Origin of the sequence: Bradyrhizobium sp. LA6.1 (genome assembly GCF_040547805.1) — a bacterium.
GTDB lineage: Bacteria > Pseudomonadota > Alphaproteobacteria > Rhizobiales > Xanthobacteraceae > Bradyrhizobium > Bradyrhizobium barranii.
This window is the reverse complement of record NZ_JBEPQK010000002.1, coordinates 396,582-508,828: the sequence shown is the minus strand read 5'-3', so window position 1 is coordinate 508,828 and position 112,247 is coordinate 396,582. Positions and strand designations below refer to the sequence as shown.

The window sequence follows — 112,247 nt, the reverse complement described above, 5'->3', positions numbered from 1 at the left end:
CATTGAAGCGCTGGGCGTGGAATTGATAGGCCGGCGTCAGCATCAGGAGCAGCAGCACCAGGATGCGTTTGTGCCCGGTCACGAACTGCCGTGCGATCCGGTCGACGAAAAACAGGGCGAGCCCGGCATTGGCCATCGCCATCAATTGCAGCGACCAGTCGCTGAGCGGGAAGACGGAGGTCCACACCGCCGTAACCCAGCCCATCAGCGGCGGATGCTTGTGGTAGCCCCACGCGAAACGGCGCCCGAGCGTCCAGGCCTCGAGGGTATCAGGGTGCAGGCCGCTGCCGGCATAGGCGACGGCCAGATAGATCGTCCAGAGCGCGACAAAGCACACAATGAGAAGCGGCACGGCCCAGCCCGTCTCGACGCCGTCGAGCCAGCGCAGGAAAGGCCGCCGCCATCGCGCCGGCGCGCGATCGGACCGCTCGGCCATCGCCCGAAATGTAAAATCAATCGACACGGGACTCAAATGCAGGAAGGAAGTGATGTGCGAACTGCGCACATCTATTTCAAGTCAGAAACAAATAGCAATAAATGGACACTGGAAGAGCTAAAAGCTGACGCGAGGCTGACAAACGAAAACGGCGCCGCTGATGACAGCGACGCCGCGTAACGCTCGGGGAAGGCGCGCTGGCGCGCCCTCGCTTTACTCGGTCTTGTCGATGTTCCAGAACACCGGCGTCGCCGGGCCGTCGAGCACGCCGGTGAGCGACTTCCGCCACGCGCTCGGCGCCAGATACTGGCCGAGCGGCACGTAGATCACCTGGTCATAGGCTTCCTTCTGGATCTCGGTCGCGATCTTCTTCTGATCGTCGAGCGAGGCGGCGCGGACGAAATCGTCCTTGAGCTTCTCGATCTTGGCGTTTTCCGCCCAGCCGAACCAGCCCTTCTTGCCCTGCCCGCCGATCGACAGATTGGCGATCGGGTTGGACACGTCGGCGCTGACCCAGTTGGTGAAGAACATGTTCCAGCCGCCCTCCTTCGGAGGCTTCTGGCTGGCGCGCCGGCTGACCACCGTCTGCCAGTCGGTCGCTTGCGCGTCGACCTTGAAGCCGGCCTCGCGGAGCAACTGCACCGCGACCGTCGGCTGCGCCTTCAGCGTCACGACGTCGCCGGGCACCATGACCACGACGGGCGTACCGTCATAGCCGGACTCGGCGAGCGCCTTCTTGGCTTCCGCCATGCCGTTGCCCTTCACCAGCGATTCCGAGCCGACGTCGGTCGCGAACGGCGTATCGCAGATGAAGAACGCACCGCAGATCTTGTAGTATTTGGGATTGCCGACGAGCGCGTCGAGCACGTCCTTCTGGTTCATCGCCAGAAGTGCGGCACGGCGGATCTTCGGATTGTCGAAGGGCGGATAGAGGAAGTTCATGCGCCCAAGGGTCTGGTAGCCGAACTTGTTCAGCGTCTCGGTCTTGAGGTCGGCATTGCCTTCAAGGACGGGCAGCAGATCCCACGGCGGCACTTCCATGAAGTCGATGTCGCCCGATTGCAGCGCGTTCACTGCGGTCTGCGCATCCGGCATGGTGATCCATTCGACGCGATCGACCTTGACCAGCTTGCCTCCGGCAGTCCAGCTCGACGCCTCCTTGCGCGGCACATAGTCGGTGTTCTTGACGTAGACCGCCTTCACGCCGGGCTGGAATTCGCCCTGCACGAACTTGAACGGGCCGGAGCCGATCTGCTCGGGGATCTGCTTGTCTGGCGGCGTTTCGGCGAGACGCTTCGGCATCATGAAGGCGACGCGCGAGGACGGCTTGCCGATGGATTCGAGCACGAGGCCGTAGGGCTCCTTCAGCTTCAGCGTGATCGTCTTGGGGTCGGTCGCCTCGATGCTCGCAGTAAACTGCATCATCTGCTGGCCCATGCCGTCGACCGCGGCCCAGCGCTTCAGCGAAGCGGCGCAGTCTTCCGCCGTCACCGGCGTACCGTCGTGCCACTTGAGGCCGTCGCGCAGCGTGAAGGTGTAGGTGAGCTTGTCGTCGGAGATCTTCCAGTCCGCCATCTGCGGCTGGATCTTGAAGTTCGAGTCCGTCGCGATCAGCGTGTCGTAGACCATGTAGCCATGGTCACGCGTGATGTAGGCGGTGGTGAAAATCGGATCGATGATGCGCAGATCCGAATGCATCACCGCAGTGATGGTCTTGCTGGCGGCGGCAAGTACCGGCGAGGCCATCGCCGTCGAAAGCGCAACGACCGATAGCGCAAGTGTGGAGGCGAACGCGCGACGCCCCCGGCGCATCAAGCTCAACATAAAAGTTTCTCCTGACGTGAAACTGTTCAAAGGCAGGTTATTGGTTGAGCATTCGGTTCGTTCTTTAGGCGAACTAACCTCATGCGATGCCTTTGTCTTTCGAGACTTGCAGACAGTGTTGAGCGCGTCAATCCGGTTTCGCTGCAGCCCCAAGCGGCGCGCCCACGGGCTCCACAAAGATCGGTTTGGCTCTACAACGCTTTCCGCCAGTCCCGTCCGCGCCAATGCAATGCGCGTTCCATCTTTCGAAGCTTGAGAGACATTAAGATGAATCCAGCCAATCTTCCCTTCGATTCCGAGGCGATGCTCGAGGGCCTGCGCACCTGGGTGGAATGCGAGAGCCCGACCTGGGACGCGGGTGCCGTCAACCGCATGCTCGATATCGCAGCGCGGGATATGGCGATCATGGGTGCGACGATCGAACGCATCGGCGGTCGACAGGGCTTCGGCGGCGTGATCCGCGCGCGCTTCCCGCATCCGAAACAGGGCGAGCCGGGCATCCTGATCGCCGGCCACATGGATACCGTCCATCCGGTCGGCACCATCGAGAAGCTGAAATGGCGGCGCGAGGGCAACAAGTGCTACGGCCCCGGCATCTACGACATGAAGGGCGGCAACTATCTCTCGCTGGAAGCGATCCGGCAGCTGGCACGTGCGTCCTTCACCACGCCGCTGCCGATCACCGTGCTGTTTACGCCCGACGAGGAAGTCGGCACGCCCTCGACGCGGGACATCATCGAGGCGGAAGCCGCGCGCAACAAATATGTGCTGGTGCCCGAACCGGGCCGCGCCGACAACGGTGTCACCACCGGACGTTACGCCATCGCGCGGTTCAATCTGGAAGCGACGGGCCGGCCGAGCCATGCCGGCGCGACATTGTCGGCCGGACGCTCGGCGATCCGCGAGATGGCGCGGCAGATCCTCGCCATTGACGCGATGACGACGGAGGACTGCACCTTCTCGGTCGGCGTCGTGCACGGCGGACAATGGGTCAATTGCGTTGCCACGACCGCCACCGGCGAGGCGCTGTCCATGGCCAAGCGCCAGGCCGATCTCGATCGCGGCGTCGAGCGGATGCTGGCGCTGTCGGGCACGACCAATGATGTCACGTTCAAGGTGACGCGCGGCGTCACGCGCCCCGTATGGGAGCCCGATGCCGGCACCATGGCGCTTTATGAAAAGGCGCGCGGCATCGCCAAATCGCTCGGCACTGAGCTGCCGCATGCGAGCTCCGGCGGCGGCTCCGACGGCAACTTTACCGGCGCGATGGGCATCCCGACGCTCGACGGCCTCGGCGTGCGCGGCGGCAACGGCCACACGCTCGAGGAGTTCATCGAGGTCGAGAGCTTGGTTGAACGCGGGCGCCTGATGGCCGGCTTGCTAGCGGCGCTCGACTGACGACGCAGCCTTCGCACTGCACAATGCGTTGGCAGTCGCGGTTTAAATTTAGCCTTGTCTAAAAATGAGGCGCATCGTACTGCTCGATTGTCCACGCGACGATGCGGGAGAGATCGCAACGAGAGTTCAGGCTTTCGTTGCGGCGCCGACGGAGCAACCGCCCCGGAAACTCTCAGGCAAAAGGACCGTATCGTCAGGACGATCTGGAGAGAGGCGGCACGGCCAATGTGGTCGTGACGTCCACCGAAGGGGATAGTCCGGAGCTGACCTCGCCGAGGTCCTCGCCGGATCAAGCTCTCAGGTAACCGTGACAGATGGGGCGCCGCCAACGGCCTTTGGCCGGCGGTTAGCCGACTCTAACTCACGGGAGCCCCGAACCTGCCATGACCCATATCGCCATCATCGGCGCCGGCATCACCGGCGTAACGACTGCCTATGCCCTGCTCGAACGCGGATACAAGGTGACGGTGCTCGACAAGCACCGCTACGCCGCGATGGAGACGTCCTTCGCCAATGGCGGACAGCTCTCCGCCAGCAATGCCGAAGTCTGGAACAGCACCGCCACGATCCTGAAAGGCCTGCGCTGGATGTTCCGGCGCGATGCGCCGCTGCTGATGAACCCGCGGCCGAGCTGGCACAAATATTCGTGGATGAGCGAGTTCGTCGCCAATATCGGCAACTACCGCGCCAACACGGTTCAGACCACGCGGCTCGCGATCGAAGCCCGCAAGCATCTGTTCGAGATCGCGGAGCGCGAAGGCATCGACTTCGATCTCGAACGCCGCGGCATCCTGCACATCTATCACGACAAGAAGGGTTTTGAATCCGGCCTGCAGGTCAATGCGCTGCTGAAGGAAGGCGGGCTCGATCGCCGCCCGGTGACGCCGGAGGAGATCCGCGCCATCGAGCCGACGCTGCGCAAGGACTATTTTGGCGGCTTCTACACGCCGTCGGATGCGACCGGCGATATCCACAAGTTCACGCGCGGACTTGCGGAAGCCTGCAAGCGGCGCGGCGCGACCTTTATCCACGAAGCCAACATCGATTCCATTGCCCAGGCAGGTGGCGGCTTTGTCATCGGCTGGGCTGATCTTTCGGCCAGTGACACTGTCGCATCCGCGCGCGGCATGCTGAAGGCGGATGGCGTCGTGATCTGCGCCGGCGTGGCCAGCCGTCACTTCGCCGCCCTGCTCGACGAGCGCGTCAACGTCTATCCGGTAAAGGGCTACTCGATCACCGTTCAGCTCGACACTGCCGCAAGCCGCAATGCGACGCCGACCGTGAGCCTGCTCGACGAAGCCGCAAAAATCGTCACCAGCCGGCTCGGCGCCGATCGCTTCCGCGTCGCAGGCACCGCCGAATTCAACGACTTCAACCGCGACATCCGCGCCGACCGCGTGCAGCCGCTGGTCGACTGGGTGCGCAGCAACTTCCCCGGCGTCGAAACGTCCAAGGTCGTGCCCTGGGCCGGGCTGCGGCCGATGATGCCGAACATGATGCCAGTGGTGCGCGCAGGACGGATGCCAGGCGTTTTCTTCAACACCGGCCACGGCCATCTCGGCTGGACCTTGTCGGCCGCGACCGCGCAGATGATTGCCGGGACCATCGACGGCTGGCGCGGGCTCAACGCACCGCCGACCGCACCCTCACTCAGGGTTGAGCGCGAGTTCCGCCATGCATCCTGAGTGGCCGATATCGGAGGCTCGGCGGCCTCTTGCGACCGCCCTGCCCTTGGCACACAATTTGCCCCGAAAGGTCGGCTTCTCCGGCCGGCTTTCCAGCCCGAGTGACAGGCGTGCATGATAGACAGAACCGATTCCACGGGGGCCTCCCGGCCCCACAAGTTCCGCAGCCGGAGATAGGTGCATGCTAGGTTATCTCATTCGCCGCGTTCTGGCCGCGGTGCCCGTGATGGGCGTCGTCGCGCTGTTCGTCTTCCTGCTGCTGCGGCTGACGCCGGGCGATCCCGCCGCAATTCTCGCCGGCGATAACGCGACGCCGGAACGGCTCGAACGCATCCGCGACTCGCTCGGCCTCAACGAGCCGCTGATCGTACAATTCATCACCTGGGTGAACAAGCTGCTGCACGGCGATCTCGGGACGTCGCTGATCTCCAACCTGCCAGTCATGAAGATGATCAGCCAGCGCGTCGAGCCGTCGATCTCGATCGCGCTCTCGACGATCATTCTCGCCGTGATCGTCGCCGTGCCGCTCGGCGTCATCGCGGCGTGGAAGCACGGCACCTGGATCGACCGTTTCGTGATGGGCCTCTCCGTGCTCGGCTTCTCCGTGCCGGTGTTCGTGGTCGGCTATCTCCTGATCGAGGTCTTCGCGATCGACCTTCGTTGGGTGCCGGTGCAGGGCTTCCGCAGCATCTTTAACGGCTTTGGACCGTTCTTCGAACGCATCATCCTGCCGACCTGCGCGCTCTCCTTCATCTACATCGCGCTGATCGCGCGCATGACGCGTGCGGCGATGCTCGACGTGCTCGGTGAGGACTACGTCCGCACCGCCCGCGCCAAGGGCATCAACGAGGTCGCCGTGATGATGCGCCATGCGCTGCGCAACGCCGCGGTGCCCGTCATCACCGTGATCGGCACCGGCTTTGCGCTGCTGATCTCCGGCGTCGTCGTCACCGAGAGCGTGTTCAACATCCCCGGCATCGGCCGCCTCACGGTGGACGCGGTGTTGGCGCGCGACTACCCAGTCATCCAGGCGATGATCCTGCTGACGTCGCTGATCTATGTCGTCGTCAATCTCCTGATCGACGTCGCCTACACGCTGCTCGATCCCCGGATCCGGTACTAGGGCTAAGGATAGCAACAAAAATGTCCGTCGATAGCCTTCCCCAGTCGTCCATTCCGATCACGTCGCCGCTGCGGCCGCGTTTCGGATTCCTCACCTCGACGCCGATCATCGCGGCGGCCACGATCTTGCTCGCGCTGATCGTGCTGGTCTCGATCCTGGCGCCGCTGATCGCGCCGCATGATCCGGTCCAGCTTGCGCCCTCGCAGCGGCTGAAGCCGGCCTCGGCGCAGTTCCTGCTCGGCACCGACGCCTATGGCCGTGACCTCTTGTCGCGCGTCATCTATGGCGGCCGCATCTCGCTCCTGATCGGCATCGGCTCGGCGATCCTGTCGATCGTCATCGGCCTTGCGATCGGCCTCGTCTCCGGCTTCTTCAAGCTGGTCGATGCCGTCCTGATGCGCGTCATGGACGGCCTCATGGCGATGCCGAGCATCCTGCTCGCGATCGCCGTGGTGTCGCTGTCCGGCGCCAGCATCTGGACCGTGCTGGTCGCGATCACCATCCCCGAGATACCGCGCGTGGCGCGCCTGGTGCGCTCGGTCGTGCTGTCCGCGCGTGAGGAGCCCTATGTGGAAGCCGCGATCTCGGTCGGCTCCAGTCTGCCGAAGATCATGTGGCGACATTTGATGCCCAACACGATCGCACCACTGATCGTCCAGGGCACCTATGTCTGCGCCTCCGCGATCCTGACCGAAGCCATCCTCTCCTTCCTCGGCGCCGGCATCTCCCCGGAGACGCCGACCTGGGGCAACATCATGGCCGAGGGCCGCCAGTATTTTCAGCTCAAGCCGACGCTGATCTTCTGGCCGGGCCTGCTGCTCTCGATCGCCATCCTCAGCATCAATTTGATCGGCGACGCTGCCCGCGACGCCCTCGATCCCCGCATGAAGCAGCGGGAGGGCAAGTGATGACGGATCAAGTGATGACCAACCCAGTTCTCGACATCAACAACCTCGTCGTCTCCATCGGCAAGAAGCCGAAGGGCGCCAACATCATCGACGGGATCTCGATCCAGGTGCATAAGGGCGAGACACTGTGTCTCGTCGGCGAAAGCGGCTCGGGCAAGTCGGTGACCTCGCTCACCACGATGGGTCTGCTGCCGAAGGGCACGCTGGTTCCGACCGGCGGCAGCGTCAAGCTCGTCGGCGAAGAGATTCTCACCGCGACCGATCGCCGCCTGCGCCAGCTCCGCGCGACGCAGATGGCGATGATCTTCCAGGAGCCGATGACCGCGCTCAATCCGGTGGTGCCGGTCGGCCGTCAGATCGACGAGGTGCTGCGCGCCCACACCGATCTCGACGCCAAGGCGCGGAAGAAGCGCATTCTCGACATGATGGAGCAGGTCCGCCTGCCCCAGGTCGAGCGCATCTTCGCCTCCTATCCGCATCGCCTGTCCGGCGGCCAGCGCCAGCGCATCATGATCGCGATGGCGCTGGTGCTGGAGCCGAAGCTGCTGATCGCCGACGAACCGACCACCGCGCTCGACGTCACCACGCAGAAGCAGATCCTGACGCTGATCCGCGACCTCCAGCGCGATCACGGCACCGCCGTCCTGTTCATCACCCACGACATGGGCGTGGTGGCCGAGATCGCCGACCGCGTCGCCGTGATGCGGCAGGGCCGGCTGGTCGAGACCGGTCCGCTCGAGACCGTGCTGCGCAACCCGACCATGGAGTACACCCGCAATTTGCTTTCCGCGGTGCCGAGCCTGGTGCCGCGCGCGGCACGGCCCGAGACCAAGGAGCCGGTGGTGCTGGAGGCCAACGAGCTCGGCAAGGTCTATAAGGAGCGCGCCTTCTTCGGCAAAGGCCGCGAGGTCGTCGCCGCCGACAAGGTCACGCTGACGCTGCGCAAGGGCCGCACACTCGGCATCGTCGGCGAGAGCGGCTCGGGCAAGTCGACGGTGGCGCGGTGCATCGTGCGCCTGATCGATCCGACCTCCGGCGGCGTGCGCCTTGCCGGCCGCGAGATCGCCGACATCTCGCGCCGCCTGCTCCAGCCGCACCGGCAGAAGATCCAGATCGTGTTCCAGGATCCCTATCGCTCGCTCAACCCGCGCATTACCGTCGGCGAGAGCATCGCGGAAGGCCCGATCAATTACGGCACCCCGCATGCCGATGCGATGAAGCGGGCGCGCGAACTGCTCGAGCTCGTCGGCCTGTCCGCCGACGCAGTGACGCGCTATCCACACCAGTTCTCCGGCGGCCAGCGCCAGCGCATCGCCATTGCGCGTGCGCTCGCGCTCGACCCCGACGTGCTGGTCGCGGACGAAGCGGTCTCGGCGCTCGACGTCTCGGTTCAGGCGCAGGTGCTGGAACTCCTCGACGAGATCCAGAACCGGCTCGGCATCGCCATCCTGTTCATCACCCACGATCTGCGCGTCGCAGCCCAGATCTGCGACGAGGTCGTGGTGATGCAGCACGGCCGTGTCGTCGAACAGGGCCTGGCCGCCGAGGTGCTGACGCATCCGAAGGAAGCCTACACCAGGGCGCTGCTGGAGGCCGCACCGGGCCGCGGCTGGGATTTTGCGAACTTCCGACCGGTGTCGGAAGGCGTCGCGGCGACGGCTTAGGTTTGTCCACTCGTCATTGCGAGCGGAGCAAAGCAATCCAGAGTCCCTCTGCGGTGACGGTCTGGATTACTTTGCTTCGCTCGCAATGACGGGTAGCGACCATCATCATTCGAAAATGACTTAAAGCCATGCGCGGCGGCATGGGCTCCTCGCTTGCCCCCGCCTCGAAGCCAAGGCTAACGTCGCGCACTTTCAAACGCTGGACCAGAATTAATGACACGTATCGCCGTCGGCGGCTTCCTGCACGAGACCAACACGTTCGCCCCGACGAAGGCGACTTTCGCGGACTTCCAGCATGGCGGCGGCTGGCCGGCCATGACGGAAGGCGCCGACGTATTGAAGGTGATGCGCCGCATCAATGTCGGCCTCGCCGGCTTCGTCGACAGCGCCGAAGCCAATGGCTGGAACCTCATTCCGACGATCGCCTGCGGCGCAAGTCCGTCGGCGCATGTCACCAGGGACGCCTTCGAACGTATCGTGAAGGTGATGGTCGACGGTATCGCCGCCGCCGGTCCGCTCGATGCGGTCTATCTCGATCTGCATGGCGCGATGGTGACCGAGCATCTCGACGACGGCGAAGGCGAGATTTTGGCGCGCGTGCGCGGCGTCATCGGCAAGGACGTTCCGCTCGTTGCCAGCCTCGACCTGCACGCCAACGTCACGCCCGAGATGATGGAACACGCGGACGCGCTGATCGCCTACCGCACCTATCCGCATGTCGACATGGCCGAGACCGGCCGCGCCTCCGCAAGGCACCTCGCTTTGCTGCTGCAGACCAGGCAGCGCTTTGCAAAGTCGTTTCGCCAATTGCCGTTCCTGATCGCGATCAGCTGGCAATGCACCAATGACTTTCCCACCAAGGGCATCTACGAAAAACTGGCCGCGCTGGAGAGCGACGCCGTTCCGACGCTGTCCTTCGCGCCCGGCTTCCCCGCCGCCGACTTCCGCGACTGCGGCCCGAGCGTGTTCGCCTATGGCAAGACGCAGGCCGATGCGGACCGCGCGGCCGATGCGATCGTCAAACTGATCGAAAGCCACGAGGACGATTTCGACGGCAAGATCTGGGCGCCCGACGACGGCGTGCGCCATGCGATGGAACTCGCCAAGAGCGCGAGCAAGCCGATCATCATCGCCGACACCCAGGACAATCCGGGCGCCGGCGGCGATTCCGACACCACCGGCATGCTGCGCGCACTGGTGCGCAACAAGGCGAGCGCCGCGACCGGCGCGATCTACGATCCGGCCTCGGCCAAGGCCGCACATGAAGCCGGCGTCGGCGCCACCGTGACGCTGTCGCTCGGCGGCAAGTCCGGCATTCCCGGCGACGAGCCCTATCGCGAGACCTTCATCGTCGAAAAGCTCTCCGACGGCCGCTTCATCGCGCCCGGCCCCTACTACGGTGGCCGCGAGATGGAGATGGGTCCCTCCGCGTGCCTGCGCATCGGTGACGTCCGCGTCGTCGTCTCCTCGCACAAGGCGCAGCTCGCCGATCAGGCGATGTACCGCTATGTCGGCATCGAGCCGACCGCGCAGAAGATTCTGGTCAACAAGAGCTCGGTGCACTTCCGCGCCGATTTCGAGCCGATCGCGGAAAAGCTGATGATCTGCGCCGCGCCCGGCGCGATGCCGGCCGACACAGCCACCCTGCCCTGGACGCGGCTGCGGCCGGGCATCCGCATCAAGCCGAACGGCCCCGTTTTCACGCCCCCATCACGCTAACCGGACAGGACACATGCCCACGATCGACCGCATCGACGGCTATGCCGACGAACTCACTGCTATCAGGCGCGACCTCCACGCCCATCCCGAGATCGGCTTCGAGGAGGTGCGCACCTCCGGCATCGTCGCCGACAAGCTGAAGAGCTGGGGCATCGAGGTGCACCGCGGTCTCGGCGGCACCGGCGTGATCGGCGTCATCAAGGGCAAGGGTTCGGGCAGCAAGCGCATCGGCCTGCGCGCCGACATGGACGCACTGCCGATGGAAGAGAACACCAATCTGAAATGGAGTTCGAAAATCCCCGGCCGCTTCCACGGCTGCGGCCATGACGGCCACACCACCATGCTGCTCGGCACCGCGCGCTACCTCGCCGAGACCAAAAACTTCGACGGCACCGTGCACCTGATCTTCCAGCCGGCCGAGGAAGGCCTTGGTGGCGCTCGCGCGATGATCAAGGACGGCCTGTTCGAGAAGTTTCCCTGCGACGAGCTCTACGGCCTGCACAACGCGCCCGACCTCAACCTCGGCGAAATCGCGATCCTGCCCGGCCCCGCGATGGCCAGCGCCGACTTCTTCGACCTGCGCATCACCGGCTACGGCGCGCATGGCGCGATGCCAGAGCGCTCCAAGGACGCGGTGATCATCGCGACCACGCTGGCGCAGGCGATCCAGACCATCGTCAGCCGCAACGTCGAGCCGCTGCAGGCCGCCGTCATCTCGATCACGCAGATTCACGCCGGTTCCGCCTACAACGTCATCCCTGGCGAGGCCCATCTCTGTGGCACCATCCGCACCTTCTCGGATGAAGTCCGCGCCCTGATCGCCGAACGCATCCGCACGATCTGCGCCGGCATCGCTAGCGCCTATCAGTGCGTGATCGAAGCCGACATCCGCGACACTTTCGGCGTGCTGGTCAACCAGGTCGAGCAGTCCAAGGTGGTCGAGGAGGTCGCGCGCACCGTCGTCAACCCCGCCAACGTGATCACCCGCGCCCAGCCGAAGATGGGCAGCGAGGATTTCGCCGACATGCTGCAAACCATTCCCGGCGCCTATTTCTGGATCGGCCACGACGGCTCGGTGCCCGTGCACAATCCCGGCTTCGTGCTCGACGACAAGATCCTGCCGATCGGCGCCAGCATGTTCGCCCGGATCATCGAAACGCGCATGCCGGTAGGTTAGCAATGCACAAAAAGAGCGTCGAAGAGGCGGTCACCTCGCTGCACGATCTCTCCGCGGTCGATCTGATCGCGGGCTATCGGGCCAAGCAATTCTCGCCGAGCGAGGTGCTGGAGGACGTGCTTGCGCACGTCGCTGCGTGGGAACCGCATCTCAAGGCGCTCTACGCGTTCGATCCCGACAGCGCGCGCGCGGCCGCGAAGGCCTCGACCGCGCGCTGGAGCGGGGGCGAACCTTCCGGCGCGCTCGACGGCGTGCCTGTGACGGTGAAGGACAACATCGCGACCAAGGGCGTGCCCGTCCCGCTCGGCGCTGCGAGCGTGAAGCTCGTCCCGGCCGAGAAGGACGCCCCGCCGGCTGCGCGACTGCGCGAGGCCGGTGCGATCATCTTCGCGAAAACCACCATGCCCGATTACGGCATGCTGTCCTCGGGACTCTCCAGTTTCCATGCGCTGGCGCGCAATCCCTGGGATCTCTCCAAGAATCCCGGCGGCTCCAGCGCGGGCGCAGGCGCCGCGGCTGCGGCCGGCTATGGCCCCTTGCATCTCGGCACCGATATCGGCGGCTCGGTCCGCCTGCCTGCGGGCTGGTGCGGTCTCGTCGGCCTGAAACCCAGCTTTGGCCGCGTACCGATCGACCCGACCTATGTCGGCCGTGTCGCCGGTCCCATGACCCGCACGGTCGACGATTGCGCGCTGATGATGAGCGTGATCGCAAAGCCCGACCGGCGCGACGGCATGAGCCTGCCCGCCGAGCCTCTCAACTGGAAGGGGCTCGAAAAGTCGCCACGCAAACTGCGCATCGGCCTGATGCTCGATGCCGGCGTCGGCCTGCCGGCAGAAAGGCCGGTCCGCGATGTTGCAGTGAAAGCCGCAAAGGCGTTCGAATCCGCAGGTAGCGTCGTCACCGAGGTCGACGGCATTCTGACCCGCGAGATGCTCGACGGGCTCGACAATTTCTGGCGCGCGCGGATGTGGGACGATCTGTCAAAACTGACGCCGGCCGAACAGGCAAAGGTGCTGCCCTACATCTTCAAATGGGGCGCGTCCGGCGCAAAGCTCTCGGGTGTGGATGTCATTCGCGGCTTCAACCAGACCATGGCGATCCGCGCCGCTGCGTCAAAGCTGTTCTGCGAGCTCGACTACGTGATCTCGCCGACCGCGCCGAACGTGAACTACCCTGCGGACTGGGCCTCGCCCACCAACGATCCCATGAGGCCGTTCGAGCACATCTGCTATACCGTGCCATGGAATATGTCGGAGAGCCCTGCGGTCTCCCTCAACGGCGGTTTCGACGCCAACGGCTTTCCCATCGGCGTGCAGATCGTCGGCCGCCGTTTTGACGATATCGGCGTGCTCGGCATGGCCAAGGCGTTTGAAGGCCTGCGCGGCGCGCAGAAGCCCTGGCCAAGCCCGCCGGCAAAGTAAGCATTCCGTCATGGCCGGGCTTGTCCCGACCATCCACGTTCTTGTACTGCTCGCATGCCCAGTCCGCGCAAGACGGACAACGGCGACCATGCGTCTCGTCTCATTGAGATCGCACTTAAGATGAGGAAGGAAACCACCATGGCGTATGAGACGATCAAATACGAGGTCGCCGAGCAGATCCTCACCATCACGCTGAACCGGCCCGACAAGCTCAACGCCTTCAATGCGCAGATGCAGGCCGAGCTGATCGACGCGTTCGACGCCGCCGACAAGGACGACGACGTCCGCGCCATCATCGTCACCGGCGCCGGCCGCGGTTTTTGCGCAGGCGCCGATCTTTCCTCGGGTGCGGATACCTTCGATCGCGATGCGCGGCGCGGGCCGGTCAAGCGTTTCGCGGACGGCAAGGTCGATTACAGCGATCCGCAGGTGCGCGACGGCGGCGGCCAGGTGACCTTGCGCATCTTCAAGTGCCTGAAGCCCGTCATTGCCGCCGTGAACGGCCCTGCCGTCGGCATCGGCGTCACCATGCAACTCGCGATGGACATCCGCATCGCCTCGGATGCCGCGCGCTTCGGCTTCGTGTTCTCCCAGCGTGGCATCGTGCCGGAGGCCGCCTCGAGCTGGTTCCTGCCGCGCATCGTCGGCATCTCGCAGGCGCTGGAATGGTGCTATTCCGGCCGCGTCTTCCCGGCCCAGGAAGCTCTCGCCGGCCGCCTCGTCAGCAAGGTCGTAGCCCCGGATGATCTGCTGCCGACCGCCCGCGCGCTGGCCAAGGAATTCGCCGCCAAGACCGCGCCGGTGTCGGTCGCCCTGATCCGCCAGATGATGTGGCGCATGATGGGTGCCGACGATCCCATGGAAGCTCACAAGGTCGACAGCCGTGGCATCTATACGCGCGGCCGCTCGGACGACGTCAAGGAAGGCGTGGTGTCGTTCCTGGAGAAGCGCCCGGCGCAGTTCAAGAACAAGGTGTCGAGCGATATGCCGGATTATTTTCCGTGGTGGAGCGAGCGGGAGTACAAGTAGAGGGATGAACGCACAATTGAAGGTATCAAAATACGCCACTAGTAGCGGTGAAGTCCTCGTGCTATTATAGATTGTTTTATTGGCCTCCGCACAAATAACGCATGTCGCATGGCCCGCAAGCGGATTTCGAAGAACAAGGGATTGCAGGACGAGCGCGCCGGCACGAACGAGGCGTCGCAGCATGATCGGGCGTCTACCGGTATCGAATTGCGCATTCCTGGCAAGAGCTTCCCATTGCTGCCGACCGCCCCAGCACGGCTGTCCTTTTACTGGTCCTACGTCGTTCGCAGCCGGGGTCGCTGGCAGGACGACCTCAGCGTGCGAAAAGGCCTGATAGACGAGGCTTTACGGCGCTTCCAAGAACTCGGTCTAACCGACGATGCACTCGCCGAAATTGCCCAGACAGGCACGGTCGAGATCTGCATGCCGTATGCTGATGAGGATGGCGGTTGGGCCGCCCGTATTTTGCCTTGGGAGTTCCTGCTCACGGAAGCCACACGCAGCCGGCGTGACGGTCGACCATTAACGGTGGTGCGCTACCTCAACTCAAGCCGAGCCGGCCCGCCCCGAGGAACACCGAGTTCCGCGCTGATGGTCGAGAACGCCGCCGGCCCGATCGGCCGCACGTACAGCTTCGAGGAAGAATTGCGATGGATGGAATCGCAGCTTGCTCTGGGTTCCGAGCGCTTGATCAACCCAACTGTTCGACAGCTCTCCAGCAGTCTCCTCGCGCATAAGCCCGACGTCATTCATCTGACCGGCGTCGATCTCCATCAGGGCCAGTCTCTCCGCTTGATCGAAAAGGCCGAGTCGGGGATCGATGGTCTGCTGATGGCGGGCGTAGATAGTCCGATCGATGAGGTTGATCATTCCCAGCTCGGTAAGGCACTCAACCCGCGAGGCTACGCAGGCGCGCAGCTGGTAGTGCTCAATTTCTTCAATTCCGCCGGACGCGTTGCGGCCGCGACTGTCGAAGAGGGTGCGCAAGCAGCTCTCGGATTTCAGGATCGCGTTGATGACGAGATCGCCGAACGGTTCCTCGCCGCATTCTATCGAGAGTGGCGCAGTCAGTCGTGGGATCTTCTCGACGGCTTTCGCAGAGCCTTTGAGATCATCAGACACTCCACGGTTCTCCATGGGGCCGGCATAGTCCTTTGGACCGCGAAAGGACTCATTTCGCCGGCCGCAGTGACGCAGAACAACCCAGAGACCATCACCGCCAAGACACAGGCAGCAGACACAGCGAAGAAATCCTCGGATAAAAGCGTCACAGTCAATCTGCACGAGTTCCTCGATGTCCGCGTGCAGGCCCCGAGGTCGGTCAACTATTCGACGATGCACGGCGGCAAGCGGTTGTTCACGACCTTTACTCTCTATCGCAAGGCGAAGGGTGCGCTTCCGCCGATCCACATCGAGATAGTGCTGCAGGCAGGTAGCGACAGCTTTCCGTTCCGAAAGACCGTGCGGATGGAAGACGCCGATTGGGAACTGCCGTTGGCGGATTATATCCACCTTCCGCTCATGTCGCAGGCCCTGCGCGAGGTTCGCGAAACGATGCGCACCGGCCTGTTCTACCGGGTGACTTGCGGAAACGAGGAAATCGTCTGCGACACGGCGGAGGTCATGATCTGCCCGATCGACGAGTGGCAGTGGGACCCCAAAGATGACTCGCGCTGGCTCGGCGCTTTCGTGCTACCGCGAGACCCGGCGGTGCTCGAGATCGTCGATGTCGCGCAGAAATATCTCGCCGCGCTTCAGGACGACAGCACTGCCGGCTTTGACGGGTATCAAAGCGTCGATCCCGAGTTGGATGATCCCGAGATCGGCGTCGAAATGCAGGTACGCGCGCTGTGGTGCGCGCTCGCATTCGAGATGAGCGTCGCTTACGTCAACCCACCGCCGGTCTTCTCCGAACAGTCGCAACGCCTGCGCTCTCCTTCCGAAGTGGTGCGCGGCAAGCGCGGAACCTGCATCGACCTTGCGCTAATGCTCGCGGCCTGTCTCGAATACGTCGACATCTATCCGGTCGTCTTCGTCCTCAAGGACCATGCGTTTCCCGGCTTCTGGCGCAGCGAGGAGGCTTATGAACGTTTTCTGAGCATGACGGACGTCACGGGGCCCGAGACACCAGACGGTGCCCCTGCCACCGCGGAGGAGTTCACGACCTACGAAGACGTGCTGCGCCACGTCCGCGCCGGCGACCTCGTGCCGATCGAGACCGTCCTGCTCACGCGCCGTATGTCATTCCGGGAAGCGATCGAGGAAGGCATGGAAAACCTGAAGGACAGAAACAACTTTGCGGCAATTCTCGATGTCCACCGCGATCGGCGCAAGATCACGCCACTGCCGATCATCGCGAGCCAGGCATGACTCCGCAGTCCGATCCTATCGCAGCCACCGACCGCGCCCGATTACGCTTGGACTTGCGCGAGGCGCTCAAATTCGATGGCATCCGCCCTCTCGATCTGGCGCCGCAGTCACCGCAGCTTGATCGCCTGCGGCGGCGCGGCCTGCGTCCGAAGTCGGCCTCAACCATCTTCACGCTCGCCGAGGTGAACGGCGAACTGCTCTGGGAAGAGGGTTTCGGGCTGCGCAGCGCCGGGTTACGGCGCGGTCGCAATCAGCGCGGCGGGGTGCGCAGCGAGATCATCGAGCGGGTGCAAGTGGACCCCCTGCCGCTTGGCAACGAGATCACGAAATATCTGGCCAGCCTCGATCAAGAATGGACACCCAAACACGGCCTGCGCCTTTGGGACGGCACTGTTCTTCATGACCCGATTGCGCCGGGCCGGCCGATCGTTTCCAAAGGACCTATCCTGGTGCTCGTTCACGGCACGTTTTCCAGCTCTGAAAGCCTGGTCAAGGAAATCGCAGCGGCACCCAACTTCGCTGCGTTCCTGCAGAAGGCCAGGAAGCACTACAATGCAATCTATGCCTTCAGCCATCCAACCGTGTCGGTCAGCCCGGTGTTCAACGCCATCGAGCTTGCCCGCCACTTTCGAGGGGTAAAGGCGGACGTGGACGTCGTGGCGCACAGCCGTGGCGGGCTCGTTGCCCGCTGGTGGCTGGAGGTGATGGAGCCGGCGGCGGCAGGTCGGCGCCGCGCGGTTCTGGTCGGTTGTCCTCTCGACGGCACCAGCCTGGCAACTCCAAGAAGCCTGCGCGCGGCTTTGTCGTGGCTCACGAACGTGCATCGGGCGCTAGCTGCGGCAACCGGACTCGCCTCCCCGTTGATCCCCTTCCTGTCGGTGGTCAGCGGTCTCTTGCGCATTGCCGCGACTGCTTCCGGAGTGCTTGCGAAGACGCCGATCGTCGACGCCGGAATCAGTCTCATTCCAGGCCTGTCGGCGATGACGAGGGTCAATCTCGAACTCGACCGTCTCAACATCGAGCTTGCGACGCGACCCGACTATTTCGCGGTCGTCAGCGACTTCTCGCCGCCCCCGACGGGACTGGCGGTATGGAAATTCCTGACCGAGGCCAAGGCCCGGGCCGCCGATGCTGCGGCCGATCTCGTCTTTCGCGGCGACAACGACCTCGTGGTCGACCGGGACTCGATGCAATTCCTATGCGGACGACCGAAAGCGGCGCAAATCAACGATATCCTGGATTACGGAAGCCAGGACTTGGTGCATCACACCAATTACTTCCGCCAGCCGCGAACACTCACCTTCATCGAGCAGTCATTCAAGCTCTGAAATCTCTGGCCACGCAGTCAGGTTCGCCAAACACCGTGTCGTTTGCATTAAAGCCTGGAAGCCGGTCTACGACCGCGACCGAATCACATCACCAGCGCCACACGCCCGATCGCCTTGCGGTCGATCAGCAATCGCATCGCTTTGGCATAATCCCCAAGCGGCAGGCGGTGCGAGACGTTGGGGCGCAGCTTGCCCTCCTCCGCCCATTGCAGCAGCGCCTTGAGCCGCACCTCGCCGAGCGCGGGATTCTTCCGTACCGCCTCACCCGCACGCACGCCGAGCACGCTGGCGCCCTTGATCAGCAGCAGGTTGGTCTTCGCCGAGCCGATGCCACCGGTGAAGCCGATCACCAGCAGCCGTGCGCCCCAGGCAATGCAGCGCATCGAGTTCTCGAACACCTCGCCGCCGACGGGATCGAACACGACGTCGGCGCCACGGCCGTCGGTGATGCGCTTGACGGCATCGCGAAACGGCTCCCGATCGTAGCGCACGAGATGATCGGCGCCGCGCGATTTCGCAATGGCGAGCTTCTCGTCGCTGGAGGCGGTCGCGATCACGGTTGCGCCCAGCATCTTGCCGATCTCGACCGCGGCAAGCCCCACGCCGCCGCCGGCGCCGTGCACCAGCAACACCTCGCCCGGCATGACCCGGCCGCGATCGATCAGCGCGTGATAGGCGGTGCCGTGACCGGCCAGATAGGTCGCACCTTCCGCGTAGTCGAACGTCGACGGCATCGGCACAAGCTGCGTCGGCGTCACCACCGCTTCGTCGGTGAAGGCGCCATGGCGCATCTTCACGATGACCTTGTCGCCGACGGACACGCCGCTTGCCTCTGCGCCCACCTCGGTGACGTCGCCGGCGGCCTCCATGCCGGGCGTGAACGGCAGCTCGGGCTTGAGCTGATATTCGCCGGCCGCCATCAGCACGTCCGGAAAGTTCAATCCGGCGGCGCGGATCGCAACGCGCACCTCACCCGGTTTGACGGCGCGCGACGGAAACTCCTCCAGCCGCAACGTCTCGGGCGCGCCGAGCGCGCGGCAGACGACAGCCCGCACCATCAGGCCGCACTCGCCTTGCTGCGTTCGAGCGCCTCGCGGATCAGCGGCAGGCGGTCGTTGCCGAAGTACATGTCGGTCTTGCCCACGAAGATCGTCGGTGAGCCGAAGCCGCCGCGTGCCACGACCTCTTCCGTGTTGGTCTTGAGCTGGTCCTTGATTGCCTGCTCGGAGATGCCGGCAAAGAACTTCTGCTCGTCGACACCGACCTTCCTGCAGATCTCGGCGAGCACGGCGTCCTGCGAGATGTCCTTGTCGCCGCCCCAATAGGTCTCGAACACGGCAGTGGCGAACGGCACCATGTCTTTCCCCAGCCAGATGCAGCCGCGCATGACCTTCACGCTGTTCACCGGGAACACCGTCGGCGGCATCTTGATCGCGAGGCCGGCCGAGCGCGACCAGTCGGCGAGGTCTTTTTTCATGTAGCGCGCCTTCAGCGGCACCGGCGTCTCGCGCTGCGCGTAGACGCTCGGATTGACCGTGTTGAAGATGCCGCCGACCAGGATCGGCCGCCAGATGATCTCGGCCCCCAGCTCCTTTGCCAGCGGCTGGATGTTGTGGAAGGCGAGGTAGGTCCAGGGGCTGGAACAGTCGAAGAAGAATTCAATCATGGCGTTTCCTTTGCGTCTTGTTTGTCGTGCTCTATCCCCGTCATTGCGAGCGACTTGTCCGCCATAGCTCGAAGAGCGACGGCGGAAGCGAAGCAATCCAGAATCTTTCCGCGGAACCAGTCTGGATTGCTTCGTCGCTTCGCTCCTCGCAATGACGATGGGGCGAGCAGCCTACTTCTTTCCCAGCACTTCCCTGGCACGCTGGCCGAACATGATCTTGCGTGATTCCTCGTCGAACGGCTCCTTCACGAACTTGCCGATCGCAAGCCCCGCCTGCACCTGCGGCCGTGCGCGCACCTCGGCGTACCAGCGTTTCACGTTCGGATAGTCGTCGAGCGTAAAGCCCTGCGCCTTGTGGGTCATGGTCCAGGGGAAGCAGGCGATGTCCGCGATGGAATAGTCGCCGGCGACATAGGCGCCGGTCTTGGCCAACTGCCGGTCGAGCACGCCATAGAGCCGCGCGGCCTCGTCGCGGTAACGCTCAATCGCATAAGGGATCTTTTCCGCCGCATACAGCGCGAAATGGCCGTGCTGGCCGAGCATCGGCCCGAGGCCCGCCATCTGCCACATCACCCACTGGATGGTCGTCGAGCGGCCGCGCAGATCGCTGGCCAGAAAGCGGCCGGTCTTTTCCGCGAGGTAAATCAGGATCGCGCCGGTCTCGAACGCCGAGAACGGCGCACCGCCGTCGGCGGGTGCGTGGTCGACGATCGCGGGAATGCGATTGTTCGGGGAGACCGCCAGAAATTCGGGGCTGAACTGCTCGCCGGCGCGGATATTGACCGGCTTCACGTTATAGGGGAGCCCGAGTTCCTCCAGCATGATCGAGATTTTCCAGCCGTTCGGCGTCGGCGCATAAAAGAGGTCGATCATCGCCCTTCCCTGTCGTCGCCAATGGAATAGAGAGCGACTTTTGTTGTTCTGTACCTTGACGTTAAGACATGGCAGGAAGGGGCGCAACACAACCTGCCGGGAGAGCCGCCATGCTGTTTCCAACCACGATCGCCGGCTCCTTGCCGAAGCCGGAATGGCTCGCCGAGCCGAACATGCTCTGGGCACCCTGGAAGTCGCAAGGCGACGAGCTTCTCCGCGCCAAGCGTGATGCGACCATGCTCGCCGTCAAGGTCCAGGAGGATGCGGGCATCGACATCGTCACCGAGGGCGAGCAGGCCCGCCAGCATTTCGTGCACGGCTTCCTCGAGAAGATCGACGGCATCGATTTCGCCCACAAGGTCGAGATGGGCATTCGCAAGGACCGCTACAAGGCGATGGTGCCGCAGGTGGTCGCGCCGCTTCAGCTCAAGGGTCGTGTCCATGCCGACGAGGCGCGCGTGGCGCGCACGCACACGAAGAAGAAGCTGAAGTTCACCCTGCCCGGCCCGATGACCATCATCGACACGATTGCGGACCGTTACTACGGTGATCGCGTCAAGATGGCCTTTGCCTTCGCCGATCTCCTCAACGAGGAAGCCAAGGCATTGCAGGCCGACGGCGTCGATCTCGTGCAGTTCGACGAGCCCGCCTTCAACGTCTACATGGACGAGGTCAACGACTGGGGCATCAAGGCGCTGGAGCGTGCCGCGCAGGGGCTGACCTGCGCCACCGCCGTGCACATCTGCTACGGCTACGGCATCAAGGCCAACACCGACTGGAAGGAGACGCTCGGCGCACAGTGGCGGCAGTACGAGCAGATCTTTCCGGCGATCGACGCGAGCCCGATCCAGCAGGTCGCGATCGAGTGCCGTAATTCCAAGGTGCCGCTCGATTTGCTGGCGCTGCTGAAAAACAAGATCGTGCAGGCCGGCGTGATCGACGTCGCCAGCGACACGGTGGAGACGGCCGAGGACGTCGTGCAGGTGATCGACGCGGTGTCGAAGTTCGTTCCCAAGAGCAACATCATCGCCACCACCAATTGCGGCATGGCGCCGATGCGGCGGGAGATCGCCGAGGCCAAGCTGATGGCGCTCGGCGCCGGTGCCGCGCTGGCGCGCGAGAAGCTGGGGTGATGGTGCTCCGAACGGCACTCGTCGTCACGGCTCTTGCGGGGATCACATTCGCTGTGCGCGCGGAGGATCGCTCCGTGCTGCTGAATTGCAAGGCCATGGTCGAGCGTGCGTCAAAGGATACGGGTACGGCAACCGAGGCTGAGCTCACCCGCTGCCGTCAGGTCATCCGCGAATGGGCGCTGCGCGATGCACGGACGACAGTGGATGAGCAAGGGCGCCCGCTGAAATAGCCCACGCTCGCTGCGTTCCCTCCCCCTTGCGGGGACGGTCAGGCGCGGTGCGCGCTAGGGTGCAATGTGACCTCATAGCCGGCGCTCATCGCGCGCAGCGTCGATGGCGGGGTCAGCAACCGCGCATCGTCAAGCTCTCGCGCGCCTTCAACATAACCCGCCGTCGACCACAGCAGCGCCCCGCCCTGCATCAGCAGAAAGCTTTCCTCGCCCTGCTGCAGCATCGCGCCGTCTGGAAGCTGGTCGAGCGGCACCAGCAGCGCATGAAGCCGCTTCTTGCCGTGATCGAGCCGCTCGTGGTGCAGCACCGTGTCGATATCGTGCATGCGGACATCACGGACGCGGTTGCCCTTCTCCCACGCAGCCCGGAAGCGATTGGCATCGTCACGGCGGCAGTAGAAGCAGGGGCGATGGCCGGCGGCGAGCGCGGTGGCCTCGTCGAGGAAGAACAGCTCGGTCCAGCTATGCGTCGTCATCACCTCGCGACGGCGGCCGCGGAATTCGCAAACACAGGTGAGCCAGGCCGGCGACGACCACCGCTTCTTGAGCAGCGTCCTGGTCGCGGGATCATGAATGATGCCGCGATTGCCGGTGAACAGGCCACGGTGCGGCGTGGCGATGATGTCGCCGGTCGGCGTGACACGGTTTTGCAGGGGCATGGCCACCTCCACCTGTCATTGCGAGCGAAGCGAGACAATCCAGAAATGCGTCTGCGGAAATAGTCTGGCTTGCTTCGTCGCTTCCCTCACGCCGCGCCGTCGCGCAGCGGCGGGTGGTAGGACAGCGCGGTGTCCCAGGGGAAGAAGATCCAGGTGTCCTGCGAGACCTCCGTGATGAAGGTGTCGACCAGCGGGCGTCCCTTCGGCTTGGCGTAGACGGTGGCGAAATGCGCATCGGGCAGCATGTCGCGCACCAGCCTGCCGGTCTTGCCGGTGTCGACGAGGTCGTCGACGATCAGAAGCCCCTTGCCGGTGCCGCCGCCGAGCTTCATCGCCGCCTCGGACATGCCCTTGAGGACCTGGAGCTCGCCCTGCTTGTCGTGGTCGTAGCTGGCGATGCAGACCGTATCGATGATGCGGACACCGAGCTCGCGCGCCACGATCGCGGCCGGCACCAGCCCGCCGCGGGTGATCGCGATGACGGCGTGGAACGGGCCGACCTCGTTGAGCCGCCAGGTCAGCGCCCGGCAGTCGCGGTGGAACTGGTCCCACGAAACAGGAAAGGCCTTGCCGGCCCGCTCCTGCGCGCTCAGTTCCGGTGCTTCGCCAGCCATTGTTGTCTCCTGCCAATCTTCATCCGGCAGCCATTCTGCTACCGGGTGATGTTCAATCCCGCCAGCATTTCCTTCACCGCCGCCATCGCCGCTGCCAGCTTGTCCGCGTCGCGCGAGCGCACCACCAGATTGGTGTTCGGCTTCTGATCTTCGTCCATGAACGGATAGCTGCCGATGATGGTGTCGGGATGGGCGGCGGCGATCGCGCGCAGCGGGCTGCCGATGTCACCCTCCCGCGCATTGGCGCGGACCGATTCGGACAGCATGCGCACGCCCGACTTCAGCTTGGGCGAGACGATGTCCATCATCGCCTGCATGATCGAGGGCACGCCTGCCATCACGATGACGTTGCCGATCTTGAAGCCGGGGGCGAGGATGGTCGCGCTCTGGATCAGCTCGGCGCCGTCGGGGATGCGGGCCATGCGCAGGCGGGCCTCGTTGAGGTCCTGCTCGCTCCAGCGCTCGCGGAAGCGGGCGACGACATCCGGATGGTGGTCGATGCCGACGCCGAACGCCTTGGCGACGCTGTCGGCGGTGATGTCGTCATGGGTTGGCCCGATGCCGCCGGTGGTGAAGACATAGGCGTAGCGATGCCGCAGTGCATCCAACGCCGCGATGATGTCGTCCTCGTCGTCGGAGACGACCCGGACTTCCTTCAGGTCGATGCCGATATTGGTCAGGTATTCGGCGATGAAGCCGATATTCTTGTCCTTGGTGCGGCCGGACAGGATTTCATCCCCGATGACCAGAATGCCCGCCGTGACGATGTCGCTCATACCTTAAGTCCCTCACCTGTCGGCCCGACTTTGCCGAGGTAACGCGTTGAAGTCACGCGGTTTTGCTGCCGAAATAAGCAGTCCTCAGCCATTTTTTGAGGCACCCTCCCGGCTGTCCCCGGCAAATGCCACAACTCCATGCTTATCGCGCTGGCCCAGCCCTTGCTACCTCCTCAGAGTCATGCACTCTTGCCGCATGGCCAGGACGTTGCGGTCTTCACCAAGGCCTGACGACCTGTCGAATGGCGCAATGCCTTGCGGAGACAAGTCGGGATCTATGGCAGTCGCGTTTGATGAAATGAACATTCCCGGCGGGGACCTTCGCCCCGCCTATCAGGAGCTGGCGCGCTGGCTCAAGGAGACGCCTCCCGAGGCGCTCGAATATCGCCGCCAGGAGGCCGAGCTCCTGTTCCGCCGCATCGGCATCACCTTTGCCGTCTATGGCGATTCCGAATCCACCGAGCGCCTGATCCCCTTCGACGTGATCCCGCGAATCATGTCCGGCAAGGAATGGGCGCTGCTGGAGAAGGGCCTGAAGCAGCGCGTGCGCGCACTCAACATGTTCCTGCGCGACATCTATCATGGCCGCGACATCCTGCGCGCCGAGGTCGTGCCCGACGACCTGATCTTCCAGAACCCGGTGTTCCGCCCCGAGATGAACGGCCAGCAGGTGCCGCACGACGTCTACGTGCACATCGCCGGCATCGACATCGTCCGGGTCGATGCCGAGGACTTCATCGTGCTGGAGGACAATGCCCGTACGCCGTCGGGTGTGTCCTACATGCTGGAAAACCGCGAGATCATGATGCGGTTGTTTCCGGACCTGTTCGCCCGCCACAGGGTGGCGCCGGTCGAACGCTATCCGGACGAGCTGCTCTCCGCCCTGCGTTCGGTGGCGCCGCAAGGCGCCTCCGGCGAGCCGACGGTCGCCCTGCTCACGCCCGGCGTCTACAACTCGGCCTACTACGAGCACTCCTTCCTTGCCGACAAGCTCGGCATCGAACTGGTCGAAGGCCGCGACCTCATCGTCAAGAACAACGAAGTGTTCATGCGAACGACCGAGGGGGTGAAGCGGATCGACGTGATCTATCGCCGCGTCGACGACGATTTCATCGACCCCCTCACCTTCCGCCCCGACTCCGTGCTCGGCGTGCCCGGGCTGATGTCGGCCTATGCGGCCGGCAACATCACGCTCGCCAACGCGGTCGGCACCGGCATCGCCGACGACAAGGCGATCTACTCCTACATGCCGGACATCGTGAAATTCTATCTCGGCGAGGAGCCGATCCTGAAGAACGTGCCGACGTGGCGTTGCCGCGAGCCGAAGGACCTTGCCTATGTGCTCGATAATCTCGGCGAACTCGTCGTCAAGGAAGTCCACGGCTCCGGCGGTTACGGCATGCTGATCGGCCCCGCCGCGACGAAAGCGACGATCGAGGCCTTCCGCGAAAAGCTCAAGCGCGAGCCGGAAGGCTTTATCGCGCAGCCGACGCTGGCGCTCTCGACCTGCCCGACCTGTACGGCAAGCGGCCTCGCGCCACGCCACGTTGACCTGCGCCCCTTCGTGCTCACCGGCAGCAAGAGCACCACGATCGTGCCCGGCGGGCTGACACGGGTCGCGCTCAAGGAAGGCTCCCTGGTGGTGAATTCGAGCCAGGGCGGCGGCACCAAAGACACCTGGATCCTGGACGAGTAGTCAGATGCTGTCGCGTACCGCCGAAAACCTCTACTGGCTCGCCCGCTATGTCGAACGGGCCGAGTATCTCGCGCGCACCATCGATGCGACGCTGCGCGTCACCGCGCTTCCCGCCGCCTATATCGGCAAGACCAATGAATGGGACTCGGCGCTTCTCACCGCCGGCGTCGCCGCGAGCTTCTATCAGCAATACGAAGTCGCCAACGAGCACAACGTCGTCGACTACCTCTCGTTCTCGGCAAGCAATCCATCATCGATCAGGAACTGCATCGAGGCGGCGCGGCTGAACTCGCGCTCGGTGCGCACCGCGCTCACCAGCGAGATGTGGGACACCATCAACTCGGCCTGGATCGAACTCCAGGAGGTCTGGAGCAAGGGCACCTCCACGCGCGAGGATCTCGCAAAATTCCTGCGCTTCGTGCAGGAGACTTCGCTGCGCTTCGACGGCTCGGCCTACCGGACCATGCTGCGCAACGATGCCTACTGGTTCTCGCGGATGGGCGTGCATCTGGAGCGCGCCGACAACACCGCGCGCATCCTCGACGTGAAGTACCATGTGCTGCTGCCCGAGGAGGAGCATGTCGGCGGCCCGCTCGACTTCTATCAGTGGAGCTCGATCCTGCGCTCGGTCTCGGCGCTGACGGCCTATCACTGGGTCTATCGCGAGACGCTGAAGCCGTGGCTGATTGCGGACCTGCTCATCCTCAACGACACGCTGCCGCGCTCGCTGGCAAGCTGCTACGGCAATCTCGTGCGCAATCTCGACCAGATCGGCGTCGCCTATGGCCGCCAGGGCCCCGCCCAGCGCCATGCCCGCGGCATCCGCAACCGGCTGGAACACAGCAATATGAACGACATTTTCCAGCACGGCGTGCATGAATTCATTCAGGAATTCATCACGGACAATTCCAGGCTGGGCGAAATCATCACAAAGCAGTATTTGATCTGATGTCCCCCGGCTGACGAAAACGGGATATCGTCATGGCCGGGCTTGTCCCGGCCATCCACGTTCTTGCTTTTGCGCGGCGAGGAAGATCGTGGATGCCCGGGACAAGCCCGGGCATGACGAGCTTCTTCGCAATAGGCAGCGGTCTAACCACTAACTTCACGGTCCACCATGCGCCTGCGAATCCTGCACACCACGACCTATCGCTACGAGCCGCCGGCCGCCAGCGTGATCCAGATCCTGCGCATGACGCCCGGCAGCCATGACGGGCAATATGTGGCGGAGTGGCAGATCGACGTCTCGACCGACACCAAGCTCGACACCCATGAGGACGCCTTCGGCAACGTCACCCATGTGCTGTCCTGCGGACCCGTCGGCGACATCAAGATCACCGCCGAGGGCCTGATCGAGACTCACGACACCGGCGGCGTGCTGCGCGGCGCCGACGAGCGCTTTCCGGCCGGCATGTTCTTGCGCGCCACCGACCTCACCACCGTCAATCCGGCGATGACGGCGGTCGCGCGGCAGTTGCGCAGCGAGGCCGAGAGCGACACGCTCGGCTTCCTGCACACGCTGATGACGCAAATCAGCGATCACATGACCTTCGACGAGGATCCGACCAACAGCGGCACCTCGGCGGCGGAAGCGTTCACGCTCAAGCGCGGCGTCTGCCAGGACTACGCGCATATCTTCATCGCCTGCGCCCGCAGTGGCGGCGTGCCGGCGCGCTTCGTCTCCGGCCATTTCCTGCGCTCGGACGGCACGGTGCACCAGGATGCCGGCCATGCTTGGGCAGAAGCTTACGTCGACGGTCTCGGCTGGGTCGGCTTCGATCCCGCCAACTGCATCTGCACCACCGACGCCCATGTCCGCGTTGCGATCGGGCTCGACTATCTCGGCGCAGCCCCCGTGCGCGGCACCCGCTATGGCGGCGGTGCGGAGACGCTGACGGTCGCGGTCAAGGTCGAGCAGGCCGGCCGCGGCGGGCAATCGCAGTCGCAGTCACAGCGGCAGAGCTAGGCGCGGCGGTATCTCGTCACGAGGCATCCGCGGCGCAATCACGTCGCAGCGTTACAGCTGTAATCGACGACGGCCCGCGCTGAAACCGTCCCGTAGCGCCATCTCTTCAACCTCCGTTGTGATCCGTTTCCGCAACAGAGGTTGAGACAGATGCGGCTTCACGAAAAGAACAAGAAGCATTCCGTGCCCCTGCGCGATCCCCACCAGGACATGCTTGCGGGGATCCGGGAGTTGGCTCCCGAGATCAAGGCCCGCGCCGCGGAGATCGAAGCCGCACGCCGCGTCCCGCCCGACCTCGTGGAACGGCTGCGGTCGATCGGACTCTTCCGGATGTTCGTTGCGCGGAGCCATGGCGGGCTGGAGCTGGATTTTCCGGCCGGACTGGAGGTCATCAAGGCACTGGCCCGTCTCGACGGCTCGATCGGCTGGATCGCGACTGTCGCCGGAGCCAGCAGCCTCTTCGTCGCAGCGTCACCCCCGGAATTGTACCAGCGCATCTATCAGGACGGACCCGATACGGCGATCTGCGGCTCATCCCAACCGGGTGGAACGGCAGAGCGCGTGGCCGACGGTTATCGCGTCAAAGGTCGTTGGCCGTTCGCCAGCGGTTGCACGCACGCCGACTGGATCGGCGGGTTCTGCATTGTCACCGAAAACGGCAAGCCGGTCCCCGGCCCGCAGGGCAAGCCGCTGCTTCGCGTCGTTGTGTTGCCGGCGCGCGACTGGGAGATCGAGGACACCTGGCACGCGGCGGGGCTCAAGGGCACCGGCAGCCATCACGTCACGCTGCGGGAGACGCTGGTTCCCGAGGCCAATTTCTTCGATCTCGATGCCGCCCCGCGCCAGTCGGGTCCGCTCTATCGGGCGCTGCGCCAATGGCTGCCATTGGTGCACGGCGCATTCACGGTAGGCATGGCCGAGGGCACCGTCGATGACCTGCTCGCGCTGGCGGGCACCGGAAGGCAGCAATTGTACGCGGCCGTGCCGATGCGGGAGTCCGAGATCTTCCAGTACGATCTCGGCCGGATCTCCGCCGACCTCGGGGCCGCGCAAGCGTTTCATGAGGTCCAGGCCGCCAGCCACTGGCGTCACGCGCTGGCGGGAACGCTGAACGACGAAGACCTCATGATCGAGGGGGCCCGGTCCGCGACCTGGCTCGCCACGACCTGCGTCGGCATCGCGGATGCCTGCTTTGCGCTGGCCGGCGCCAGCGTGGTCTATGACAGCTCGCCGCTGCAGCGGCGCCTGCGCGACCTTCACGTCGCAGCTCAGCACGCTCACGCGCAGCAGCGGCAATATGTCGATGTCGGCAAGCTGGCCTTGCGTCGTTCGGCCGGGCATGCCGGCTGAGTGCTCGAGCCGTGCTACACTCGCGGGATCAGACCTGACCCCGCGAGGTACCCCATGGCGACCGTAAAGCTGCTTTCGGACGATGAACTCTCCGCCGAGGCGCGCGCCGTTTTCGACGATATCCGCAAGGTGCGGAAGTCGGACTTCGTCAACAATTTCTGGCGCGCGCTGGCGCATGATCCGAAGACGCTGCGGCGGACCTGGGAGAGCATCAAGGAGGTGATGGCACCCGGCGCGCTCGATCCCAAGATCAAGGAAATGCTCTATGTCGCAGTCTCGATCGCGCATGGCTGCAGCTACTGCATCCATTCGCACACCGCGGGCGCACGGGCCAAGGGCATGACCGAGGCCGAATATGGCGAGATGCTCGCCATCGTCGGCATGGCCGCGGAGACCAACCGGCTGGTCACGGCGCTCGGCGTCCCCGTCGACGAGGCGTTTCTCGTCGATGCCGCTGACTGAGCGGCAGAGATAGCTGTTTCGCCGGAGAATGACGACCTCCCCCGGGGAATCGGGGGTTTCATGCCTCCCCGAAATTGGCTAGTAATTCCGCGCAAACGCGTTCGGGGACGGGAAATGACCTATTGTTGCGGAATCCTGGTTCGGGACGGTCTGGTGATGATCGCCGACACCCGAACCAATGCCGGGCTCGACAATGTCTCGACCTTCCGCAAGCTCCACATCTTCTCCAAACCCGGCGACCGCATCATGGCTATCGCCAGCGCCGGCAACCTCGCCATCAGCCAGTCGGTGCTGTCGACGCTGACCGAAGGCCTGGAGGACCCCACCACGGGCGAGGTCGAGACGCTGATGAACGCGCCGACCATGTTCCAGGCCGCTCAGCGCATCGGCCGGGCGATCCGGGCGGTGCACGCGACCGAAGGCCCGGCGCTGCGATCCGAAGACGTCTCCTTCGACGTCTCCTTCCTGTTCGGCGGCCAGATCAAGGGCGCGCGCATGCGCCTGTTCATGGTCTACACCGCCGGCAATTTCATCGAGTGCACCACGGACACGCCCTACCTGCAGATCGGCGAGCACAAATACGGCAAGCCGGTGCTCGACCGCGCCATGCATTACGACGTCGAGCTGTACGAGGCGCTGAAGACCGGCCTGATCTCGATGGACTCGACCATGCGCTCCAATCTCGGCGTCGGCCTGCCGATCGACGTGCTGGTGGTGCGCGCAGACGCCTGCGATGCCGATCTCAACCACCGCATCGAGGCGGGCGAGCCCTATTTCCACGACCTGCGCTCGCGCTGGTCGGCGGCCTTGCGCGCGGCGCATCAGAACATTCCGCGGCCGCCCTACAAGAACGAAAAAGAACCAAAAACCTGACAGCCAACTTGAAGAGAGAAAAGGCAGGAAACGATGAGTGAAGCAAACAAGATCGCAGTGGTGACGGGCGCGGGCACCGGTGTCGGGCGCGCGGCGTCGCTGGCGTTGATGAACATCGGCTTCACCGTGGTGCTGGTCGGGCGCCGGCTCGACATGCTCGAGGAGACCGCGAAGCTCGGCCCCGCGGGCAAGAGCCTGTGCGTCACCGCCGACATGACCAAGCCGGACTCCATTGCCGCGCTGTTCGACAAGGTGAAGGCGACCTACGGCCGGCTCGACGTGCTGTTCAACAATGCCGGCATGGGCGCGCCGGCGGTGAACTTCGAGGATCTCAGCCTCGAGCAGTGGCAGGCGGTGGTGAACACCAACCTCACCGGCCCGTTCCTGTGCACCCAGCACGCCTTCCGCATCATGAAGGACCAGAGCCCGCGCGGCGGCCGCATCATCAACAACGGCTCGATCTCGGCGCACGCGCCGCGGCCGTTCTCGGCGGCCTACACTTCGACCAAGCACGCCATCACGGGCCTCACCAAGGCCTCGAACCTCGACGGCCGCATGTACGACATCGCGGTCGGCCAGGTCGACATCGGCAATGCCGCCACGCCCATGACCGATCGCATGGTCAACGGCCCCGGCGTGCTGCAGCCCGACGGCACGACCAAGCACGAGCCGCGCATGGACGCCAAGGCGGTCGGCGACGCCGTCGCCTACATGGCCGGCCTGCCGCTCAATGCCAACGTGCTGACGATGACCGTCATGGCCACCAAGATGCCGTTTGTCGGACGGGGCTGAACTAAAAAAGTGAAAAACAACCCCATGCACAGTAGGCGGCGTGGGGTTGCGACTTGCCTTTGGCAAACGCGGTGACGTCGGCTAAATCCCCGCGCTGCCTCCACAATCGTCATTGCGAGCGCAGCGAAGCAATCCAGGGTGTTTCCGCGGAGAGATTCTGGATTGCTTCGTCGCTTTGCTCCTCGCAACGACGGATGATAGAGCGGAGCCCTACTCCAAACTCTCCACCTGCCGCAGGCTCGGAAACAGCTTCATCCACAGCAGCGCGACCGCGACGGTGCAGACGCCGCCGAGCACGGCAGCAGGCATCGCGCCGAGCAGCGCGGCTGCGACGCCGCTCTCGAACTGGCCGAGCTGGTTGGAGGCGTTGATGAAGAGGAAGTTCACCGCGCCGACCCGGCCGCGCATCTCGTCGGGGGTTGAGAGCTGCACCAGCGAGAAGCGGATCACGACGCTGATCGTGTCGGCCGCGCCGAGAATGGCGAGCGACAACACCGACAGCCACATCCACGACGACAGCGCGAACACGACCGTGGCGACGCCGAACACGATCACAGCCTGGAACATGCGCAGGCCCACATGCCGCGAGATGGCGTGACGCGCCAGCACCATGGTCATCAGCAGCGCACCGACCGCGGGCGCGGCGCGCAAGATCCCGAGCCCCATCGGACCGGTCTGGAGGATGTCGCGGGCATAGATCGGCAACAGCGCGGTGACGCCGCCGAACAGCACGGCAAACAGATCGAGCGAGATGGTGCCGAGGATCGCCGGGTTGCTGCGGATGAAGCGGACGCCGGCGAAGATGTTGTCGGCGTCCGTCCCCTCCTTGGAGACCGCCTGCGGACGCGGCCGGATGAAGCCGGTCAAAATCATCCCGAGAATCCAGAACAGCAGCATCACGGCATAGGCAAGATGCGGCGCGACCGCGTAGGCAAAGCCGCCGAGCGCCGGCCCGGTGATGGTTGCGACCTGCCCCGCACCGCTGGCGACTGCGGTTGCGCGCTGGAGCGATCCCTGCGGCGCGATCTGCGGCAAGAGAGCCGCGGTGGTCGGGCTCTCGAAGGCGCCGGCAATGCCGAGCACGAAGGTCGCGATGAAGATCTGCACCTCGCTGACCAGGCCGAGATAGGTGATGATTGCGAGATAGAGCGCGGTCGCGGCTTCCACGAGCTGGCAGAGCTGGACCACGCGCCTGCGCTCGAAACGGTCGGCGGCGTGGCCGGCGACGAACACCAGAAGCGCGGTGGGCAGGAATTGCACGAGGCCGACCATGCCGAGGTCGAAGGCCGAGCCGGTGAGATCATAAATCTGCCAGCCGATCGCGACCGCCGCGATCTGGCTGGAAAAGCGCGACAGGCTGCGCGAGAGCAGGAAGAACAGGAAGGCGCGGTGGGAGAGAAGTGCGCGGGCGGTGACCGGCGGATTCGAGGATATCGGCTGCTCTGTCATCGCCTCTTGGGTCACGCTTGGACCGTCCGCCCCCTGATTTCGACCTGCCCCGCGTGGCTGACGCAGACCTGCTTGTCAACAGCGGGCGGATCCGGCGGCCTTCCGGCATTGCGTTTGCAACGCACGCGCGGCCATAATCATTGAGGGTTTGGGGATATCATGCTTCGGCTGCAATCGGCACTCGGCGTTTTCGCATTGCTATCGATCGCCTGGGTGCTGAGCGAGAATCGCCGCGCGGCCTCGGCTCGCCAAGCAGCGATCGGGCTTGTCGCAACCTTCGTCACCGCGGTCGTGCTCCTAAAGGTGCCCGTCGTCGCGCGCGCCTTCGGCGCCATCAACGACACGGTCGGCGCGATCTCGGCGGCCTCGCGCGCCGGCTCCTCTTTCGTGTTCGGCTATGTCGGCGGCGGTCCCCTGCCCTTCGATCTGAAGGTGCCGGGCGCCGATTTCATCCTCGCGTTCCAGGCGCTGCCGATCGTGCTGGTCATGAGCGTGCTGACGACGCTCTTGTTCTACTGGCGCGTGCTGCCGCCGATCGTGCGCGGCATGGCCTGGCTGCTGGAGCGGACGCTGGGCGTCGGCGGCGCGGTCGGGCTCTCGACCGCGGCCAACATCTTCCTCGGCATGGTCGAGGCGCCGCTGTTCGTGCGGCCCTATCTGGCGCAGATGACCCGCAGCGAATTGTTCCTGGTGATGACCGGCGGCATGGCCGGCATCGCCGGCACGGTGCTGGTGCTCTATGCGACGCTGCTGGCGCCGCTCATTCCCGATGCCGCCGCGCATTTCGTCATCGCCTCAGTGCTGGGCGCGCCGGCCGCGATCCTCGTCAGCCTGATCATGGTGCCGGAGACGTCAGACAAGCGCACCGGCGGCGCGCTGGAGGATCCTGAGATGGACGTCTCCGGCCCGATGGATGCGATCGTCAAGGGGACGAGCGCGGGGATCGAACTGCTGATCAACATCGTCGCCATGCTGCTGGTGCTGGTGGCACTGGTCTATCTCGTCAATGCCGTCCTCGGACTGCTGCCCAATATCGGCGGCGCCGCGATCTCGCTGCAACGCCTGCTCGGCCTCGTGATGGCGCCGGTGTGCTGGCTGATGGGATTGCCCTGGGACCAGGCGGTGACCGCCGGCAGCCTGATGGGCACCAAGACCGTGCTCAACGAGCTGATCGCCTATGTCGACTTCTCAAAACTGCCGCCCGATACGCTCGATCCGCGCTCGCGCCTGATCATGCTCTACGCAATGTGCGGCTTCGCCAATTTCGCCAGCCTCGGCATCATGATCGGCGGCTTAGGGGTGATGGCGCCGGAGCGGCGCGAGGAGATCAACGCGCTGGGATTGAAGTCGATCGTGTCGGGGACGCTGACGACGTGTTTGATGGGCGCGGTGGTGGGGGTGTTGAGTTAGGCTCTCTCCACCGTCATTTCGGGGCGCCGCGAAGCGGCGAGCCCGGAATCCATCGGGCATCAGCACATGCGGAGAAATTGATTCCGGGCTCGCGCTGCGCGCGCCCCGGAATGACATCAGGCCTTCAACTCCACCGTCCTGAACTCCGCCGGCAGGATCACCTCCAGCAGTTCCACGTCATCCGAATAATCCAGGATCATGTGCTTGATCTTCGGCGGCTGGGTCCAGGCGCTGCCTTCCTTCATCAAGGTCTCACCCTGACCGTCCATGTAGGTCTTCACCCAGCCCTTGAGCACGTAGACCATCTGGAATTCGACGTCGTGGAAGTGCAGCTTCGACACCTCGTTCGGATCGCAGGGGCCTTGCAGGCGGATCACGTGGGCTTGCGCGAGGCCGTGGCTGGCTTCGGCGATGCCGAGGTCGCGATACTTTGCGTAGGCGCGCAGGCCGTCGGCCTTGAAGTCTTCCTCGCGGTGATGACTGATGGCGATGCGCTGCTTGGGACGGGCGGCCTTTTTCGGAGCGGCCTTTGCCGGTGTCGTGCGCGCCTTCGCCTTCACCGCCTTGCGCGCCGAGGATCGTGCCACGGCCTTGGCTCCGCTCCGCTTCTTCACTGCGGCCTGGGCTGCACTGCGCGATTTTGTTTTCTTGGCCATGGGTCGCCTCCCTGTTGTTATAGGCGGAGGCTAGCACAGAACGAGATATCGTAGGGTGGGCAAAGCGAAAGCGTGCCCACCATTGCCAGATGCAATCGTGGAGAGATGGTAGGCACGGCGCGAGCGCGCCTTTACCCACTCTACGATGCCGGCGCGCTGTTCAATGCAGCCGGAACACGCCATCCACGGCGCGCAGCTCGGCCGGCTTGATCAGCTTGGAATGCGCGACGGTCACCGAATGGAGCGGACCGTCGAGCTTCTCCTGCCAGAACGCCAGGAAATCCTTCAGCGCCGGAAATTTCGGAAACATGTCGTAGTTCTGCCAGACGTAGGTCTGGAGAAGCGAGGGATGATCGGGCATTCGATAGAGAATTTGCGCCGTCGTCAGCCCGTAACCCAAAAGCTGTTTCCGGAAATCTTCGGAAACGCCCCCACTCCGCAAGCCCATGCCAACCTCCTTTGCAGGAGCGCATTCAAGGGGCGGCTTGGTCGGTGTGCGCCTTACGAGCCACCCGGTACTGATGCGCTCACATGAGAGAAATGTGACGCAAACTGACAATCCATCTCAAGCCCAAAAGTTTAACAAGCTGTTGAAATTCAATGCTTTAGCAGCAGAGACGGCTCCGTGCTAATACGGTCACCGGGCGGGTTAACGATGGTAAAGAGATTCTGGCACCCGGGCCTTCAGAGTGCCGAATTTTCTGCTAGAAGCCCTTGCCCCCGCAAAATTCCTGTCCTATTTCAGCCTCGCCTGTGCTAGCACTCGCTGGCACAGACTGCTAACGCCAAAAAATTCCCATACCGTGCAACTACTTAGGAGGACTGCATGAAATTCCGTCCGCTTCACGACCGCGTCGTGGTCAAGCGTATCGACGCAGAAGAGAAGACCGCCGGCGGCATCATCATTCCCGACACTGCCAAGGAAAAGCCCTCGCAGGGCGAAGTCGTCGCCGTCGGCCCCGGTGGCCGCGACGAAGCTGGCAAGCTGATCCCGATCGACCTGAAGGTCGGCGACCGCGTGCTGTTCGGCAAGTGGTCCGGCACCGAGGTCAAGATCGACAACGTCGACCTGCTGATCATGAAGGAAAGCGACATCATGGGCGTCCTCGACGTCCCCGCTTCCAAGAAGAAGGCGGCCTAAGAGCCCCCTCTCCCCACCAGCTAAACACCTAAGGAAAAATCCAGATGTCAGCTAAAGAAGTCAAATTCGGCGTCGATGCACGCGACAAGATGCTGCGTGGCGTCGACATCCTCGCCAACGCCGTCAAGGTGACGCTCGGCCCCAAGGGCCGCAACGTCGTCCTCGACAAGTCGTTCGGCGCTCCCCGCATCACCAAGGACGGCGTCACCGTCGCCAAGGAGATCGAGCTCGACGACAAGTTCGAGAACATGGGCGCGCAGATGGTGCGCGAAGTCGCCTCCAAGTCGGCTGACGCGGCCGGCGACGGCACCACCACCGCAACCGTGCTCGCGGCTGCGATCGTTCGTGAAGGCGCAAAGTCGGTTGCCGCCGGCATGAACCCGATGGACCTGAAGCGTGGTATCGACCTGGCCGTGGAAGCCGTGGTCGCCGACCTCGTCAAGAACTCCAAGAAGGTCACCTCGAACGACGAGATCGCCCAGGTCGGCACCATCTCCGCCAACGGCGATGCCGAAATCGGCAAGTTCCTCTCCGACGCCATGAAGAAGGTCGGCAACGAGGGTGTCATCACCGTCGAGGAAGCCAAGTCACTCGAGACCGAGCTCGACGTCGTCGAGGGCATGCAGTTCGACCGCGGCTACATCTCGCCCTACTTCGTCACCAACGCCGACAAGATGCGCGTTGAGATGGACGACGCCTACATCCTCATCAACGAGAAGAAGCTCTCCTCGCTGAACGAGCTGCTGCCGCTGCTCGAGGCCGTGGTGCAGACCGGCAAGCCGCTGGTGATCGTCGCCGAGGACGTCGAGGGCGAAGCTCTCGCGACCCTCGTCGTCAACCGTCTGCGCGGTGGTCTGAAGGTCGCGGCCGTCAAGGCTCCGGGCTTCGGCGATCGCCGCAAGGCCATGCTGCAGGACATCGCGATCCTGACCGGCGGCCAGGCGATCTCGGAAGATCTCGGCATCAAGCTCGAGAACGTCACGCTCAACATGCTCGGTCGCGCCAAGAAGGTGATGATCGACAAGGAGAACACCACGATCGTCAACGGCGCCGGCAAGAAGGCCGACATCGAGGCGCGCGTGGCCCAGATCAAGGCGCAGATCGAGGAGACCACCTCGGACTACGACCGTGAGAAGCTCCAGGAGCGTCTCGCCAAGCTCGCAGGCGGCGTCGCGGTGATCCGCGTCGGCGGCGCGACCGAGGTCGAGGTGAAGGAGCGCAAGGATCGCGTTGATGACGCGATGCATGCGACCCGCGCGGCGGTCGAGGAAGGCATCGTCCCGGGCGGCGGCGTCGCTCTGCTCCGTGCCTCCGAGCAGCTCAAGGGTCTGCGCACCAAGAACGACGACCAGAAGACCGGCGTCGAGATCGTGCGCAAGGCGCTGTCGGCTCCCGCTCGCCAGATCGCGATCAACGCCGGTGAAGACGGTTCGGTGATCGTCGGCAAGATCCTGGAGAACAAGACCTACGCTTACGGCTTCGACTCCCAGACCGGCGAGTACGTCAACCTGGTCACCAAGGGCATCATCGACCCGACCAAGGTGGTCCGTACCGCGATCCAGAACGCAGCCTCGGTTGCCGCGCTCCTGATCACCACGGAAGCCATGGTCGCCGAGCTGCCCAAGAAGGGCGGCGCCGGTCCGGCGATGCCCCCGGGCGGCGGCATGGGCGGCATGGACTTCTAAGGTCCGGCCACCTCAAGAACTACGAAACCCCGGCAGCGATGCCGGGGTTTTTGTTTTAGGCAAACTCTCTCCCCCGTCATTCCGGGGCGCGCGGAGCGCGAGCCCGGAATGACGGGGCCTGTCACCAGACCTTCCCCAGCCGCTCCATGTGCGGCTCGCCGTCTTCATCGAGCGACCAGAAGATCCGGGTCACCCGCCCGACGAGGTTGTCCATCGGGATGAAACCCATCGTTGCCATCACGCGGCTGTCGCTCGAGTTGTCGCGGTTGTCGCCCAGCACGAAGAAATGGCCGGGCGGCACGGTGTAGACATTGGTGTTGTCGTAGTAGCCGGTCTCGACGCAGTCGTAGGTGATGTAGGAATTGCCATTGGGCAGCGTCTCGCGCCAGCGCTTGACCTTGACGCTGCCATCCAGACCGCAGGCGGTGCCGGCGAGCCCGTTTGCGAGCGCGACGCGCGTCACCGGTCTGTCATTGAGAACAAGCTGTCCCTGCCGCATCTGGATGCGGTCGCCGGGCAGCCCGACCACGCGCTTGACGTAGTCGACCGAGGTGTCCTTTGGCGCGCGAAACACGACGACGTCACCGTGCTCGGGCTCGGCGGCAAAGGCACGGCCCGAGATCCAGGACGGCGCGAAAGGAAAGGAATAGCGACCGTAGCCATAAGCATATTTGGCGGCAAAGACGTAGTCGCCGACCATCAGCGTCGGTGCCATCGAACCCGACGGGATGTTGAACGGCTGATACAGGAAGAAGCGAAACAGGAACGGCGGCGACCACAGCACCGGGATCAACAGGATCAGGACGACGATCGCTTTCCATTCCCGCGGCCGGGCCGTGGGGCGGATCGTTTGCTGAAGAGTGGTCATTCGCTTGCCATGATCGAGATTGTGGTCGTCACCGTGAGATTACGCAACCTTCGCGCGCGTGCAATACCCACTCATGGTTTGGTCGCACAGGCGCGCGCACGCGTTCATCGCAAGCGTCGACAATGGAAATGTGAAGGGCCGCCCGTGGGCGGCCCTTCTGCTTCATGCGCTCTCGGGCGCCTTCAGGCGCACGAGCCGGGTCAGGAGGGCATCGAGGCCCTCGCCGTTGCCGGCATGGAGGTCGATGCGGCCGACCTTCTCGACCAGCCGCTCCAGCGACTCCAGCTCCTTGAGCCGCAGCAGCAGGGGGTTCTCCTCCATCAGGCGGGCGGTGTTCAGGAGCGAACGCGTCGCCGCGGTCTCCTCCTGCCGGCGGATCAGGTTCGCCTTCGCGACCCGCTCCGCCTCCACCACCTTGTTCACCAGCTCCCGGATCTCGCCGGGCAGGATCACATCCTTGACGCCGAGCTCGGTCACCTCCACGCCGGACTCCGCGACGCGTGCCCGCACATAGTCGCGCAGCTCCGCATCCAGCGCCGCCTTCGCAGACAGCACCTCGTCCAGCGTCCGGCCCGCCACCGCCTCGCGGATCGCGAACTGCACCAGCCGATACAGCCACGCATCCACGTCGGGCACGGTCGCAACCGTGCGCTCGGGATCGACGATCCTGCGGAACGCCGTCAGCGTCACCCGCAGCGCGATGCGATCCCTGGTCAGCATCTCCTGCGCGGTGATCTCGACCGCCTGGGGCCGCAGGTCGAGGCGCTTCACCTCGATCTTGCGGCCGACGGTCCAGAAGGCGTGCCGGCCGGGCGCAAGCCGCTCCACGAGCCGGCCCTCGACATAGAGCAGGCCCGCCTCGTGGTTCTCGACCACCGCTTCCATCACGACGGTCGAGCGGTTGCGCTCGATCATGGTCAGGTGCCGCGCGCCAACCCGGGGATCGGCGGACACATCGATGCGCTCGACATCGATGCGGGTCGCGACCTTCCAGTAGACGCGCACCTGCCAGGGCGTCATCAGATGCACGGGCCGGCCGTCGAGGCTGACGATGGCGATCTCGTCCGCCTTGGTCTCGATCGCCTCGAACAGCTCAGCGGCCAGATCAGGCCGCGCGGCCTTCAGCACCGCGTAGCGATCCGCGGGGAATTCGCTGCGCACCACGTCGAGCACCTCGGCCTTCAGCTCGTGCAGGGGATCGAACAAGCGATGCTTGCCGGGCGCGAGCACGCGCACGAGCTGTCCGTTGCGCGTGAGCAACGCACGCTCGCCATCCTTCACCGTCACGTTCAACATCAGCAAGTGCCAGGTCTCTTTAGATGTCATGGCACACCTCCTTCGTTTGCGCCCGGCCGGATGCCGGACAACAGGTTTCGTTTGCAAAGGACGTGAGGACGCGGACGACGCTTCCCGGGAAATCAGCGGGCCGGGGCTTGAGCTTGCATGATGACGGGCGCACGCGCGCGATCGCTCGACGCGTGTCGAGCGGTCATGCGGAGCCACCCGGCATCAGCGCAAGCGGTATCGACCAGCGGCGCAAAACCGGTCTCACAGTGTCTAGGTTCGGACGGAAAGCCTTTCGGCAAAACGGCCGGACTGCGACTGAAGCGCGCGTCCGGTCCTCGTCAGAGGTATCAGCTTTTCAGGCTGAAACGGAGCGCTGGAGCGGGATTCGAACCCGCGTCACGATGATTAACAATCATCTGCTCTACCAAACTGAGCTATCCTTTGTGCAAGAGACCGGAATCGAACCGATGCCTTCGGGCGTTCAACCCGACGCTCTCCATGAGCTACGTCCTGCGTTTGCCCTTCATTCGGCGGAACACGAAACCGCAGAGCGGCTCGCGCCAGTCGGGATCTCAGAGAGCCCGAACCCATGGCCTAGCGAAGGAGGGCGCTAATAGACGAAGCACGTTCGGGTTGCAAGGGGGAAAGCCAAGATTTTTCGTCACGCACTCCGCACTGTGACGCGATGATCACAATGCGATGTGACGTCAACCGCGCGACGTTTCCTGAAAACACGCCCTCACCCAGTCGATCGTCACACGCGTCGCGGGATCGCGCTTGAGGTGGTTTTGCACCAGCAGCCAGGCGTCGCGCCGCTTCGGCAGCAGCGTGGCGCGCAGGCGGCGATCGCCGAGCAAGTCCGCGCAAACATACTCCGGCAACACGCCGGCGGCCCGATGCGCGCGGATCAGGTTACGGATGACGCGAACGTTGTCGGTGACGCAGCGCGCGCGGGCTTGCTTCATGCGCAGGAATTGCATCTCGGGAATGGCACCGAGTTCGTCCGGATAGGCGCACAGCACCGGCTCGCCCTCGGTCGCAACAGGCTCGAAATAATAAATGCGGATCTCGCCGAGCCTGGAGATCGCGAAGTCACCCTTGTCGGGTTTGCGCAGCCGGATGGCGAGATCGGCCTCCCAGCGCGAGAACTTGACGTTCTCGCTCGAGGTGAGGAATTGCAGCGTCAGGCCGGGATTGGCGCGCAGGAAGTCGCTCGCGCGCGGCGACAGCACCTCCTCAGCGAACGTGTTGGTGGAGGCGATGCGCAGGCGGCCCACCGGACCTGCCAGGCTCGCGCCGACGCGACCGATCTCGGCGGCATGTGCGGCCATCGCCTCGACATGCGCCAGCACTGCCTCGCAACTCCGCGTCGGCCTGCGGACGCCGTCGGCCGCCTCGAACAGACGCAAACCGAGCGCACGCTCGATGCGCGACAGCCTGCGCCCGACCGTGGTTTCGTCGATGCGCAGCCGCGCGCTGGCGCCCGCGTAGGTGCCCTCGTCCCTGACGGCAGCGATGATGCGCAGATCGTCCCAGTTCATTGCGTCAGGTTATACCGGCCGGGAGAAGCCTGCAATATCGCAGCCACCCGCTGCAATATCCCTGCATATCGGCAGGCATTCCCGGGGCTATGTTTGTCGAGCCTTTTGCCCCGGAGATTTCCAAACCATGACGACCGCAAAGACCCTGCTGCAGCTCGCCGGTGCCGATCTCAACCCGCCGCGTCTTGGCGACGCCGCGCTGGTGCTGATCGATATCCAGAACGAATATCTCGCTGGTCCCCTCGCTTTGCCCGACGCCCGGCCCGCGATCGCGCGGGCGGCCGCGCTCCTGGCACGGGCACGCGAGAGCGGAGCCGCGATCATCCATATCGCCCATCGCGGCAAGGCCGGCAGCCTGTTCGATCGCAGCGCCGACCGCGGCGCCATCGTCGCCGAGCTGAGCCCCCGTGCCGGCGAGCTGGTGATCGAGAAGGAGTTGCCCAATGCATTTGCAGGCACTGATTTGCAGGCGCGCCTTGCCGCAACCGACAGGAAGAACATCGTGCTGGCCGGCTTCATGACGCATATGTGCGTCAGCTCCACCGCCCGTGCCGCGCTCGACCTCGGCTTTCGCACGACTGTTGACGCCGATGCCTGCGCCACGCGCGACCTGCCCGACGGCCGCGGCGGCACGCTGGACGCCCGGACCATCCACGAGGTTGCGCTCGCCGAGCTATCCGACCGCTTCGCGATCATCGCGCGCGGCGATGCGCTGAAATAACGGAGCAACGCGATGCTGCAGCTCTATTTCTCGCCGATGGCCTGCTCGCTTGCGAGCCGCATCGCGCTGATGGAAGCCGGCCTCGATGCGCGCTATCATCTGGTGCATCTCCGGACCAAGACGGTCGCGGACGACGACGGCGATTTCCGCGGCGTGTCGCCGAAGGCCGCGGTGCCGGTCCTGGTGCTGGAGAACGGCGAACGGCTGACCGAAAGCGCGGCGGTGCTGCAATACATCGCCGATGCGAAGCCGGAGGCGGGCCTTGCGCCCCGGCTCGGCGATCCCGACCGCTACCGCCTGCAGGAATGGCTGAGCTTCATCGGCACCGAGATCCACAAGGCATTCCTGTTTCCGACCTTCTGGTACAAGGACGACGGCTCACTCGCCAAGCCGCGTGCAAGGATCACGCAGACGTTGGCGGTGCCATCGGCGCATCTCGCGGACCGCGAATTCCTCGTCGGTGACCGTTTCACCGTCGCGGATGCCCACCTCACCTGGGCCTTGCTGCTGCTCCGTCCCGCGGGCGTCGACATCGCGCAATGGCCAAGCCTGTCGGCCTATCTTGCGCGCATGCAGGCGCGGCCCAGCGTGCGGGATGCGATTGCGACCGAGATGGAGCTGCGCAAGACGGTGGCGGCAAACCCGGCGTGACAGGATGTCACGGTCGCCAAATCTGACGGGCCCACAGCGAGGGCATTGATACCGACGCGGCATGCGCTAATCTGGGGGATATTTTTCGATATTTCCCCTGGAAGGCATTCATGCGTGCTCCTTCTGGAATTTTGCGTCATTTTTTCCTGCCCCTCCTCGCCCTCTGGCTGAGCCTTGGTCCCGCATCGGCGGACACGCGGGTTGCGCTGGTGATCGGCAACGGCGCTTATGTCTCTACGGCGCAGCTACCCAACCCGTCGCACGATGCCGAAGACGTCGCAGCCTCGCTCAAGCGCAGCGGTTTCGAGGTGTTCCAGGGTATCGACCTGCGTCAGGCCGACATGCAGGACCTGACCATCCGCTTCGCGCGCGCCGCGAGCCGCGCCGATGTCGCGATGTTCTATTACAGCGGCCATGCGATGCAGTACAACGGCGTGAACTATCTGATGCCCGTCGACGCCGTGCTGATGGATGAAGCAGACCTCAAGCGCTTCGTGCGGGTCGACGACATCGTGAACGATCTGCAGCAGGCCAAGAATTTGCGCATCCTCGTGCTCGATTCCTGCCGCGACAATCCGCTGGCCGAAACCTTGAAGCGCTCTGCCGGCTCGACGCGCGCCGCCTCGATCGGACGAGGCCTGTCGAAAGTCGAGGCGCCGCGCGGCACGATCGTGTCATTCTCGACGCAATCAGGCCAGGTTGCCGCCGACGGCACCGGCCGCAACAGCCCCTACACGACCGCGTTCCTCAAGCACATCGAGGAGCCGCAGGAAATCGGCGACGTCTTTCGCGACATCAGCAGCGACGTCTATGACTCCAGCGGCAAGACCCAGCTGCCGGAGCTGTCGCTGTCGATCATCGGCAAGTTCTACCTGAACAGGCCTGTAACGGGCACGGTCGCGCCGGCGGCCCCCCAAGCTGCACCGAAGGCCGATCCCTGCGCGGCCGCAGAGGCGCATTGGAAGGCTGCTGAGGGCATCGGCACGCTGGGTGCCTTTGAGGATCATCTCGCGAGATTCCCGAACTGCATCTTCGCCACCCTCGCCAAGGCACGCATTGAAGGCCTGAAGCAGAAAGTGGCGGTCGCGCCGAGCGGTAACGCCAGAACCACCGGCAGCAAGGATTTTGACGGCAGCTGGGACGTGACGTTGAACTGCCCGGCTTCCGGCAAGGCGCAGGGCTTCACCAGGCCCCTGGTCGCCACCGTGACCAATGGCGTGTTTCACGCCGAGGTGCAGGGTCCGGGCGGGGTCAATCGGCTGGAGATCGACGGCCAGATCCCCGCGGACGGCAAGACGACGTTGAGCGCGCGCGGCACGACGGGGGCGAGCACCTACACACTCAACAACCTCGCACCCGGCTCGCCTTACGCCTTTACGGTCGACGCGCAGTTCGATCGCACCCGCGGCAGCGGTAAGCGCAACGAGGCGCGGGCCTGTAACCTGGTTTTCGTCAAGCGTTAAGCCGCGCGATCATCGCGCGGCCTCGCATGCAACGCCCGCTCACACGCCCGTCTGGCTGATGAACTTGGTGTTGAAGTAGCCTTCCATCGCCTCGGTGCCGCCTTCCGAACCATAGCCGGAATCCTTGATGCCGCCGAACGGCACTTCGGGCAGTGCCAGACCAAAGCTGTTGATCGACATCATGCCGGCCTCAACCGCCGAGCCGATCGCGGCCGCCGTCTTGGCCGAGCTGGTGAAGGCGTAAGAGGCAAGACCAAAGGGCAGCCGGTTCGCCTCCACGACCACGTCGTCGAATGACGAGAAGCGGGAGATCAGGGCGAGCGGGCCGAACGGCTCCTCGTTCATCGCGCGCGCATCCTTCGGCACATCGCTCACCACGGTCGGCTCGAAGAAATGGCCCTTGTTGCCGACCCGCTTGCCGCCGGTCTCGAGCCTGGCGCCCTTGCCGACGGCATCCTGCACCATGCCTTCGATGGCGGTGACGCGGCGCGGATTGGCGAGCGAGCCCATTTTGGACTCGGGATCGAGGCCGTTGCCGACCTTGAACGCCTTGGCGCTGTCGACGAATTTGTCGACGAATTCGCGGAACACGTCGTCCTGCACCAGCATCCGCGTCGGCGAGATGCAGACCTGGCCGGCGTTGCGATATTTCGCCGCCGCCAGGATCTTTGCAGCCGACGCGACGTCGGCATCCCCAAAGACGATCGCCGGCGCATGGCCGCCGAGCTCCATGGTGGCGCGCTTCATGTGCAGGCCCGCAAGCGCATTGAGCTGCTTGCCGACATGGGTCGAGCCGGTGAAGGAGATTTTTCGGATCACCGGATGCGGGATCAGATATTCGGAGATATCCGACGGCACCCCGTAGACGAGGTTGATGACGCCATCGGGCACGCCCGCGTCCGCAAACGCGCGGATCAACTGCGCGGGCGAAGCTGGTGTCTCCTCCGGCGCCTTGACGATGATCGAGCAGCCGGCAGCGAGCGCTGCGGAAAGCTTGCGCACGACCTGGTTGATCGGGAAATTCCACGGCGTGAACGCGGCGACCGGGCCGACCGGCTCCTTCATCGCGATCTGGTAGATGCCGGGGCCGCGCGCGGGGATCAGACGGCCATAGGCGCGCTTGGCCTCCTCCGCGAACCACTCGATCACGTCAGCGGCGGCCATCGCCTCCATTTTGGCCTCGCCCAGCGTCTTGCCCTGCTCCATCGTCAGCAGCGGCGCGATCTCGTCATTGCGCTCGCGCATGATCGCGGCGGCCTTGCGCATGATCCGGCAGCGCTCGAACGGCGCGACATTGCGCCAGATCTTGAATCCGGCGGAAGCGGCGGCCAGCGCCTCGTCGAGATCGGATTGGCCCGCATGCGCGACGGTGCCGATCACCTCCTCCGTCGCGGGATTGCGCACCTCGATCGCTTTGCCCGAATGGGCCGGGCGCCATTTGCCGGCAATGAAAAGCTGCGTGTTCGAATAGGCCAACGGAGTCTCCTTTTAGGTCGAGCTCTGACAGATGGCGTCCGCGGCGCGCGTCATCTCCGGTCCGAGATAGAGGCGGAAGCGCGGCTCGGCGGCGAGCGTGCGGAAGTCCGCCATCCGCGTCACCCCGCCGCCGGCGACGAACAGGAATTGCCCGGCGATCTCGGCGAGGATGTCGAGGTGCCAGCTAGCTGTCGGATGCATGCAGAGGATGACCAGCCTGCCCTCGTCGCGCAGCTTGCGGAAGAAATCGAGCATGAAGCCGATATAGCCGTCCTGCAGGTTGAACTGCGGTTCGTCGAACAAGTGAACCAGCGGCGTCCGGGTCGGCGACGGCGCCAGCAAGGCGGACGGAACGCGCTTGCGGAACCGCCTGACCTGATAGGACTGGTGATAGTGGATCGCGAGCCGGTCGCGCTCGCGATATTTGACGCCATGGATATCGGTGCCCGCGACCAGCACGCGCCCCGAGGTCGGCGCGTTGGAGCCGGTCATCATCTCGAACAGCGTCGTCTTGCCGGCGCCGTTCGGCCCGACCACGCCGACGATACCCGGCTCCTCCAGCGACAGGTTCGCCTGAAGCGTGAACGTCGGACGGCGGATGACGCGGCCCCTGGTGTAGACCTTGCGAACGTCATCGAGAACGAGCAGCGGTGCGGCCACTTATTGTACTCCCAGCAAGCGCTGACGAAGCGCGCGATCGTCGCGCAAGGCGGCGGCCTCGCCGGTCCAGACGATCCGGCCGCGATCGATCACCGCGGCATGGTCGGCCACCGACAGCGCGATCTCCGCATTCTGTTCGACAACCAGCGAGGCGATCCCCTCCTCTTTCATGCGCAAAATGGTGGCGAGCACGTCGCCGACGATCTTTGGCGCAAGACCCTGGCTCGGCTCGTCGAACAGGACCAGTCCCGGCGAGCCGACCAGCGCGCGCGCAATGGCGACCATCTGCATCTCGCCACCCGACAGGTTCTCGCAGTCGCGCTCCATGAGATATTCGAGCGGCGAGAAGATCGCGGCGGCCTCCTTGACGCTCCAGTTGCGAAAGCGCGTGCGCTTCTGCGCGATGGTGAGGTTGCGCGCCACCGACAAGGTCGGGCACAGCCGCCGGTCGTCGGGCACCCAGCCGATGCCGGCGCGCGCGATCTCGTGGGTCGGATCGCGCGTCACGTCATGCCCGTCGAAGCGAACCGCGCCGCGGCGCGGGCGGGTCAGCCCGAGAATCGAACGGAGCATGGTGGTCTTGCCGGCGCCGTTCGGCCCGAGCAGTGCAAACACCTTGGCGTGCTCGATAGCGAGCGAGGCGCCGAACAGCGCCTGGGTCTCGCCGTAGAAGGTATCGACCCCATCCACTTCGAGGATCATGCGAATTTCCCGAGATTGGAGCGACGCACCCATTCGTTCTGCTGCAGCTCGTGCGGCGTGCCGCGCGCCACCACCTGGCCCCAATGGATGACCGAGATGCGATCGGCGAGCGAGAACAGGAACTCCATGTCGTGCTCGATGGCGACGATGGTCAGCCGGCCCTTCAGGCGCGCCACCAGAGCGGCCAGCCGCTGCACGCCGTCGGAGCCGAGGCCGGAGGTGGGCTCGTCCAGGCACAGCACGCGCGGGGCCTGCGCCAGCGCGACCGCGATCTCGAGTGCGCGGCGGTCGCCATAGGACAGGTCCTTGGCACGGACATCGCCCTTGTCGGCAAGCCCGACCGCGGCGAGCGCTTCGGATGCCTGCTCGGCAAACCTGCGGTCACCGGCTGCGGCACGGGCGATATCGAGGCCTCGGGCGCGAAACGCGGGCAAGCCCATCATGACGTTGTCGCGGGCTGAGAATTCGTCGAACAGGGTCATGATCTGAAACGAGCGGGCGATGCCCTTGGCGGCGATGCGGTGCGGGCTCAATCCCGTGACATCCTCGCCGCCGAGCAGGACTCGGCCGCGGCTCGGTTTCACCCGGCCGGTGAGGACGTTGAAGAAGGTGGTCTTGCCCGCGCCGTTCGGGCCCATCACGCCGTGAAACTCGCCCTCGGCAACCGCGAGATCGACGCTTTCCAGCACGACGCGATCGCCGAAGCGAACGTGCACACCTGCGGCCTCGATCATGCTCATCGCCCGCCCCCGACCAGCAGTCGCATCGCGGACGTGCCGCGCCGCCGCAACGCGTTGAGTGAATGCTGCTGCACGGCGGCCGAGAGCGCGCCCGCGATGCCTTCCGGGCGGAACAGCACGATCGCAATGAACAGCAGACCGAAATAGAGCATCCAGGCATTGGTCAGCGCGCCGATCACGTCGCGCGCGGTGAGGAAGAGAAAAACGCCGATCACCGGCCCCCAGAAGCTGACGAGCCCGCCACCGACCAGCGTCATCATCACGACGTAGCCAGATTGATGCAGGCTCATGACGTCCGGGAATGCGGCGAGCTGCGCCATCGCGAACAGTCCGCCGGCAAAACCGGACACGGCCGCCGACAGCGCGAACACCGATGCCTTGTAGAGCCACACGTTATAGCCGAGATGGGCGGCGCGAACCTCGCTCTGCCTGATCGCAGCGACCACGCGGCCATAGGGCGAATGCACCAGCCGCCACAAGACGGCGGTACCGACCGCGAACACCGCGAGCACGAAATAGTAGAACGCAACATTGTCGGTGAGATCGAACGACACCAGCCCGAAATCGGCCGGCAGCCGTTTAATCTTGAGAAGCCCATCCTCACCGCCGGTGATGCGGTGCGACTTGATCGCCAGCGTCCAGAAGATCTGGCCGAAGGCGATGGTCATGAAGGCATAGTAGATGCCGCGCCGGTGCGAGATGAACAGCGCCACCAGCACGCCGGCAAGCCCCGCGACCACGGCCGCGGCAGCGAGACAGATCCAGAGATTGGCGACAATGTCGAGCTGGCAGAGCCCGAACGCATAGGCGCCGATGCCGAAATAGGCGCCATGTCCGAACGAGGGAAGTCCGGCCGTGCCCAGCACCAGGTTGAACGCAAGCGCATAGAGCGACCAGATCAGGATCTCGATCCCGAGATAGGGATAGAGCCCGATCCGCGTGATCCACAGCGGCACCGTTGCAAGCACGAGCCAGAGCACCAGCATCGTCGGCGTGACGAGGCGCGCAGCGTCGGATGACGATTTTGATCCCACAATCATTCCCTAGGCCTCGAGCACGCTCTTCTTGCCCCACAGGCCGCGCGCACGGAACGTCACGACGGCAACGAGCAGGATGTACATCGACAACAGCGACCATTCGGACGCGTAAGCGCCGGCAAGGCCGACACAGAGCCCGACCAGCAACCCCGCCACGACCGCGCCCCAAAAGCTGCCGACGCCGCCGAGCACGATCACCAGGAACGCGGGGATGACGGCATCGACGCCCATATGCGGACGAATGCCCCAGATCGGCGCGACGATGATGCCGGCAATCGCGGCCAGCATGGTGCCGAACACGAACACCAGCAGCCGCAACCGCGACAAATTGATGCCGAGCGCGCGGACGATCTCGCTGTCATGCGCACCGGCCTTGACCGTCGCCCCGAACGACGTCCTTTCGATCAACAGCCAGACCAGGCCGATGATCCCGGCCGCGATGCCCGCCGCGTAGAAACGATAGGTCGACCAGATCAGATCGCCGAACAGGAAGCCGCCATTGATGGCGGACGGCACCTGCAGCACATAGTCGCGCGTACCCCAGACCAGGCGGATCAGCTCCTCGATCACCATCGCCGCACCGAAGGTCAGGAGAAGCCCGTACAGTGGGTCCTTGCCGTAGGTGCGGCGCATGCAGAGCTCGATCAGCATGCCGACGATACTCACGATCACGGGTGCGATCACCAGCGTGGCGGCATAGCGCCAGCCCAGCGGGAGCGCGAGCCACGCTTTCGCGAGATCGGCCGGCAATGGCGGGCGCGGTCCGGTCAGTTGCATGGCGACATAAGCGCCAAGCGCGAACAGGGAACCATGCGCAAGGTTGATCTGCTCCATCAGCCCGACAATGAGCATGAAGCCGAGCGCGATCAGCGCGAACAGCAGGCCGAGCGTCAGGCCGTTCAGAAGATGCGGAAGAAGGTCGAACAAGGTCTTGGTCTCGCAGCTGGCATTTGCTCACTCGGGACACAGATGGCCCGGGCCTGCGGCGCGCAATACGCGCGCCGCTCGTTCCACGACGCGACGCACCGTCGCTAGGAGTCGACGGTCGGCACTTGCTCGTAGGGCGTGAGCTTGCATTTGCCGGGTGCGGCGTCATCGGCGGCGGATTTCGGCTCCGTCCAGCTGATGATCTCGAACAGATCGGTGTTGTCAGCCGGCTTGGCGTTGCGCCGCGCCAGATAGATCGTCTGCTGCATCTGATGCGTCATGGGATCCATGTAGGCGTCGAAATGCTGCATGCGGTCGGTCGCCGAGACCTTCAGGTTCTCTAGCTCTTTGATGATCTTGACGTTGTTGGTCGACCCTGCCCGCTCGATCGCACGGAGCAATTCGCGCGTCGACATGTAGCCGTTGTAGGAGACGTTGCCCGGCACCGGGATCGGACCGTCCTTGTTGGCGGCCTGCCATTTCTTGACGAACTCGGCGACGCCGGGCAGCTGCAGCTTGTGATACCAGGTCGTGCCGAACACGCCGAACAGGCTGTCAGGCGCGCCCCAGACATCGGGCCAGTCCTGCTGGTTGTTGATCCAGGCCGGCTTGCCGTCGAGCTTGAGCTGCGCGACCTGCTCGCGCAGCGCCTTGATGTCGTCGCCGCCGATCGCAGTTGCGACCACGTCGGGTTTTGCTTGCTGGATCTTCAGGAGGTAGGCGGTGAAGTCGCGGGTGTTCTGCGGCACCAGCAGATTGTCGATGATCTTGCCGCCGGCAGCCTCGACCTGCGCCTTGGTCGCGGCAGACGTGGTGTGACCCCAGACGTAGTCGTTGGTCAGCAGCATCCAGTTCTTGCCGATGGAATCGACTGCGTTCTTGACCGATGCCTTGGAGAAATTGGTGCCGTTGCCGTCCCAGACGAATTTCACGCGCGAACAGTTCTCCCCGGCCTCGCTCGGCGCGGAGGAATTGGTGTTCATGTAGATCACGCCGTATTTGCTGGCGACCTGGGTGATGGCGTTGGCGACGCCGGAATGCAGCGCGCCGATCAGGATGGTGCAGTCCTCGCGGGTGATGAAGCGTTCGGCGACGCGGCTGCCGGTGGCCGGCGTCGTCTCGGTATCCGCGGTGATGAACGAGACCTGGCGGCCAAGCACGCCGCCCTTGGCGTTGAACTCGTCGATCGCCATCTTGATGCCGCGGAAATCGTCCTGGCCGCTGTTGCCGTATTGGCCGCTGGCGTCGCAGGTCAGGCCGAGCTTGATCGGCTTGGCGCCTTGCGCCCACGCGTGATTCTCTTTCCACGGCCCAAAGAAGCTGCCGGTGCCGCCGATGACGCTGGCCATCAAGCTGCCCTTCAGAACGCTTCGCCGTGAGATCTGACGCCCTCTCATTGTTTCCTCCCGTTTTCGAAGTCTTTTGCTTTTTTCTGCGATTAGAATATTCATTCCATTTGTTATGTAAAGTGGAATATTTGATCCAAACGGTGAAATGCCGTTAAACAGGCGACCGATCCGGAGACCCGAGACGATGAACAAGGCACAAGGCGCGATGAGCTACGACGAGCTGCGCGGCGCCATTGCGCAGCGGCACCGGGCGCTGTCCGGCCGGCTGCAGCAGATCGCGGAGTTCGTGCTCGATCACCCGACCGATGTCGCGCTCGGCACCGTGGCGGAGGTGGCGCAGCGCTCGGGCGTGCCGCCCTCGGCGATCGTTCGCTTCGCCCATGCGCTCGGCTTCGGCGGCTTCACCGAGATGCAGCAGGTATTCCGCTCACGCCTCGTTGCCGGCGTAGCACCAAGCTACAAGGCGCGGCTCGCCCGCATGAAGAGCGAGGAGAAATCGGTACTCGGCCGCCAGCCGGCCGCGGTGCTGTCCCGCTTCGTCTCGGAGGCGCAATCGTCGCTGGTGACGCTGAGCCAGTCCGTGCATGCGCGCGAGCTCGACGCGGCAACTGCGATCCTTGCGAAAGCGCGCGACATCTATCTGCTCGGCCTCGGCGGCTCGTTTCCGGTTGCGACCCACCTCGCCTACGTGCTGCGCAAGCTCGGACGCCGCATCGTCCTGCTCGACGGTACCGGCGGCAGCATCCACGAGCAGTCGCATGCCGCAACCACGGAGGACGCGCTGGTCGCGATCAGCTTCCGGAACTACTATCCGGATACGGCGCGGCTGTTTCCCGAACTCGTTGCGCGCGGCGTGCCCACGATTTCCATCACCGACAGCCTCCTGAGCCCGATCGTCGAAGGCGCGAGCGTCGTGTTCGAGATCCAGGACATGCCCGAGCCGGCGCTGCGCACGCTGGTCGCGCCGATGTGCCTCGTGCAGGCGATGGCGATCGGGCTCGATCTCGCGGCAGACTGACGTTTCATAACAGGAGAAGATCATGGCTGCACATGACGGGAAAGTATTGTCAGGACAGGTGGCGCTGGTGACCGGCGCGGGACGCGGGCTCGGACGCGCCTTTGCAGAGAAGCTCGCCGCGCTCGGCGCCGATGTCGCCATCCACGGCATGCGCGAGAACGGGCCGGCGGAATATGGCGAGGGCACCACCCTCACCGCGGTCGCCGCAGAGATCGGCCAGCAATTCGGCGTCCGCAGCCAGCGCGTGCTCGGCGACCTCACCAGGGGCGAGGACATCGCGCGCGTGATTGCCGAGACGGAAGCAGCCCTCGGCCCGATCGGCATTCTCGTGCACAATGCCGGCGGCGACATCGCAGCCGCCGGCGGAAAGCCGGACCCGAACGACGCGGTAAACATCAAGGAGGCCGATGTGCGCGCGGTGCTGGAGCGCAATCTGCTCTCGACCATTCTGACCTGCCAGGCGGTCGCGAAGGGAATGATGGAGCGGCGCCGCGGCCGCATCGTCACGCTCGGTTCGGTCGCCGCGTTCAAGGGCCGCACCCAGGGCTCGATCTATGCGGTGTCGAAGGCCGGCGTGACCCACTACACGCGATGCCTGGCCGACCAGCTCCGCGCCTACGACATCGCCGTCAACTGCATCGCGCCCGGCGATACCCGCACCGGCCGTTTCCTCGGCACGCGCGCGGTGGATCCCGACAGGATGGTCGAGACCGGCACGCTCGACCGCATCGCGACCGTCGACGAGGTCGCGCGCGTCGTCGAGTTCTTTGCAGGTCCCATGGGCGCCTTCGTCTCGGGCCAGGTGCTCAGGATCGACGGCGGCGGACAATGCTGGCCGGGCTAAAGCAGAAAAGAAAAGGGCCGCTGCAAGCGGCCCTTTTGTATCATCCAGAATGAGCCGGGATCACTCTACCCGCGCCAGCACCGCGAGCTTGCGGATGCCCTTGTTACGGTAGGCGTCGAGGAACGCGTAATAGTCCTTGAACGACACGCAGCCGTTGGAATCGCCGTTCGGCCCGAGCATGAAGGTGTGGGCGAGCAGGCCGTCGCGGCCGTAGATCGCGCTCTCGCCGCCGATCGGGGTCAGGCGCAGCGCCGGCACGCCATGGAACAGCGCTTCGCGTGGCTTCAGCATGTAGATGTGCGGCGGCGTCACGCCGCGCATGCGGACACGCGAGGAGCGCGGATCGTCGAGATTGGAGCCGAGGCCGGAATGCGCCTCGAGCTTGGTGCCGTCGGGCAGGTAAACCATCTTGGCGGTGATGTCGTAGACCGCCGTGTCCCGCTCATAGGGCGCCGAACCGCCGAGCATGGGGTTCTGCTCCCTCGGCGCGATGGACGCGGTCACGCTGGCATCGGCCGAGGCATAGGCCAGCAGCCCGCCGGACGGCTCCCGCTTGCCCCATAGCTTCTCGACCATCGACTGGCGCGGACCGGTGATCGACATCACCGCGGCCTTGGCGCGATCGGCAAACGATTTCGGCTTCGCCTCAGGCGCCGGCACGATCTCGGCCGGATCGGCCGAAGCCAGTTGCATCTGCGCATCCGGCGCGCGCTTGGCCTTGTCCGCAGTTTTGTCGGCAATCTTGGCCGGCGCCGCCGGCTTCAGCGCGTCCGCGACCTTCGCGATCACGCTCTGCTTGGGGGCGTCCTTCGACGCTTCCTTGGCGACGGCGACCTGGGTTGCGGGCGCGGCGCTCGCATTCGACGCCACGCCCGGGGTCGCGGCCGCGGCAAAGCGCTCGTTGAACATCTCGCGCGAGATCGGGGCTGCGACCTGGAGCCGGTCGGGCAGCAGCGCAAAGGTGTCCCTGATGGCCTCGCCGGCCTCACGCAGCGCCACCCTGGGCGCGCGCTTGATCACGGGCTCGTCGTAGCCAACGCTGCCGACGGTCGGATAGACGCTGGCGCCGAGGACGTTGCTGTAGATGGTCCAGCCGGCGCCCATCACGACGCAGCCGATCGCCGCAGCGCCCAGCCAATTGGTGGTGGTCATTTTCCGGGAAGGCTTCCGAAGAGAATTCTTGGACTTCCGTGCCGCGTTACTCTGCGCAGCGATACTCGTACTCATTCGCCTTGCGTCCAGGACGGTGTCACTCAGTCCCCCTTCGAAGTGCCGCTGGTCACGATCCGGGATCAGCATCTCGCAGGAGGTCGGAGCGTCATTAAGGCGACTTTTAGTTAAATGCAGATTAAGTTCGGGCAGATGTGAGGCACCGCGTTAACGCTGTCCCATTTCGAGAAAAAAGTCCGCAGAACTACGGACTTAGCAGCATCTGTTAACTATAATTCTCGGCCGGTTCGGCGCGTTCGATGGACGTCACAGGCCGCCCCTCTAAGGCCATCCAACCAAGTCGTTTTCGTGGTCTTCAATACCCGGACAATAGCGGGGAAGCGTTGCGCGAGGCTGGTGCGCGGCGCCCTCTCCAGCGGGTGTCAGCAGGGTGGCGGCAGAGCCCGTCCCACATCACACAACGCGCACAGAGTGCTCACGCAGCACGGCGCCCTGACCGAAAGTTGATCGCGCCGGACTGGAAAAGACCGCACCGAGGAAATAGCTCCGAGAGCGGCACTTTTCAGCAGCCTCTGCGTGTGATACGGTACCGTATCAACATCGCTTTGAACTGTGCCAAGCACGCAAACGGAGGCTGGCATGAGAGGGATCGCGGGCGCCGGTATTTTCGCTCTGGCGTGGTTGTTTCAGTTGATCGGGTCTGCGAATGCACAGCCGGCTGTCAATGTCGGCTGCATAGCATCGCCATCGGCTGCGGGCACGCAAGTGTGGCGCTGCGACAACGGCATCACCATCGTTGCGGAAAACGGCGCCAGATTTGAACTTAAGGACGCCAACCGCGACGGACATATTGACTCCGTGGAGTTGAGCAGCAAGGCGCTGCTGATCGAGGTGCCCAAGAAGCCCGGCGGCAATCCCTTCAAGGTGCTGACGCCGCAGGCGATCGCCGCAGTGCGCGGGACCAAATGGGCCGTCGATGTCGCTGAGGCCAAGACCGCGGTCTTCGTTGCCGACGGCCGTGTCAGTGTGAGCCGCAGGGCTCGTGGACGCGGCGTCGTGCTCGGACCGGGCCAAGGCGTCGATGTCGAGGCAACCGGCCCGTTGACCGTCAAGACCTGGGGCCAGCCGCGCGTCGACGCGCTGATGGCAAGACTGGGTCAATAAGGCCTGGACAATTAAGGCCCGCGCAGCAACGCCCGGGCGACAAAGAAGATTGCAGTACGTAATGACTAGACGCGTTCAGATCCTGGTGGCACTCGTCCTCACCGCGCTGTGGGGTGCCGGCATCTATGCCGGCCACGCCAACGGTCATCTGCGCTTTCTCGATCGGCTTGAGGCGACGCTGACGGATTGGCGGACCCAGGTCCGCGGCGTGCAGGCTCCGCCCGATCTCGTCACCATCGTCGCAATCGACGACACCGTCGTGAAACGCGGCGGCAGCTATCCGCTGCCGCGCGCCGATCTCGCGCGCGTCGTCGACACCATCGTGCAGTTCAAGCCGAAGGTCGTCGCGATCGACCTGCTCCTGGTCGACCGCAGCGCTGCGATCGGCGACGCGACGCTAGCAAACACGCTCGCCACCGGTCCCATAGTGCTCGCCGCCGCGGCGATCTTCCCGACCGCCAGCGAGACCGTGGAGCCGGGCACCCAAGGTCCCCTCGCCGCGCTGCCACAGGCCGAGCGCTTCCTGCTGCCTCTGCCCGCCTTCGCCGATCACGCCGAGGTCGGAGTCGTCAACGTCGCGACGGGGCAGTCGGGCTCGCCGCTTTCGGTGCCGATGCTGTTCCGGACCCGCGACAAGGTCGAGCTGTCGTTTCCCTTGCGCGTCGCGACGCGCGCGCTCGACAAGCCGCTGACGATCGCGCCGGATCATCTCATGCTCGGCGATCGCGCGGTGTCGACTGACAGCGATTTCGCGCTGCCGATCACCTATTACGGCCCGCGCCGCACCATCCGCACCGTCAGCGCGCAGAGCATCTTCGACGGTACGCTCAATCGCGCGGCGATCGAGAACCGCATCGTCGTGATCGGCGCCGCGGTCGCCGGCGGCGGCGACTTCTATCCAACACCGTTCGATTCCCTGATGCCCGGCGTCGAGGTGATCTCGACCGCGATCACCCATCTCGTCGCCGGTGACGGCATCGTGCGCGACCGCAAGGTCCACATCGCCGACGCGCTTTTCGCGATCCTTTTGCCGATGCTGCTGGTCGGCCTGCTCGCCTGGCGGCGCAGCGCGCCCGGCATCGTCGCGGCCGCCGCGGTGATGATCGCCTGGGCCGGGCTCAATCTGTTCGCCTTCACGCACGGCGTTTGGCTGAACGCCGCGACGACACTTGCCGCCGCGGTGCCGCCGGTCGCGGTCTTTGCCGGCGTGCAGCTGTGGGCCGGCGGCCGCCGCACGCAATATTTTGCCGCCAAGAGCAGGTCGCTGGCGCAATTCCAGGCGCCCGCCGTGCAGGAATGGCTGACGCGCGATCCGAATTTCCTGTCCAGGCCGGTCCGGCAGGATGCGGCCGTCGTCTTCATCGATCTCTCCGGTTTCACGACGCTCAGCGAACGGATCGATCCGGACGAGCTGCAGCATCTGCTGAGGGCATTTCACGCGCTGATCGACAAGGCCGCGGTCGATTGCGGCGGCCTGATCACCGGCTTTCTCGGCGACGGCGCCATGATCCTGTTCGGACTGCCACACGCGATGCCCGACGACGCCGCTCGCGCGCTGCAATGCTCGATCGACCTGTATCGCAGCGTCGATCGCTGGATCGCTTCGCTGCCGCCTGCCCTCCGCGGCCAGCTCGGTTTCAAGATCGGCGCGCATTTCGGCCCGATCATCGCCTCCCGCCTCGGCGAAAGCCACCAGCACATCACGGCGACGGGCGACACGGTCAACGTCGCGAACCGCTTGATGGAGGTTGCCGCCCAGAACTGTGCGCGGCTCGCGCTGACCGATACGCTGCTGGATGCGGCCGACTTCCACGGCGCTCCCGACGGCATTCTGTCAGGTCCCCTGCTCACGCAGGTCCGCGGCCGCTCCGGCGTCGTGACCGTCTGGTTCTGGCGCGACCAGAACGGGCCGAGCCAGGCCGCCGCCAGGGCCGAGATGATCGACTGATTTTTGGGGCCGCCTACCGCGCTTCCGGCGGCGGCGAGCGGTCGAGCACGTCGCCCTTGGCGCCTTCGAGCAGATCAATGCCGTAGGTCTCGACCACGAGCGGCCCGCGCTTGCGCTGCAATTGCGCAATTTGCGTCACCTTCGCGAAGAGCTCGTCGAGGGCGGGATGGCCGTCCGGGCGCAGCTCGTCGACAGAGATCAACTTGCCGGCAAGCAGCTTTGGATCGGGCTCGGGCATGTTGACCCAGCGGATGCGCTGGTTCTGCTGCAGCACGCAGGTGCCGCGCGGCAGATAGAAGGCGAGCCAGCCCGTGGTGCCGTAGTCCTGCGCGAGCACGCAGGTCGCGCCACTGCGCACGCGCGCCGCTTCGATCTCGGCGGCGAGCTCGCGCCAGCCGACCCCGACGCTGCGCACCGTCGCGTCGCGGCGATAGCCCGACAGCCAGCCGGTGTTGGCCTGCACGATCAGCGCCGCAAACATCACGATGCCCACGGGCGCGGCCCAGCGCAGGCAGAAATCCGCGAGGCGCCGCGCGCGCGGTTGCCACGGCACGAGATTGGCGGCGGCGGCCGCGGCAACGATGAAGGGCGGATAGACCGGCGCGAACCAGTTGGCCTCGACGCGGGCATGCAGCGAATGCCAGACGAAATAGACGACGATGGTCCAGAACAGCGTCTCGATCAGCAAACGCGAGGCCAGCGCGCCGGCCCGGCGCCAGGTCAGCGCGTGCAGGCCCATCGCGCCGAGGATGAAGACCAGCGGCGTTGCGAAGGCGATCTGGGTCGGGATCAGCTCGGCGATGAAGACGGGACGGAAGTCCTCGATCTTCGCGCGGCCGAGCTGCTTTACGAACGAGACCCATTGATGATCCGCATTCCACAGGATCACCGGTGAGAACAGCGCGAACGCAACGAGACCGCCGAGATAGGGCCAGGGCGAGAGGAACCAGCGCCGCAGTTTCGGCACGGCCGCAAGCCAGATCAGGATCGCGGCGCCAAAGAACATCGCGGTGTATTTCGACAGCAGCGCCGCGCCGACCGCCGCGCCGACGGCGAGCCACCAGACGCCGCGGCCGGTCTCCAGCACCTTGGCGAGGAAGAACAGCACGAAGCTCGAAGCAACGAGCAGCGGCGCATCGGGCGTGACGATCAGCGTGCCGACCGAGGCCATCATGGTCACATTGAGCAGGATGGCGCTGGTCGCCGCCACCCGCGCGCCACCGAACAGGATGGCGGCGGAGCGGTAGATCGCGTAGCTCATCGGCAGCGCGAGCAGGATCGAGAACACGCGGACGCCGAGCTCGGTGTCGCCGGCAATCATGGTGCCGGCGCGGATCACATAGGCGACCATCGGCGGGTGGTCGTAATACCCGCCGGCGAGGTTCTTCGACCACATCCAGTAATAGGCTTCGTCGAAGGTGATCGGCGTGAACGCGGCTGCAACCAGCCGCAAGCCGACCAGCGCGACGATCACCAGCGCGGTATTGCGGACAATCCGCGCGTCAGCCCCGCCCATGTCGAGCTATTTCTTGCGCCAGACGAACAGTCCGGACATCGCGTAGTTCCACACCACGCCCATCAGCGCGCCGGCCATGCCGGCCAGCCACCAGATCGGCTCCTGGTCGTAGACCGAGAAGGCGACGCCGACATTGGCGAGCAGGCCGACGCTGCACACGATATAGAAGGCGATCAGGCCGCGCAGCAGCGCAAAGCCCTTCAGCCGCTGGTCGCGGTAGGTGAGGAAGTTGTTGAGGACGAAGTTGCTGGTCATGGCGACGACGGCGCCCGCGGCCTGCGCCTCCGCGAACGGCGCCTTGAACAGCTGAAGGGCGATGAACAGCGTGGTCAAATGCACCACGAGGCCGATGCCGCCGACCATCGCGAACAGGATGAAGCGCAGCGAGACAGCATCGTTGGTGAACTTGGCCAGCACCAGGCCGAGAAAATCCAGCGCGACCATGGAATCGAGCTTGCTCTCGCCGTGCTGGCGCTCGCCGAACGTGTAGGGAATTTCAACGGCTCGCAACCTACCGTTCGCGCTCGCGACGAGGTCGAGCAGGATCTTGAAGCCGTGCACCGACAGCTTTGGCGCGAGCTCCTCGAAACGGTCGCGCCGAACCATGAAGAAGCCGCTCATGGGATCGGCGATCTCGACCCGCAACGCCTTCCTGGCGAGTTCGGTCGCAAGCGCGCTGGCGCCGGCGCGCTGCTTGTTGAAGCCTTCGCTCTTGTAGCCCTCGATGTAGCGGCTGCCGACGACGAGATCGGCCTGGTCGCTTGCGAGCAGCAACAGCATCTTCGGCAGTTGCGTCTCGTCGTGCTGGAGGTCGGCATCGATCACGGCCACATAGGGCGCGCTGGAGGCCAGGATGCCCTCGATGCAGGCGCCCGACAGGCCGCGGCGGCCGATGCGGCGGACACAGCGCACGCGGTTGTCGCGCTGCGCCAGCGCGCGCACGACGTCCCAGGTGCCGTCGGGCGAATTATCGTCGACGAACACGACTTCCCAGGCGACGTTGGCGAGCGTCGCCTCCAGCCGCCGGTACAGCACCGTGACGTTGTCGCGCTCGTTGAACGTCGGGACGATGACCGACAGTTCCGGCGCCTCTTGAGCCTGCGGGGGAGTGCCGGAGCCCGGTCTGATCGCTTCATTCATGACGGCAGCGTATATCCGCCGCGTCCTGCGCTGCCAAGACGTTGCGCTGCCAAGATCTACCGAGCCGGGGGTCTGTGGGGAAAGGCCCAAAAAGGGCCCAAAAATGCCAACGACCCCGGAACGGCGGACCGCGCGTACATCCGGCGCAAGCCCAAGCTATTCCAAGGTCGTTCCAGCGCCGGAGGTTTCACTCAACGTCGCCGTTAGAAGCTAGATAGGTACGGCAAAACCGCTTCGCAAGGGGGCATAGCGGCTCTTTTTCAGACCCTTGCTAGTTCGGGACTTCCTTGATCACCGGCCCACGCGGCACGGGGGCGGCCGGGACAGCGGGCGCTGCGGCCGGAGCCGGCTCGGCCTTTGCCGGCCTGGGCGGCTTGCCGTACTGGCCGATCGGCCCCAATACGACGGCGACCGCAAGCACGACTGCCGCGACGATCGCGCCCAGAATGCCACCCATCGACTCAGACGACATGGAAGCCCATCCCTGTTCCAGATGCCTCCAATGATACCATGGATGCGCGCGGAGCTGGAAGAGCCCCCCGCGGAGGGGCGAATAGCGAATGGCTCGTCGCGAATGAAGAGCGCCGGCTTACGTGCCCTCTTCGCGATTGGCCGTTCGCCACTGCCCTACTTTGCGGGCGGCCTGTGCTTGACGAAGGCCGTCACGATGTCCTTCTGCGCCGACTCGACCGCTCTGTTCGCGGTGGCGAGATGGGCGCCGGCATCGATGTTCGGATATTGCGTGGTGAGATAGTCGAGCAACGCCACCCGGTAATATTGCCGCTCCGACGGACAGGCGCCCGCGACCGAGCGGCCGAAATCCTGTTCCGACATTCCCTGATTGGAGTCGCGCGAATATTCCCGCGCCAGGCAATGCCAGTAATCGTCTCGGCCCTGCATGGCGAGCTTCTGCGCACCCTTGGCATCGTCGTCATCGTCGGCCATGGCACCAAACGTCATGGCAGCAGATGTCATCATGACAAGCGCCGCTCCCACCATCAGCATCCGCATTCTTGTTCTCCTTTTGCGCGGGTCCCGTTGCGACCTTAGACGGGACGGCGCAACTGGCCAATCACATCTGGTTTGATTAGGATGAGGTCCCTCCCCGTCGATGCGAGACCCTCCCGTGGCCAAAGCAAAAACCGCGTCCAAAAAATCCGGCAACATCTTCATCGGCGTCGGCGGCTGGACCTTCGAGCCCTGGCGCGGCGTGTTCTACCCGGAGAAGCTCACGCAGGCCAAGGAGCTGTCCTATGCCGCCTCGAAGCTGACCTCGATCGAGATCAACGGCACCTATTACGGCTCGCAGAAGCCGGAGAGCTTTCGCAAATGGGCCAGCGAAGTGCGCGATGGTTTCGTGTTCTCGGTGAAGGGACCCCGCTTCGCCACCAACCGCCGCGTGCTCGCCGAGGCCGGCGATTCCATCAAGCGGTTCTATGATTCCGGCGTGCTGGAACTCGGCGACCATCTCGGACCGGTGCTGTGGCAGTTCGCGCCGACGAAAAAGTTCGACGGCGCCGATTTCGGCAAGTTCCTGGAGCTGCTGCCGCGCAAGCTCGATGGGCGCGCGCTGCGCCATGTCGTCGAGGTCCGCCACGACAGTTTTTGCGCGCCGGACTTCGTCGCGCTGATCCGCGAGTTCGAGACGCCTGTCGTGTTCGCCGAGCACGGCAAATATCCGGCGATCGCCGACGTCGCCGGCGACTTCGTCTATGCACGGCTCCAGAAGGGCAATGACGAGATCAAGACCTGCTATCCGCCGAAGCAGCTCGATGCCTGGGCCAAGCGCTTTCAGGACTGGGCCGAGGGGAGTGAACCCGACGATCTGCCGAAGGTCGACGAGGCCAAGCCGAAGAAAGAGCCGCGCGACGTGTTCGCCTATGTCATCCACGAGGGCAAGGTGCGCGCACCGGCCGGCGCCATGGAACTGATCGCGCGGGTGAGCTGAGGATGGTTCATGGCAAAGGCGAAAAAGCTCTTCACCATCGGTTATGAACAGACGCCGCCCAAGGCGGTGCTCGACGAGCTGGTAGAGGCCGGCGTCAAGCTCGTGGTCGACGTGCGCGCGGTGACCTCTTCGCGCCGGCCCGGCTTTTCGAAGAAGCAGCTGTCCGCGGGCCTCGATGAGCGCGGGATCGCCTATGTCCATCTCGCCGCGCTCGGCACGCCGAAGGAAGGCCGCCTCGCCGCGCGCAGCGGCCAATACGAAGTGCTGGAGAAGATCTATTCAAAGCACCTGAAGACGCCGCAGGCCAGGGAAGAGATGGACGAGCTCTCGGCGCTGGTGATGAAGGCCGGTCCGGTTTGCCTGCTCTGCTACGAGCGCGATCACACCCATTGCCACCGCCAGATGATCGCGGAGATCATCGAGGAGCGCGATGGCGTGGCGGTGAGGAATTTGGCCGGACGACAGGTGTAGCGGCCTTCGGGCGGGAGGACGACTTTAACCGTAGCCGTCATCCTGAGGTGGCCGCTTCTTTAGCGGCCCTCGAAGGACGACGGCGTGCCCCGATGTAGCATCTCCGCCGTGCATCCTTCGAGGCTCGCAAGGGCTCGCACCTCAGGATGACGGATCTGGCGCGAGCTCGTCTTGGCGCGTGGAGAGAGTTCACCCCTCGCCCACCAGCCGAAACGTCCCTTCCATCATCTGCACGCAGCTGCCGCCGACATGAGCGGACGTGATCTTTCCATCCTGCTTGCGCACGCGCGTCCGGAGGATGCTTGGCCGTCCCATGTCAAAGCCCTGGCCGACGGTGAGCTTCAACTCGCCATCGCGCGTGGGATCGAGGTCGGCAAACAGCGCCGCCGCGGCGACCGTCGCGCTGCCGGTGGCGGGATCCTCGACGAGGCCGCTGGCGCCGCGCATGAACATCCGCGCCTGCCGATCGCAAGGCGCCTCCGCTGGCGGCACGTCGCGCGTGTAGAACCATACCGAGCGGGCGCCGTCCCGCGGCAAGACCTTGCCGTAGGCCGCCGCATCGGGCCGGGCGCGCTTGAGCGCCTCGCGCGAATGCAGCTCCATCACCAGAAACGCGTTTCCGACGCTGACGATCTGCGGCGCGTGGCTGTCGACCTTGATGTCATCCGCACCGAGCGAGACGCAGCTTGCAGCTTCAGCGGCAGACAATTGCGACAGCCGCGCCAAAGGTTGGGGCGCGGTGAGCTCGGTTCTGACCACCCGGCCCTGCTCTCTCACGATCTCGACCGGCACGAGCCCGGCCTTCTCCTCAAACAGCAGGCGCGGCTTCAGCTCTTTTGCCATCGAGGCCAGCACGAAGGCGGTGCCGACATTGGGATGGCCGGCAAAGGCAATCTCCAGCACCGGCGTGAAGATGCGCACCTCGGCGTCGTTGGCCCTGTCGCGCGGCGGCAGCACGAAGGTCGTCTCGGAATAGTTGAACTCTGTCGCGATCGCCTGCATCTGCTGCGTCGTGAGCCCGCCGGCATCGAGCACCACGGCGAGCTGGTTGCCGCCGAAGCCGCGGTCGGTGAACACGTCGACGGTGATGTAGCGGCGCTGCATCTTCACTTCCTCATGAAAGTCGCGGCCTCAACCGGCCGCATCGCCGGCAGTCTACAGGCCGGCGATATCGCTCGTCATGCCCCAAAATTCGGAGCATTCGGAGCAATCGCGCGAGGAGATCAGGAGGGAGAATCAGAAGCGGAACAGCTGATACGGCGATGCGAGCACCTGCGCGCGATCGCTGTCATCGACGATCAGCCCATCGAGAAACTGCCGGTTTTTCGCGTAAGCCTGCGACGCCTCGAACTGCGTGTGCGGCCAGTCGCTGCCCCACAGCAATCGATCCAGTCCGTAAGCCTTGCGCAGCAGCGGATAGGCCTCCTTCGTAAAACTCTCGCCGCTCGCGCCGTTGCGATACGGCGCCGAGATCTTGACCCAGACATTTCGCGTCGCGCCGAGCTTCAGCACCGACTGGAAGCCGTGATCGACGACGCCGAGTTTCGGATCCGGCAACGCATAGTGATCGAGCACGACGGTGACACCATGGTCGAGCAGCTGCGGCGCCAGCAGTGCGAGGTCGGACGCGTTGCGCTGGAGCTCGACTTGCCAGCCCATCGATTTCACGTTTCCGAGCAGCGCCTTCCATTCGCCGGCAGCGAGATCGGGCAAGGGCTGACCGACCAGATTGAGGCGGATGCCGACGACGCCGGCGCGATCGAGCGCGCGCAGTTCGTCCGCGGTCACGGAAGGATCGACCACCGCGATACCACGCAGGCGTCCGCCGGAAGTCTTCAGGCTCTCGACCAGATAGGAATTATCGGTGCCGAGAAAGCTCGGCTGCACCAGCACGCCATTGCTCATGCCATTGCGGTCGAGCTGCTCCAGATAGAGCGCCAGCGGCGCATCGTAATCGGGGGCATAGCGCCGGCCGGGCGCGAGCTTGAGGCCGCGGTGGAAGACATGGGCATGGGTATCGATTGTCGGCAAGCTCGTCTCACTCTTCGCTCGGCTCGCGACGGCCGTGGCCGACACGAGGGATACAAGGCCTGTGCCGAATTGGCGGCGCGTCAGGCCACGCTCGCGGGATATCATGGTGACTGCTCCCCATCCGGCGTCAGGCGCGCGTCGCGACGGCTTGTTCGAAAACCTTGCCGCGGGTTTCGGGCAGCAGCACCACCGCGATCAGCACCAGCGAATAGGCGAAGGCCGCATCGATGCCGATCGCCGGTCCGAGCCCGATGTGGTCGCTGAGATAGCCCACGAGGAAGGGGAACGCGGCGGAGACGATGCGGCCGAAATTGTAGCAGAAGCCGACGCCGGTACCGCGCACGCCGGCCGGATAGAGTTCGCTGAACAGCGCCGCCATGCTGGCGGGAATGCCGGCGGAGAAGAAGCCGAGCGGAAAGCCGAGCACCAGCATCTCGCCATTGGTCAGCGGCGCGAAGATGTAGATCAGCACGGTGACGATGCAGGCGCTGGCGAAGAAGGTGACATTGGCCCTGCGGCCGATGCGGTCGCTGATGATGCCGCTCGCGATGCAGCCGCAGAAGAAGGCAACGATGATGACTGCGAGATAGCCGCTGGAGCCCAGCACCGACAGATGCCGCACTTCGCGCAAGTATGTCGGCAGGAACGTGGTCAGGGCCGCGTAACCGCCGTGGGCGCCGATGCCAAACAGGCCTCCGATCAGCGTCGAGCGCAACACGTCGCGATGGAAGATGCCCGAGAGCGTGGCGAAGAATGGCGTCTTGTCGGCTGCGACCGCGCGCGGCGGCTCCTTCAAGCCGCGGCGGATGAAGATGATGAGGAGCGCGGGCAACAGCCCCAGCGCAAACAGCAGCCGCCAAGCGATGTCGGCGGGTGCATAAGTGAACACGAGGGCCGAGAGCAGCACGGCTGCGCCCCACCCCACGGCCCAGGCGCTCTGCACCGAGCCCAGCGCCTTGCCGCGATGCTCGGGGCGGATGATCTCGGCCATCAGCACCGCGCCGCAAGCCCATTCGGCGCCGAAACCGAGGCCCTGGATCGCCTTCAGGATCAGGAGCTGGGTGAAGGTCATCGCGAACGCGCAGGCGAAGGTCGCGAGCGCAAAGGTCGCAACGGTAATCTGAAGTGCCTTGACGCGACCAAAACGGTCGCCGAGTGCGCCGCCGAGCCAGCCGCCGAACGCGCCGAAGAACAGCGTGACCGAGCCGAGCAGGCCCGCGTCCGCCTTGCTGATGCCGAACGCCGCGATCAGCGCGGGGATGGCAAGGCCGAACATCTGGACGTCGAGCGCATCCAGCGCCCAGCCGCCAAAGCTTGCCCAGAACGTGCGCCGCTCCAACGGCGAGCTTTCGCTGTACCAGTTTGGCATTGTTTCTCCCTTGAATTCGTTATTGCTTGATGTCGTTGAAAGGTCGCTCTCACCTGATCTCGGCGTGGTAGCGGAACCGGTCGGCCGGCCCCCGCGACCTGCGCCATTCGATCGGCCGCCGCTCCAGATCGAGCGCGAGGCGCTCGATCACGATCAATGGTGCGTGCGCTTCGAGGCGCAGCAGGCGGGCCTGCATCTCGTTGGCCATTTCGACCGTCAGAATTTCCTCGGCCGACACCACCACCTCCCCGCAGCGCTCCTCGTAGAGCGGATAAAGCAGGTCGCCGAATTCGGCGGTGTCGATCTCCAGGATCGGCGCGAAGCGCGATTGCTGGAGCCAGATTTCTTCGGCGAGCAGCGGTACATCGTCGATCAGGCGCAGACGCGACAGGCTGATCACGGGCTCGCCGACAGGGATGCGCAGCGCCGACGCAACGGCCGAATTCGCCGGAACGCTCTTGCGCCGGATGATGCGGCTCTTCGGCACGCGCCGCTCGCCGCTCTCGGACTGGAAGCGGAAGAAGCGGAATAGCGAGGAGTTGAAGCGCGCCCGGCGCACGAAGGTGCCGCGGCCCTGCTGGCGCTCCAGCACGGCATCCGCAACGAGCTGATCGATCGCTTTGCGCACGGTGCCGATGGCGACGCCGTAATGCGCCGCGAGCTCGGCCTCCGACGGGATCGGCTCGCCCGGCCGCCATTCATTGCGGTTGATCCGCGCGGCGAGGTCGTCGCGCAGGCGCTGGTAGCGTGGCAGGCGGTCGTCGTGCGGGGCTGCATTCATATAGTCATATAGATGACTAGATGAAATAGGAGTCAAGCACTACCAAGGTACCGCAATCGAGAAACCGGCGATGCCCGCGGGGGACGCGAGGTCGGGCCGGCGGACGTTGCCAACCCGACCTCGCCTTGCGCGTTAATTCGCTCCCTTCGGCGTGCAGGGCGGCTGCTTGTAGGGCGCTGAGGCAAACGCGCCCTGTGCCGGAGCCCTCACGCAATCCGCAGCCGCCTGAGGCGAGGCGCGCCGCGGGGCGACGTCGCGAGCGGCTGCGGCCTGGGTTTGATAGACGGCGGCGGCGATCAGGGCGGCCGAGACAAGGGTCAATCGGGTCATGGGTTCTCTCCGCGTGGCAAACGGAAGCCGAGAGGTTTCGGCGTCCTGACAATATGAGCGGAAATCGCCGTGAGATATTTCATCACGCGCCTTCAACGAAACGCGAGCACCCTCACCCCAGTTGAAACACCGCCACCTTGTGCTCGTAGCCGCGAATCGCGACCTCGCCGAGTGCGACGGCGTCCTCACCGTCGTCGCCGAGCGCCTCGCGGACGGACGCGGAGATCAGCAGGTGCGAGCCGAACTCCTTGTTGAGTGCCTCCAGCCGCGAGGCGAAGTTCACGGTGTCGCCGATCACCGTGTACTCCTTGCGCCGGGGCGAGCCGATATTGCCGGCAACGACCTCGCCGAAATGGATGCCGATGCCGATCCGCAGCGGCCAGCTCGTTTGCGCGTTGATGCGGTCCATCGCGGCCAGCATCTCGCGGCCCGCGGCAACCGCGCGGTGCGCGGCGTCGGAGGCCTCCAGCGGCGCGCCGAACAGGGCGAGGAAGCCATCGCCCAAAAACTTGTTCACGATGCCGCCCTGACGATCGAGGATGTCGACCAGCACGGCGAACGCACCGTCGAGCCGGTCAACCACCTCCTGCGGAGTGCGCAACCGCGCGCTGGCGGTGAAGCCGCGGAAATCGACGAACATCACCGCGACGCGGCGAAGGTCGCCGCCCGCGCTGGGCCCCGCCGCCATCAGCCGTTCCACCACCTGCGGCGAGACGTGCTGGCCGAACAGGTTGGTGACGCGATCACGCGCGGTGGCGGCCGCGATGCTCGCGGCAAATTGCCGCCGCAGCCGCGCGCCGACGGAGCCGGCGAGCACGCCGCAGATCAGGATGATGGTGCTGCGCACAGCGTGAAAGTAGATCAGCGGTTCGCCAGCCTCGCTGGCCGAATTGTAGTACAGCGCGACGGCCAGGAGTTCGGCTGCGGCCACAAATCCCGTGAAGGTGGACAGCCAGAAATCGAGCCGCAGCGTCGAAAGAATGATGAAGATGAAATAGGCCAGTGGCAGCACGAAACCGAGCGCGGGCCCAGCGCCCATGCTGCGAATCTGCAGAATCAGGATGATCGTCGGCAGCGACGTTTCGATGAGAGCGCCGATATAGCGCCTGATCACCGGCAGGTCGCGATCGAGCTTGAGGTTTCGCCTGATCTGGCTGTGGACCCAGACCTCGAAGAGGATGAAGCCCCCCAAGAGCATGTATTCGCGGACCAAGCCCTCCGTCCCGCGCCAGACCCGGTTCACGATGGCAGGGTCGATCAGGTAGGTTGCGGTGAGGAACAGGATCATGACGCAGCCCGTCGTGATCAGCGCCCTCACCCGCAACAGCTCGGTGCGCAGCACTTCTCGCGTCAGCTCGCGCTCGAACTCCTCCGACATCACGGCATGTTGCCGGGTCTTCCTGCTGGCAAACCTGACCATTCCACGCCTCGATTCCGGGGCATTGTGCCTCAATCCAGCGTGCGGCGGAAGCGCGTCACCGCGATGGTCATGGCGACCAGCATCAGGATCGCCAGCGCCAGCGCGTCGAAGTGCAAATTCTGCATGGTCGCGCCCTTCAGCATGATGGCGCGGACGATCCGCAAGTAGTGGGTCAGCGGCAGGCATTCACCGAGATATTGCGCCCAGACCGGCATGCCGGCGAACGGGAACATGAATCCGGAGAGCAGAATGCTCGGCAGGAAGAACATCATGGCCATCTGCATGGCCTGGAGCTGGTTCTGCACCACCGTCGAGATGGTGTAGCCAATCGACAGATTGGTGGCGATGAACAAGGTCGACAGCAGCGCGAGCAGGAACAGATTGCCGAGCAAGGGCACGCCGAACAAGCCGACACCGATCCCGATGATGAGGAAGGCCTGAAGGAAGCCAACCAGCACATAAGGAACGATCTTGCCGAACATCACTTCGACCGGCTTGATCGGCATCGACAGCAGGCTCTCCATGGTGCCCCGCTCGACCTCGCGGGTGACCGAGAGCGCGGTGAAGATCAGCATGGTCATGGTGAGAATGGTGCCGACGAGGCCCGGCACGATATTGAGGCTGGACGACGCGGCCGGATTGTAGCGCGCATGCGCGCGGATCTCGAACGGCATCTCGGGCGGATTGCCGATATAGAGATCGTGCGCAAGCGCGGTCTGCACGACCATGCCGAGCGAGCCGAGCGCGGCGCTGGCCGCAACGGGATCGGTGGCGTCGGCCGCAACCAGCAGCGCCGGCCGGTCGCCGCGTCGCACCGCCCGCTCGAAGCCGCGCGGAATCTCGACGCCGAACAGCACCTTGCCCGATTTCAGCAGGTTGTCGAAATCGTCGACATCGTGCACCTCGTAGATGAAGCGGAAATAGGCGGTGTTCTCCAGCGCCTTCAACACCGAGCGGGCAAGATCCGAATCCTCCTGGAGCAGCACCGCGCTCGGCAGATTGTGCGGCGTGGTGTTGATGGCATAGCCAAACAGCAGAAGCTGCATCACCGGCAGCATCACGATCATCGCGAACGAGACGCGGTCGCGCTTGAGCTGGATGAACTCCTTGACCAGCATCGCATAGGAGCGCTTCCAGAAGCCGAAGCGCTCGCGGATCTCGTGCGCGGGTGCGGGATGATCGGCGGCGCTCATTGGAAATTATCCTTGGAACGGCTCATCAATTCGATGAACACGTCTTCGAGCGAGGGCGATGATTTGTGCCAGTGCAGGCCGCCCTTCTCGCGCCACGGCGCGATGCTGGCCTCGAGCGCGGCGACGTCGCGCCCGGAAACGTGCAGCGAAGTGCCGAACGGCGCCACCATGTCCACGCCGGGCTTGCCGGTGAGCGCGGCCGTGAGCCCGTTGAGGTCCTCGCCCGTCACGGTGTAGGTCGTCAGGGCGGACTTCGCGATCACCTCCTCGACCGTGCCGTGCGCCAGCAGATGGCCGTAGGCGATATAGGCGATCTCGTGGCAGCGCTCGGCCTCGTCCATGTAGTGGGTCGAGACCAGGACGGTGAGGCCGTCGGCCGCGAGCGCATGGATCTCGTTCCAGAAGTCGCGCCGCGCCTTGGGATCGACGCCGGCGGTCGGCTCGTCCAGCAGCAGCAGTTTCGGACTGGGCAGCGTGCAGGCCCCGAGCGCGAGCCGCTGCTTCCAGCCGCCGGAGAGCTCGCCCGCAAGCTGCTCCTCACGCCCCGACAGCCCGAGCCGCTTGATCATGTCGCGCGCGGCGCCGCGTGGATCGGCGAGGCCATAGAGTCGCGCGACGAATTCGAGGTTCTCGCGCACCGAGAGGTCCTGGTACAGGCTGAAGCGCTGGGTCATGTAGCCGACCTGGCGCTTGATCTTTTCGGCATCGCGCCTGATGTCGTAGCCGAGGCAGGTGCCCTCGCCGCTGTCGGGCGTGAGCAGGCCGCAGAGGATGCGGATGGTGGTGGTCTTCCCCGAGCCGTTCGGCCCGAGGAAGCCGTAGATCGAGCCGCGCTTCACCTGCATCGACAGATCGTGCACGACCTCGCGGCCGCCAAACGATTTGGTCAGGCCCTTGACGTCGATCGCGATGCCGTTGCCGCCGTTCATCGCTTGTCCGCCACCGGCGTTTTTGGATGGAGATAGACGTCGATCGGCTGTCCGACCCGCAGGGCATCGGGCCGCGAGGGCCGCGCCTGGATCAAATAGACCAGCTTGTTGCGCTCATCGAGGCTGTAGATGACAGGCGGAGTGTATTCGGCCGAGGTCGCGATGAAATAGATCTTTGCGGTGAGATCCGCCGCGCAATTGTCGCAAGAGATGCGCACCGTGTCGCCGATCGCAAGCTTCGGCAACTCGGTCTCCGGAACGAAGAAGCGCAGCTTCATGTTGCCGGGCGGCATGATCGAGAGCACCGGCCGCTGCGCCGCCACCATCTCGCCCTCGCGGAAGTAGATCTGCTGGATGGTGCCGGCAACGGGCGCAAAGCCCCTGCGCCGCGCCATTCGCGTCTCCGACGTCGCGACCCGCGCTTCGGCGACACGCAAGGACGATACGGCGGAATCGAGATTGGCCTGCGTGCCGGAGCCGGTCTTGTTCAGCGAGGCCGCGCGATCATAGGTCTGCTGCGCATTGGCCAGTGTCGCCTTGTTCTGGTTGAGGTCGGCAAGCTGGAGATCGTCGTCGACGGAATAGAGGGCATCGCCGACCTTCACCTCGTCGCCCTCGCGCACATTGAGCTTCGTCACCCGGCCCGCTTCGTCCGGGCTGACGAAGATCATGTCGGCCTCGACCCAACCCTGAAATCCGCGATCGCGCTTGTCCTTGCAACCGGCAAGGCCGGTTGCAAGGACGACAGCCAATGCAAACACAGAAATTGCTCGTGACGACCTCATGTCGTCCTCCGTTCGCCAAAAATCAGATCGAGATGGACGCGCAGCATGTCCTGGGCGTCGAGCGGCGCGTGCCGCGCAAACAGGCTCTGCCAGATCACCGCGATCATCGCGGGTGCGACCAGGATCTGCGGATAGCGCGCGAGGTTCTTCTCGCGGATCTCGCCGCGGGCAATGCCGAGCTCGATCAGCGCGCGCATGCCGGCGATCCCGCGCGAGACGACCTCGCGATAGTAGAAATCGGCGACGGACGGAAAGCGCGGCCCTTCCGCCACGATCAATCGCACGAGATCGCCGCGCCTCGTGCCGATGACCTCCTTGAGGAAGTTACCGGCAAAGGCCTCGACGAGATCGCGCACCGAGCCCGTCGGCGGCGGCAGCGCATTCAGCTTGGCCACCACAGGCACGATCACCGTGCGCACGAGCTCCTCGAACATCGATTCCTTGTCCTTGAAGTGCAGGTAGATCGTGCCCTTTGCGACACCGGCGCGCTTGGCGATGTCATCGAGCCGCGTCGCGGCAAAGCCGCGCGCGATGAACTCCTCCATCGCCGCTTCCACGATGGCCGACCGACGCTCGGCCGCACGCGTGGCACGGTTCGAAGCGGGCGCAGCGTCGGCGGGCACACGGCCCTTCGCATCGGCACGAGCTGCGGTTGGCGTGGCTGCTTTGGTTGGCTTCTTTGTCATCTCATGTTTATGACTGACCGGTCAGTCATAGTCAAGACAGCGATCCAGCCTTATGCAAGCCAACGAATTAGTATTGACTAATGCATTAGCACATGCTAATCGAATATCCATGATCGAAGCCGCCCCAAATCCCGTCACGACCGTGATGCGCGCCCTCGCCGATCCGACTCGCCGTGCCGTGTTCGAGCGCGTGTTCGAGAGCAAGGAGATCAGCGTCGCCGAGCTCACCCGCGGCAGCGGCGTGACGCAGGGCGCGATCTCGCAGCATTTGAAGTCGCTGAAGCAGGCCGGCCTCGTCGCCGAGCGCGCCGAGGGCCGCAACGTCTATTACCGCGCCGCGCCGCAAGGACTCGAGCCGCTGGTCACCTGGATGGACCATTACGGCGTGTTCTGGCGCGAGCGCTTCCAGAAACTGCGTGACCTCTTGAAGGAGATCGATCCGTGAGTGCAGCCGAGTTCAGAGCCGGGACAAAAGACAGCGTCCAAGACATTGTTTTGGAGGAGGTCTTCCCTCACGCGCCGGAGACGATCTGGAAGACGCTGACCAGCGCCCAGTTGATCGCGCGCTGGCTGATGCAGCCGACTGGCTTCGAAGCCGTCGAAGGCAAGGCCTTCACCTTCCAGACCACGCCGGGCGGCAACTGGGATGGCGTTATCCATTGCCGGGTTCTGGAAGTGATACCGAACCGGCGCCTTGTCTATGCCTGGAAGGGCGGCGACGAACGCAACACCGGCTACGGCGCGCCGCTCGATACCGTCGTGACGTGGTCCCTCACCCCGGTCGAAGCCGGCACGCGGATCCGCCTGGTGCATGCGGGCTTCGTCATGCCCAGGAACGAGTCGGCCTACACGGTTATGAGCGGCGGCTGGAAGAAGGTCGTCCGCCAGCTCGACGAGATCAGTGGCGAGAAGTGAGTGGGAGATCTTTCGATGACCAAGCCTTTTACCGGCGGCTGCGCCTGCGGCGCGATCCGCTATTCGATTCTCGGTGAGCCGCTGTTCAGCAATCACTGCCAGTGCCGGGATTGCCAGCGCGAAAGCGGCGGCGGCCACGGCTCGTACATGACCTTCGCGCGCGCCGGCGTCACGGTGACGGGCGAGGCGAAGCATTGGGACATGGTCGGCGACAGCGGCAATGTGAAGACGCGCGGCTTCTGCACGCAGTGCGGCTTGCCGGTCTACATGACCTTCGCCGCAATGCCCGACATCTTCACCATCCGCGCCGCAAGCCTCGACGAGCCCGCCCGCTACAAGCCGCAGGTGGTGACCTACGCTGCTCGCGGACATGATTGGGATCGTCTCGATCCGGACCTGCCGAAATTCGAGACCATGCCGCCAGCGTGAGGCACTAGAGCCACTTCCGTTCCGATGGAAGTTCCGATGGAATCGGAACGGGGCTCTAGATTTTTGTCTTGACGCGTTTTCCTTACGCGAACCGGTATCCACTTCGCTCGAAAACGCTCTAGCCAAAGTCGAGCACCATGCGGCCGTCGATCTTACCGGCCTTCATCCGGTCGAAGACGTTATTGATCTCCGCGAGCGGCACCTTGGCTACTTCGGCCTTGACCTTGCCGTCCGCGGCGAATGCGATGGCCTCGTCGAGATCCCTGCGGGTGCCGACGATGGAGCCACGCACGGTGATACGCTTGAGCACGACATCGAAGATCGGCGTCGGGAATTCGCCCGGCGGCAGGCCGACCAAGCTGACGGTGCCCTTGCGACGCACCATCTTCAGCGCCTGCGCGAACGCCGAGGTCGAGACCGCCGTCACCAGCACACCGTGGGCCCCGCCCCCGGTTGCTGCCACAACCTTGTCCACCGCATCGGCCTCCAGCGCGTTGACCGCGAGATCGGCGCCGGTCTCGCGTGCGAGCTTGAGCTTGTCCTCGGCGATGTCGACGGCTGCGACCTTGAACCCCATCGCCTTGGCGTACTGGATCGCGACATGGCCGAGCCCGCCGACGCCGGAGATGGCGACCCACTCGCCGGGCCGAGCGTCGGTCTCCTTCAATCCCTTGTAGGTGGTGACGCCGGCACACAGGATCGGCGCGACGGCGGCGAAATCGATAGTTGCCGGGAGCTTTGCGGCAAAGGCAGCCGAGGCGATGACATATTCGGCAAAGCCGCCGTTCACGCTGTAGCCGGTGTTGTGCTGGTGCTCGCACAGCGTTTCCCAGCCGGTCTCGCAATATTCGCAAGCCATGCACGCGTCGTGCAGCCAGGCGACGCCGACGGCATCGCCGACCTTCAGATTTTTCACACCTGGCCCGAGTGCAGCGACGGTTCCCGCCACCTCATGCCCGGGAATGAAGGGCGGAACCGGCTTCACCGGCCAGTCGCCGGAAGCTGCGTGCAGATCGGTGTGGCAGACGCCGCACGCTTTCACCTTGACCAAAACCTCGCCGAGACCGGGCTGCGGCACCGGCACGTCCTCGATCACCAACGGCTTGCCGAATTGTTTGACGATGGCGGCTTTCATGGTCGGCATGTGTCTGCTCCATTGCAATACAGAGGGCAGACTAGCGATGCCGGGCGGCGCCCCCTTGATTGGAGTCAAAGAACGCAAGTTTATCCGTCGCAGGAACCATCACGACACCGCGAAGACGAGGCCGCTTGAAGTACCGCTAGCTATGGAACTTCAGACCGTCGACGATCTTGTCGATCACCTTGCGCTCAGCGCGCATCGCGATGCCGACGAGATTGAGATCGGTGCGCTCAACCGCCCTCACCGCTTCGCGGTTGGCGGCATCGCGCGTGGTCTTGAACATGTCCTCGGTGTAAAGGGCCGCCGTCACATTGCGCGAGAGCGCACGGTCGAGCGCGCGTGACAGCGCGGCACCATCGGCACCGTAGATCAGGATCGGCTGGCCGATCAGCGCGTGGTACTTCGTGCCCGAACCGTCCTCATAGGGCTCGCCGATACAGTCCGGAAAGGCCGCGGCAATTCCGCTGGTGAGAAACGACGCGACGTTGAGCTTCTGCCAGACCTGAAGATCGGTGCGGATCACGACCGCGATCTTGGTGTCGAGCTGCATGCATACCTCGAACTGTCATTCCGGGGCGCGCCGAAGGCGCGAGCCCGGAATCCATCGGGCCACAGAGTCGGTGGACGAATGGATTCCCGGTTCGATGCTACGCATCGCCCCGGAATGACAGCAAGAGAAATTCAACCCTTGGCGTCGCAGGCCCAGGCGCGGATCACGCATTCCTTGCCGCCGTATTTGTAGCATTCGCGCGTGGCGGCGTTGAGCGAGGCCGATATCTTCGGCTTGACGGCATAGCCATACGCGCCGCACGGGTTGGCCATATCGACCGACATCGCCGCGCAGGCACGCTTCATGGTCACGGTCGTGCAGTCGCCCTTGCACTGCTTCTGTGCCGCTGCACGGGCCTCGCGCTCGGCGCCGTAATCAAAAGCCTGGCCATAGGCCCCGCACTTGCCGACCGCAAACGCACCGGCAGCATGCGCATCCGTGATGTAGCGAGCGCCGGCGACACAAACCGACAGCGCAAAGAAAAACATCGCGCAACGGCGCGCGACGACATTCGAAGCCATGGAAAAACCCCTCCCCCCAAGGCAGGTGGAAGGGACTCTAAGCGGTGGTCGTTTCCAGATGGTGAACGAGGGGTTGAAATCGAACGAATGAGAGTGCCGTAGGGTGGGCAAAGGCGCAAAGCGCCGTGCCCACCATCCATCCACACCATCATTCAAAATTGGTGGGCACGCTTCCGCCTTCGCTCTACGAGCTACGGCGGACAAGTCGCTTTGCCCACCCTACGGCACTATCCCCGCCGTGCCGCTTCCAGCGCCTGCGGCGTGTCGATGTCGAGGAAGGCGCTCTCGCCATCCACGGGGAGTTCGGCCACCGCCTCGGTGTGCTTGGCGATCAGATGGCGCGCGCCGACGTCGCCGTCGAGCGTCATCAATTCCCTAAAGAAGCGGCGCGACCACAGCACGGGATTGCCGCGGCGGCCCTCGCTGACGGGCACGACGATGAGGTTGCCCCGGTCCGGCGCAAAGCCGTCGATGAGACGGTCGATCAGGCCGGCATCGATCAACGGCATGTCGCCCAAACAGACCACGGCGCCGTCGCAAGCCTCAGGCACGGCCGCGATGCCAGCCTTGACCGAGCTCGCGATGCCGCCGGCGAAATCCGGGTTGCGGACGAACTTCACCTTCAAGCCTTGCAGCGCCTGCTCGACCAGCTCGGTCTGATGGCCGGTGACGACGATCACCTCGGAGGCCTTGGAGGCCAGCGCCTGCTCGGTCGCGATCCGCACCAGCTTCTTGCCGTCGAGCTCGGCGAGCAGCTTGTTCGGTCCACCCATCCGGGTCGAGCGGCCCGCCGCGAGCACGATGGCCGCGACCTGGCTGTTGCCCTCGATCGCGGGTTCTGCGCGCGGCTGCGGCCGCGTGACGATCTCCATCAGGAGGCCGCCGACGCCCATGCCCATCAACTCGGAACGCGTCACCTTGATGCCGGCGAGCAGCCGCATCAGCACCCAGTCAAAACCGTTCTCGACCGGCGAGCGTGCGCAGCCCGGCGCGCCCAGCACCGGCACCCCGCCGGCCCGCGCGATCAGCAGCAAATTGCCGGGATCGACCGGCATACCGAAATGCTCGATCTCGCCGCCGATCCCGGTGACGGCCGCCGGAATCACGTCGCGGCGGTCGGCGATCGCGGACGCCCCGAACACGATCACGAGCTCGGCGCCAAGCCCGAGCAATTCCTTGATCGCGGCCGACAGCGCCCGTTCCTCATGTTGCACGCGCCGCTCGGCAATGATGCTGGCGCCGGCCGGCGCGAGCCGCTCGGCGGTGACGCGCAGCGTCTTGTCGATCACCTTCGACGAGAGGCCCGGCAGCAGCGTCGAGACCACGCCGACGCGCTTGACGACGTAGGGCGCGATCTTCAGCACGTCCCTGCCCGCCGCCTTCACCGCGGCATCGCGCAAATTGCCTTCGACGCCGAACGGGATGATCTTGACGGTGCCGACCATCTCGCCCTCGACCACCGGCTTGTAGGCGGTGAGCGTCGCGAAGGTGATGGCCTCGTCGATATTGTTGATGCGGTCGACCGCGGCGCGGTCGATCACCAGCACGCCCGGGCGCGCGGCGAACAGATTGGCGCGGCCGGTGAAGGCGCGCTCGACATGAATGCCCTCGCCGCCGACGGCCAGCGCGATGCTGGCGGCGGCGACATCCTCGGAGACGTCACCCTCCTCCATGCGCACCACCACGACGTCCTTGATGCCGGCGCGCGTCAGCGCCTCGACCTCGGCCGGGCCGATCGTCGTGCCTTTCTTCAGCACCAGCGGACCCTGGCGCAGGGTGTGGACGGTCACCCCGCCGATCGCATCCTTGGGGCTCGCCGGTCCGAATTTCATGCCGCTTCTTCTTTTTCTTTGGGAGGCAGGCGCAGCACCGCCGTGATCTCGGCCATGATCGACACCGCGATCTCGGACGGCGAGACCGCGCCGATCGCCAGCCCAATGGGCGCGTGGATGCGCGCGATGTCGCTGTCCTTGGCGCCCTGCGCGCGCAGCCGGTCGCCGCGCTTGGCATGCGTCTTCCGCGAGCCGAGCGCGCCGATATAGAAGCAGTTGCGCTCGAAGGCGTGCAACAGCGCGGGATCGTCGATCTTCGGATCGTGCGTCACCGCGACGAAAGCCGTGTAGGCATCGACATTGAGCGGCGGCAGCGCCGTGTCGGGCCACTCGGCGACCAGGGGAATGTCAGGGAAGCGCTCCGCGCTCGCAAAGGCCGTGCGGGGATCGACCACGGTAACGTCGTAGCCGAGCGAGCGCGCCAGCGGCGCCAGGGCCTGGCTGATATGGACCGCGCCGACGATGACGAGCTTCGCGGTCGGCGCGTAGACGTTGAGGAACAGCTTTTTGCCGCCGGCTTCGACACTGGCGCTCTTGCCCATGCGAAGCTGCTTGTCCAGCTCAGTGCGCAGCGGGTCTTTTGCAAAATCCGCAGCCTTCACCAGGCGCTGCTCGCCGGTCTCGGTGTCGGTCACCAGGATCGCAGGCCGGCGCGCGGCGCGCTCGGCATTGAGTTCGTGCAGGATTGCGAGCTTCACGGCTAACCGACCTTCTCGACGAAGACGCGAATGGTGCCGCCGCAGGACAGCCCGACATTCCAGGCCGTCTCATCGGCAACGCCGAACTCCAGCATCCTGGGCTTGCCGCTCTGGATCACGTCCATGGCCTCGGTGACCACGGCGCCCTCGACGCAGCCGCCGGACACCGACCCCAGAAACGTGCCCTCGTCGTTGATGACGAGGCTCGAGCCCGCGGGGCGCGGCGCCGAGCCCCAGGTCTCGACAACGGTGGCCAGCGCGACGCCCCGGCCGGCCTTCTGCCAATCCTCCGCCGCCTTCAGAATATCCTCGTCGCGATCGAGCATGGCTTAACCTCTCAAGCTGCGGAACGGATCAGGCTGCGGTGATGCGGCGGCAGCGGCCGGGAGAGCGTGGTGATCAGCTCCTGGATCGAACTCAAATTATGTACCGGGCGGAATTCGTCAACGTGCGGAAGCATCATTTTGATGCCCTGCGCCTTGGCCTCGAAGCCGCCGAACCGCAGAAGCGGGTTGAGCCAGATCAGCCGCCGGCAGGACCGGTGCAGCCGGTCCATCTCGAAGGCGAGCTTGGAATCGGCCTCCCGCTCCAGCCCGTCGGAGATCAGTAGCACGATGGCGCCCTGGCTCAGCACGCGCCGCGCCCACAATTTGTTGAAGTTGTGCAGCGAGGCCGAAATCCGGGTGCCGCCGGCCCAGTCCTCGACCGAGGCCGAGCAGCTTGCCAGCGCCTCATCGGGGTCGCGCTGGCGCAGCGCGCGGGTGACGTTGGTTAGTCGCGTGCCGAACAGGAACACCGAGACGCGCTTGCGGGCATCCCCGATGGCATGCAGGAAATGCAGGAACAGGCGGGTGTACTCGCTCATCGAGCCCGAGATATCGAGCAACGCGACGATCGGCGCCGGCTTCTCGATGCGCCCGAGGCGATGGATGTCGATGATGTCACCGCCGGTGCGCAAGGACGCGCGCAGCGTGCGGCGCAAATCGAGACGAAGCCCGCGGGCATCGGGCCGGTGCCGGCGCGTCAGAAGCTCGGCCTGCGGCAGCCGCATCCGCTCGACGGCGCGGAGCGCTTCGGTAATCTCAGCCGCGCTCATCTGCGCAAAATCCTTCTTCTGAAGGATCTCCTTGTCGGAGACCGACAGGCGCAAATCCTGCTCCTGGTGCTGCGGCGTCTCCGTCATCCGCGGCTGCGACATCGCCTCCTGCACGCGGCGGGAGCCGGCCTGCGGCTTCTTCTTGGCCTGCTCCGGCAACGGCACCGAATCCAGCATGTGCTTCCACTCTTCCGAGGCGCGGAAGAACAGGTTGAAGGCCTGCCTGAAGATCAGCGCATGCTCGTGGCGCTTGACGAAGATCGCCTCCAGCGTGGTGAAGACGTCGGCGCGGTTGCCGATGTCGATCACCTGGAGCGCGCTCATGGCATCGATGACGGCGCCCGGCCCGACCGGCATGCTGGCTGCACGCAACGCGCGGGCGAAGCCGACGATGTTGTCGGCGAACTGCTCGGTCTGGTCGGGCGCAAGGTGGTTGATGGCCATGGTCTCGTATCCATCCCCTCGTCATTCCGGGGCGCGCCGTTAGGCGCGAGCCCGGAATCCATACTCCCGATCGTGGTTATGGATTCCGGGCTCGACGCTGCGCGTCGCCCCGGAATGACCGGAGTACTAGTGGCGCAAGATCAATTCTCGCTCGTCGCTTCCTTCAGCACCTTTTGCAGGGCGTCGCCCTGCATCCGGGTGATATCGTCCTGGTACTTGAGCAGCGCGCCCAGCGTGTCGCCGACCACTTGCGGGGTCAGCGAGCGGGCGTCGAGCTCCGACAGCGCGGTGGCCCAATCGATGGTCTCGGCGACACCCGGCGACTTGTAGAAATCCTGGTTGCGCAGCGCCTGGACGAAACGCACGACCTGTTGCGACAGCTTGGCGGAGATGCCGGGCACGCGCGTCTTGACGATCGCGAGCTCGCGCTCGGCTTCGGGATAGTCGACCCAGTGATAGAGACAGCGCCGCTTCAGCGCGTCATGGATCTCGCGCGTGCGGTTGGAGGTGATGATGACGATCGGCGGATGCGGCGCCTTCACGGTGCCGAATTCGGGAATGGTCACCTGGAAGTCGCTGAGAATTTCGAGCAGATATGCCTCGAACGCCTCGTCGGCGCGGTCGAGCTCGTCGATCAGCAGCACCGGCGGTCCCGCGACGTCGGGCTCCAGCGCCTGGAGCAAAGGCCGCTTGATCATGTAGCGGTCGGCGAAGATATCGGACGAGAGCTGATCGCGGTCGGTGTCGCCGGCGGCTTCCGCCATCCGGATCGCAATCATCTGTGCGGCGCTGTTCCACTCGTAGACGGCGGAGGAGACGTCGAGGCCCTCGTAGCACTGCAGGCGGATCAGCTTCCGCCCCAGCGCCGCCGACAGCACCTTTGCGATCTCGGTCTTGCCGACGCCGGCTTCGCCCTCGAGGAACAGCGGCCGGCCCATGCGCAGCGACAGATAGGTCACCGTCGCCAGCGATCGCTCCGCGAGATAACCGCGCGAAGTCAAGAGTTCGAGCATCGCATCGACCGATGCCGGCAGGGCCGTGAGAGTCATGAAAAAGCCAGTCTCGCTACGCCCTCACCGGGGACAAGTTTGGGCCGAGGCGTGAGGTTCACTCACTCCTTGGCGTTGGCGGCATCGAGGGCACGCCGCGTCAGCACCCCGATGAGATGCGCACGGTATTCGGCGCTGCCATGGATGTCGCTGTTGAGGCCTTCCGCCGGCACCTCGATGCCGTCGAGCGCCTTCGCGGCGAAGCGCTTCTTCAGGGCTTCCTCGAACGCGGTGACGCGGAACACGCCTTCGGAGCCGGCACCGGTGACGGCGACGCGCACGTCCGAAGGACGCCGCGCCACGAACACGCCGACCAGCGCATAGCGCGAGGCCTGGTTGCGGAACTTGATGTAGGCCGCCTTCTTCGGCAGCGGGAACATCACCTTGGTGATGATCTCGTCGGCTTCGAGCGCCGTCGTGAACAGGCCCTGGAAATACTCTTCCGCCTTGAGGCGGCGCTTGTTGGTGACGATGGTGGCGCCGAGCGCGAGCACCGCGGCCGGATAGTCCGCGGTCGGATCGTTGTTGGCGAGCGAGCCGCCGATCGTGCCCTTGTGACGCACAGCGGGGTCGCCGATCTGGCTGGCAAGATTGGCCAGTGCCGGGATCGCCTCACCGACGATCGCAGAGCTCGCGACCTCGGCATGCCTCGCGGTGGCGCCGATCACGAGCGCGCGGCCCTTCATCTCGATCGTGTTGAGCCCCTCGATATGGGAGAGGTCGACCAGATGCGGGGGGCTCGCCAGACGCTGCTTCATGACGGGAATCAGCGTGTGGCCGCCGGCGATCACCTTGGCGTCTTCGTTCTTCACCAGGAGGTTGGCCGCCTGGCGAACGGTCCCAGGGCGATGGTATTTGAATTCGTACATCTGAATGTCCTGATCGCAGAATGCGCGCGCGGTTAGGCGAGATCGGATTTCGCCATCGCCTTGGCGCCGGCGGAGATCGAAGCGACGATGTTCTGGTAGCCGGTGCAACGGCAGAGATTGCCTTCCAGCTCCTCACGGATGGTGTGATCGTCGAGCTCGTGACCCTTACGATGGACGATGTCGATCGCCGTCATGATCATGCCCGGCGTGCAGAAGCCGCACTGCAGGCCATGGTGCTCGCGGAAGGCCTCCTGCATCGGATGCAGCGGAGCGCCGTCGGCGGCCAGTCCCTCGATCGTCTTGACCTCGTGGCCGTCGGCCATCACGGCCAGCGTGGTGCAGGACTTCACGGCCTTGCCGTCGAGATGCACGACACAGGCGCCGCACTGCGAGGTGTCGCAGCCGACATGGGTGCCGGTCAGGCGCAGATTCTCGCGCAGGAACTGCACCAGCAGGGTGCGGGGATCGACGTTGGCCGTGACAGGATTGCCGTTCACGATGAGGGAGATTTTTGCCATAAGCACTCTCTATCAGCGCCCCGACGGGTCCCGTCGAAGCGGTTCTTATAATTATTCCAACCTATCATATGGGCCATTATGCCCGGGGGCAACATCGCCCCGGACGCAAGGCGCCATGCCGAAAGGCGATAGCCTTCAGCCCTGTACCGCTAGCCCTGTACCGCCTTGGCGAAGTTCGCGAAAAATTCGTCGGCCAGTTTCTTGGCGGTGCCGTTGATGAGGCGCTGGCCGAGCTGCGCCAACTTGCCGCCGATCTGCGCCTCGACCTCGTAGGAGAGCAGCGTACCGCCGTCCTTCTCCGCGAGCTTGACCACAGCGCCGCCCTTGGCGAAGCCGGCCACCCCGCCCTCGCCTTCGCCGGAGATCTTGTAGCCGTTCGGCGGGTCGAGATCGGAGAGTGTGACCTTGCCCTTGAAGCGCGCCGACACCGGCCCGACCTTCATTTTCGCCGTCGCGCGAAAGCCGCCGTCGTCGGTCTTCTCCAGCTCCTCGCAGCCGGGGATGCAGGCCTTCAGCACCTCGGGATTGTTGAGCTTCTCCCACACGGCCTCGCGCGGCGCCGCAAGCTGGACTTCGCCGTTCATCGTCATGGCCATGGGGTACCTCCCGGATGCTTCGCTATAATGTGCTCAAGTAACGCACGGAGGCCGCAAAGGAAAGGGCAGCCCCCGGCCACGTGCAATGCATATTCGCAACTGCAAAAAGCTTTGCGCCGATGGTTTGGGATTGGCAGAGCCGGGGCATGGTGATTAGGTCCCGCGCAACATGAGCACAGCCCTCTCCCCCCTGCTCGCGCCGATGCTGTCGAGCCCAGCCATGCGCGCGGTCTGCGACGACCGGTCGACCCTCCAGAACATGCTCGATTTCGAGGCAGCCCTGGCACGCGCCGAGGCCGCCACGGATGTGATTCCCGCATCCGCGGTGGGTCCGATCGAAGCTGCGTGCAGGGCCGATACCTTTGACATGGCCGCTCTGGGCGAGGCCGCGACGCGATCCGGCAATCTCGCGATTCCCCTGGTCAAGGCGCTGACCGCCAATGTCGGCAAGGCCGATGCGGAGGCCGCGCGCTACGTCCATTGGGGCGCGACGAGCCAGGACGTCATCGACACCGCGACCATGCTCACGCTTCGCGCCGGCATCGATGCGCTCGATGCCGATCTCAGCCGCGCCATCAAGGGCTTTGCCGCCCTGGCGCGGAGCCATCGCAACACCGCCATGGTGGCGCGGACCTGGCTCCAGCACGCGCTGCCGATGCCGTTCGGGCTCAAGGCCGCGGAATACGCATCAAGCCTCGCCCGCGCCCGCTGCCGCCTGCGGCGGCTCTCCCGCGAGGGCCTTGCGCTGCAATTCGGCGGTGCCGCCGGCACGCTCGCGGCCCTCGGCGACAAGGGGCTCGTCGTTGCAGAGCGATTGGCGCAGGAGCTCAACCTGCCGCTGCCGGAAGCGCCCTGGCACACCCATCGCGACCGGATCGCGGAAGCCGCATCATGCTTTGCGATTCTCGCCGGAAGCTGCGGCAAGATCGCGCGCGACGTCTCGCTGATGATGCAGACCGATGTTGGCGAAGCGTTCGAGCCCGCCGGCGAAGGCCGCGGTGGCTCCTCGACCATGCCGCACAAGCGCAACCCTGTCGCGGCCGCGAGCGCGCTGGGCTGTGCGACCATGGCGCCGCAGCTCGCCGCGACGATTTTTGCAGCCCAGGTGCAGGACCACGAGCGCAGCGCCGGCCCCTGGCACGCGGAATGGCCGACGTTGCCGCAATTGATGCTGGTCACCTCGGGCGCGCTCGCCGCCATCCTCGACATCGCGGAGGGCCTCGACGTCGATGCCGCGCGCATGCGCAGCAATCTCGATACGACGCATGGGCTCATCATGGCGGAAGCCGTTACGTTTGCGCTGGCCGACAAGATCGGCAAGAGCGATGCGCATCATTTGATCGAGGCCGCGAGCAAGCGCGCGGTCGCCGAAAAGAAGCATTTGCGCGAGGTTCTCGCGGCCGATTCGCAGGTCACCGCGCATCTGCCGCCGGAAAAAATTGCGGCATTGTTCGAGCCGATGGCCTATCAAGGGGCTTCCCAAGCCCTGATCGACCGGCTGCTCGACAGCCTCGAGCGAGATTAATTGTTTGAGCATGATCTTTTTCGGAAAACCGCTCCACACTTTTCCGGATCATGCTCCAGAACGGAGACGCCCAGCATGCCCATGATCGATGCCGACGGTTGCCTGATCAACGTCTCCGTCGAGGGCCGCGACGGCGGGCCGACGCTGATGCTGTCCAATTCGCTCGGCTGCACGCTTCAGATGTGGGAGCCGCAGATGAAGGCGTTGACGCAGGTGTTCCGCGTCATCCGCTATGACCGCCGCGGCCACGGCAAGTCCAACGTTCCGCCCGCCCCCTATACGATGGAGCGCTTCGGCCGCGACGTGCTGGCGATCCTCGACGATCTCAACATCGAGAAGGTGCATTGGTGCGGCCTGTCGATGGGCGGCATGGTCGGGCAGTGGCTAGGGGCCAATGCGCCGGAGCGGTTCGGCAAGCTCATCCTCGCCAACACCTCTTGCTACTACGCCGAGCCGACCAAATGGCTGGAGCGCATCGACGCGGTAAAGAAGGGCGGCATCGCCGCGGTGGCCGATGCCGTGATCGCGGGCTGGCTGACCCAGGATTTCCGCGAGCGTGAGCCGCAGATCACGGCGAAGATGAAGTCGATGCTGCTCGCCTCCCCCGTCGAGGGCTATCTCGCCTGCTGCGAGGCGCTGTCGACGCTCGATCAGCGCGAGCTGCTGCCCAAGATCAAAAGCCCGACGCTGGTGATCGCCGGCCGCCACGACATGGCGACGCCGATCTCGGCGGGTGAGCTGATCCGCTCGAACATTCCCGGCGCCAGCATGACCATCATCGACGCCGCGCACATTTCAAATGTCGAGCAGCCGCACGCGTTCACCGACGCGGTGGTGGGTTTCCTGACGCAGCGCTAGCCGGAGAAAAAACATGGACGACCAGAAGCGCCGCGATGCCGGCATGAATGTGCGCCGGAAGGTTTTGGGCAATGCCTGGGTCGACAAGTCGATCGCGGGCCGCAATGCCTTCAACACCGACTTCCAGGACATGATCACGCGCTACGCCTGGGGCGAGATCTGGACGCGGCCGCGTTTCGACGAGCGTACGCGGCGCGTGCTCGTGATCGGCACCATGGTCGCGCTGGGGCAATGGGACGAATTCCGCCTGCATGTGCGCGCGGCGCTCGCAGAGGGCGGCTTCACCCCCGACGACATCAAGGAAATCCTGCTTCAGCAGGCAATCTATTGCGGCGTGCCGGCGGCGAACCACGCCGTCAAGGAAGCCTCAGCCATTGTGCAGGAGCTCGGCCTGCTCAAGAGCTAGCGGCGCGGCGGTCTCGACGGTCTCCCGAACGTTCTTGGGCGCCGGCGCGGGCCGTTCAATCACCACCACGATGGCAGCGCCGAGCAGCAACAGGAGCTCGGTGGCATGCAGCCGGAGCGCGGCCATCTCGCCGACCTTCGAGGCCATCAACATGCTCGTAAACGAAATGAGGCTGCCGATCGCAAGCGCAATGCCGAGCGCCTCGTCGCTGCCGCCATTCTTGCGGACGCGGGGAATGCACAGAAGCGCGAGATAGATGGCAAAGAACGCCACCACCGTCAGCCGGCCCAGCGCCAGCAGCCAGGCGGCACGCACCGTGCTCATCCCCGCCATCTGAAGATGGTCGCTGAGGAACAGCGCCACCGCGACACTCGGCCGCTCGTAGAGGCCGTGCACCGGTGCCACCATGATGTTGAAGGCCACGAGCGTCCAGGCCGGGATGAAATAGGCCGCCAGCAGGGCGCCGTTGACCGAACCGATCCGCCAATTCCTGAACATGCCGCTTCCCGCTTCGCTCGCTGCGCGCCTTCCATCGGAAGGCTTTGCCGAGGAGCTAACTCGCATCAGACTATGGCGGCAATTTAAACCCTTTGTTTACCTTAACCGGCCCGCCGGGCGGCGCGCCCAAGGAAAAAGGCCCCGCCTCCCGGCGGGGCCCTCTTCACGTCCGGGCTCCGAAACTACTTGTCCTGACCGTGCTGGCCGCCCTGTTGCTGGCCGGGCTTCTCGCCCTGGCGCTGCGGATCCTGCTGCTGCTGTCCGGGTTTCTGCCCGCCACCCTGCTGCTGCCCGGGTTTCTGAGTCTGCTGGCCCGGATTCTGATCTTGCTGCTTCGACATTTGGGGGAACTCCCTTGTTGGACCTCAGAGGAGAGACAACGGCCGGGATTCAGTTTGGTTGCTTTGCGGAACCCGGTTCCTCGCACCTGCGGAACCGAAATGACATCCGTAGCGAAATGACCTCTGTACAAGCCTTTGTGTCGAGGCATGGCCAGTTGCAGCCACCAGTTCCCTCCTGTTACAAAACGAGAAGAATGCTTAGGGGCTGCCGGGGCCCGAGAAGAAACTCAATCACACTTTCTCTCGAAGAGCTCCCTTTGAGCCGCGTCAGGTTTGGTAACGGCAGCCCATGGATTATTTCGCCCAGCAGCTCATCAACGGTCTCGTTCTGGGCTCGATCTACGGCCTGATCGCCATCGGCTATACGATGGTCTACGGCATCGTCGGGATGATCAATTTCGCCCATGGCGATGTCTTCATGATCGGCGGCTTCATCGCCCTGATCACCTTCCTGATCCTGATCTCGCTCGGCCTGACCGCGATCCCGGTGATCCTGCTGGTGGTGCTGCTGGTGTCGATGGCGATCACCGCGCTCTATGGCTGGACCATCGAGCGCATCGCCTACCGGCCCCTGCGTCATTCCTTCCGCCTCGCCCCGATGCTGTCGGCGATCGGCATGTCCTTCGTGCTGACCAATTACTCGCAGGTCGCGCAGGGCGCGCGCGTCAAGCCGATTCCGCCCTTCATCACCGGCGGCTATACGCTGCACGAAAGCGCGGACGGTTTTGTGATCCAGCTCTCCAACATCCAGATCATGGTGGTTCTCACCACCATCGTGCTGCTTGGGATCTTCACCTGGCTGGTGTCGCGCACCCGGCTCGGCCGCGACATGCGCGCCTGCGAGCAGGACCAGACCATGGCGGCGCTGCTCGGCGTCAACGTCGACCGCACCATCTCCATGACCTTCGTGATCGGCGCAGCACTCGCCGCAGTCGCGGGCCTGATGTACCTGCTCTATTACGGCCTGGTGGATTTCTTCATGGGCTTCGTCGCCGGCATCAAGGCGTTCACCGCGGCCGTGCTCGGCGGCATCGGCTCGCTGCCTGGCGCCATGCTGGGCGGTCTTGCGATCGGCCTGATCGAGACATTCTGGTCGGCCTATTTCTCGGTCGAGTACAAGGACGTCGCGGCGTTCTCGATCCTGATCGTCGTGCTGATCTTCATGCCGACCGGCCTGCTTGGCCGTCCCGAAGTCGAAAAAGTCTGACGGTCGCCGCGTGACAATTCTCTCGAGCAATACGACCAAACCTGCAACGGACATCCCCGCTCTGCTGAAGACGGCCTTCGTCAACGCCCTGATCGCGCTGGTGCTGTTCTCGCTGATGGTCGGCGTCCGCACCGAAGCGGGTTCCGACGGCCAGCTCACCTATTGGACCCGCTTCGGCGAGGTCGCCTCCCTCGTTGCCGCCGTGTTCGGCGGCTCGATCGTGCTCGGGCTGTTGCGACAGTGGATCGGTTCCAGCGGCACCGACAAGCTGGTGCCGCCGGCTGTACGCAGCGGCATGTCGTTGCTGGGCCGTTACTTGGCGCCCGCACTTCTGATCTTCACGGTGCTTGTGCCGGTGATCTTCTATGATCAGCGCTATATCCTCGACCTCGCGATCCTCGTGCTCACCTATGTCATGCTCGGCTGGGGGCTGAACGTCGTGGTCGGGCTCGCCGGCCTGCTCGACCTCGGCTACGTCGCCTTCTATGCGGTCGGCGCCTATTCCTACGCGCTGCTGGCGACCAATTTCGGCTGGTCGTTCTGGGTCTGCCTGCCGCTTGCTGGCATCCTCGCCGCGTTCTGGGGCGTGCTGCTCGGCTTCCCCGTGCTGCGCCTGCGCGGCGACTATCTCGCCATCGTGACGCTCGCCTTCGGCGAGATCATCCGCCTCGTCATCATCAACTGGCAGAGCCTCACCGGCGGCCCCAACGGCGTCTCCAGCATTCCCCGCCCCTCGTTCTTCGGCATCCCGCTGGACAACAGCGACAACGGGCTCGCCGCCAGGCTCGGCATCGAATATTCGCCGACCCAGCGCATCGTCTTCCTGTTCTATCTGATCCTGGCGCTCGCGCTGCTCACCAACTGGGTGACGATCCGGCTGCGCCGCCTGCCGATCGGCCGCGCCTGGGAGGCCTTGCGCGAGGACGAGGTCGCCTGCCGCGCGCTCGGCATCAACACCACGACCACCAAGCTCACGGCGTTCGCGACCGGCGCCATGTTCGGCGGCTTTGCCGGTGCGTTCTTCGCGACGCGCCAGGGCTTCATCAGTCCGGAATCCTTCACCTTCCAGGAATCGGCGCTGGTGCTCGCCATCGTCGTGCTCGGCGGCATGGGCTCGCAGCTCGGCGTCGCGCTCGCCGCGCTCGCCATGATCGGCGGCTTCGAGCTGTTCCGCAGCCTCGAGACCTACCGCATGCTGGTGTTCGGCATGGCCATGGTGCTGATCATGATCTGGCGGCCGCGCGGCCTGATCGGCCATCGCGCGCCGACCGTGTATCTGACCAAGGCGCAGGCGATCTCCTCCGACCTCGTCAAGGAAGGGCACGGATGAGCGGCGACAAGATTAGCGACAAGATTCTTGGCGTCGACCAGCTGACCATGCGCTTCGGTGGCATCGTCGCCGTGCAGGATCTTTCATTCGCTGCCGAGCGGAAGAAGATCACCGCGCTGATCGGACCGAACGGCGCCGGCAAGACCACCGTCTTCAACTGCATCACCGGCTTCTACAAGCCGAGCGGCGGCGCCATTCGCCTCACCCATGACGACGGCAAGGTGATTGCGCTGGAGCGGTTGAACGATTTCCGCATCGCCAAACAGGCCAAGGTGGCGCGCACCTTCCAGAACATCCGCCTGTTTCCCGGCATGACCGCGCTGGAAAACCTGATGGTGGCGCAGCACAACGCGTTGATGCGCGCCTCCGGCTTCACCTTCCTCGGCCTCATCGGCGCGCCCGGCTACCGCGACGCCGAAAAGCGCGCGATCGACCTTGCCACCGACTGGCTGAAGCGGGTCAATCTGCTCGACCGCGCCGACGATGCCGCCGGCAATTTCGCCTATGGCGACCAGCGCCGGCTCGAGATCGCGCGCGCGATGTGCACCGAGCCCGCGCTTTTGTGCCTGGACGAGCCCGCCGCGGGTCTCAACGCGCGCGAGAGCGCAGCCTTGAGCGAGCTCCTGCTCTCGATCCGCAACGAACTCGGCACCTCGATCCTGCTGATCGAGCACGACATGTCGGTCGTGATGGAGATCTCCGACCACATCGTGGTGATGGACCATGGCGTCAAGATCGCGGAAGGCACCCCGCGCGAGATCCGCGACGATCCCAAGGTGATCGCCGCCTATCTCGGCACCGACGAGGAAGAGGCCGTAGCCGTGATGGAGAGCGGGTCGTGACGTCGGCGTCCACTCCCCTGCTCTCGATCCGGGGCCTGCGCGCGGCCTACGGCAAGATCGAGGCGCTAAAGGGCGTCGATGTCGAGATCAGCGCCGGCGAGATCGTCGCGCTGATCGGTGCCAACGGCGCCGGCAAGTCGACGCTGATGATGACGATCTTCGGCAAGCCGCGCGCCCGCGCCGGCCAGATCCTGTACGAAGGCCGTGACATCACCGAGGTTCCCACCCACGAGATCGCCCATTTGCGCATCGCGCAATCGCCGGAAGGCCGCCGCATCTTCCCGCGCATGAGCGTGGCGGAAAACCTCCAGATGGGAGCGGACGCCACCGGATGCACCGACGCCGAACGCGAGGCCACGCTGCAACGCGTGTTCACGCTGTTCCCGCGGCTGAAGGAGCGCTACGCCCAGCGCGGCGGAACGCTGTCCGGCGGCGAGCAGCAGATGCTGGCAATCGGCCGCGCCCTGATGAGCCGCCCCCGCCTGCTTCTGCTCGACGAGCCCTCGCTCGGGCTGGCGCCGCTGATCGCGCGCCAGATTTTCGATGCGATCCGCACCCTGAACCGCCAGGACGGCCTGACGGTCCTGATCGTCGAGCAGAACGCCAACCATGCGCTGAAGCTCGCCCATCGCGGTTACGTCATGGTCAACGGCCTGATCACGCTGGCCGGGACCGGCGCCGAGTTGTTGCAGCGCCCCGAGATTCGCGCCGCCTACCTGGAGGGCGGCCGGCACGGCTGAGGTTGCCGACGGGGAGCGCGTGCGGCCGAATGTGGCGAGATATCTCCGCCAATGCCCGTATTTTGCCGGTGACTTCTCCCGAGATTCATTCAAGAATGGCGCCGGTTTAGACCGGGCGTACCCGGCAACTTCCACAGTCGACCACCCGCGAGGTATCTCATGAAATCACTGAAGCTCATCGGTCTGGCATTCGGCGCGTCGATCGCGCTATCGAGCGCGGCTTTCGCGCAGGATGTCACCGTCGCAGTCGCAGGCCCGATGACCGGCGGAGAGTCCGCCTTCGGCCGCCAGATGAAGAACGGCGCCGAGATGGCCGTGGCTGACATCAACGCCGCCGGCGGCGTCAACGGCAAGAAGCTCGCGCTCAACGTCGAGGACGACGCCTGCGACCCGAAGCAGGCGCGCTCGATCGCCGAGAAGATCGCCGGCGCGAAAATCCCGTTCGTGGCCGGGCACTATTGCTCGTCGTCGTCGATCCCCGCCTCCGAAGCCTATGCCGACGGCAACGTGCTCCAGATCACGCCGGCCTCGACCAATCCGAAGTTCACCGATAGCGGACTCTGGAACGTGGCGCGCGTCTGCGGCCGTGACGACCAGCAGGGCCTAGTCGCGGCGCAGTACATCGCCAAGAACTACAAGGGCAAGAACATCGCGATCCTCAACGACAAGACCACCTACGGCAAGGGTCTCGCCGACGAGACCAAGAAGGCGCTCAACAAGGCCGGCATCACCGAGAAGATGTACGAGTCCTACAACAAGGGCGACAAGGACTTCAACGCGATCGTCTCGCGCCTGAAGCGCGACAACATCGACCTCGTCTATGTCGGCGGCTATCATCAGGAGAGCGGCCTGATCCTGCGCCAGATGCGTGACCAGGGCCTCAAGACGATCCTGATGGCCGGCGACGCGCTCGCCGACAAGGAGTACGCCTCCATCACCGGTCCGGCCGGCGAAGGCACGCTGTTCACCTTCGGCCCCGATCCGCGCAACAAGCCGACCGCGAAGAAGATCGTCGACGCCTTCAAGGCCAAGAACATCGACCCCGAGGGCTATACGCTCTACACCTACGCGGCGATGCAGGTCTGGTCGCAGGCGGCAAAGAAGGCCGGCACCACGGACGCCAAGAAGGTCATGGCGGCGATCAAGGCCGGCAAGTGGGACACCGTGATCGGCCCGATCGAGTATGACGCCAAGGGCGACATCAAGCAGCTCGACTATGTCGTCTACAAGTGGGACGCCAAGGGCGGCTACGCCGAGATCAAGGGCAACGGCACCTGAGACAGGATGCCTGACCTTTTAATCAGATCAATCCAACGCCCCGGTTCGCCGGGGCGTTTTCTTTCGCCTTGCGGTCACACGGCTGCGGAGAGCTCGCCGCCCGCCGCAGCCTGGGCCTTGTGGAGCGCTTGCAGGAGATCGTTCGGCCGAAATGGCTTTTGCAGGCATACCACGTCGGCCAGACCAGGCGCCTCGCCCATGAAATCCAGCGCGGTCATGCCGGAGACCGCGACGATCGGGAACCCGGGAACTCGCTCGCGAATGGCCGCCATGACGTCAACGCCGCTGGTGTCGGCCAGGAAAATATCGACGATCGCAGCATCGAAAGCGCCCTCGCTGAAGGCTTTCAGGCCCGCTGCGCCGCTCTCGGCTTCGACGACGTCAAAGCGGTTGACCCGAAGCACGATCGCGACCATGGCGCGGACCTCCTTCTGGTCGTCGACAACGAGAACACGGCGCATGGGAACAACTCCCGGATACGTATCATTATTTGGTTCAATTCACCGCAAGTGCCCGGCAAGGCAGTATGGGTCTGTCCCGGTAAATCACCTCTTACCAACTACCTGTTCCAAGTCCCACCCCAAGTTAAATAAGCTGTAACCTTCGGTTGAGTCGCATGCGCTTTCTGTCAGGATGCGCGCCCGGAGCGGGCTACCATGCGGGTAGCGGCTTCCCGGCCGGAAGAGATTGACGTAGGAGGTCATCATGCCGGCTTACGAGAGATCGACGTGCTAGCGCCTAACGACCGAAGCACATTCCTGTCGACCTTGCCGGCTACGCGAAGCGATCGCAGGGCTGCGTTGGCGATCGTCGGCATCTCCGCGATCCTGTTCGCACTGGCGGTACCGTTTGCGGGCTTGCCGCTCGCACAGGTGCCGGCCTTCGTGGCGAGCTACCAGTCGGCGCTCGCGGTCAGCGACATCATCACCGCCGTTTTGCTGCTGTCGCAGTTCGCCGTGCTGCGCAGCCGCGCGCTGCTGCTGCTGTCGATCGGCTATATGTTCACGGCGGGCGCCGCGGTGACCCACGCCCTCACCTTCCCCGGGCTGTTCGCCCCGGCCGGATTGTTCGGTGCAGGCCCGCAGAGCACCGTCTGGCTCTACATGATCTGGCACGCCGGTTTCCCGCTGTTCGTGCTGGCCTATGCCTGGCTCAAGGACGGCAACGGCGGCAACAGGGTTGCGGGCGCGACGGCTCCCGCGATCGCACTTTCCGTCGCCGGCGTGTTCGTCGCGTTGACCGTCTTCGCCTGGCTGGTGACTGCGCAGCACGGCCTGCTACCGGTCCTGCTCAAGGACGGCCACTACACCCCCACCATGATCGGCGTGGTGTCGTTCGTGTGGTCCCTGAGCTTCGCGGCGCTGGTCACGCTGTGGTTTCGCAAGCCGCACACGGTGATCGACGTCTGGCTCATGGTCACGATGTGCGCCTGGCTGTTCGACATCGCGCTGTCGGCGATCGTCAACGTCGCGCGTTTCGACCTCGGTTTCTATGCCGGCCGGCTCTACGGCCTCTTTGCGTCGAGTTTCGTGCTCGCGGTGCTGCTGATCGAGAACGTGCGGCTCCAGGCCAACACGGCAGGCATGGTCGGCGCGCTGCAGCGGCAGTCGAGCTCGGAGCGGAACTATTATGCCGAGCGCGAGCGGCTGTTCAGCGCCGTCGTCGAGTCCTCCAACGACGCCATCATCACGAAGTCGCTCGACGGCACCATCACGTCCTGGAACAAGGCGGCCGAGCACGTCTTCGGCTACTCCGCCAGCGAGGCGATCGGCCGCCAGGTCGATATCATCATGCCCGAGGGGCAGCGCGAGGAAGTCGCCGAAATGCTGGCCCGCACCCGCAACGGCGAGGTCATCGACCAGCACGAGACCGTGCGGCTGCACAAGAGTGGCCAGCCGATCGACGTCCTGCTGAGCCAGGTCCCGCTGCGATCGACCGACGGCAAGATCATCGGCGCCTCCAAGGTCGCCCGCGACATCACCGAGCGGAAGCGGGCGGAATCCGCTCTCAACCGCGAGATCGAGGAGCGCCAGCGCATCTTCGAGACCTCGCAGGACCTGATCCTCGTGACGGACGGTTACGGCAATTTCATCCAGATCAGCCCGAGCGTGAAGGACATCCTCGGGTACAAGCCGGAGGACATGATCGGGCACAGCGCCATCGAGTTCATTCACCCTGATGACCTCGACAACACCCGCAGCGAGATGCGCGCGGCGCGGCGTGGCGCGGTCAAGCGCAGCTTCGAGGCGCGCTACTACCACTACGACGGCCACGAGGTGACGCTGAACTGGATGGGGACCTGGTCGGAGCCGGTGAAGCGCCATTTCTTCATCGGCCGCGACCTCACCGAGAAGCAGGCCGCGGAAGCCCAGCTCAGGCAGGTCCAGAAAATGGACTCCATCGGCCAGCTGACCGGCGGCGTCGCCCACGATTTCAACAACGTGCTGACCGTCATCACCGGCACGATCGGCATCCTCGCGGACGCGGTGGCCGACCGTCCCGAGCTCGCCGCCATCACCAAGCTGATCGACGACGCCGCCGAGCGCGGCGCGCAACTGACCAAGCACCTGCTCGCCTTTGCCCGCAAGCAGCCGCTCCAGCCGCGCGAGATCGACGTCAATGCGTTGGCGCTCGAGGCCGCCAAGCTGCTGCACCCGACCCTCGGCGAGCAGATCACCATCATGCCGCAGCTCACCGAGGATGCCTGGCCGGCGCTGGTCGACCCGGGCCAGCTTTCCACCGCGATCCTCAATCTCGCGCTGAACGCGCGCGACGCCATGCCGGACGGCGGCACGCTGGTGCTGGAGACCCGCAACATCTTCCTCGACGACGGCTATGCCAGCATGAATCCCGACGTCGTCGCCGGCAGCTATGTGATGATCGCGGTCAGCGACACCGGCACCGGCATTCCACCCGACCTGATGGAACGGGTGTTCGACCCGTTCTTCACCACCAAGGAGGTCGGCAAGGGCACCGGGCTCGGGCTCAGCATGGTGTTCGGCTTCGTCAAGCAGTCCGGCGGCCACATCAAGATCTACAGCGAGGAAGGCCACGGCACGAGCGTGAAGATCTATCTGCCGCGCTCGAGCGGCGTGCAGGAGAGCGAGTACGAGTCGCTCCAGAACGTGCCCATCGCCGGCGGCGACGAGAAGATCCTGATCGTCGAGGACGACGCGCTGGTGCGCCAATATGTCGTGACCCAGATCAAGAGCCTCGGCTATGCCGCGCTCGAGGCCGCCAATGCGGCCGAAGCCCTCACCATCATCGATGCCGACAAGGGCATCGACCTGCTCTTCACCGACATCATCATGCCGGGCCACATGAACGGCCGCCAGCTCGCGGACGAGGCGGTACGGCGGCGTCCCGACCTGAAGACGCTGTTCACCTCGGGCTACACCGAGAACGCCATCGTCCATCACGGCCGGCTCGATTCCGGCGTGCTGCTGCTGGCCAAGCCCTATCGCAAATCCGAGCTTGCCAAGATGCTCAGGACCGCGCTGGCGAGTTGAGCGCGCGGCATCGGTGCGCTATCGCTGATGCCTGAAGCGCATGGAGTGCCGGCCTTGAAAAACCTGCTTACCGATATCGCCGGCGTCCGCGTCGGCCATGCTGAGGATGCGAAAGTCGCCTCCGGCACAACAGCGATCATCTTCGATGCCCCGGCGGTCGCGGCGATCGACGTGCGCGGCGGCGGGCCCGGCACGCGCGAGGATGCGCTGCTCGATCTTGCCAGCACGGTCGAGCGCGTCGATGCGATTGCGCTGTCCGGCGGCTCCGCCTTTGGCATCGAGACCGGCGGCGGCGTCCAGGCCTGGCTTGCCGAACAGGGCCGCGGCTTCCGGATTCGCGAGGCGGTGATCCCGATCGTGCCGGGCGCCATCGTGTTCGACCTGCTCAACGGCGGCGACAAGGCCTGGGGCCGCTTCGCGCCCTATCGCGATCTCGGTTACGCGGCAGCTGTGGCCGCGGGCCACGACTTCGCGCTGGGCAGCGTCGGCGCAGGCCTCGGCTGTACCACCGCGACCTTCAAGGGCGGGCTCGGCTCGGCTTCAGCGGTCCTGCCCAACGGCATCAAGGTGGCCGCCATCATGGTCGTCAACGCGGTCGGCAGCGCAACCGTCGGCGAGGGACCGTGGTTCTGGGCGGCGCCGTTCGAGGAGAACGGCGAGTTCGGCGGGCGCGGCCTGCCATCCAAATTCACGCCTGACATGCTGGCGATGCGCATCAAGGGCGGCCCGGCCGCGAGCGCGCGCGAGAACACCACGATCGGCCTCGTCGTCACCGATGCGACGCTGACCAAGGCCCAGGCCAAGCGGCTTGCGATGATCGCGCACACCGGATTTGCCCGCGCCATCTATCCCGTGCATGCCCCGACCGACGGCGACGTGCTGTTTGCGGCTGCGACCTGTGAGAAGCCGATCGAGCCGCTGGTCGGCCTCACCGAGCTCGGCACGGTCGCCGCCAACGTGGTCGCGCGCGCGATCGCGCGCGGCGTGTACAGCGCGACGGCGCTGCCGTTTGCGGGAGCATTACCGGCGTGGAAGGACCGCTTCGGCGCGTAAGCGGCACGCGCCTCTCACCGTATATCGCGCGTCATCGGCCGGCGAAGACCGGGCGATCCAGTATCCCAGAGACAGTTGTGATTGAACCGAGAAGCCGCGGCGTACTGGATGCCCCGGTCCCGGCTCCGCCAAGGCTACGCCGGGGCCACAAGGGTGCTCGGCCGCCGAAGCTTTAGCGAAGGCGGCAAGCCGGGGCATGACAGCGAGTGGGCGTCAGACGCTCATCGACATCGACGAGCCGGCGGTCGCTGAGGCGCCTTGGCCCTGCCCGCCTTGCCGCTGCATCAACTGCGCGAACAGATCGTAGGCCGAATTGCGAGAGGAGCTGGAGGCGCCCGGGACGGTCGTCGACATCTTGAAGCCGTCGGCATAGGTGACGGTGGTGGTGGTCGAGCCGTCCGCAGCGGTCGTCGTGGTCGAGGTCGACCCGCCGCTCGACTTCGAGGCGGAATCCGATCCATCGCCGGAGCCGCTGGCACCGTGGGCATGGCCGTGATGGCCGCTCTTCAGCGCCTTCGACATCTCATCCAGGCTGACGCTGCCGTCGGAATTCGTATCCATCTTCGAGAACACGTCGTCGGCCTGCGCGAGGTTGGTGCCGCCGGCCCCGAGCGCGTTCTCGAATTCGGACTTGGTGATCTTGCCGTCGCCGTCCCCGTCGATCTGCGAGAACAGGTCCTTCAGCGCGGCGTCGCGGCTCGTCGAGGTCGAAGACGTCGAGCTCGACGAGGTCGAGCTGGCCGTGCTGCCGGTGCCGCTGGACGACTGGCTCTGCGCGGCGAACAGCGCGTTCATCGTCTCCGGCGAGATTTGCGGCGTTTTGCCCGCGTTGACCGACGAGGTCGCGCCGCTGGTCGTGCTGCTGCCGCTGTCGATCGCGAACGGATTGATCGGCGCGTTCTGCGAAGACCCCGTCTTCTGGGTCGAGGAGGACGATTTCGAGTTCGTCAGCGACTGGATCGCGTCGAGCGCGCTCGATACGGCACCAAGGGCAAACAACATTGCACAACTCCAACCGATGCGGCACGCCGCAGCCAATGTTCTGGCGGTGATGTCAGCAAGCGTCGTGCCAGCGCAAAAAGCTCAATGAAATCCGCCTTCGCGACGCCTGGCGCGGCTCCGGAACACCGGCAATTCATGCCGGTCGCGGCAGAAATTTCCGCCCACAGGAAGCACGCCACCCCTGCATTGCCCGGCTGAGAGGCCCATGTTAGGCGAGCATCATCTTTCACGGCCGCCACGGGACACCGCGCCATGACCCAAGCCTTCACTCCCCGCCCCCTGGCCATCGCGCCCTCGATCCTGGCCTCGGACTTCTCCAGGCTCGGCGAAGAGGTGCGCGCGGTGGACGCGGCCGGCGCCGACTGGATCCATCTCGACGTGATGGACGGACATTTCGTGCCCAACATCTCCTACGGCCCCGACGTCATCAAGGCGATGCGCCCGCACACCAAGAAGATCTTCGACGCGCATCTGATGATTTCGCCCTGCGACCCCTATCTCGAGGCCTTCGCCAAAGCCGGCTGTGACCACATCACCGTGCATGCGGAAGCCGGTCCCCATCTGCACCGCTCGCTCCAGGCGATCCGCGCGCTCGGCAAGAAGGCCGGCGTCTCGCTCAACCCGGGCACGCCGATCAGCGTGCTCGAATACGTCATCGACCTCGTCGACCTCGTGCTGGTGATGTCGGTCAATCCCGGCTTCGGCGGCCAGGCCTTCATCCCGTCTGCGGTCGGCAAGATCCGCGACATCCGCGCGATGACGGCGGGACGTCCGATCGACATCGAGGTCGATGGCGGCGTCGGTCCCGATGTCGCGGGTCCCCTGGCCGCGGCGGGCGCCAACGCCTTCGTCGCCGGCACCTCCGTGTTCAAGGGCGGCACGCAGGAAGCGTACAAGACCAACATCGCCGCGATCCGTAACGCCGCCGCAGGCGCACGCGGCGAAGCGATCTGAAGCACAAGCAACATATTTGCTGAAAAGCTGCGGGTCTTACGGGCGTTGCGACGCGCAATGCCTAAATTGCACCTTGATCCGTACTCCTCCGGGCTTCCCTGATTCGTGCAAATCACCGCTAGTGATTCCTGCCTGTTTTCGCGGGAGCACATCATGACGACGACCCTGGTTTGGACTGGCGTGGCGTTGTGGCTTGGTTTCAGTGCGTTTGTTGTGTTTGGCCCATCGGCCGGACCGGCGAGGGTGCCGGCACGTTCGGCCCGCATCGTCCGTCGCGACTGGTATCGGGCCTGAGCCCATGCAGATCGCGCTCGTGAAGCGTCAAGCGAAGCGCAGGTGCCGCATCCCGCGGCGCCCGCATCCTGACCTCGACTATTTCTTCGGTCGGCTCGAACGCACCGAAGGCGAGAGGCGCGACGACACCGGGCCCGAGATGGCGGACCCGGATCACCCGCTCCGGTCACCGCGCCGGCATTGAATTCTGTTCTGGACCACGCCCGATGAAACCGCACTGCCCGAACTGCCTGAAGGAAATGACCAAGGCATCCGCGTCGCGTAACCTCTTCAATTGCGAGCCCTGCCGCGAGATCATCCAGTATTTCGGCGGCGGCGCGGATCACGGCGAGCCCGGCCCGCAATTCTGCTGGCCGATCCGCCGCAAGCGCTCCGTCCACGCCGCCCACGCGGCGTGATCTTTCCTAGCCCCACACGACGCCGGCGTCCGGTTTCGCCGCAGCCATCCGCGGCGGCCGCACCACGGTGACGGTGCAGGCCGCCTCCGAGGCCACCTTGGCCGAGACGCTGCCGAGCAGCGTGCGGCGGAACGAGCTCTGCCGTGCGCCGATGATGACGTGGTCGACCTGATTGATCTCGGCGAATTCCAACAGCGCCGCGGCGGGGTCGACGGCCTCCAGCACGTGAACCGACAGCCGGCTCTCGTCCAGCTTGAGCGGCGTCGCCCAATGCCGGAGCGCGACCAGGCGGTCGATATGCTTGTTGGAGCCCTGCTCGTCGAGCGTCCGGTCGATCGCGATGCGGTTGAGCTTGAGCACGTTGACGCAGGCAAGCCGCGCCGACGGCAGCGTCGCGAGAATGCGCTCGGTCGTCACGCGCAGCGCCTCGTTCAGCTCGCCCGCGCCTTCCACCGTGTCGAGCGCGACCGCGAGGATCGGGCTGGAGGCGATTTGCGCGGCGACGTCCGATTTCGCGCGCGGCGCCATGACGCCCAGGTTGAAGCGCCGCCGCCAGGCGACGCTCAAGGGGTCGCGCTTCAGCCGTTCCGAACGCGCGGTGAGCCTGACCTGGTCCGGATGAGCGAGATCGAAGGCGAGCTGGGACGCGGTCGGATAGCGCCGCACCGGCTCGATCTCGAGACAGCGCAGCACCACCTCCTGAAGCCAGGGCGGATAGTCCGCGCGCAATTCGCGCGGCGGATGCGGATCGCGCCACAGCCGGCGACGCATCGCGCGCAGCGTCTCGCCCTCTCCGAAGGGACGCTCGCCGGTGGTGAAGAAATAGAGCAGCACGCCCAGCGAAAACAGATCGCTGCGCGGATCGTCGCGTACCCCCAACAGCCGCTCGGGCGCCATGTAGGGCGCGGTGCCGTAAGGCAGGCGGAATTCTTCCTGCAACAGGTCCGGCAGATGGTTGTGGTGCGACAGGCCGTAATCGATCAGGACCGCCTCGCCGCTATCGCGGAACATGATGCTGCTCGGCTTGATGTCGTGATGGATCACGTTCTGCCGGTGCAGATCGGCCAGCGCGGCGGCGATCTTCGCGACGAGCTGCCGCGCCTCCTCATATGGGAGCGGCAGGTCGGGCAGCCGCTTGTAGAGCGTGGTCCCGGGAATGCGCTCGATCACGGCGTAGGCCTGGTGCGCGAAGTCACCGGTGCCGAAACACGAGGGCACGTGCGGGCCGGCGAGCCGCGGCAAGATCATCATCTCCATCTCGAACGAGACGATCGCGGCGGGGTCCTCGCCCTCCGACACCCGCGGAATCTTCATCAGCAGCGGCACGTCGATGCCGGGATGGGTGACGGTCCACAGCGTCGCCATGCCGCCGGCATGGACGCATTCGCCGATGGTGTAGCCGTCGATCTCGGCGCCTGATTTGACCAGGGATTGCGGCATCGGCCTCTAGCGTCCCTGCGACAGCCGGTCGGCGAGCCAGGGCGGCAGGCCGTTCTCGCGAATCTTGTTCGCCGCGCTCGCGATGTCATAGGGCGCGCGGCAATAGGTGATCTGGCACGACACGGTGTCGAACAGCACGAAGGCTGCGGATGGATCGCCATCGCGAGGCTGGCCCACCGAGCCGAGCACGGCCAGCCATTGCCGCCCGCGCAGCAGCGGCACGGAAACGTCGGTCTTGGGCACGAGGCCCGTCATCTTCGCCGTCACCGACATCGAATAGAGCGCCGGGCGATGGATGTGGCCGCAGAAGGTGACATGGGCGGGCGTCGATATCAGGCTCTTGGCGGCATCCGCCGTCGAACGGACATAGTGCCAGCGCTGCGGGCTCGAGGCCTCCGAGTGGACGTAAAGGCGCTCCTTCTCATCCACCAGCATCGGCAGCTCGGCGAGGAACCGCCGCTGCGCGACGTCGAGCCGCCCGCGCGTCCATTCGATCGCGATCTGCGCCTCCGCATTCATGGCTTCGGTCGTGGTGTTGACCGCCTCGTCATGATTGCCGCGGACGACGATGGCGCCCTCCCGGACCAGACCCATCACGGTATCCACGACCCATTCCGGATCGGCGCCATAGCCGACGAAATCGCCGAGCAGGACGAACCGCTCCGCGCCCTTCGCGCGGGCAACCTTCAGGCAGGCCTCGAACGCCTGCCGGTTGCCGTGGATATCCGAGAAGACAGCGAGAAGCACGCACCCTCCACCCCAAAGGCCTTATCGGAAGCCGATAAGGCCAAATTGAGGGACGTCAAGAAGATGCGCCAGTGCGGGTCCGTTTTCCACGTGCCCCTGTCGCGATGGTGAAGGGCCTATTGCTCGTCTTTCGGCGGCATCCGGGGCGGCGGAATCGGGGTGAACACCGCGCCTTGCGCGCCGGCGGGTGGTGCCAGGAATTCGCCGGTCGAGGAATCGCCGCCGCTGGTCTCCAGAATGGTCTTGGGCGTCACATATTCCCGGACCATGTCGATCAGGCTGCCATCGCCGCCGCCGAAATCGGCGGCGCGGCCGCCTTGCGGATGTCCCAGCGCGATCTCGTTCTCCGCCGCATGGGTCTTGTCGGCCAGCCTGTCATTGTAGGGCACACGAAAGGCGCGCGGGATGCCGCTCGGCCGATTGTCCTCGTCGAGCTGCTCGACCCAGAGATAGATCGAGCCGGGATCGCCCTCCAGCGAATGCGGCTCGACGATGCGGGCCTTCAGCAGCTTGAAGGTCGCCGGCAGCCGTTCGGAACTGGCCCAGCCCAGCAGCCCGCGCATCTCGGTGAAGCTGACGACATAGAAGGCGCTGGTCACGACCACCGCGACGGCCTTCAACGACCAGTGCAGCCGCGCATAGACTAGCACGACCAGCAGCAGCGCGCCGATGACGGCGTAGGCGACCGACAGCGTGAGGATGACCGTCTGCAGGCTAGTCACGGCGCACCCTCACAGCGTTCTTGCTCACCCCCGTCCGCGGGTCGAGATCGGCGCCGTTGCGCCAACTGCTGCGGAACGTCTCGAGCAGCGATTTCGGCCGCTGGTCCACATTGACGACCTTGCCTTCCGCATCGAGCCGGAACCGCACCGCGGTCTTCTCGTCGCCGGTGTGATCGAGCGTGAACTTGTTGTCGAAGACCACCTGCGCGGTCGGATTGAGTTTTTGTACCTTCACATTGGCCTGGACCGGCTCGCCCGTCGTCGCCACGAAATGCGAGACGTTGACGGTGTATTCGCCGGCGACGATGCCGCGCACCGTGACGATCTCCTCGCGGATCGGCGAGGCGATCTTCTTGCCGTTGACCATGATGAAGTCGTTGGCCCCGCCCCGGTCGTCGCGATCGAGCGTGAGGAAGCCGGCTTCGCGGTGGCGATACCAGGCGATGTTGCCGGCGGGATCCTGCACGAACAGGTCGAGATCGTCTGGATGGCTGTCCGGCCAGTCCAGCGTGATCATGAACTCGGCCTTGGAATCGATCTTGCCGTCCTTGGCATCGGGCGACACCGCGAGGAGCGCGAGAAAAAACAGGAAGGCGATCACCTGGAGCGCCTTGAACAGCATCACGCCCAGGGGATCGAACGGCTCCTCGCGCGGATAGAGACCAAAGTCATCCATCATGACGCGGTTCCAGCGCCTTTGCGCTCCAGCACCGGCGTCACGTAGGTCTCGGTCAGCACCACAGCATCCGAGAACACGCGCTGGGTCGCTGCATCCAGCATGTAGTACTGGATGCGGACCAGGATCGAGCCGACGAGGCCCGCGAGCGTCGTGTACATCGCGACCGCCATGCCGTCGCTCATCAGCCCCATCGATGAACGCATCGCGACCTTGTCGGCGGCATCCAGCCCCGCGATCGGCGCCAGCATGATGATGAAGCCGATGATGGTGCCGAGCAGGCCAAGCTTCATCAGCGTGTCCGAGACAAAGGCACCGAAGCCGTTGGAGCCGCGCAGCCGGTCGGCCAGTGTCCGCAGCAGCAGCGTCTGGTCGACCGCCCGGTAGTCCTGCGCGGACGCTTTCGTCACGAGGCTCTCGATGTGGTCCCGCACCAGCCCGCGTGGCAGCGCGGCCGCGCTGCCGTCGAGCACCTTGCTGCCCCCGGGCGCCGCGAGCACCGCCCGGCAGCGCCGCGCCGCCGCGCCTTCACGGGCGATCGCCCGTGTCCGCAGGAAGCAGTGGCCGCAGGTGACGACATAGAGCAACGCGATCACGCTGGAAATGTAGGTGCGATCCGAGGTCAGCATCAGGCGGATCAGGCCGAAGCGCCACAGCAGCACGACGGCGAAGATCGACAGCCCGGTGAAGATCATCCAGAACAGCAGCGCGCTGCGCTCGGATGGGTCGGCAGCAGACCCCGCGATCGGTCCAATCGTCATCGAACTCATGCTGCACTGCTCCTGGCTTGCAGGGATTGGCCTGCAACGATTCCACCCCGATTAGATCAAAGCCGCCGCGCGCGGTCCAAAGAGCCATGCCCAATCCGGCTTGGGAAATTTGCCCGAGCTGCAATCCGGCCCAAACCCCGCAATTGGCAAGGCGCGGCGGCGTTGTTAGGCTGACCTTACCAAACGTTGAGGGTGATCGCATGCGCCTCGTGCTTCAGCTTGTCGCCCGTCTGCTTCTCATCGTCGCGCTCTGCCTTGGCGCTGCGACCGTCTGGGCCACGTTCGACGCCTATCGCAGCGTCGACCGGGCGACCGCGGCCTCGGCGCAGCGGGTCGCGCAGGCGCTTCAGGCGCTGTACTGGCACGAGTTCTTGTTGCGCAGCAGCAGAACGCGCGAGCAGCTCTTGCCGGTTCCGGAGTGGCGCACCCTGGAGACGATGAAGCTGATCTCGCCCGGCGTCTGCGTCGAGTTCCAGCCGGCCATCGCATTCGAAAGGCCGCTCTGCGGCCAGAGCGTGGGGCTAGGCAAGACGCCGCCGCACTGGTTCACCGCGATCGTACCCATCTTCCTCGGCAGCCACGCCGAAGTGATAAGGCCCGTCAGTCCCCGCGCGGCAGCCGCCGGAACGGTCGTCGCGACGCCGGATGCCGCAGCGGCCATCTCGCTTGCCTGGGAGTATCTCCTCAACGTGGTCGATGTCGCGCTTCTGATGGCGGCGGCGATCGCTCTGCTGGCGTCGCTCGCGATCGCGCACGCGCTGGCGCCGGCGCGCACCATCGTCACCGCGCTCCAGCGCATGGCGCGGGGCCAGTATCGCACGAAACTGCCGCGCTTCCGTTCCATGGAGCTGGCGATGATCGGCAGCGCCGTCGGCGAGCTCGGCGGCCGGCTGGAGGAAGCCACCGAACAGCGCGCGGCGCTGACAAGGCGGCTGATCGAGATCCGTGACGACGAACGCCGCGCGCTCGCCCGCGAGCTGCACGACGAGTTCGGCCAAAATCTCTCCGCCATCCTCGCCTTCGCCAACACGATCGAGACCGCAAGCGCGAAGGAGAGCAAGGATAACGCAATCGCGCAGGACGCGCGCATGATCTCGCAGGCTACCCATCATCTGATGGCCTCGCTGCGCGATGCGCTCAAACGCCTGCGCAATCCCCTGCCCGAGGAGCTCGGGCTCGAGGCCAGCCTGGTCAATTTGGTGGACAGCTGGCGCTCGCAAAGCGCAGCGCAGCCGACCATCCGGCTCGATCTCAGGGGCGACCTCACCGACATCAGCGGCCCGGCCGCCACCACCGCCTATCGCGTGGCGCAGGAATGCTTGACCAACGCACTGCGCCACAGCTCGGCGCGCGAGATCTCCCTGCGCATCGAGCGGCGCACCGGTGACGACGACGCGTTGCTGATCCGTGTCGAGGACGACGGCGGCGGCGACGCCGCACGCGTGGCGCAGTCGGCCGGCTTCGGCCTCACCGGCATCCGCGAGCGGGTCGCGGCGGCCGGCGGTTCGCTGTCGATCCTGCCTGCGCGAGGAGGCCTCAGCGTCGCCGCCACCATCCCGCTCGCAGCGTGAGGCCGACATGAGCGAGGTCGCGGCAACAGGCATCTCCGTGCTGCTGGTCGACGATCATCCGATCGTGCGGCAAGGCTACCGTCGCGTGCTGGAGAGCCAGGGCGATCTCCATGTCGTGGCGGAAGCCGACAATGCCGCGGACGCCTACGGCGCCTTCAAGGCGCACGACCCTGATGTCGTCCTGCTGGATATCTCGATGCCCGGCGCGAGCGGGCTGGAGGCGATCCGCAACATCCGCGCGCGCAGCCCGCGGGCGCGCATCCTCGTCTTCACCATGCACAACGAAGCCGTGCTGGTGAAAGCCGCCTTCAGCGCCGGCGCCAGCGGCTTCGTCACCAAAAGCAGCGAACCCTCCGCGGTCGTCACCGCGATCCGCAGCGTTGCGCGCGGCGAGCGCGCCATGAGCGACGACATCGCGCATATCCTGGCCGAGGACAGCCTGTCGGCGGGCTCGGCGCTGGATCAACTGGGCGAGCGCGAGATCGAGATCCTGCGCCAATTCGCCGGCGGCGCGACGACTGAGCAGATTGCTGCTCATCTCAATCTCAGCGTCAAGACGGTGCAGAACTATCACTATTTGATCAAGACCAAGACCGGCGCGCGCACCGACGCGCAACTCGTGCGGCTGGCAGCGAGCTGCGGGCTGACGAGGATCTAGAGCTTGGCGGCTGGACGCCTATCTGGTTCCGGCCGGCCGCCCCAACGAAGGTCTCCAGTCGCTCTCGGATTGTGCTAGGCTCGATCGCAGCCACGGCATCCGGCACGAGACCGCCGGTGGATGTCTGTTGGGCTCCGATCTTGACGCGAGCCTCCCGGCTCTTTCGAAGCCGCCCTCGTTCCCGTTGTATGTTTTGCATGACAACAGGAGACGCTTCCATGAACATCAGGGACAGTCTTCTTGCCGCACTGATCGCCTTCAACGTTTTCGCGACCGGAACCACCGAGAGCGCAGCAGCCGAGGCGAAAGACCAGATCACCATTCTTTATGACGCCTTCGGCACAAATGACGCGATGACAAAGGACTGGGGTTTTTCCGCCCTTGTCGAAGTCGCGGGAAAACGCATCCTGTTCGACACGGGTAACGACCCCGAGATCTTCGCGGCAAACGTGAAGGCCAGGGGCGTCAACCTCTCGGACCTCGACTTTGTCGTTCTTTCGCACCGCCACTCCGATCATATGGCGGGCTTGTCCTACGTCCTGAGCGTCAATCCGACCGTCAAGATCTACGCGCCGAAGGAAGGATTTGGCATCTACGGCTCTTCGCTGCCCTCCGGCTTCTTCCGGAAAGACGAGGCCCTGCCGCCGGAGATGCGGTACTACGGAGGCAAGCCTCCAGCGGTGATGAAGTTCGGCTCGGCATGGGCCAACGCGAACTTCGAACTGATCGATCAAACGACCGAGATTGCTCCTGGGATCACGCTGATTTCGCTGATCTCCGACGCGCCCGGAACAAGAGAACTCAAGGAGCTGTCTCTCGCCGTCAACACCGCAGAAGGCGTAGTCCTTCTGGTCGGTTGTTCGCACCCCGGAATCGAGCGCATTGTCGAAGCGGCGACCGGTATCAATCCCAGGATTCATCTCATCGCCGGCGGATTTCATCTGGTCGTGGCGCCTGACGATGCAATCGCGAAAGTCGTTACCGCTCTGAAGGACAGGTTCAAGGTCGACGCCGTAGCACCAGGACATTGCACCGGTGAGCCGACTTTTGCCGCGCTCAAGAAGGCGTTCGGCGACAGCTATCTCTATGCCGGCCTCGGCACGTCGATTCCGGTTGGAACGAGTGGGAATGCCCGACGCGGGGAAGGTCCGACGCTTGACGACCTTGCGACATATCGGAAACTGGCCGGGCGCGAAGACCCGTTCGGCATCTTGCGGTCGCGCAGCCAGCGGTCGGGATCCGCGCTCTAGCGCGGCAGCGCGCAGTTCGCGCCTTTATCCAGCGCGTGAGGCGAGCGGAATGGAACCGACACCGTCGCGCTTTGGTTAGCAGCAGAGTGAAGGAGTTGCGCCATGAGTAAGGCCATGCACCGAACGGTCGTCGATCCTCCGCTCCTCACCGTGGGCGAGCTCATCGACGAACTCTGCCGCTTGCCGGATACGGCCGTCGTCCACTTCCGCTGCCCCGCACTCGATCAGGAGCTTACATTCTACCGCATTCGGAAGCGGTCGAAGGACGCCGTCGAAATCGCGGTGAACACATATCCGGAGAGCCCGCCGGTAGTCCCATCCGCCAACGGAAGGCAATCGACCCACTCGCCTGCCCTTCGCGAGGAGGCCCTTTTGCACAAGGCGAAAAGCTGAATCGACAGTTACACGCTTTGGCGGGACCGTGTCGGTCTAGGCCGCCTTCAACCCGCGCAGCACCAGCGCCAGGGTCGCATCGACACGGGCGGGCAGATCGGCGTCCTTCCACTCGTCGGCGTGGGCCGGGTGGTGAAAGCGGACGGTGGCATCGAAGACGGCGCGGGCGGTGGCCTTGACGTCGCCCACCTCGAACACGCCCTGCTTCACGCCATCAGTCAGGATCGACGCGATCTGGTCGATCATGGTGTCCTTGTGGCACTTGACGGCGGCGCAAGCCTCGCGCGCCAGCGTCAGATAGGTGTCGAACATCTCGGGATCGTCGAGCACACGCGAGCGCTTGGCGGCGAACAGCGTGCGCAGCCAGCGATCGAGTCGCGCCGGCGCCGGCCCCTGCTCCTCTGCGATCGCCAGCAACGGCGCGTCGATGCGATCCAGCCAGCGTTTGGCGACGGCCTCGCGCAGCGAGGCCTTGCTCGGGAAATGGCGATAGACGCTGCCGTGGCTCACATCGAGCGCACGGGCAACGTCAACCACGGTGGCCTTGGCGAGTCCGTAGCGCCGCAGAACGTCCTCGGTGACTTCGAGGATCCGCTCCGGCGTCAAGATCACGGCTTCATTCATGCCAGCACCATGTTCCCGTTGAGGGCTCAGTTACCCGGCGATGGAGCTGCTTCCGAAGCGCCCGTGCCGGTCGTTTCGGAAAGCTCTCGCCTTAATGAGGCAGTTTTGCAGCCTGCGCCGCGATCTGGCGCGCAACCAGTAAATTGAGCCAATGCCCAATCGTTCCGGTGAAGTTGATGAGTTCGGTCGTCATTGTCTTAAGTCTCCATTCGTCCGCGGTCCCAACCTCCTTATGTCCCGCGATCCGCAACTGTTTCGGACCTCGGGCTCCCCGGGCGGGTCGCCGCGGGACGCCCAATCGGAGCGTCCGAGAACGGATATACACGTCTCGCTGACAGATTTCAATATCTGTCAGTCAATGATCCGTGATTGACAGTTAATTTTTGCGGGCGGCGTCTCCTCGGCCTAGTTCCGGGGGCGGTGGATAGCTCGCCGATCCCCCTCGCCTGGGGTCCAGATCGTTTGTTTCGCCCTGCCCGCTCTGCTAAATCACGGCGTAAAAAGCATTTTGGCCGGTCGCCGCCCCCTTGGGCCGCCCGCCCACCTTCCTGGAGCAGTCTGATGATCCCCCGCTATACCCGCCCGGAAATGGCCTCGATCTGGGAGCCGCAGACCCGGTTCAAGATCTGGTTCGAGATCGAGGCGCACGCGGCGGACGCCCTCGCCGAGCTCGGGACCATCCCCAAGGAGGCCGCCAAGACGGTCTGGGCCAAGGCCAAGGACGCCACTTTCGACGTCGCCCGCATCGATGAGATCGAGCGCGAGACCAAGCACGACGTCATCGCCTTCCTGACCCACCTCGCCGAAATCGTCGGCCCCGAAGCGCGCTTCGTGCACCAGGGCATGACCTCCTCCGACGTGCTCGACACCTGCCTCAACGTCCAGCTCACCCGCGCCGCCGACCTCCTGCTCGCCGATCTCGACAAGGTGCTGGCCGCGCTGAAGAAGCGTGCCTTCGAGCACAAGATGACGCCGACTATCGGCCGCAGCCACGGCATCCACGCCGAGCCTGTGACCTTCGGCCTCAAGCTCGCTTATGCCTATGCCGAATTCTCACGCGCCAAGGAGCGCCTGATCGCGGCGCGCAAGGAAGTTGCGACCTGCGCCATCTCCGGCGCCGTCGGCACCTTCGCGCAGATCGACCCGCGTGTCGAAGAGCACGTCGCCAAGGCGATGGGCCTCGTCCCCGAGCCGATCTCCACGCAGGTCATCCCGCGCGACCGCCACGCGATGTATTTCTCGACGCTTGGCGTGATCGCCTCCTCGGTCGAGCGTATCGCGGTGGAAATCCGCCACATGCAGCGCACCGAGGTGCTGGAGGCCGAAGAGTTCTTCTCGGAAGGCCAGAAGGGCTCGTCCGCGATGCCGCACAAGCGCAACCCGGTGCTGTCGGAAAACCTCACCGGCCTCTCCCGCATGGTGCGCGCCTATGTGACGCCGGCGCTGGAAAACGTCGTGCTCTGGCACGAGCGCGACATCTCGCACTCCTCCGCAGAGCGCATGATGGGCCCGGATGCGACCGTGACGCTCGACTTCGCGCTGGTGCGCCTCGCCGGCCTGATCGACAAGCTGCTGGTGTATCCCGCCAACATGCAGAAGAACCTCGACCGCCTCGGCGGCCTCGTGCATTCGCAGCGCGTGCTGCTGGCGCTGACCCAGAAGGGCGCAAGCCGCGAGGACGCCTACAAGCTCGTGCAGCGCAACGCGATGCCGGTCTGGCGCGGCGAAGGCGACTTCCTCCAGCTCCTGAAGAAGGACACTGAAGTGAAGAAGTATCTCACCGACGCCGAGATCGAGGAGCAGTTCGACCTCGGCTATCACCTCAAGCATGTCGACACGATCTTCAAGCGCGTGTTCGGCGAGAGCTGAGCGCGCGTCCGTAGAAACTGCAGGGTGGTTAGCCGAGGCATAACCCACCATTCCTCGTGACAAGGCGGTGGGTTACGCTACGCTAACCCACCCCACGAACAAGAAACGGATCCCCTCATGCCCATCGTCAACCGCGTTGCCGCCCTGTCCGACGAAATGGCCGCCTGGCGCCATGACTTCCATGAGAACCCGGAGCTGCTCTACGAGGTTCATCGCACCGCCGGCATCGTCGCCGATCGCTTGCGCGAATTCGGCTGCGACGAGGTGGTGACGGGCATCGGCCGGACCGGTGTCGTCGGCGTGATCCGCGGCCGCAAGTCGGCCTCCGGCAAGACCATCGGGCTGCGTGCCGACATGGACGCGCTGCCGATCATGGAGACGTCGGGCGTCGCGTACGCCTCCAAGGTCCCCGGCAAGATGCACGCCTGCGGCCATGACGGCCACACCGCCATGCTGCTCGGTGCCGCCAAATATCTCGCCGAGACGCGCAATTTCGACGGCACCGCGATCATGATCTTCCAGCCTGCGGAAGAAGGCGGCGGCGGCGGCAAGGCGATGGTCGAAGACGGCTTGATGACGCGCTGGAACATCCAGGAGGTCTACGGCATGCACAACATGCCGGGCCTGCCCGAAGGCCATTTCGCAACGACGCCCGGCGCGATGCTCGCCTCGTCCGACAACATCCAGATCATCGTCCACGGCAAGGGCGGCCACGCCGGCGCCGGTCCGCACAAATCCGTCGACAGCGTGCTGATCGGCTCGCAGATCGTCAACGCGCTGCAGTCGATCGTCGCGCGCAACGTCGATCCGCTGAAGTCCGCCGTCATCTCGATCACGCAATTCCACTCCGGCACGGCCTTCAACATCATTCCTGAAGTCGCCGAGCTTGGCGGCACCGTCCGCACGCTCGATCCTGAAGTGCGCGATCTCGTCGAGCGCCGCATCGGCGAGGTCGCCGAGAGCGTCGCCCGCGCCTATGGCGGCTCGGCCGAGACCAAGTACACGCGGATGTATCCGGTGACGATGAACCATGCGCGCGAGGCCGGCCTCGCCGCCGACGTCGCCCGCGACATCGTCGGTGCCGAGCGCGTCAACGACAAGTTCATCCCGATGATGGGCGCCGAGGACTTCTCGTTCATGCTGGAAGCACGTCCCGGCGCGATGATCCTGGTCGGCATGGGCGACGGCAACGAGTGCCACCACCCGGCCTATGTCTTCAACGACAACATCCTCGGCCACGGCGCCTCCTACTGGGCGCGCCTGGTGGAGACGCGGATGCCGGCGGGTTAGCGCCGCTTCGCTGCAATCGTGGCCCCGGCGCCATTCGCGCCAAAGGGCCACGCCACGCGGAGCCCATCATCGAGCCGCAGAGCGTTGGCCCGTTGGCTCATCCGCCTCCAGCGGGCGAGATGCGGTCTCGTCTGAGGCGAGAGGCAGGGTGAACTGGAAGAAGGCGCCCCGCGGCTCGTTTGCGCCGGCCCACATCCGCCCGCCATGTGCCTCGATGATCGAGCGGCAGATGGCGAGACCCATCCCCATGCCTGTGGGCTTGGTGGTGTAGAAGGCTTCGAACAGGCGATCCACGTTCTTCGGATCCAGCCCCGGACCGGAATCCCGCAAGGTGACGTGGACGCCGTCGGATGCATCCCGACCGGTGCTGATCAGCAACTCCCGTCCCCCCTCGCCGACCGCGGCCATCGCCTCGATCGCGTTGACGATCAGGTTGAGCACCACTTGCTGAACTTGAACCCGGTCGGCCTGTATAGGCGGCAAGCCCTCGGCAAATTGCATTCGCACCGAGACGCCGTTCTTGAACGCTTCGCTGCGTGTCAGCGCGATGACCTCAAGCACCGCCGGGTTGATCTCCAGGGTCTCCTTTTGCGGGGGCGCGTTCCTGATGAGCGCCCGGATCCGGCCGATGATGTCGCCGGCTCGCATACCATCACCGGTGATCCAGTCGAGGGTCTGTCGAACCCGCTCCAGGTTTGGCGGTCGCGCCTCCAGCCAATTCAGCCCGGCCTCGGCGTTCGCCACGATCGCGGCGATCGGCTGATTGACTTCATGGGCGATCGAAGCGGTTAGCTGTCCCATCGTGGTGACGCGATTGGCGTGCGCGAGCTCCATCAGCGCTTCACGGTAGCGCCGCTCGTGTTCGCGGCCTTCGGCTTCCGCCCGCTTGAGAGCCGTCAGATCGAGGACGAAGCCGACGCCATGATCCGTACCTTCTCCGAACATGGTCCCACCGATCAGCACCGGAACGCGGCTTCCGTCCTTCCGCACATACTCCTTCTCGAATGGCTGGGCCGTCCCGACCCGCTTCAGTTCCGTCACGGTCTGCAAGTCGCGGTCGCGCCATTCCGGCGGCGTGAGGTCGGTCCGATGCAGGCGCCCTGCGGCGAGATCTTCCCGGTCGTATCCCACGATGCGCAGGAAGGCATCGTTGGCCTCGAGAATGCGCCCCTCGACTTCCCAGATGATGATGCCGATGATGTTGGCATCGAACAGGCGCCTGATCTTGATATCCCGTGCTGCAAGATCACTCTGGAGCTGGATGTTCTCCTCGGTCGCCTCCCGCCGCCGTTTCGCTTCGAGCCGCGCGAGCGCCAGCGCCGCTGCGGCCAGCGCGACGACGAGGACAACGGCGCCGGCGATCAGCCAGGTCCAGCGTTGCTCGAATGCTTCTGCGCGCGCCTCCCGGCCGGCGAGCCGAAAGCGCTCGTGATCCACCATCTGGTCGATTTGCGAGCGGATCTCGTCCATGCTGCGGATCATTGCCAGCGCGGCCAGCCCGGACGTGCCGGCCGTCTTCAGCAGCTCGTCGATCTCGCGCAGCGTGGCTGTAACGGTCAGCGCCAGATGTCCGGCCCGAAGGCCCTGCAACGGATCATCCGCCACCAACATCTGCAGCGCCTGAGCCTCGCGCCGTACGCTTTCGTCAGAGACGCCGTAGGCC

General features: G+C 65.0%; 112 protein-coding genes, 2 tRNA genes and 2 riboswitches (2 of these 116 cut by a window edge). Of the genes, 54 read left to right on the top strand and 60 right to left on the bottom strand.

Annotation, left to right across the window (positions count from 1 at the left end; all coding sequences use genetic code 11):
- A protein-coding gene (locus ABIB99_RS06005; RefSeq protein ID WP_354175075.1) for a glycosyltransferase family 39 protein crosses the window boundary here: on the bottom strand, positions 1-436 show its beginning. The gene continues 1,160 nt to the left of window position 1, outside the view; the window shows 436 of its 1,596 coding nt (coding positions 1-436); its start codon is at positions 434-436; the stop codon falls past the left edge of the window.
- Positions 437-649: 213 nt separating this feature from the next.
- The gene (locus tag ABIB99_RS06000; RefSeq protein WP_085401616.1) at positions 650-2,260 is read right to left on the bottom strand and encodes an ABC transporter substrate-binding protein; all 1,611 of its coding nucleotides are present in this window, start codon (positions 2,258-2,260) and stop codon (positions 650-652) included.
- A 267-nt stretch (positions 2,261-2,527) separates the two neighbouring features.
- Between ABIB99_RS06000 and ABIB99_RS05995 the strand changes: the two genes are divergently transcribed.
- From ABIB99_RS05995 to ABIB99_RS05945, 11 genes are all read left to right on the top strand, one after another.
- Positions 2,528-3,658, top strand: a complete 1,131-nt coding sequence (locus ABIB99_RS05995) for a M20/M25/M40 family metallo-hydrolase (RefSeq protein ID WP_354175074.1) — start codon at positions 2,528-2,530, stop codon at positions 3,656-3,658.
- A 94-nt stretch (positions 3,659-3,752) separates the two neighbouring features.
- Positions 3,753-3,856: riboswitch (glycine riboswitch) on the top strand.
- 3 nt (positions 3,857-3,859) lie between these two features.
- A riboswitch (glycine riboswitch) is annotated at positions 3,860-3,974 on the top strand.
- 67 nt (positions 3,975-4,041) lie between these two features.
- Positions 4,042-5,343, top strand: a complete 1,302-nt coding sequence (locus ABIB99_RS05990; RefSeq protein ID WP_354175073.1) for a D-amino acid dehydrogenase — start codon at positions 4,042-4,044, stop codon at positions 5,341-5,343.
- A gap of 181 nt (positions 5,344-5,524) precedes the next feature.
- The gene (locus ABIB99_RS05985; protein WP_014494267.1) at positions 5,525-6,466 is read left to right on the top strand and encodes an ABC transporter permease; all 942 of its coding nucleotides are present in this window, start codon (positions 5,525-5,527) and stop codon (positions 6,464-6,466) included.
- A gap of 20 nt (positions 6,467-6,486) precedes the next feature.
- Entirely contained in the window at positions 6,487-7,374 is an 888-nt protein-coding gene (locus ABIB99_RS05980) for an ABC transporter permease (RefSeq protein WP_028150021.1), read from the top strand.
- A 14-nt stretch (positions 7,375-7,388) separates the two neighbouring features.
- Positions 7,389-9,038, top strand: a complete 1,650-nt coding sequence (locus ABIB99_RS05975) for an ABC transporter ATP-binding protein (protein ID WP_354175072.1) — start codon at positions 7,389-7,391, stop codon at positions 9,036-9,038.
- 213 nt (positions 9,039-9,251) lie between these two features.
- Positions 9,252-10,757 carry a M81 family metallopeptidase gene (locus tag ABIB99_RS05970; RefSeq protein WP_354175071.1) on the top strand — a complete coding sequence of 502 codons (1,506 nt, stop codon included), beginning with the start codon at positions 9,252-9,254 and terminating at the stop codon, positions 10,755-10,757.
- A 13-nt stretch (positions 10,758-10,770) separates the two neighbouring features.
- On the top strand, positions 10,771-11,934 hold the full coding sequence (locus ABIB99_RS05965; RefSeq protein ID WP_247309496.1) for a M20 aminoacylase family protein: 1,164 nt from the start codon (positions 10,771-10,773) through the stop codon (positions 11,932-11,934).
- A 2-nt stretch (positions 11,935-11,936) separates the two neighbouring features.
- Positions 11,937-13,358: an amidase gene (locus ABIB99_RS05960; RefSeq protein WP_354175070.1), complete on the top strand. Its 1,422-nt coding sequence runs from the start codon at positions 11,937-11,939 to the stop codon at positions 13,356-13,358.
- Positions 13,359-13,496: 138 nt separating this feature from the next.
- Entirely contained in the window at positions 13,497-14,387 is an 891-nt protein-coding gene (locus ABIB99_RS05955) for a crotonase/enoyl-CoA hydratase family protein (RefSeq protein ID WP_014494261.1), read from the top strand.
- A 108-nt stretch (positions 14,388-14,495) separates the two neighbouring features.
- Positions 14,496-16,757, top strand: a complete 2,262-nt coding sequence (locus ABIB99_RS05950; RefSeq protein ID WP_354175069.1) for a CHAT domain-containing protein — start codon at positions 14,496-14,498, stop codon at positions 16,755-16,757.
- The gene (locus ABIB99_RS05945; RefSeq protein ID WP_354175068.1) at positions 16,754-18,085 is read left to right on the top strand and encodes an esterase/lipase family protein; all 1,332 of its coding nucleotides are present in this window, start codon (positions 16,754-16,756) and stop codon (positions 18,083-18,085) included. Before ABIB99_RS05950 ends, ABIB99_RS05945 begins: the two co-directional genes overlap by 4 nt.
- An 83-nt stretch (positions 18,086-18,168) precedes the next feature.
- On the opposite strand, the gene ABIB99_RS05940 is transcribed toward ABIB99_RS05945, so the two are convergent.
- From ABIB99_RS05940 to ABIB99_RS05930, 3 genes are all read right to left on the bottom strand, one after another.
- Complete coding sequence (locus ABIB99_RS05940) at positions 18,169-19,143, bottom strand: NADPH:quinone oxidoreductase family protein (RefSeq protein WP_354175067.1); 975 nt, start codon at positions 19,141-19,143, stop codon at positions 18,169-18,171.
- Positions 19,143-19,751 (bottom strand): 2-hydroxychromene-2-carboxylate isomerase, encoded by a 609-nt coding sequence (locus ABIB99_RS05935; protein ID WP_354175066.1) that lies wholly within the window; start codon positions 19,749-19,751, stop codon positions 19,143-19,145. Before ABIB99_RS05935 ends, ABIB99_RS05940 begins: the two co-directional genes overlap by 1 nt.
- Positions 19,752-19,922: 171 nt before the next feature.
- Positions 19,923-20,624: a glutathione S-transferase N-terminal domain-containing protein gene (locus tag ABIB99_RS05930; RefSeq protein ID WP_354175065.1), complete on the bottom strand. Its 702-nt coding sequence runs from the start codon at positions 20,622-20,624 to the stop codon at positions 19,923-19,925.
- 110 nt (positions 20,625-20,734) lie between these two features.
- Between ABIB99_RS05930 and ABIB99_RS05925 the strand changes: the two genes are divergently transcribed.
- Together ABIB99_RS05925 and ABIB99_RS05920 are read left to right on the top strand one after the other, a co-directional pair.
- Positions 20,735-21,757 (top strand): methionine synthase, encoded by a 1,023-nt coding sequence (locus ABIB99_RS05925; protein ID WP_063982455.1) that lies wholly within the window; start codon positions 20,735-20,737, stop codon positions 21,755-21,757.
- Positions 21,757-21,987 carry a hypothetical protein gene (locus ABIB99_RS05920; protein ID WP_354175064.1) on the top strand — a complete coding sequence of 77 codons (231 nt, stop codon included), beginning with the start codon at positions 21,757-21,759 and terminating at the stop codon, positions 21,985-21,987. The genes ABIB99_RS05925 and ABIB99_RS05920 overlap by 1 nt, the downstream gene beginning before the upstream one ends.
- A 38-nt stretch (positions 21,988-22,025) precedes the next feature.
- Here ABIB99_RS05920 and ABIB99_RS05915 read toward each other — a convergent pair whose 3' ends face one another.
- The 3 genes from ABIB99_RS05915 to ABIB99_RS05905 form a co-directional block, all read right to left on the bottom strand.
- Entirely contained in the window at positions 22,026-22,646 is a 621-nt protein-coding gene (locus ABIB99_RS05915; protein WP_208087546.1) for a hypothetical protein, read from the bottom strand.
- 86 nt (positions 22,647-22,732) lie between these two features.
- Positions 22,733-23,260 carry a xanthine phosphoribosyltransferase gene (gene gpt / locus ABIB99_RS05910; RefSeq protein WP_028150009.1) on the bottom strand — a complete coding sequence of 176 codons (528 nt, stop codon included), beginning with the start codon at positions 23,258-23,260 and terminating at the stop codon, positions 22,733-22,735.
- Positions 23,261-23,298: 38 nt separating this feature from the next.
- Positions 23,299-24,036 carry a competence/damage-inducible protein A gene (locus tag ABIB99_RS05905; protein WP_354175063.1) on the bottom strand — a complete coding sequence of 246 codons (738 nt, stop codon included), beginning with the start codon at positions 24,034-24,036 and terminating at the stop codon, positions 23,299-23,301.
- A 277-nt stretch (positions 24,037-24,313) separates the two neighbouring features.
- On the opposite strand from ABIB99_RS05905, the gene ABIB99_RS05900 reads away from it, so the two are divergent.
- The 7 genes from ABIB99_RS05900 to ABIB99_RS05870 all read left to right on the top strand — a co-directional run bounded on the left by ABIB99_RS05900 (position 24,314) and on the right by ABIB99_RS05870 (position 31,175).
- On the top strand, positions 24,314-25,732 hold the full coding sequence (locus ABIB99_RS05900; protein WP_014494252.1) for a circularly permuted type 2 ATP-grasp protein: 1,419 nt from the start codon (positions 24,314-24,316) through the stop codon (positions 25,730-25,732).
- A gap of 4 nt (positions 25,733-25,736) precedes the next feature.
- Entirely contained in the window at positions 25,737-26,681 is a 945-nt protein-coding gene (locus ABIB99_RS05895; protein WP_028150006.1) for an alpha-E domain-containing protein, read from the top strand.
- Between the two features lie 168 nt (positions 26,682-26,849).
- Positions 26,850-27,698 carry a transglutaminase family protein gene (locus ABIB99_RS05890; protein WP_354175062.1) on the top strand — a complete coding sequence of 283 codons (849 nt, stop codon included), beginning with the start codon at positions 26,850-26,852 and terminating at the stop codon, positions 27,696-27,698.
- Positions 27,699-27,848: 150 nt separating this feature from the next.
- The gene (locus ABIB99_RS05885; protein ID WP_259256940.1) at positions 27,849-29,048 is read left to right on the top strand and encodes a flavin-dependent monooxygenase; all 1,200 of its coding nucleotides are present in this window, start codon (positions 27,849-27,851) and stop codon (positions 29,046-29,048) included.
- 54 nt (positions 29,049-29,102) lie between these two features.
- A complete protein-coding gene (locus ABIB99_RS05880) occupies positions 29,103-29,510 on the top strand; it encodes a carboxymuconolactone decarboxylase family protein (RefSeq protein ID WP_028154692.1) in 408 nt (135 codons plus the stop codon).
- Positions 29,511-29,624: 114 nt separating this feature from the next.
- Positions 29,625-30,383 (top strand): proteasome-type protease, encoded by a 759-nt coding sequence (locus ABIB99_RS05875; protein ID WP_028150003.1) that lies wholly within the window; start codon positions 29,625-29,627, stop codon positions 30,381-30,383.
- Between the two features lie 33 nt (positions 30,384-30,416).
- Positions 30,417-31,175 carry an SDR family oxidoreductase gene (locus ABIB99_RS05870; protein ID WP_354175061.1) on the top strand — a complete coding sequence of 253 codons (759 nt, stop codon included), beginning with the start codon at positions 30,417-30,419 and terminating at the stop codon, positions 31,173-31,175.
- Between the two features lie 210 nt (positions 31,176-31,385).
- On the opposite strand, the gene ABIB99_RS05865 is transcribed toward ABIB99_RS05870, so the two are convergent.
- Complete coding sequence (locus tag ABIB99_RS05865) at positions 31,386-32,624, bottom strand: MFS transporter (RefSeq protein WP_354175060.1); 1,239 nt, start codon at positions 32,622-32,624, stop codon at positions 31,386-31,388.
- Positions 32,625-32,783: 159 nt separating this feature from the next.
- Here ABIB99_RS05865 and ABIB99_RS05860 point away from each other — a divergent pair, with 159 nt between their 5' ends.
- Positions 32,784-34,034 (top strand): NupC/NupG family nucleoside CNT transporter, encoded by a 1,251-nt coding sequence (locus tag ABIB99_RS05860; protein WP_354175059.1) that lies wholly within the window; start codon positions 32,784-32,786, stop codon positions 34,032-34,034.
- 116 nt (positions 34,035-34,150) lie between these two features.
- Here the strand turns inward: ABIB99_RS05860 and ABIB99_RS05855 are convergent, their stop codons facing one another.
- Together ABIB99_RS05855 and ABIB99_RS05850 are read right to left on the bottom strand one after the other, a co-directional pair.
- Positions 34,151-34,690 (bottom strand): cupin domain-containing protein, encoded by a 540-nt coding sequence (locus ABIB99_RS05855; RefSeq protein ID WP_208087553.1) that lies wholly within the window; start codon positions 34,688-34,690, stop codon positions 34,151-34,153.
- 160 nt (positions 34,691-34,850) lie between these two features.
- Entirely contained in the window at positions 34,851-35,138 is a 288-nt protein-coding gene (locus ABIB99_RS05850) for an usg protein (protein WP_014494242.1), read from the bottom strand.
- 378 nt (positions 35,139-35,516) lie between these two features.
- Here ABIB99_RS05850 and ABIB99_RS05845 point away from each other — a divergent pair, with 378 nt between their 5' ends.
- Positions 35,517-35,831, top strand: a complete 315-nt coding sequence (locus tag ABIB99_RS05845; RefSeq protein WP_008139213.1) for a co-chaperone GroES — start codon at positions 35,517-35,519, stop codon at positions 35,829-35,831.
- Between the two features lie 44 nt (positions 35,832-35,875).
- A complete protein-coding gene (groL, locus tag ABIB99_RS05840; RefSeq protein ID WP_071912538.1) occupies positions 35,876-37,516 on the top strand; it encodes a chaperonin GroEL in 1,641 nt (546 codons plus the stop codon).
- 121 nt (positions 37,517-37,637) lie between these two features.
- Here the strand turns inward: groL and lepB are convergent, their stop codons facing one another.
- The 5 genes from lepB to ABIB99_RS05815 form a co-directional block, all read right to left on the bottom strand.
- Complete coding sequence (gene lepB, locus ABIB99_RS05835; RefSeq protein ID WP_354175058.1) at positions 37,638-38,384, bottom strand: signal peptidase I; 747 nt, start codon at positions 38,382-38,384, stop codon at positions 37,638-37,640.
- A gap of 162 nt (positions 38,385-38,546) precedes the next feature.
- Positions 38,547-39,710 (bottom strand): slipin family protein, encoded by a 1,164-nt coding sequence (locus tag ABIB99_RS05830; protein WP_354175057.1) that lies wholly within the window; start codon positions 39,708-39,710, stop codon positions 38,547-38,549.
- A 335-nt stretch (positions 39,711-40,045) separates the two neighbouring features.
- Positions 40,046-40,111 (bottom strand) — tRNA-Asn (locus tag ABIB99_RS05825).
- Between the two features lie 4 nt (positions 40,112-40,115).
- Positions 40,116-40,185 (bottom strand) — tRNA-Phe (locus tag ABIB99_RS05820).
- 193 nt (positions 40,186-40,378) lie between these two features.
- Positions 40,379-41,212 (bottom strand): LysR family transcriptional regulator, encoded by an 834-nt coding sequence (locus tag ABIB99_RS05815; RefSeq protein ID WP_071912531.1) that lies wholly within the window; start codon positions 41,210-41,212, stop codon positions 40,379-40,381.
- 127 nt (positions 41,213-41,339) lie between these two features.
- Here ABIB99_RS05815 and ABIB99_RS05810 point away from each other — a divergent pair, with 127 nt between their 5' ends.
- The 3 genes from ABIB99_RS05810 (at position 41,340) to ABIB99_RS05800 (ending at position 44,047) form a co-directional block, all read left to right on the top strand.
- Entirely contained in the window at positions 41,340-41,933 is a 594-nt protein-coding gene (locus ABIB99_RS05810) for a cysteine hydrolase family protein (RefSeq protein WP_354175056.1), read from the top strand.
- 12 nt (positions 41,934-41,945) lie between these two features.
- The gene (locus tag ABIB99_RS05805; protein WP_354175055.1) at positions 41,946-42,584 is read left to right on the top strand and encodes a glutathione binding-like protein; all 639 of its coding nucleotides are present in this window, start codon (positions 41,946-41,948) and stop codon (positions 42,582-42,584) included.
- Between the two features lie 110 nt (positions 42,585-42,694).
- Positions 42,695-44,047, top strand: coding sequence for a caspase family protein (locus ABIB99_RS05800; protein ID WP_354175054.1), 1,353 nt, complete (start codon positions 42,695-42,697; stop codon positions 44,045-44,047).
- Between the two features lie 39 nt (positions 44,048-44,086).
- Here the strand turns inward: ABIB99_RS05800 and ABIB99_RS05795 are convergent, their stop codons facing one another.
- From ABIB99_RS05795 to ABIB99_RS05765, 7 genes are all read right to left on the bottom strand, one after another.
- Positions 44,087-45,523 (bottom strand): NAD-dependent succinate-semialdehyde dehydrogenase, encoded by a 1,437-nt coding sequence (locus ABIB99_RS05795; RefSeq protein WP_354175053.1) that lies wholly within the window; start codon positions 45,521-45,523, stop codon positions 44,087-44,089.
- Between the two features lie 12 nt (positions 45,524-45,535).
- A complete protein-coding gene (locus tag ABIB99_RS05790; protein WP_354175052.1) occupies positions 45,536-46,183 on the bottom strand; it encodes an ATP-binding cassette domain-containing protein in 648 nt (215 codons plus the stop codon).
- Complete coding sequence (locus ABIB99_RS05785; RefSeq protein ID WP_247309456.1) at positions 46,184-46,885, bottom strand: ABC transporter ATP-binding protein; 702 nt, start codon at positions 46,883-46,885, stop codon at positions 46,184-46,186.
- On the bottom strand, positions 46,882-47,625 hold the full coding sequence (locus tag ABIB99_RS05780) for an ABC transporter ATP-binding protein (RefSeq protein WP_028158494.1): 744 nt from the start codon (positions 47,623-47,625) through the stop codon (positions 46,882-46,884). Before ABIB99_RS05780 ends, ABIB99_RS05785 begins: the two co-directional genes overlap by 4 nt.
- Positions 47,622-48,665, bottom strand: a complete 1,044-nt coding sequence (locus tag ABIB99_RS05775) for a branched-chain amino acid ABC transporter permease (RefSeq protein ID WP_247309454.1) — start codon at positions 48,663-48,665, stop codon at positions 47,622-47,624. Before ABIB99_RS05775 ends, ABIB99_RS05780 begins: the two co-directional genes overlap by 4 nt.
- A 3-nt stretch (positions 48,666-48,668) precedes the next feature.
- Positions 48,669-49,589 carry a branched-chain amino acid ABC transporter permease gene (locus tag ABIB99_RS05770; RefSeq protein ID WP_354175051.1) on the bottom strand — a complete coding sequence of 307 codons (921 nt, stop codon included), beginning with the start codon at positions 49,587-49,589 and terminating at the stop codon, positions 48,669-48,671.
- 104 nt (positions 49,590-49,693) lie between these two features.
- A complete protein-coding gene (locus ABIB99_RS05765; protein WP_354175050.1) occupies positions 49,694-50,986 on the bottom strand; it encodes an ABC transporter substrate-binding protein in 1,293 nt (430 codons plus the stop codon).
- A gap of 136 nt (positions 50,987-51,122) precedes the next feature.
- Between ABIB99_RS05765 and ABIB99_RS05760 the strand changes: the two genes are divergently transcribed.
- On the top strand, positions 51,123-51,956 hold the full coding sequence (locus ABIB99_RS05760; RefSeq protein ID WP_354175049.1) for a MurR/RpiR family transcriptional regulator: 834 nt from the start codon (positions 51,123-51,125) through the stop codon (positions 51,954-51,956).
- 22 nt (positions 51,957-51,978) lie between these two features.
- Positions 51,979-52,800 carry an SDR family NAD(P)-dependent oxidoreductase gene (locus tag ABIB99_RS05755; protein WP_354175048.1) on the top strand — a complete coding sequence of 274 codons (822 nt, stop codon included), beginning with the start codon at positions 51,979-51,981 and terminating at the stop codon, positions 52,798-52,800.
- A gap of 60 nt (positions 52,801-52,860) precedes the next feature.
- Here the strand turns inward: ABIB99_RS05755 and ABIB99_RS05750 are convergent, their stop codons facing one another.
- The gene (locus ABIB99_RS05750) at positions 52,861-53,952 is read right to left on the bottom strand and encodes a DUF2778 domain-containing protein (protein WP_354175047.1); all 1,092 of its coding nucleotides are present in this window, start codon (positions 53,950-53,952) and stop codon (positions 52,861-52,863) included.
- A 657-nt stretch (positions 53,953-54,609) separates the two neighbouring features.
- On the opposite strand from ABIB99_RS05750, the gene ABIB99_RS05745 reads away from it, so the two are divergent.
- The gene (locus ABIB99_RS05745; RefSeq protein WP_354175046.1) at positions 54,610-55,134 is read left to right on the top strand and encodes a FecR domain-containing protein; all 525 of its coding nucleotides are present in this window, start codon (positions 54,610-54,612) and stop codon (positions 55,132-55,134) included.
- A gap of 61 nt (positions 55,135-55,195) precedes the next feature.
- Entirely contained in the window at positions 55,196-57,082 is a 1,887-nt protein-coding gene (locus ABIB99_RS05740; RefSeq protein ID WP_354175045.1) for a CHASE2 domain-containing protein, read from the top strand.
- Between the two features lie 13 nt (positions 57,083-57,095).
- Here the strand turns inward: ABIB99_RS05740 and ABIB99_RS05735 are convergent, their stop codons facing one another.
- The 4 genes from ABIB99_RS05735 to ABIB99_RS05720 all read right to left on the bottom strand — a co-directional run bounded on the left by ABIB99_RS05735 (position 57,096) and on the right by ABIB99_RS05720 (position 60,749).
- A complete protein-coding gene (locus tag ABIB99_RS05735) occupies positions 57,096-58,598 on the bottom strand; it encodes a glycosyltransferase family 39 protein (RefSeq protein ID WP_354175044.1) in 1,503 nt (500 codons plus the stop codon).
- 6 nt (positions 58,599-58,604) lie between these two features.
- Positions 58,605-59,738 carry a glycosyltransferase family 2 protein gene (locus tag ABIB99_RS05730; RefSeq protein ID WP_354175043.1) on the bottom strand — a complete coding sequence of 378 codons (1,134 nt, stop codon included), beginning with the start codon at positions 59,736-59,738 and terminating at the stop codon, positions 58,605-58,607.
- Between the two features lie 271 nt (positions 59,739-60,009).
- A complete protein-coding gene (locus ABIB99_RS05725) occupies positions 60,010-60,210 on the bottom strand; it encodes a hypothetical protein (protein WP_063982424.1) in 201 nt (66 codons plus the stop codon).
- A gap of 155 nt (positions 60,211-60,365) precedes the next feature.
- Positions 60,366-60,749 (bottom strand): hypothetical protein, encoded by a 384-nt coding sequence (locus tag ABIB99_RS05720; protein WP_063982423.1) that lies wholly within the window; start codon positions 60,747-60,749, stop codon positions 60,366-60,368.
- Between the two features lie 100 nt (positions 60,750-60,849).
- On the opposite strand from ABIB99_RS05720, the gene ABIB99_RS05715 reads away from it, so the two are divergent.
- Together ABIB99_RS05715 and ABIB99_RS05710 are read left to right on the top strand one after the other, a co-directional pair.
- Positions 60,850-61,686 carry a DUF72 domain-containing protein gene (locus ABIB99_RS05715; RefSeq protein ID WP_354175042.1) on the top strand — a complete coding sequence of 279 codons (837 nt, stop codon included), beginning with the start codon at positions 60,850-60,852 and terminating at the stop codon, positions 61,684-61,686.
- Between the two features lie 9 nt (positions 61,687-61,695).
- Entirely contained in the window at positions 61,696-62,157 is a 462-nt protein-coding gene (locus tag ABIB99_RS05710) for a DUF488 domain-containing protein (RefSeq protein WP_208087574.1), read from the top strand.
- A 189-nt stretch (positions 62,158-62,346) separates the two neighbouring features.
- Here the strand turns inward: ABIB99_RS05710 and ABIB99_RS05705 are convergent, their stop codons facing one another.
- The 10 genes from ABIB99_RS05705 to ABIB99_RS05660 form a co-directional block, all read right to left on the bottom strand.
- On the bottom strand, positions 62,347-63,261 hold the full coding sequence (locus tag ABIB99_RS05705) for a PhzF family phenazine biosynthesis protein (RefSeq protein WP_354175041.1): 915 nt from the start codon (positions 63,259-63,261) through the stop codon (positions 62,347-62,349).
- Positions 63,262-63,393: 132 nt separating this feature from the next.
- Entirely contained in the window at positions 63,394-64,293 is a 900-nt protein-coding gene (locus ABIB99_RS05700; protein ID WP_354175040.1) for an amidohydrolase family protein, read from the bottom strand.
- Positions 64,294-64,315: 22 nt separating this feature from the next.
- The gene (locus ABIB99_RS05695) at positions 64,316-65,557 is read right to left on the bottom strand and encodes an MFS transporter (protein ID WP_354175039.1); all 1,242 of its coding nucleotides are present in this window, start codon (positions 65,555-65,557) and stop codon (positions 64,316-64,318) included.
- 49 nt (positions 65,558-65,606) lie between these two features.
- Positions 65,607-66,338, bottom strand: coding sequence for a GntR family transcriptional regulator (locus ABIB99_RS05690; protein WP_135215459.1), 732 nt, complete (start codon positions 66,336-66,338; stop codon positions 65,607-65,609).
- 132 nt (positions 66,339-66,470) lie between these two features.
- Positions 66,471-66,668 (bottom strand): hypothetical protein, encoded by a 198-nt coding sequence (locus ABIB99_RS05685; protein WP_354175038.1) that lies wholly within the window; start codon positions 66,666-66,668, stop codon positions 66,471-66,473.
- A 112-nt stretch (positions 66,669-66,780) separates the two neighbouring features.
- Positions 66,781-68,088: an adenylate/guanylate cyclase domain-containing protein gene (locus ABIB99_RS05680; RefSeq protein ID WP_231142266.1), complete on the bottom strand. Its 1,308-nt coding sequence runs from the start codon at positions 68,086-68,088 to the stop codon at positions 66,781-66,783.
- A gap of 29 nt (positions 68,089-68,117) precedes the next feature.
- Complete coding sequence (locus ABIB99_RS05675; protein WP_135215457.1) at positions 68,118-69,281, bottom strand: ABC transporter permease; 1,164 nt, start codon at positions 69,279-69,281, stop codon at positions 68,118-68,120.
- Positions 69,278-70,210, bottom strand: coding sequence for an ABC transporter ATP-binding protein (locus tag ABIB99_RS05670; protein WP_354175037.1), 933 nt, complete (start codon positions 70,208-70,210; stop codon positions 69,278-69,280). The genes ABIB99_RS05675 and ABIB99_RS05670 overlap by 4 nt, the downstream gene beginning before the upstream one ends.
- Positions 70,207-70,995 (bottom strand): HlyD family secretion protein, encoded by a 789-nt coding sequence (locus tag ABIB99_RS05665; RefSeq protein ID WP_354175036.1) that lies wholly within the window; start codon positions 70,993-70,995, stop codon positions 70,207-70,209. Before ABIB99_RS05665 ends, ABIB99_RS05670 begins: the two co-directional genes overlap by 4 nt.
- Positions 70,992-71,681, bottom strand: coding sequence for a TetR/AcrR family transcriptional regulator (locus ABIB99_RS05660; RefSeq protein ID WP_354175035.1), 690 nt, complete (start codon positions 71,679-71,681; stop codon positions 70,992-70,994). Before ABIB99_RS05660 ends, ABIB99_RS05665 begins: the two co-directional genes overlap by 4 nt.
- Before the next feature lie 109 nt (positions 71,682-71,790).
- Here ABIB99_RS05660 and ABIB99_RS05655 point away from each other — a divergent pair, with 109 nt between their 5' ends.
- The 3 genes from ABIB99_RS05655 to ABIB99_RS05645 are packed head-to-tail and all read left to right on the top strand — an operon-like array spanning position 71,791 to position 73,025.
- On the top strand, positions 71,791-72,126 hold the full coding sequence (locus ABIB99_RS05655; RefSeq protein ID WP_354175034.1) for an ArsR/SmtB family transcription factor: 336 nt from the start codon (positions 71,791-71,793) through the stop codon (positions 72,124-72,126).
- Positions 72,123-72,596, top strand: coding sequence for an SRPBCC family protein (locus ABIB99_RS05650; protein ID WP_354175033.1), 474 nt, complete (start codon positions 72,123-72,125; stop codon positions 72,594-72,596). Before ABIB99_RS05655 ends, ABIB99_RS05650 begins: the two co-directional genes overlap by 4 nt.
- Before the next feature lie 15 nt (positions 72,597-72,611).
- Complete coding sequence (locus ABIB99_RS05645; protein ID WP_354175032.1) at positions 72,612-73,025, top strand: GFA family protein; 414 nt, start codon at positions 72,612-72,614, stop codon at positions 73,023-73,025.
- Between the two features lie 118 nt (positions 73,026-73,143).
- Here the strand turns inward: ABIB99_RS05645 and adhP are convergent, their stop codons facing one another.
- The 11 genes from adhP to ABIB99_RS05590 form a co-directional block, all read right to left on the bottom strand.
- Positions 73,144-74,169 (bottom strand): alcohol dehydrogenase AdhP, encoded by a 1,026-nt coding sequence (gene adhP / locus ABIB99_RS05640; RefSeq protein ID WP_247309404.1) that lies wholly within the window; start codon positions 74,167-74,169, stop codon positions 73,144-73,146.
- 136 nt (positions 74,170-74,305) lie between these two features.
- A complete protein-coding gene (locus tag ABIB99_RS05635) occupies positions 74,306-74,716 on the bottom strand; it encodes a DUF2000 family protein (RefSeq protein WP_354175031.1) in 411 nt (136 codons plus the stop codon).
- Positions 74,717-74,847: 131 nt separating this feature from the next.
- Positions 74,848-75,237 carry a DUF4189 domain-containing protein gene (locus ABIB99_RS05630; protein ID WP_028158473.1) on the bottom strand — a complete coding sequence of 130 codons (390 nt, stop codon included), beginning with the start codon at positions 75,235-75,237 and terminating at the stop codon, positions 74,848-74,850.
- A gap of 227 nt (positions 75,238-75,464) precedes the next feature.
- Positions 75,465-77,069 carry an NTP transferase domain-containing protein gene (locus tag ABIB99_RS05625; RefSeq protein WP_354175030.1) on the bottom strand — a complete coding sequence of 535 codons (1,605 nt, stop codon included), beginning with the start codon at positions 77,067-77,069 and terminating at the stop codon, positions 75,465-75,467.
- The gene (locus ABIB99_RS05620) at positions 77,066-77,767 is read right to left on the bottom strand and encodes an XdhC family protein (RefSeq protein WP_354175029.1); all 702 of its coding nucleotides are present in this window, start codon (positions 77,765-77,767) and stop codon (positions 77,066-77,068) included. Before ABIB99_RS05620 ends, ABIB99_RS05625 begins: the two co-directional genes overlap by 4 nt.
- A gap of 2 nt (positions 77,768-77,769) precedes the next feature.
- Entirely contained in the window at positions 77,770-78,093 is a 324-nt protein-coding gene (locus ABIB99_RS05615; protein WP_007602422.1) for an XdhC family protein, read from the bottom strand.
- A gap of 11 nt (positions 78,094-78,104) precedes the next feature.
- A complete protein-coding gene (locus tag ABIB99_RS05610) occupies positions 78,105-79,307 on the bottom strand; it encodes a vWA domain-containing protein (RefSeq protein WP_354175028.1) in 1,203 nt (400 codons plus the stop codon).
- Positions 79,308-79,447: 140 nt separating this feature from the next.
- Positions 79,448-80,356 (bottom strand): AAA family ATPase, encoded by a 909-nt coding sequence (locus ABIB99_RS05605; protein WP_028147443.1) that lies wholly within the window; start codon positions 80,354-80,356, stop codon positions 79,448-79,450.
- 62 nt (positions 80,357-80,418) lie between these two features.
- Positions 80,419-81,225, bottom strand: coding sequence for an FAD binding domain-containing protein (locus ABIB99_RS05600; RefSeq protein WP_014494195.1), 807 nt, complete (start codon positions 81,223-81,225; stop codon positions 80,419-80,421).
- 32 nt (positions 81,226-81,257) lie between these two features.
- A complete protein-coding gene (locus tag ABIB99_RS05595) occupies positions 81,258-81,743 on the bottom strand; it encodes a (2Fe-2S)-binding protein (protein WP_014494194.1) in 486 nt (161 codons plus the stop codon).
- A 149-nt stretch (positions 81,744-81,892) separates the two neighbouring features.
- Positions 81,893-82,339 carry an SRPBCC family protein gene (locus ABIB99_RS05590; protein WP_071912467.1) on the bottom strand — a complete coding sequence of 149 codons (447 nt, stop codon included), beginning with the start codon at positions 82,337-82,339 and terminating at the stop codon, positions 81,893-81,895.
- 169 nt (positions 82,340-82,508) lie between these two features.
- On the opposite strand from ABIB99_RS05590, the gene ABIB99_RS05585 reads away from it, so the two are divergent.
- The 3 genes from ABIB99_RS05585 (at position 82,509) to ABIB99_RS05575 (ending at position 85,128) form a co-directional block, all read left to right on the top strand.
- Complete coding sequence (locus ABIB99_RS05585; protein WP_166342478.1) at positions 82,509-83,864, top strand: 3-carboxy-cis,cis-muconate cycloisomerase; 1,356 nt, start codon at positions 82,509-82,511, stop codon at positions 83,862-83,864.
- A gap of 75 nt (positions 83,865-83,939) precedes the next feature.
- A complete protein-coding gene (pcaD, locus tag ABIB99_RS05580) occupies positions 83,940-84,722 on the top strand; it encodes a 3-oxoadipate enol-lactonase (RefSeq protein ID WP_354175027.1) in 783 nt (260 codons plus the stop codon).
- 13 nt (positions 84,723-84,735) lie between these two features.
- Entirely contained in the window at positions 84,736-85,128 is a 393-nt protein-coding gene (locus ABIB99_RS05575; protein WP_354175026.1) for a carboxymuconolactone decarboxylase family protein, read from the top strand.
- Here the strand turns inward: ABIB99_RS05575 and ABIB99_RS05570 are convergent.
- Positions 85,090-85,626: a hypothetical protein gene (locus ABIB99_RS05570; protein WP_354175025.1), complete on the bottom strand. Its 537-nt coding sequence runs from the start codon at positions 85,624-85,626 to the stop codon at positions 85,090-85,092. The two genes, ABIB99_RS05575 and ABIB99_RS05570, sit on opposite strands and share 39 nt — an antisense overlap.
- A gap of 182 nt (positions 85,627-85,808) precedes the next feature.
- Positions 85,809-85,967, bottom strand: coding sequence for a hypothetical protein (locus tag ABIB99_RS05565; RefSeq protein WP_166091448.1), 159 nt, complete (start codon positions 85,965-85,967; stop codon positions 85,809-85,811).
- A 289-nt stretch (positions 85,968-86,256) separates the two neighbouring features.
- Here ABIB99_RS05565 and ABIB99_RS05560 point away from each other — a divergent pair, with 289 nt between their 5' ends.
- From ABIB99_RS05560 to ABIB99_RS05540, 5 genes are all read left to right on the top strand, one after another.
- Positions 86,257-87,174 carry an ABC transporter permease subunit gene (locus ABIB99_RS05560; protein WP_028147449.1) on the top strand — a complete coding sequence of 306 codons (918 nt, stop codon included), beginning with the start codon at positions 86,257-86,259 and terminating at the stop codon, positions 87,172-87,174.
- A gap of 10 nt (positions 87,175-87,184) precedes the next feature.
- The gene (gene livM / locus ABIB99_RS05555; RefSeq protein WP_354175024.1) at positions 87,185-88,504 is read left to right on the top strand and encodes a high-affinity branched-chain amino acid ABC transporter permease LivM; all 1,320 of its coding nucleotides are present in this window, start codon (positions 87,185-87,187) and stop codon (positions 88,502-88,504) included.
- Positions 88,501-89,346 (top strand): ABC transporter ATP-binding protein, encoded by an 846-nt coding sequence (locus tag ABIB99_RS05550; RefSeq protein ID WP_354175023.1) that lies wholly within the window; start codon positions 88,501-88,503, stop codon positions 89,344-89,346. Before livM ends, ABIB99_RS05550 begins: the two co-directional genes overlap by 4 nt.
- Positions 89,343-90,086, top strand: a complete 744-nt coding sequence (locus ABIB99_RS05545) for an ABC transporter ATP-binding protein (protein ID WP_354076293.1) — start codon at positions 89,343-89,345, stop codon at positions 90,084-90,086. Before ABIB99_RS05550 ends, ABIB99_RS05545 begins: the two co-directional genes overlap by 4 nt.
- Positions 90,087-90,245: 159 nt before the next feature.
- Positions 90,246-91,364: a branched-chain amino acid ABC transporter substrate-binding protein gene (locus ABIB99_RS05540; protein WP_028147453.1), complete on the top strand. Its 1,119-nt coding sequence runs from the start codon at positions 90,246-90,248 to the stop codon at positions 91,362-91,364.
- 74 nt (positions 91,365-91,438) lie between these two features.
- On the opposite strand, the gene ABIB99_RS05535 is transcribed toward ABIB99_RS05540, so the two are convergent.
- A complete protein-coding gene (locus tag ABIB99_RS05535) occupies positions 91,439-91,825 on the bottom strand; it encodes a response regulator (RefSeq protein ID WP_071912455.1) in 387 nt (128 codons plus the stop codon).
- A 195-nt stretch (positions 91,826-92,020) separates the two neighbouring features.
- Here ABIB99_RS05535 and ABIB99_RS05530 point away from each other — a divergent pair, with 195 nt between their 5' ends.
- Together ABIB99_RS05530 and ABIB99_RS05525 are read left to right on the top strand one after the other, a co-directional pair.
- Positions 92,021-94,873 carry a PAS domain S-box protein gene (locus ABIB99_RS05530; RefSeq protein WP_354175022.1) on the top strand — a complete coding sequence of 951 codons (2,853 nt, stop codon included), beginning with the start codon at positions 92,021-92,023 and terminating at the stop codon, positions 94,871-94,873.
- Positions 94,874-94,927: 54 nt separating this feature from the next.
- Positions 94,928-95,926, top strand: coding sequence for a P1 family peptidase (locus ABIB99_RS05525; RefSeq protein ID WP_071912452.1), 999 nt, complete (start codon positions 94,928-94,930; stop codon positions 95,924-95,926).
- Between the two features lie 213 nt (positions 95,927-96,139).
- Here ABIB99_RS05525 and ABIB99_RS05520 read toward each other — a convergent pair whose 3' ends face one another.
- A complete protein-coding gene (locus ABIB99_RS05520) occupies positions 96,140-96,928 on the bottom strand; it encodes an EF-hand domain-containing protein (protein WP_354175021.1) in 789 nt (262 codons plus the stop codon).
- 252 nt (positions 96,929-97,180) lie between these two features.
- On the opposite strand from ABIB99_RS05520, the gene rpe reads away from it, so the two are divergent.
- The 3 genes from rpe to ABIB99_RS05505 all read left to right on the top strand — a co-directional run bounded on the left by rpe (position 97,181) and on the right by ABIB99_RS05505 (position 98,574).
- Entirely contained in the window at positions 97,181-97,882 is a 702-nt protein-coding gene (gene rpe, locus ABIB99_RS05515; RefSeq protein WP_354175020.1) for a ribulose-phosphate 3-epimerase, read from the top strand.
- A gap of 298 nt (positions 97,883-98,180) precedes the next feature.
- Positions 98,181-98,360, top strand: a complete 180-nt coding sequence (locus tag ABIB99_RS05510) for a hypothetical protein (protein ID WP_028147458.1) — start codon at positions 98,181-98,183, stop codon at positions 98,358-98,360.
- A gap of 22 nt (positions 98,361-98,382) precedes the next feature.
- A complete protein-coding gene (locus ABIB99_RS05505; RefSeq protein ID WP_014494175.1) occupies positions 98,383-98,574 on the top strand; it encodes a hypothetical protein in 192 nt (63 codons plus the stop codon).
- A gap of 6 nt (positions 98,575-98,580) precedes the next feature.
- On the opposite strand, the gene ABIB99_RS05500 is transcribed toward ABIB99_RS05505, so the two are convergent.
- The 5 genes from ABIB99_RS05500 to ABIB99_RS05480 form a co-directional block, all read right to left on the bottom strand.
- On the bottom strand, positions 98,581-100,014 hold the full coding sequence (locus tag ABIB99_RS05500; protein WP_231142281.1) for a serine/threonine protein kinase: 1,434 nt from the start codon (positions 100,012-100,014) through the stop codon (positions 98,581-98,583).
- Positions 100,015-100,020: 6 nt separating this feature from the next.
- Positions 100,021-100,761, bottom strand: a complete 741-nt coding sequence (locus tag ABIB99_RS05495) for a metallophosphoesterase family protein (RefSeq protein ID WP_354175019.1) — start codon at positions 100,759-100,761, stop codon at positions 100,021-100,023.
- Between the two features lie 116 nt (positions 100,762-100,877).
- Complete coding sequence (locus tag ABIB99_RS05490) at positions 100,878-101,483, bottom strand: hypothetical protein (RefSeq protein WP_166091382.1); 606 nt, start codon at positions 101,481-101,483, stop codon at positions 100,878-100,880.
- Positions 101,476-102,162: a DUF2135 domain-containing protein gene (locus tag ABIB99_RS05485; RefSeq protein WP_135215437.1), complete on the bottom strand. Its 687-nt coding sequence runs from the start codon at positions 102,160-102,162 to the stop codon at positions 101,476-101,478. Before ABIB99_RS05485 ends, ABIB99_RS05490 begins: the two co-directional genes overlap by 8 nt.
- Positions 102,159-102,929, bottom strand: a complete 771-nt coding sequence (locus tag ABIB99_RS05480) for a MotA/TolQ/ExbB proton channel family protein (RefSeq protein ID WP_212487398.1) — start codon at positions 102,927-102,929, stop codon at positions 102,159-102,161. Before ABIB99_RS05480 ends, ABIB99_RS05485 begins: the two co-directional genes overlap by 4 nt.
- A 200-nt stretch (positions 102,930-103,129) precedes the next feature.
- Between ABIB99_RS05480 and ABIB99_RS05475 the strand changes: the two genes are divergently transcribed.
- The 4 genes from ABIB99_RS05475 (at position 103,130) to ABIB99_RS05460 (ending at position 106,801) form a co-directional block, all read left to right on the top strand.
- On the top strand, positions 103,130-104,500 hold the full coding sequence (locus ABIB99_RS05475; RefSeq protein ID WP_354175018.1) for a sensor histidine kinase: 1,371 nt from the start codon (positions 103,130-103,132) through the stop codon (positions 104,498-104,500).
- Between the two features lie 7 nt (positions 104,501-104,507).
- Positions 104,508-105,158 carry a response regulator gene (locus ABIB99_RS05470; protein WP_028158452.1) on the top strand — a complete coding sequence of 217 codons (651 nt, stop codon included), beginning with the start codon at positions 104,508-104,510 and terminating at the stop codon, positions 105,156-105,158.
- Positions 105,159-105,376: 218 nt separating this feature from the next.
- Positions 105,377-106,408 carry an MBL fold metallo-hydrolase gene (locus tag ABIB99_RS05465; protein WP_354175281.1) on the top strand — a complete coding sequence of 344 codons (1,032 nt, stop codon included), beginning with the start codon at positions 105,377-105,379 and terminating at the stop codon, positions 106,406-106,408.
- Between the two features lie 102 nt (positions 106,409-106,510).
- Positions 106,511-106,801, top strand: coding sequence for a hypothetical protein (locus ABIB99_RS05460; RefSeq protein ID WP_354175017.1), 291 nt, complete (start codon positions 106,511-106,513; stop codon positions 106,799-106,801).
- Positions 106,802-106,837: 36 nt separating this feature from the next.
- Here ABIB99_RS05460 and ABIB99_RS05455 read toward each other — a convergent pair whose 3' ends face one another.
- Positions 106,838-107,425, bottom strand: a complete 588-nt coding sequence (locus ABIB99_RS05455; protein WP_354175016.1) for a TetR/AcrR family transcriptional regulator — start codon at positions 107,423-107,425, stop codon at positions 106,838-106,840.
- Positions 107,426-107,986: 561 nt separating this feature from the next.
- Here ABIB99_RS05455 and purB point away from each other — a divergent pair.
- Together purB and ABIB99_RS05445 are read left to right on the top strand one after the other, a co-directional pair.
- Positions 107,987-109,294: an adenylosuccinate lyase gene (gene purB, locus ABIB99_RS05450; RefSeq protein WP_014494164.1), complete on the top strand. Its 1,308-nt coding sequence runs from the start codon at positions 107,987-107,989 to the stop codon at positions 109,292-109,294.
- 117 nt (positions 109,295-109,411) lie between these two features.
- Positions 109,412-110,584 carry a M20 aminoacylase family protein gene (locus tag ABIB99_RS05445; RefSeq protein ID WP_354175015.1) on the top strand — a complete coding sequence of 391 codons (1,173 nt, stop codon included), beginning with the start codon at positions 109,412-109,414 and terminating at the stop codon, positions 110,582-110,584.
- A 66-nt stretch (positions 110,585-110,650) separates the two neighbouring features.
- Here ABIB99_RS05445 and ABIB99_RS05440 read toward each other — a convergent pair whose 3' ends face one another.
- Positions 110,651-112,247, bottom strand: partial view of an ATP-binding protein gene (locus ABIB99_RS05440; RefSeq protein WP_354175014.1) — the 3' portion only. The gene runs 257 nt beyond the window's last position; the window shows 1,597 of its 1,854 coding nt (coding positions 258-1,854); its start codon lies beyond the right edge, outside the window — the gene reads right to left on this strand; the stop codon is at positions 110,651-110,653.

Coding starts and splice junctions, on each gene's coding strand:
- ABIB99_RS05510 (WP_028147458.1), top strand. CDS start 98,181: ATGCAGATCGCGCTCGTGAAGCGTCAAGCGAAGCGCAGGTGCCGCATC.
- ABIB99_RS05880 (WP_028154692.1), top strand. CDS start 29,103: ATGGCGACCGTAAAGCTGCTTTCGGACGATGAACTCTCCGCCGAGGCG.
- ABIB99_RS05810 (WP_354175056.1), top strand. CDS start 41,340: ATGACGACCGCAAAGACCCTGCTGCAGCTCGCCGGTGCCGATCTCAAC.
- ABIB99_RS05755 (WP_354175048.1), top strand. CDS start 51,979: ATGGCTGCACATGACGGGAAAGTATTGTCAGGACAGGTGGCGCTGGTG.
- ABIB99_RS05655 (WP_354175034.1), top strand. CDS start 71,791: ATGATCGAAGCCGCCCCAAATCCCGTCACGACCGTGATGCGCGCCCTC.
- ABIB99_RS05920 (WP_354175064.1), top strand. CDS start 21,757: ATGGTGCTCCGAACGGCACTCGTCGTCACGGCTCTTGCGGGGATCACA.
- ABIB99_RS05870 (WP_354175061.1), top strand. CDS start 30,417: ATGAGTGAAGCAAACAAGATCGCAGTGGTGACGGGCGCGGGCACCGGT.
- ABIB99_RS05970 (WP_354175071.1), top strand. CDS start 9,252: ATGACACGTATCGCCGTCGGCGGCTTCCTGCACGAGACCAACACGTTC.
- ABIB99_RS05985 (WP_014494267.1), top strand. CDS start 5,525: ATGCTAGGTTATCTCATTCGCCGCGTTCTGGCCGCGGTGCCCGTGATG.
- ABIB99_RS05975 (WP_354175072.1), top strand. CDS start 7,389: ATGACCAACCCAGTTCTCGACATCAACAACCTCGTCGTCTCCATCGGC.
- ABIB99_RS05940 (WP_354175067.1), bottom strand. CDS start 19,143: ATGGTGCGGGCTGTCGTCTGCCGCGCGCTCGGCGCGCCCGAGACGTTG.
- ABIB99_RS05955 (WP_014494261.1), top strand. CDS start 13,497: ATGGCGTATGAGACGATCAAATACGAGGTCGCCGAGCAGATCCTCACC.
- ABIB99_RS05460 (WP_354175017.1), top strand. CDS start 106,511: ATGAGTAAGGCCATGCACCGAACGGTCGTCGATCCTCCGCTCCTCACC.
- ABIB99_RS05605 (WP_028147443.1), bottom strand. CDS start 80,356: ATGACTCTCACGGCCCTGCCGGCATCGGTCGATGCGATGCTCGAACTC.
- ABIB99_RS05615 (WP_007602422.1), bottom strand. CDS start 78,093: ATGCTCGATCGCGACGAGGATATTCTGAAGGCGGCGGAGGATTGGCAG.
- adhP (WP_247309404.1), bottom strand. CDS start 74,169: ATGCCGACCATGAAAGCCGCCATCGTCAAACAATTCGGCAAGCCGTTG.
- ABIB99_RS05575 (WP_354175026.1), top strand. CDS start 84,736: ATGGACGACCAGAAGCGCCGCGATGCCGGCATGAATGTGCGCCGGAAG.
- ABIB99_RS05675 (WP_135215457.1), bottom strand. CDS start 69,281: ATGAGCGCCGCCGATCATCCCGCACCCGCGCACGAGATCCGCGAGCGC.
- ABIB99_RS05685 (WP_354175038.1), bottom strand. CDS start 66,668: ATGACCCGATTGACCCTTGTCTCGGCCGCCCTGATCGCCGCCGCCGTC.
- ABIB99_RS05885 (WP_259256940.1), top strand. CDS start 27,849: ATGCGGCTTCACGAAAAGAACAAGAAGCATTCCGTGCCCCTGCGCGAT.
- ABIB99_RS05855 (WP_208087553.1), bottom strand. CDS start 34,690: ATGGCCAAGAAAACAAAATCGCGCAGTGCAGCCCAGGCCGCAGTGAAG.
- ABIB99_RS05480 (WP_212487398.1), bottom strand. CDS start 102,929: ATGAGTTCGATGACGATTGGACCGATCGCGGGGTCTGCTGCCGACCCA.
- ABIB99_RS05865 (WP_354175060.1), bottom strand. CDS start 32,624: ATGACAGAGCAGCCGATATCCTCGAATCCGCCGGTCACCGCCCGCGCA.
- ABIB99_RS05630 (WP_028158473.1), bottom strand. CDS start 75,237: ATGGCTTCGAATGTCGTCGCGCGCCGTTGCGCGATGTTTTTCTTTGCG.
- ABIB99_RS05595 (WP_014494194.1), bottom strand. CDS start 81,743: ATGGCAAAAATCTCCCTCATCGTGAACGGCAATCCTGTCACGGCCAAC.
- ABIB99_RS05720 (WP_063982423.1), bottom strand. CDS start 60,749: ATGCGGATGCTGATGGTGGGAGCGGCGCTTGTCATGATGACATCTGCT.
- ABIB99_RS05550 (WP_354175023.1), top strand. CDS start 88,501: ATGAGCGGCGACAAGATTAGCGACAAGATTCTTGGCGTCGACCAGCTG.
- ABIB99_RS05475 (WP_354175018.1), top strand. CDS start 103,130: ATGCGCCTCGTGCTTCAGCTTGTCGCCCGTCTGCTTCTCATCGTCGCG.
- ABIB99_RS05710 (WP_208087574.1), top strand. CDS start 61,696: ATGGCAAAGGCGAAAAAGCTCTTCACCATCGGTTATGAACAGACGCCG.
- rpe (WP_354175020.1), top strand. CDS start 97,181: ATGACCCAAGCCTTCACTCCCCGCCCCCTGGCCATCGCGCCCTCGATC.
- ABIB99_RS05740 (WP_354175045.1), top strand. CDS start 55,196: ATGACTAGACGCGTTCAGATCCTGGTGGCACTCGTCCTCACCGCGCTG.
- ABIB99_RS05890 (WP_354175062.1), top strand. CDS start 26,850: ATGCGCCTGCGAATCCTGCACACCACGACCTATCGCTACGAGCCGCCG.
- ABIB99_RS05590 (WP_071912467.1), bottom strand. CDS start 82,339: ATGGCCATGACGATGAACGGCGAAGTCCAGCTTGCGGCGCCGCGCGAG.
- ABIB99_RS05445 (WP_354175015.1), top strand. CDS start 109,412: ATGCCCATCGTCAACCGCGTTGCCGCCCTGTCCGACGAAATGGCCGCC.
- ABIB99_RS05565 (WP_166091448.1), bottom strand. CDS start 85,967: ATGTCGAAGCAGCAAGATCAGAATCCGGGCCAGCAGACTCAGAAACCC.
- ABIB99_RS05765 (WP_354175050.1), bottom strand. CDS start 50,986: ATGAGAGGGCGTCAGATCTCACGGCGAAGCGTTCTGAAGGGCAGCTTG.
- ABIB99_RS05570 (WP_354175025.1), bottom strand. CDS start 85,626: ATGTTCAGGAATTGGCGGATCGGTTCGGTCAACGGCGCCCTGCTGGCG.
- ABIB99_RS05645 (WP_354175032.1), top strand. CDS start 72,612: ATGACCAAGCCTTTTACCGGCGGCTGCGCCTGCGGCGCGATCCGCTAT.
- ABIB99_RS06000 (WP_085401616.1), bottom strand. CDS start 2,260: ATGTTGAGCTTGATGCGCCGGGGGCGTCGCGCGTTCGCCTCCACACTT.
- ABIB99_RS05930 (WP_354175065.1), bottom strand. CDS start 20,624: ATGATCGACCTCTTTTATGCGCCGACGCCGAACGGCTGGAAAATCTCG.
- ABIB99_RS05670 (WP_354175037.1), bottom strand. CDS start 70,210: ATGAACGGCGGCAACGGCATCGCGATCGACGTCAAGGGCCTGACCAAA.
- ABIB99_RS05600 (WP_014494195.1), bottom strand. CDS start 81,225: ATGTACGAATTCAAATACCATCGCCCTGGGACCGTTCGCCAGGCGGCC.
- ABIB99_RS05895 (WP_028150006.1), top strand. CDS start 25,737: ATGCTGTCGCGTACCGCCGAAAACCTCTACTGGCTCGCCCGCTATGTC.
- ABIB99_RS05520 (WP_354175021.1), bottom strand. CDS start 96,928: ATGTTGTTTGCCCTTGGTGCCGTATCGAGCGCGCTCGACGCGATCCAG.
- ABIB99_RS05505 (WP_014494175.1), top strand. CDS start 98,383: ATGAAACCGCACTGCCCGAACTGCCTGAAGGAAATGACCAAGGCATCC.
- ABIB99_RS05665 (WP_354175036.1), bottom strand. CDS start 70,995: ATGAGGTCGTCACGAGCAATTTCTGTGTTTGCATTGGCTGTCGTCCTT.
- ABIB99_RS05560 (WP_028147449.1), top strand. CDS start 86,257: ATGGATTATTTCGCCCAGCAGCTCATCAACGGTCTCGTTCTGGGCTCG.
- ABIB99_RS05860 (WP_354175059.1), top strand. CDS start 32,784: ATGCTTCGGCTGCAATCGGCACTCGGCGTTTTCGCATTGCTATCGATC.
- ABIB99_RS05625 (WP_354175030.1), bottom strand. CDS start 77,069: ATGAAATTCGGACCGGCGAGCCCCAAGGATGCGATCGGCGGGGTGACC.
- ABIB99_RS05965 (WP_247309496.1), top strand. CDS start 10,771: ATGCCCACGATCGACCGCATCGACGGCTATGCCGACGAACTCACTGCT.
- lepB (WP_354175058.1), bottom strand. CDS start 38,384: ATGACCACTCTTCAGCAAACGATCCGCCCCACGGCCCGGCCGCGGGAA.
- ABIB99_RS05815 (WP_071912531.1), bottom strand. CDS start 41,212: ATGAACTGGGACGATCTGCGCATCATCGCTGCCGTCAGGGACGAGGGC.
- purB (WP_014494164.1), top strand. CDS start 107,987: ATGATCCCCCGCTATACCCGCCCGGAAATGGCCTCGATCTGGGAGCCG.
- ABIB99_RS05900 (WP_014494252.1), top strand. CDS start 24,314: ATGGCAGTCGCGTTTGATGAAATGAACATTCCCGGCGGGGACCTTCGC.
- ABIB99_RS05530 (WP_354175022.1), top strand. CDS start 92,021: ATGCGGGTAGCGGCTTCCCGGCCGGAAGAGATTGACGTAGGAGGTCAT.
- ABIB99_RS05780 (WP_028158494.1), bottom strand. CDS start 47,625: ATGAGCATGATCGAGGCCGCAGGTGTGCACGTTCGCTTCGGCGATCGC.
- ABIB99_RS05845 (WP_008139213.1), top strand. CDS start 35,517: ATGAAATTCCGTCCGCTTCACGACCGCGTCGTGGTCAAGCGTATCGAC.
- ABIB99_RS05830 (WP_354175057.1), bottom strand. CDS start 39,710: ATGACATCTAAAGAGACCTGGCACTTGCTGATGTTGAACGTGACGGTG.
- ABIB99_RS05585 (WP_166342478.1), top strand. CDS start 82,509: ATGAGCACAGCCCTCTCCCCCCTGCTCGCGCCGATGCTGTCGAGCCCA.
- ABIB99_RS05500 (WP_231142281.1), bottom strand. CDS start 100,014: ATGCCGCAATCCCTGGTCAAATCAGGCGCCGAGATCGACGGCTACACC.
- ABIB99_RS05465 (WP_354175281.1), top strand. CDS start 105,377: ATGAACATCAGGGACAGTCTTCTTGCCGCACTGATCGCCTTCAACGTT.
- ABIB99_RS05785 (WP_247309456.1), bottom strand. CDS start 46,885: ATGATCCTCGAAGTGGATGGGGTCGATACCTTCTACGGCGAGACCCAG.
- ABIB99_RS05540 (WP_028147453.1), top strand. CDS start 90,246: ATGAAATCACTGAAGCTCATCGGTCTGGCATTCGGCGCGTCGATCGCG.
- ABIB99_RS05700 (WP_354175040.1), bottom strand. CDS start 64,293: ATGATATCCCGCGAGCGTGGCCTGACGCGCCGCCAATTCGGCACAGGC.
- ABIB99_RS05800 (WP_354175054.1), top strand. CDS start 42,695: ATGCGTGCTCCTTCTGGAATTTTGCGTCATTTTTTCCTGCCCCTCCTC.
- ABIB99_RS05725 (WP_063982424.1), bottom strand. CDS start 60,210: ATGTCGTCTGAGTCGATGGGTGGCATTCTGGGCGCGATCGTCGCGGCA.
- ABIB99_RS05775 (WP_247309454.1), bottom strand. CDS start 48,665: ATGATTGTGGGATCAAAATCGTCATCCGACGCTGCGCGCCTCGTCACG.
- ABIB99_RS05915 (WP_208087546.1), bottom strand. CDS start 22,646: ATGCCCCTGCAAAACCGTGTCACGCCGACCGGCGACATCATCGCCACG.
- ABIB99_RS05470 (WP_028158452.1), top strand. CDS start 104,508: ATGAGCGAGGTCGCGGCAACAGGCATCTCCGTGCTGCTGGTCGACGAT.
- ABIB99_RS05680 (WP_231142266.1), bottom strand. CDS start 68,088: ATGGTCAGGTTTGCCAGCAGGAAGACCCGGCAACATGCCGTGATGTCG.
- ABIB99_RS05485 (WP_135215437.1), bottom strand. CDS start 102,162: ATGATGGATGACTTTGGTCTCTATCCGCGCGAGGAGCCGTTCGATCCC.
- ABIB99_RS05760 (WP_354175049.1), top strand. CDS start 51,123: ATGAACAAGGCACAAGGCGCGATGAGCTACGACGAGCTGCGCGGCGCC.
- ABIB99_RS05745 (WP_354175046.1), top strand. CDS start 54,610: ATGAGAGGGATCGCGGGCGCCGGTATTTTCGCTCTGGCGTGGTTGTTT.
- ABIB99_RS05535 (WP_071912455.1), bottom strand. CDS start 91,825: ATGCGCCGTGTTCTCGTTGTCGACGACCAGAAGGAGGTCCGCGCCATG.
- ABIB99_RS05980 (WP_028150021.1), top strand. CDS start 6,487: ATGTCCGTCGATAGCCTTCCCCAGTCGTCCATTCCGATCACGTCGCCG.
- ABIB99_RS05945 (WP_354175068.1), top strand. CDS start 16,754: ATGACTCCGCAGTCCGATCCTATCGCAGCCACCGACCGCGCCCGATTA.
- ABIB99_RS05705 (WP_354175041.1), bottom strand. CDS start 63,261: ATGCAGCGCCGCTACATCACCGTCGACGTGTTCACCGACCGCGGCTTC.
- ABIB99_RS05935 (WP_354175066.1), bottom strand. CDS start 19,751: ATGATTGAATTCTTCTTCGACTGTTCCAGCCCCTGGACCTACCTCGCC.
- ABIB99_RS05875 (WP_028150003.1), top strand. CDS start 29,625: ATGACCTATTGTTGCGGAATCCTGGTTCGGGACGGTCTGGTGATGATC.
- ABIB99_RS05850 (WP_014494242.1), bottom strand. CDS start 35,138: ATGGGCTTGCGGAGTGGGGGCGTTTCCGAAGATTTCCGGAAACAGCTT.
- ABIB99_RS05735 (WP_354175044.1), bottom strand. CDS start 58,598: ATGGGCGGGGCTGACGCGCGGATTGTCCGCAATACCGCGCTGGTGATC.
- ABIB99_RS05455 (WP_354175016.1), bottom strand. CDS start 107,425: ATGAATGAAGCCGTGATCTTGACGCCGGAGCGGATCCTCGAAGTCACC.
- ABIB99_RS05730 (WP_354175043.1), bottom strand. CDS start 59,738: ATGAATGAAGCGATCAGACCGGGCTCCGGCACTCCCCCGCAGGCTCAA.
- ABIB99_RS05990 (WP_354175073.1), top strand. CDS start 4,042: ATGACCCATATCGCCATCATCGGCGCCGGCATCACCGGCGTAACGACT.
- ABIB99_RS05660 (WP_354175035.1), bottom strand. CDS start 71,681: ATGACAAAGAAGCCAACCAAAGCAGCCACGCCAACCGCAGCTCGTGCC.
- ABIB99_RS05960 (WP_354175070.1), top strand. CDS start 11,937: ATGCACAAAAAGAGCGTCGAAGAGGCGGTCACCTCGCTGCACGATCTC.
- groL (WP_071912538.1), top strand. CDS start 35,876: ATGTCAGCTAAAGAAGTCAAATTCGGCGTCGATGCACGCGACAAGATG.
- ABIB99_RS05715 (WP_354175042.1), top strand. CDS start 60,850: ATGCGAGACCCTCCCGTGGCCAAAGCAAAAACCGCGTCCAAAAAATCC.
- ABIB99_RS05690 (WP_135215459.1), bottom strand. CDS start 66,338: ATGAATGCAGCCCCGCACGACGACCGCCTGCCACGCTACCAGCGCCTG.
- ABIB99_RS05610 (WP_354175028.1), bottom strand. CDS start 79,307: ATGGCCATCAACCACCTTGCGCCCGACCAGACCGAGCAGTTCGCCGAC.
- ABIB99_RS05925 (WP_063982455.1), top strand. CDS start 20,735: ATGCTGTTTCCAACCACGATCGCCGGCTCCTTGCCGAAGCCGGAATGG.
- ABIB99_RS05750 (WP_354175047.1), bottom strand. CDS start 53,952: ATGACCACCACCAATTGGCTGGGCGCTGCGGCGATCGGCTGCGTCGTG.
- ABIB99_RS05995 (WP_354175074.1), top strand. CDS start 2,528: ATGAATCCAGCCAATCTTCCCTTCGATTCCGAGGCGATGCTCGAGGGC.
- gpt (WP_028150009.1), bottom strand. CDS start 23,260: ATGGCTGGCGAAGCACCGGAACTGAGCGCGCAGGAGCGGGCCGGCAAG.
- ABIB99_RS05805 (WP_354175055.1), top strand. CDS start 41,946: ATGCTGCAGCTCTATTTCTCGCCGATGGCCTGCTCGCTTGCGAGCCGC.
- ABIB99_RS05905 (WP_354175063.1), bottom strand. CDS start 24,036: ATGAGCGACATCGTCACGGCGGGCATTCTGGTCATCGGGGATGAAATC.
- pcaD (WP_354175027.1), top strand. CDS start 83,940: ATGCCCATGATCGATGCCGACGGTTGCCTGATCAACGTCTCCGTCGAG.
- ABIB99_RS05635 (WP_354175031.1), bottom strand. CDS start 74,716: ATGCAGCTCGACACCAAGATCGCGGTCGTGATCCGCACCGATCTTCAG.
- ABIB99_RS05950 (WP_354175069.1), top strand. CDS start 14,496: ATGGCCCGCAAGCGGATTTCGAAGAACAAGGGATTGCAGGACGAGCGC.
- ABIB99_RS05695 (WP_354175039.1), bottom strand. CDS start 65,557: ATGCCAAACTGGTACAGCGAAAGCTCGCCGTTGGAGCGGCGCACGTTC.